This is a genomic window from Pedobacter westerhofensis, assembly GCF_900182595.1.
In the GTDB taxonomy this organism is placed as follows: domain Bacteria; phylum Bacteroidota; class Bacteroidia; order Sphingobacteriales; family Sphingobacteriaceae; genus Pedobacter; species Pedobacter westerhofensis.
The window spans coordinates 173,015-288,357 of record NZ_FXTN01000002.1 but is presented as its reverse complement, the minus strand read 5'-3'; the positions used below and the strand labels follow the sequence as shown (position 1 = coordinate 288,357).

At 44.1% G+C, this 115,343-nt stretch carries 109 protein-coding genes and 1 pseudogene (2 of these 110 running past the window's edge); 49 read left to right on the top strand and 61 right to left on the bottom strand.

All coding sequences use genetic code 11. The features are described from left to right. Positions 1-1,224 carry the 5' end (the start) of a SusC/RagA family TonB-linked outer membrane protein gene (locus FN831_RS04000; RefSeq protein ID WP_142526927.1) on the bottom strand. The gene continues 1,917 nt to the left of window position 1, outside the view, so 1,224 of the gene's 3,141 nt are visible here — the first part of the coding sequence; it begins with the start codon at positions 1,222-1,224; its stop codon lies off the left edge, out of view. A gap of 197 nt (positions 1,225-1,421) precedes the next feature. Beyond that, positions 1,422-2,642 (bottom strand): formylglycine-generating enzyme family protein, encoded by a 1,221-nt coding sequence (locus tag FN831_RS03995; RefSeq protein WP_246101329.1) that lies wholly within the window; start codon positions 2,640-2,642, stop codon positions 1,422-1,424. A 254-nt stretch (positions 2,643-2,896) separates the two neighbouring features. Here FN831_RS03995 and FN831_RS03990 point away from each other — a divergent pair, with 254 nt between their 5' ends. Then, complete coding sequence (locus FN831_RS03990) at positions 2,897-3,223, top strand: DMT family transporter (protein ID WP_142526926.1); 327 nt, start codon at positions 2,897-2,899, stop codon at positions 3,221-3,223. Between the two features lie 6 nt (positions 3,224-3,229). Here FN831_RS03990 and FN831_RS03985 read toward each other — a convergent pair whose 3' ends face one another. The 4 genes from FN831_RS03985 to FN831_RS03970 form a co-directional block, all read right to left on the bottom strand. Beyond that, entirely contained in the window at positions 3,230-4,162 is a 933-nt protein-coding gene (locus FN831_RS03985; RefSeq protein ID WP_142526925.1) for an NAD-dependent epimerase/dehydratase family protein, read from the bottom strand. Positions 4,163-4,218: 56 nt separating this feature from the next. Beyond that, complete coding sequence (locus FN831_RS03980; protein ID WP_221931260.1) at positions 4,219-4,812, bottom strand: Crp/Fnr family transcriptional regulator; 594 nt, start codon at positions 4,810-4,812, stop codon at positions 4,219-4,221. 24 nt (positions 4,813-4,836) lie between these two features. Further along, a complete protein-coding gene (locus tag FN831_RS03975; RefSeq protein WP_142526924.1) occupies positions 4,837-6,003 on the bottom strand; it encodes a hypothetical protein in 1,167 nt (388 codons plus the stop codon). A 455-nt stretch (positions 6,004-6,458) separates the two neighbouring features. After that, positions 6,459-6,821, bottom strand: a complete 363-nt coding sequence (locus FN831_RS03970) for a hypothetical protein (protein WP_142526923.1) — start codon at positions 6,819-6,821, stop codon at positions 6,459-6,461. A gap of 160 nt (positions 6,822-6,981) precedes the next feature. Here FN831_RS03970 and FN831_RS03965 point away from each other — a divergent pair, with 160 nt between their 5' ends. Then, the gene (locus FN831_RS03965; RefSeq protein WP_142526922.1) at positions 6,982-7,344 is read left to right on the top strand and encodes a VOC family protein; all 363 of its coding nucleotides are present in this window, start codon (positions 6,982-6,984) and stop codon (positions 7,342-7,344) included. A gap of 134 nt (positions 7,345-7,478) precedes the next feature. Here the strand turns inward: FN831_RS03965 and FN831_RS03960 are convergent, their stop codons facing one another. Then, positions 7,479-8,327, bottom strand: coding sequence for a DUF2911 domain-containing protein (locus tag FN831_RS03960; RefSeq protein ID WP_246101328.1), 849 nt, complete (start codon positions 8,325-8,327; stop codon positions 7,479-7,481). 181 nt (positions 8,328-8,508) lie between these two features. On the opposite strand from FN831_RS03960, the gene FN831_RS03955 reads away from it, so the two are divergent. The 5 genes from FN831_RS03955 to FN831_RS03935 all read left to right on the top strand — a co-directional run bounded on the left by FN831_RS03955 (position 8,509) and on the right by FN831_RS03935 (position 17,221). Continuing rightward, positions 8,509-9,495 carry an aldo/keto reductase gene (locus FN831_RS03955; RefSeq protein WP_142526921.1) on the top strand — a complete coding sequence of 329 codons (987 nt, stop codon included), beginning with the start codon at positions 8,509-8,511 and terminating at the stop codon, positions 9,493-9,495. A gap of 94 nt (positions 9,496-9,589) precedes the next feature. Next, the gene (locus tag FN831_RS03950) at positions 9,590-10,897 is read left to right on the top strand and encodes an alkaline phosphatase family protein (RefSeq protein ID WP_142526920.1); all 1,308 of its coding nucleotides are present in this window, start codon (positions 9,590-9,592) and stop codon (positions 10,895-10,897) included. A gap of 200 nt (positions 10,898-11,097) precedes the next feature. Continuing rightward, entirely contained in the window at positions 11,098-14,334 is a 3,237-nt protein-coding gene (locus FN831_RS03945; protein WP_142526919.1) for a SusC/RagA family TonB-linked outer membrane protein, read from the top strand. A 20-nt stretch (positions 14,335-14,354) separates the two neighbouring features. Then, entirely contained in the window at positions 14,355-16,130 is a 1,776-nt protein-coding gene (locus FN831_RS03940; RefSeq protein ID WP_142526918.1) for a RagB/SusD family nutrient uptake outer membrane protein, read from the top strand. A 221-nt stretch (positions 16,131-16,351) separates the two neighbouring features. After that, a complete protein-coding gene (locus FN831_RS03935) occupies positions 16,352-17,221 on the top strand; it encodes an alpha/beta fold hydrolase (RefSeq protein WP_142526917.1) in 870 nt (289 codons plus the stop codon). 24 nt (positions 17,222-17,245) lie between these two features. On the opposite strand, the gene FN831_RS03930 is transcribed toward FN831_RS03935, so the two are convergent. Then, positions 17,246-18,163 (bottom strand): helix-turn-helix domain-containing protein, encoded by a 918-nt coding sequence (locus tag FN831_RS03930; protein ID WP_142526916.1) that lies wholly within the window; start codon positions 18,161-18,163, stop codon positions 17,246-17,248. A 3-nt stretch (positions 18,164-18,166) separates the two neighbouring features. Continuing rightward, the gene (locus FN831_RS03925; protein ID WP_142526915.1) at positions 18,167-19,069 is read right to left on the bottom strand and encodes an NmrA family NAD(P)-binding protein; all 903 of its coding nucleotides are present in this window, start codon (positions 19,067-19,069) and stop codon (positions 18,167-18,169) included. 317 nt (positions 19,070-19,386) lie between these two features. Between FN831_RS03925 and FN831_RS03920 the strand changes: the two genes are divergently transcribed. From FN831_RS03920 to nudK, 3 genes are all read left to right on the top strand, one after another. Then, positions 19,387-19,959 (top strand): Crp/Fnr family transcriptional regulator, encoded by a 573-nt coding sequence (locus tag FN831_RS03920; protein ID WP_142526914.1) that lies wholly within the window; start codon positions 19,387-19,389, stop codon positions 19,957-19,959. Positions 19,960-20,027: 68 nt separating this feature from the next. Continuing rightward, complete coding sequence (locus tag FN831_RS03915; RefSeq protein ID WP_142526913.1) at positions 20,028-20,432, top strand: DUF4406 domain-containing protein; 405 nt, start codon at positions 20,028-20,030, stop codon at positions 20,430-20,432. Further along, a complete protein-coding gene (gene nudK / locus FN831_RS03910) occupies positions 20,422-20,997 on the top strand; it encodes a GDP-mannose pyrophosphatase NudK (RefSeq protein ID WP_142526912.1) in 576 nt (191 codons plus the stop codon). The genes FN831_RS03915 and nudK overlap by 11 nt, the downstream gene beginning before the upstream one ends. On the opposite strand, the gene FN831_RS03905 is transcribed toward nudK, so the two are convergent. From FN831_RS03905 to FN831_RS03895, 3 genes are all read right to left on the bottom strand, one after another. Further along, positions 20,987-22,195 (bottom strand): cytochrome c3 family protein, encoded by a 1,209-nt coding sequence (locus FN831_RS03905; protein ID WP_142526911.1) that lies wholly within the window; start codon positions 22,193-22,195, stop codon positions 20,987-20,989. The two genes, nudK and FN831_RS03905, sit on opposite strands and share 11 nt — an antisense overlap. 139 nt (positions 22,196-22,334) lie before the next feature. Further along, the gene (locus FN831_RS03900) at positions 22,335-24,044 is read right to left on the bottom strand and encodes a RagB/SusD family nutrient uptake outer membrane protein (protein WP_142526910.1); all 1,710 of its coding nucleotides are present in this window, start codon (positions 24,042-24,044) and stop codon (positions 22,335-22,337) included. 103 nt (positions 24,045-24,147) lie between these two features. Beyond that, positions 24,148-27,369 (bottom strand): SusC/RagA family TonB-linked outer membrane protein, encoded by a 3,222-nt coding sequence (locus tag FN831_RS03895; RefSeq protein WP_142526909.1) that lies wholly within the window; start codon positions 27,367-27,369, stop codon positions 24,148-24,150. A 482-nt stretch (positions 27,370-27,851) separates the two neighbouring features. Between FN831_RS03895 and FN831_RS03890 the strand changes: the two genes are divergently transcribed. Further along, positions 27,852-28,088, top strand: a complete 237-nt coding sequence (locus tag FN831_RS03890; protein WP_142526908.1) for a hypothetical protein — start codon at positions 27,852-27,854, stop codon at positions 28,086-28,088. Positions 28,089-28,157: 69 nt separating this feature from the next. On the opposite strand, the gene FN831_RS03885 is transcribed toward FN831_RS03890, so the two are convergent. Further along, positions 28,158-29,237, bottom strand: a complete 1,080-nt coding sequence (locus FN831_RS03885; protein ID WP_142526907.1) for an alpha/beta hydrolase — start codon at positions 29,235-29,237, stop codon at positions 28,158-28,160. A gap of 1 nt (position 29,238) precedes the next feature. Beyond that, positions 29,239-29,724 (bottom strand): hypothetical protein, encoded by a 486-nt coding sequence (locus tag FN831_RS03880; RefSeq protein WP_142526906.1) that lies wholly within the window; start codon positions 29,722-29,724, stop codon positions 29,239-29,241. Positions 29,725-30,286: 562 nt separating this feature from the next. Here FN831_RS03880 and FN831_RS28050 point away from each other — a divergent pair. The 4 genes from FN831_RS28050 (at position 30,287) to FN831_RS03860 (ending at position 32,554) form a co-directional block, all read left to right on the top strand. Next, the gene (locus tag FN831_RS28050; RefSeq protein WP_317132075.1) at positions 30,287-30,439 is read left to right on the top strand and encodes a DUF1348 family protein; all 153 of its coding nucleotides are present in this window, start codon (positions 30,287-30,289) and stop codon (positions 30,437-30,439) included. A 176-nt stretch (positions 30,440-30,615) separates the two neighbouring features. Continuing rightward, positions 30,616-31,026 (top strand): nuclear transport factor 2 family protein, encoded by a 411-nt coding sequence (locus FN831_RS03870; protein ID WP_142526905.1) that lies wholly within the window; start codon positions 30,616-30,618, stop codon positions 31,024-31,026. 137 nt (positions 31,027-31,163) lie between these two features. Further along, positions 31,164-32,036, top strand: a complete 873-nt coding sequence (locus FN831_RS03865; protein ID WP_142526904.1) for an AraC family transcriptional regulator — start codon at positions 31,164-31,166, stop codon at positions 32,034-32,036. Between the two features lie 191 nt (positions 32,037-32,227). Then, on the top strand, positions 32,228-32,554 hold the full coding sequence (locus tag FN831_RS03860) for a hypothetical protein (protein ID WP_142526903.1): 327 nt from the start codon (positions 32,228-32,230) through the stop codon (positions 32,552-32,554). 29 nt (positions 32,555-32,583) lie between these two features. On the opposite strand, the gene FN831_RS03855 is transcribed toward FN831_RS03860, so the two are convergent. The 6 genes from FN831_RS03855 to FN831_RS03830 all read right to left on the bottom strand — a co-directional run bounded on the left by FN831_RS03855 (position 32,584) and on the right by FN831_RS03830 (position 36,552). Continuing rightward, the gene (locus FN831_RS03855) at positions 32,584-33,111 is read right to left on the bottom strand and encodes a 2'-5' RNA ligase family protein (RefSeq protein ID WP_142526902.1); all 528 of its coding nucleotides are present in this window, start codon (positions 33,109-33,111) and stop codon (positions 32,584-32,586) included. Between the two features lie 2 nt (positions 33,112-33,113). Then, positions 33,114-33,920: a helix-turn-helix domain-containing protein gene (locus FN831_RS03850; protein ID WP_142526901.1), complete on the bottom strand. Its 807-nt coding sequence runs from the start codon at positions 33,918-33,920 to the stop codon at positions 33,114-33,116. A 63-nt stretch (positions 33,921-33,983) separates the two neighbouring features. Then, positions 33,984-34,865: an oxidoreductase gene (locus FN831_RS03845; protein WP_142526900.1), complete on the bottom strand. Its 882-nt coding sequence runs from the start codon at positions 34,863-34,865 to the stop codon at positions 33,984-33,986. A 296-nt stretch (positions 34,866-35,161) separates the two neighbouring features. After that, a complete protein-coding gene (locus FN831_RS03840; RefSeq protein ID WP_142526899.1) occupies positions 35,162-35,449 on the bottom strand; it encodes a hypothetical protein in 288 nt (95 codons plus the stop codon). A gap of 56 nt (positions 35,450-35,505) precedes the next feature. After that, on the bottom strand, positions 35,506-35,697 hold the full coding sequence (locus FN831_RS03835) for a YtxH domain-containing protein (RefSeq protein ID WP_142526898.1): 192 nt from the start codon (positions 35,695-35,697) through the stop codon (positions 35,506-35,508). 78 nt (positions 35,698-35,775) lie between these two features. Beyond that, entirely contained in the window at positions 35,776-36,552 is a 777-nt protein-coding gene (locus FN831_RS03830) for an Fpg/Nei family DNA glycosylase (protein ID WP_142526897.1), read from the bottom strand. A gap of 265 nt (positions 36,553-36,817) precedes the next feature. Here FN831_RS03830 and FN831_RS03825 point away from each other — a divergent pair, with 265 nt between their 5' ends. From FN831_RS03825 to FN831_RS03820, 3 genes are all read left to right on the top strand, one after another. Next, the gene (locus FN831_RS03825) at positions 36,818-37,477 is read left to right on the top strand and encodes a carbonic anhydrase (RefSeq protein ID WP_142526896.1); all 660 of its coding nucleotides are present in this window, start codon (positions 36,818-36,820) and stop codon (positions 37,475-37,477) included. A gap of 61 nt (positions 37,478-37,538) precedes the next feature. After that, complete coding sequence (locus FN831_RS27605) at positions 37,539-37,703, top strand: hypothetical protein (protein WP_185960375.1); 165 nt, start codon at positions 37,539-37,541, stop codon at positions 37,701-37,703. 322 nt (positions 37,704-38,025) lie between these two features. Continuing rightward, positions 38,026-38,331 (top strand): hypothetical protein, encoded by a 306-nt coding sequence (locus tag FN831_RS03820; protein WP_142526895.1) that lies wholly within the window; start codon positions 38,026-38,028, stop codon positions 38,329-38,331. Between the two features lie 5 nt (positions 38,332-38,336). On the opposite strand, the gene FN831_RS03815 is transcribed toward FN831_RS03820, so the two are convergent. The 3 genes from FN831_RS03815 to FN831_RS03805 all read right to left on the bottom strand — a co-directional run bounded on the left by FN831_RS03815 (position 38,337) and on the right by FN831_RS03805 (position 41,796). Then, positions 38,337-39,314: an ankyrin repeat domain-containing protein gene (locus FN831_RS03815; protein WP_142526894.1), complete on the bottom strand. Its 978-nt coding sequence runs from the start codon at positions 39,312-39,314 to the stop codon at positions 38,337-38,339. 12 nt (positions 39,315-39,326) lie between these two features. Then, the gene (locus FN831_RS03810; protein ID WP_142526893.1) at positions 39,327-40,766 is read right to left on the bottom strand and encodes an ankyrin repeat domain-containing protein; all 1,440 of its coding nucleotides are present in this window, start codon (positions 40,764-40,766) and stop codon (positions 39,327-39,329) included. 148 nt (positions 40,767-40,914) lie between these two features. Beyond that, complete coding sequence (locus FN831_RS03805; protein WP_142526892.1) at positions 40,915-41,796, bottom strand: AraC family transcriptional regulator; 882 nt, start codon at positions 41,794-41,796, stop codon at positions 40,915-40,917. A gap of 154 nt (positions 41,797-41,950) precedes the next feature. Here FN831_RS03805 and FN831_RS03800 point away from each other — a divergent pair, with 154 nt between their 5' ends. Continuing rightward, on the top strand, positions 41,951-43,156 hold the full coding sequence (locus tag FN831_RS03800; RefSeq protein WP_142526891.1) for an FAD-dependent monooxygenase: 1,206 nt from the start codon (positions 41,951-41,953) through the stop codon (positions 43,154-43,156). Positions 43,157-43,274: 118 nt separating this feature from the next. On the opposite strand, the gene FN831_RS03795 is transcribed toward FN831_RS03800, so the two are convergent. From FN831_RS03795 to FN831_RS03775, 5 genes are all read right to left on the bottom strand, one after another. Next, the gene (locus FN831_RS03795) at positions 43,275-45,638 is read right to left on the bottom strand and encodes a GH92 family glycosyl hydrolase (RefSeq protein WP_142526890.1); all 2,364 of its coding nucleotides are present in this window, start codon (positions 45,636-45,638) and stop codon (positions 43,275-43,277) included. A 114-nt stretch (positions 45,639-45,752) separates the two neighbouring features. Beyond that, positions 45,753-47,372 (bottom strand): RagB/SusD family nutrient uptake outer membrane protein, encoded by a 1,620-nt coding sequence (locus FN831_RS03790; protein ID WP_142526889.1) that lies wholly within the window; start codon positions 47,370-47,372, stop codon positions 45,753-45,755. Between the two features lie 23 nt (positions 47,373-47,395). After that, entirely contained in the window at positions 47,396-50,572 is a 3,177-nt protein-coding gene (locus tag FN831_RS03785; RefSeq protein ID WP_142526888.1) for a SusC/RagA family TonB-linked outer membrane protein, read from the bottom strand. Between the two features lie 42 nt (positions 50,573-50,614). After that, entirely contained in the window at positions 50,615-52,018 is a 1,404-nt protein-coding gene (locus tag FN831_RS03780; RefSeq protein WP_142526887.1) for a sugar porter family MFS transporter, read from the bottom strand. Positions 52,019-52,022: 4 nt separating this feature from the next. Next, positions 52,023-53,828 carry a class I mannose-6-phosphate isomerase gene (locus FN831_RS03775; protein WP_142526886.1) on the bottom strand — a complete coding sequence of 602 codons (1,806 nt, stop codon included), beginning with the start codon at positions 53,826-53,828 and terminating at the stop codon, positions 52,023-52,025. A 258-nt stretch (positions 53,829-54,086) separates the two neighbouring features. Between FN831_RS03775 and FN831_RS03770 the strand changes: the two genes are divergently transcribed. Both FN831_RS03770 and FN831_RS03765 read left to right on the top strand, forming a co-directional pair. After that, the gene (locus FN831_RS03770; RefSeq protein WP_142526885.1) at positions 54,087-54,815 is read left to right on the top strand and encodes a GntR family transcriptional regulator; all 729 of its coding nucleotides are present in this window, start codon (positions 54,087-54,089) and stop codon (positions 54,813-54,815) included. A 75-nt stretch (positions 54,816-54,890) separates the two neighbouring features. Beyond that, complete coding sequence (locus FN831_RS03765) at positions 54,891-55,316, top strand: hypothetical protein (protein ID WP_142526884.1); 426 nt, start codon at positions 54,891-54,893, stop codon at positions 55,314-55,316. A 44-nt stretch (positions 55,317-55,360) separates the two neighbouring features. On the opposite strand, the gene FN831_RS03760 is transcribed toward FN831_RS03765, so the two are convergent. Next, entirely contained in the window at positions 55,361-56,215 is an 855-nt protein-coding gene (locus FN831_RS03760) for a LysR family transcriptional regulator (protein WP_142526883.1), read from the bottom strand. A 140-nt stretch (positions 56,216-56,355) separates the two neighbouring features. On the opposite strand from FN831_RS03760, the gene FN831_RS03755 reads away from it, so the two are divergent. Next, positions 56,356-57,600 carry an MFS transporter gene (locus FN831_RS03755; RefSeq protein WP_142526882.1) on the top strand — a complete coding sequence of 415 codons (1,245 nt, stop codon included), beginning with the start codon at positions 56,356-56,358 and terminating at the stop codon, positions 57,598-57,600. A gap of 30 nt (positions 57,601-57,630) precedes the next feature. Next, positions 57,631-58,248, top strand: coding sequence for a pyridoxamine 5'-phosphate oxidase family protein (locus FN831_RS03750; RefSeq protein ID WP_142526881.1), 618 nt, complete (start codon positions 57,631-57,633; stop codon positions 58,246-58,248). Between the two features lie 88 nt (positions 58,249-58,336). Here FN831_RS03750 and FN831_RS03745 read toward each other — a convergent pair whose 3' ends face one another. Both FN831_RS03745 and FN831_RS03740 read right to left on the bottom strand, forming a co-directional pair. Next, complete coding sequence (locus tag FN831_RS03745; protein WP_142526880.1) at positions 58,337-60,961, bottom strand: eCIS core domain-containing protein; 2,625 nt, start codon at positions 60,959-60,961, stop codon at positions 58,337-58,339. 430 nt (positions 60,962-61,391) lie between these two features. After that, complete coding sequence (locus tag FN831_RS03740) at positions 61,392-62,378, bottom strand: alpha/beta hydrolase family protein (RefSeq protein WP_142526879.1); 987 nt, start codon at positions 62,376-62,378, stop codon at positions 61,392-61,394. 92 nt (positions 62,379-62,470) lie between these two features. Between FN831_RS03740 and FN831_RS03735 the strand changes: the two genes are divergently transcribed. Both FN831_RS03735 and FN831_RS03730 read left to right on the top strand, forming a co-directional pair. After that, positions 62,471-62,836 carry a winged helix-turn-helix transcriptional regulator gene (locus FN831_RS03735; protein ID WP_142526878.1) on the top strand — a complete coding sequence of 122 codons (366 nt, stop codon included), beginning with the start codon at positions 62,471-62,473 and terminating at the stop codon, positions 62,834-62,836. Between the two features lie 87 nt (positions 62,837-62,923). Next, positions 62,924-63,250 (top strand): TIGR03643 family protein, encoded by a 327-nt coding sequence (locus FN831_RS03730; RefSeq protein WP_142526877.1) that lies wholly within the window; start codon positions 62,924-62,926, stop codon positions 63,248-63,250. A gap of 128 nt (positions 63,251-63,378) precedes the next feature. Here FN831_RS03730 and FN831_RS03725 read toward each other — a convergent pair whose 3' ends face one another. After that, a complete protein-coding gene (locus tag FN831_RS03725) occupies positions 63,379-63,600 on the bottom strand; it encodes a hypothetical protein (protein ID WP_142526876.1) in 222 nt (73 codons plus the stop codon). Between the two features lie 138 nt (positions 63,601-63,738). Continuing rightward, positions 63,739-64,629 carry a helix-turn-helix domain-containing protein gene (locus FN831_RS03720; protein WP_142526875.1) on the bottom strand — a complete coding sequence of 297 codons (891 nt, stop codon included), beginning with the start codon at positions 64,627-64,629 and terminating at the stop codon, positions 63,739-63,741. 249 nt (positions 64,630-64,878) lie between these two features. Here FN831_RS03720 and FN831_RS03715 point away from each other — a divergent pair, with 249 nt between their 5' ends. After that, complete coding sequence (locus FN831_RS03715) at positions 64,879-65,925, top strand: aldo/keto reductase (protein WP_142526874.1); 1,047 nt, start codon at positions 64,879-64,881, stop codon at positions 65,923-65,925. A gap of 110 nt (positions 65,926-66,035) precedes the next feature. On the opposite strand, the gene FN831_RS03710 is transcribed toward FN831_RS03715, so the two are convergent. Then, positions 66,036-66,830 carry an SDR family oxidoreductase gene (locus FN831_RS03710; protein WP_142526873.1) on the bottom strand — a complete coding sequence of 265 codons (795 nt, stop codon included), beginning with the start codon at positions 66,828-66,830 and terminating at the stop codon, positions 66,036-66,038. 123 nt (positions 66,831-66,953) lie between these two features. On the opposite strand from FN831_RS03710, the gene FN831_RS03705 reads away from it, so the two are divergent. The 3 genes from FN831_RS03705 to FN831_RS27600 all read left to right on the top strand — a co-directional run bounded on the left by FN831_RS03705 (position 66,954) and on the right by FN831_RS27600 (position 68,811). Continuing rightward, the gene (locus FN831_RS03705; RefSeq protein WP_142526872.1) at positions 66,954-67,352 is read left to right on the top strand and encodes a winged helix-turn-helix transcriptional regulator; all 399 of its coding nucleotides are present in this window, start codon (positions 66,954-66,956) and stop codon (positions 67,350-67,352) included. Positions 67,353-67,830: 478 nt separating this feature from the next. Next, positions 67,831-68,475 carry a hypothetical protein gene (locus FN831_RS03700; protein ID WP_142526871.1) on the top strand — a complete coding sequence of 215 codons (645 nt, stop codon included), beginning with the start codon at positions 67,831-67,833 and terminating at the stop codon, positions 68,473-68,475. 117 nt (positions 68,476-68,592) lie between these two features. After that, complete coding sequence (locus FN831_RS27600) at positions 68,593-68,811, top strand: hypothetical protein (protein ID WP_185960374.1); 219 nt, start codon at positions 68,593-68,595, stop codon at positions 68,809-68,811. Here FN831_RS27600 and FN831_RS27595 read toward each other — a convergent pair. Both FN831_RS27595 and FN831_RS03695 read right to left on the bottom strand, forming a co-directional pair. Then, a complete protein-coding gene (locus FN831_RS27595) occupies positions 68,808-68,948 on the bottom strand; it encodes a hypothetical protein (RefSeq protein ID WP_185960373.1) in 141 nt (46 codons plus the stop codon). The two genes, FN831_RS27600 and FN831_RS27595, sit on opposite strands and share 4 nt — an antisense overlap. Before the next feature lie 628 nt (positions 68,949-69,576). Next, positions 69,577-69,810: a helix-turn-helix domain-containing protein gene (locus FN831_RS03695; RefSeq protein WP_142526870.1), complete on the bottom strand. Its 234-nt coding sequence runs from the start codon at positions 69,808-69,810 to the stop codon at positions 69,577-69,579. Positions 69,811-69,967: 157 nt separating this feature from the next. Here FN831_RS03695 and FN831_RS03690 point away from each other — a divergent pair, with 157 nt between their 5' ends. Further along, complete coding sequence (locus FN831_RS03690; protein ID WP_142526869.1) at positions 69,968-70,402, top strand: putative signal transducing protein; 435 nt, start codon at positions 69,968-69,970, stop codon at positions 70,400-70,402. Positions 70,403-70,441: 39 nt separating this feature from the next. On the opposite strand, the gene FN831_RS03685 is transcribed toward FN831_RS03690, so the two are convergent. Then, positions 70,442-70,864, bottom strand: a complete 423-nt coding sequence (locus tag FN831_RS03685) for a hypothetical protein (RefSeq protein ID WP_142526868.1) — start codon at positions 70,862-70,864, stop codon at positions 70,442-70,444. A gap of 272 nt (positions 70,865-71,136) precedes the next feature. Between FN831_RS03685 and FN831_RS03680 the strand changes: the two genes are divergently transcribed. Then, entirely contained in the window at positions 71,137-71,676 is a 540-nt protein-coding gene (locus FN831_RS03680; RefSeq protein WP_142526867.1) for a hypothetical protein, read from the top strand. Between the two features lie 67 nt (positions 71,677-71,743). Here FN831_RS03680 and FN831_RS03675 read toward each other — a convergent pair whose 3' ends face one another. Together FN831_RS03675 and FN831_RS03670 are read right to left on the bottom strand one after the other, a co-directional pair. After that, a complete protein-coding gene (locus FN831_RS03675) occupies positions 71,744-72,250 on the bottom strand; it encodes a hypothetical protein (protein WP_142526866.1) in 507 nt (168 codons plus the stop codon). 855 nt (positions 72,251-73,105) lie between these two features. Next, positions 73,106-73,354, bottom strand: a complete 249-nt coding sequence (locus tag FN831_RS03670; RefSeq protein WP_142526865.1) for a hypothetical protein — start codon at positions 73,352-73,354, stop codon at positions 73,106-73,108. Positions 73,355-73,679: 325 nt separating this feature from the next. Between FN831_RS03670 and FN831_RS03665 the strand changes: the two genes are divergently transcribed. Next, positions 73,680-75,209 (top strand): GAF domain-containing protein, encoded by a 1,530-nt coding sequence (locus tag FN831_RS03665; protein ID WP_142526864.1) that lies wholly within the window; start codon positions 73,680-73,682, stop codon positions 75,207-75,209. Between the two features lie 10 nt (positions 75,210-75,219). Continuing rightward, positions 75,220-80,046: a chemotaxis protein CheB gene (locus FN831_RS03660; RefSeq protein ID WP_142526863.1), complete on the top strand. Its 4,827-nt coding sequence runs from the start codon at positions 75,220-75,222 to the stop codon at positions 80,044-80,046. Positions 80,047-80,091: 45 nt separating this feature from the next. Here the strand turns inward: FN831_RS03660 and ligD are convergent, their stop codons facing one another. The 4 genes and pseudogenes from ligD to FN831_RS03645 all read right to left on the bottom strand — a co-directional run bounded on the left by ligD (position 80,092) and on the right by FN831_RS03645 (position 84,445). Continuing rightward, on the bottom strand, positions 80,092-82,800 hold the full coding sequence (ligD, locus tag FN831_RS03655; RefSeq protein WP_394348278.1) for a DNA ligase D: 2,709 nt from the start codon (positions 82,798-82,800) through the stop codon (positions 80,092-80,094). A 72-nt stretch (positions 82,801-82,872) separates the two neighbouring features. After that, positions 82,873-83,628 (bottom strand): annotated as a pseudogene (gene xth / locus FN831_RS28385) (exodeoxyribonuclease III); the annotation flags it as partial. 10 nt (positions 83,629-83,638) lie between these two features. After that, complete coding sequence (locus FN831_RS03650; RefSeq protein WP_142526861.1) at positions 83,639-84,181, bottom strand: metal-dependent phosphohydrolase; 543 nt, start codon at positions 84,179-84,181, stop codon at positions 83,639-83,641. A 36-nt stretch (positions 84,182-84,217) separates the two neighbouring features. Further along, complete coding sequence (locus tag FN831_RS03645) at positions 84,218-84,445, bottom strand: hypothetical protein (RefSeq protein ID WP_142526860.1); 228 nt, start codon at positions 84,443-84,445, stop codon at positions 84,218-84,220. 130 nt (positions 84,446-84,575) lie between these two features. Between FN831_RS03645 and FN831_RS03640 the strand changes: the two genes are divergently transcribed. Further along, positions 84,576-85,064: a DUF4385 domain-containing protein gene (locus FN831_RS03640; RefSeq protein WP_142526859.1), complete on the top strand. Its 489-nt coding sequence runs from the start codon at positions 84,576-84,578 to the stop codon at positions 85,062-85,064. 27 nt (positions 85,065-85,091) lie between these two features. Here the strand turns inward: FN831_RS03640 and FN831_RS03635 are convergent, their stop codons facing one another. The 3 genes from FN831_RS03635 to FN831_RS03625 all read right to left on the bottom strand — a co-directional run bounded on the left by FN831_RS03635 (position 85,092) and on the right by FN831_RS03625 (position 87,869). Then, on the bottom strand, positions 85,092-85,808 hold the full coding sequence (locus FN831_RS03635; RefSeq protein WP_142526858.1) for a DUF3891 family protein: 717 nt from the start codon (positions 85,806-85,808) through the stop codon (positions 85,092-85,094). Between the two features lie 80 nt (positions 85,809-85,888). Then, entirely contained in the window at positions 85,889-86,683 is a 795-nt protein-coding gene (locus FN831_RS03630; protein WP_142526857.1) for an SDR family NAD(P)-dependent oxidoreductase, read from the bottom strand. Between the two features lie 28 nt (positions 86,684-86,711). After that, positions 86,712-87,869 carry a zinc-dependent alcohol dehydrogenase gene (locus FN831_RS03625; protein ID WP_142526856.1) on the bottom strand — a complete coding sequence of 386 codons (1,158 nt, stop codon included), beginning with the start codon at positions 87,867-87,869 and terminating at the stop codon, positions 86,712-86,714. A gap of 548 nt (positions 87,870-88,417) precedes the next feature. On the opposite strand from FN831_RS03625, the gene FN831_RS03620 reads away from it, so the two are divergent. From FN831_RS03620 to FN831_RS03605, 4 genes are all read left to right on the top strand, one after another. After that, a complete protein-coding gene (locus FN831_RS03620; protein WP_142526855.1) occupies positions 88,418-89,071 on the top strand; it encodes a response regulator transcription factor in 654 nt (217 codons plus the stop codon). 37 nt (positions 89,072-89,108) lie between these two features. Then, the gene (locus FN831_RS03615; RefSeq protein WP_142526854.1) at positions 89,109-90,173 is read left to right on the top strand and encodes a sensor histidine kinase; all 1,065 of its coding nucleotides are present in this window, start codon (positions 89,109-89,111) and stop codon (positions 90,171-90,173) included. A gap of 538 nt (positions 90,174-90,711) precedes the next feature. Continuing rightward, complete coding sequence (locus tag FN831_RS03610; RefSeq protein ID WP_142526853.1) at positions 90,712-91,215, top strand: sigma-70 family RNA polymerase sigma factor; 504 nt, start codon at positions 90,712-90,714, stop codon at positions 91,213-91,215. Between the two features lie 158 nt (positions 91,216-91,373). Further along, positions 91,374-91,748: a response regulator gene (locus FN831_RS03605; RefSeq protein ID WP_142526852.1), complete on the top strand. Its 375-nt coding sequence runs from the start codon at positions 91,374-91,376 to the stop codon at positions 91,746-91,748. An 84-nt stretch (positions 91,749-91,832) separates the two neighbouring features. Here the strand turns inward: FN831_RS03605 and FN831_RS03600 are convergent, their stop codons facing one another. Further along, positions 91,833-92,288, bottom strand: a complete 456-nt coding sequence (locus tag FN831_RS03600; RefSeq protein ID WP_142526851.1) for a ferritin-like domain-containing protein — start codon at positions 92,286-92,288, stop codon at positions 91,833-91,835. 237 nt (positions 92,289-92,525) lie between these two features. On the opposite strand from FN831_RS03600, the gene FN831_RS27590 reads away from it, so the two are divergent. Together FN831_RS27590 and FN831_RS03595 are read left to right on the top strand one after the other, a co-directional pair. Continuing rightward, positions 92,526-92,702 (top strand): hypothetical protein, encoded by a 177-nt coding sequence (locus tag FN831_RS27590; RefSeq protein WP_185960372.1) that lies wholly within the window; start codon positions 92,526-92,528, stop codon positions 92,700-92,702. A 138-nt stretch (positions 92,703-92,840) separates the two neighbouring features. Continuing rightward, a complete protein-coding gene (locus FN831_RS03595; RefSeq protein ID WP_142526850.1) occupies positions 92,841-93,032 on the top strand; it encodes a hypothetical protein in 192 nt (63 codons plus the stop codon). 55 nt (positions 93,033-93,087) lie between these two features. On the opposite strand, the gene FN831_RS03590 is transcribed toward FN831_RS03595, so the two are convergent. Next, positions 93,088-93,732, bottom strand: coding sequence for a response regulator (locus tag FN831_RS03590; protein ID WP_142526849.1), 645 nt, complete (start codon positions 93,730-93,732; stop codon positions 93,088-93,090). Positions 93,733-93,993: 261 nt separating this feature from the next. Between FN831_RS03590 and FN831_RS03585 the strand changes: the two genes are divergently transcribed. Beyond that, positions 93,994-94,218 carry a hypothetical protein gene (locus tag FN831_RS03585; protein ID WP_142526848.1) on the top strand — a complete coding sequence of 75 codons (225 nt, stop codon included), beginning with the start codon at positions 93,994-93,996 and terminating at the stop codon, positions 94,216-94,218. Between the two features lie 98 nt (positions 94,219-94,316). Here the strand turns inward: FN831_RS03585 and FN831_RS03580 are convergent, their stop codons facing one another. Further along, positions 94,317-95,189 (bottom strand): TIGR03885 family FMN-dependent LLM class oxidoreductase, encoded by an 873-nt coding sequence (locus FN831_RS03580; protein WP_221931258.1) that lies wholly within the window; start codon positions 95,187-95,189, stop codon positions 94,317-94,319. Positions 95,190-95,386: 197 nt separating this feature from the next. Here FN831_RS03580 and FN831_RS03575 point away from each other — a divergent pair, with 197 nt between their 5' ends. The 5 genes from FN831_RS03575 (at position 95,387) to FN831_RS03555 (ending at position 99,538) form a co-directional block, all read left to right on the top strand. Further along, a complete protein-coding gene (locus FN831_RS03575) occupies positions 95,387-96,007 on the top strand; it encodes a hypothetical protein (RefSeq protein ID WP_142526847.1) in 621 nt (206 codons plus the stop codon). Positions 96,008-96,015: 8 nt separating this feature from the next. Continuing rightward, the gene (locus FN831_RS03570; RefSeq protein WP_142526846.1) at positions 96,016-96,444 is read left to right on the top strand and encodes a sensor histidine kinase; all 429 of its coding nucleotides are present in this window, start codon (positions 96,016-96,018) and stop codon (positions 96,442-96,444) included. An 85-nt stretch (positions 96,445-96,529) separates the two neighbouring features. Further along, on the top strand, positions 96,530-97,471 hold the full coding sequence (locus FN831_RS03565; protein ID WP_142526845.1) for a manganese catalase family protein: 942 nt from the start codon (positions 96,530-96,532) through the stop codon (positions 97,469-97,471). 422 nt (positions 97,472-97,893) lie between these two features. Further along, positions 97,894-99,033 (top strand): zinc-dependent alcohol dehydrogenase, encoded by a 1,140-nt coding sequence (locus FN831_RS03560; RefSeq protein WP_246101327.1) that lies wholly within the window; start codon positions 97,894-97,896, stop codon positions 99,031-99,033. A 4-nt stretch (positions 99,034-99,037) separates the two neighbouring features. Then, positions 99,038-99,538 carry a hypothetical protein gene (locus FN831_RS03555; RefSeq protein WP_142526843.1) on the top strand — a complete coding sequence of 167 codons (501 nt, stop codon included), beginning with the start codon at positions 99,038-99,040 and terminating at the stop codon, positions 99,536-99,538. Between the two features lie 57 nt (positions 99,539-99,595). On the opposite strand, the gene FN831_RS03550 is transcribed toward FN831_RS03555, so the two are convergent. The 5 genes from FN831_RS03550 to FN831_RS03530 form a co-directional block, all read right to left on the bottom strand. Continuing rightward, positions 99,596-100,321: a DUF72 domain-containing protein gene (locus FN831_RS03550; RefSeq protein WP_142526842.1), complete on the bottom strand. Its 726-nt coding sequence runs from the start codon at positions 100,319-100,321 to the stop codon at positions 99,596-99,598. Continuing rightward, positions 100,321-101,022, bottom strand: coding sequence for a DUF421 domain-containing protein (locus tag FN831_RS03545; RefSeq protein WP_142526841.1), 702 nt, complete (start codon positions 101,020-101,022; stop codon positions 100,321-100,323). Before FN831_RS03545 ends, FN831_RS03550 begins: the two co-directional genes overlap by 1 nt. A gap of 1 nt (position 101,023) precedes the next feature. Beyond that, positions 101,024-101,704: a DUF421 domain-containing protein gene (locus tag FN831_RS03540; protein WP_142526840.1), complete on the bottom strand. Its 681-nt coding sequence runs from the start codon at positions 101,702-101,704 to the stop codon at positions 101,024-101,026. Positions 101,705-101,791: 87 nt separating this feature from the next. Beyond that, positions 101,792-104,491, bottom strand: coding sequence for a PAS domain-containing protein (locus tag FN831_RS03535; RefSeq protein ID WP_142526839.1), 2,700 nt, complete (start codon positions 104,489-104,491; stop codon positions 101,792-101,794). Positions 104,492-104,569: 78 nt separating this feature from the next. After that, on the bottom strand, positions 104,570-104,926 hold the full coding sequence (locus tag FN831_RS03530; RefSeq protein ID WP_142526838.1) for a helix-turn-helix domain-containing protein: 357 nt from the start codon (positions 104,924-104,926) through the stop codon (positions 104,570-104,572). Positions 104,927-105,228: 302 nt separating this feature from the next. Here FN831_RS03530 and FN831_RS03525 point away from each other — a divergent pair, with 302 nt between their 5' ends. Both FN831_RS03525 and FN831_RS03520 read left to right on the top strand, forming a co-directional pair. Beyond that, complete coding sequence (locus FN831_RS03525; RefSeq protein ID WP_142526837.1) at positions 105,229-106,128, top strand: alpha/beta fold hydrolase; 900 nt, start codon at positions 105,229-105,231, stop codon at positions 106,126-106,128. 262 nt (positions 106,129-106,390) lie between these two features. Continuing rightward, positions 106,391-107,149 (top strand): rhamnogalacturonan acetylesterase, encoded by a 759-nt coding sequence (locus FN831_RS03520; RefSeq protein WP_142526836.1) that lies wholly within the window; start codon positions 106,391-106,393, stop codon positions 107,147-107,149. Positions 107,150-107,185: 36 nt separating this feature from the next. On the opposite strand, the gene FN831_RS03515 is transcribed toward FN831_RS03520, so the two are convergent. Then, positions 107,186-108,199, bottom strand: coding sequence for an energy transducer TonB (locus tag FN831_RS03515; RefSeq protein WP_142526835.1), 1,014 nt, complete (start codon positions 108,197-108,199; stop codon positions 107,186-107,188). Then, positions 108,189-108,764, bottom strand: coding sequence for an RNA polymerase sigma factor (locus FN831_RS03510; RefSeq protein WP_142526834.1), 576 nt, complete (start codon positions 108,762-108,764; stop codon positions 108,189-108,191). Before FN831_RS03510 ends, FN831_RS03515 begins: the two co-directional genes overlap by 11 nt. A 78-nt stretch (positions 108,765-108,842) precedes the next feature. On the opposite strand from FN831_RS03510, the gene FN831_RS03505 reads away from it, so the two are divergent. After that, the gene (locus FN831_RS03505; protein WP_142526833.1) at positions 108,843-110,690 is read left to right on the top strand and encodes a vWA domain-containing protein; all 1,848 of its coding nucleotides are present in this window, start codon (positions 108,843-108,845) and stop codon (positions 110,688-110,690) included. Between the two features lie 46 nt (positions 110,691-110,736). Here the strand turns inward: FN831_RS03505 and FN831_RS03500 are convergent, their stop codons facing one another. From FN831_RS03500 to FN831_RS03480, 5 genes are all read right to left on the bottom strand, one after another. Further along, positions 110,737-111,894, bottom strand: a complete 1,158-nt coding sequence (locus FN831_RS03500; RefSeq protein WP_142526832.1) for an acyltransferase family protein — start codon at positions 111,892-111,894, stop codon at positions 110,737-110,739. 127 nt (positions 111,895-112,021) lie between these two features. Next, positions 112,022-112,849 carry an SDR family oxidoreductase gene (locus tag FN831_RS03495; protein ID WP_142526831.1) on the bottom strand — a complete coding sequence of 276 codons (828 nt, stop codon included), beginning with the start codon at positions 112,847-112,849 and terminating at the stop codon, positions 112,022-112,024. 115 nt (positions 112,850-112,964) lie between these two features. Continuing rightward, on the bottom strand, positions 112,965-113,855 hold the full coding sequence (locus FN831_RS03490; RefSeq protein ID WP_142526830.1) for a helix-turn-helix domain-containing protein: 891 nt from the start codon (positions 113,853-113,855) through the stop codon (positions 112,965-112,967). A 51-nt stretch (positions 113,856-113,906) separates the two neighbouring features. Then, complete coding sequence (locus tag FN831_RS03485) at positions 113,907-114,836, bottom strand: RraA family protein (protein WP_142526829.1); 930 nt, start codon at positions 114,834-114,836, stop codon at positions 113,907-113,909. 27 nt (positions 114,837-114,863) lie between these two features. Next, on the bottom strand, positions 114,864-115,343 hold the 3' end of the coding sequence (locus tag FN831_RS03480; protein ID WP_142526828.1) for an amidohydrolase/deacetylase family metallohydrolase. 777 nt of this gene lie beyond the right edge of the window; only the last 480 of its 1,257 coding nucleotides appear in the window; the start codon falls outside the window, past its right edge; the stop codon is at positions 114,864-114,866.

Sequence of the window (115,343 nt, the reverse complement as noted above, 5' to 3'; positions counted from 1 at the left end):
GTTTCCGCCGGTACGGCTGCTGGTTACCGTAGATCCGAAAGTCAGCTGGTCTGTCAGCTTCTTCTCAAAATTGAACCTTGCCGAATAGCGTTTGAAGCCGGAATGAATCACTACGCCCTCCTGGTCAAAGTAGTTGAGGGATACCGCATACTTCGTTTTCTGGTCTCCTCCGGAAACACCCAGCTGGTAATTCTGTACCGGGGCATCGCGGAAAATCTCATTCTGCCAGTTGATACCTTCACCGAATGAAGCGATCTGCTGGTCGGTATAAATTTTGCTTCCGTTTGCCTCATTTACGAGCTTTGCAAAATCTGTCGCATTCAGTACAGGGATTGTTTTTGCTACCTTCTGTATGCCCACGTAACTGTTAAATTCAATCTTGTCTGCACCTGCCTGTCCTTTTTTGCTAGTTACCAGCACTACACCGTTGGCACCTCTTGATCCGTAAATGGCCGTTGCCGAGGCATCCTTCAAAACCTCTATCGATACGATATCATTGGGGTTGATCAGTGCCAGTGCGTTGGTTTTGGGCCCGGAGATCACCCCGGAACTGAAGGAATTGTTATCATTGTATATCGGGAACCCGTCGATGACATATAAAGGCTCACTGCCGGTATTTACAGAATTGCTGCCCCTGATCCGGATAGATGTTCCGCCACCCGGCTGATTGGAAGTAGAGGTAACCTGTACACCAGAAGCCCTGCCCCTGAGCCCGTTGTCCAGCGAGGTTACGGGTGTTTTTTTGAATTCGCTTTCTGATATCGAGGCGATAGCGCCGGTAAGATCGGCCTTTTTCTGTGTTCCGTAACCTACTACGATCACATCATTGAGCTGGTTAAAGCTTTCTTTGAGGCTGATCACCACAGGGCTTTGGTCCACTACCACCGTAGCCTTTTCATAACCGATAAAACTAACGGTCAGCGTGTAGGGAAACTTCTGCCCGGTAACAAAGCTGAAACTTCCACTTTTATCTGTTGATACTTCATGGGTTGTGCCCTGGATATGAACGATTGCCCCGATTAGGGTTTCCTTGGTCTTTGCGTCAATGACTGTTCCTTTCAGTGAAGAGTTGATCAGTGGTTGAGTTTGCTGCGCTCCGGCAGCAAAGGGGATAATAAACAACAGCAGCAATACGTTTAATACATGCTGTCGTAAAGGTTTTTTTTTGTCAATATACTGCACATGCGGACTGGACAACCAGCCGGCATTTTGAATATTTGTCATATCTTTACAATGGTTTTAATTCGTGATTTGAGACAGGCGCCAACGCCAATTGTGACCTGTTTCATGATAAATTGAAATTCGGGGGGGAATACTTTGTATTTCCCCTTTTTTATGTTCTATTGTGTAAGTTTCTTTTGAATCGTCCTCCCTTCTGCTTTTTTTTCGTTTATATCTGAAAGCATTTAGTTGCTCAGCACCTATTTATCCTGTACACATCTGAACCCCAGATGCTCCATGCCACTGTCTTCAGTGCTTTTCATCCTGCGGGCCACGCGGAACCCTGAGCAATAGCTGTCATTGCATAAGAACGAGCCCCCGCGGATCACGCGTTTTTTTGCATATGGTTCTTCAGGGTCATAGGAAACTTTAGAGCCCGCCGGATCTTTTACCCCTGCCGGTTTATTTATCGTTTGATAATATCTGTTATCATAATAATCCGCGCACCATTCCCATACATTCCCCGCCATATCATACAATCCGTAGCCATTGGCCTGAAAAGATTTTACCGGAGCGGCATTATAAAAATGGTCTTTGAGCGTATTCCGGTAAGGAAAATTGCCTTCCCAGGTATTTGCTTTGGGTTTACCTGTACTGATCGGCTCATTTCCCCAGGGATAGATGTTGTTTTTTAATCCGCCGCGTGCCGCCCATTCCCATTCTGCTTCGGTAGGCAATCTCTTACCAGCCCATTTGCAGTAGGCCCTGGCATCAAACCATGAAATATGTACTACAGGATAGTTTTCCCGGCCCTTCAGGTTGCTCTTTGGCCCATGAGGATGTTTCCAGTCGGCACCTTTTTCCCAGCTCCACCACTGACTGTAATCCGTCAGCTCTACCGCGCCGCTTGTGGGTTTAAACACCAGTGAGGCCGGTACCAGCAGGCTTTTATCCGGTTCGGGAGTGCCCGGGGGCACTTGTTTCTTTAATTCTTCCCAGTCGGGTTTTTTCTCCGCAGTGGTTTTGTAGCCTGTAGCTTTTACAAATGCGGCAAACTGGGCATTGGTTACTTCGGTCACATCAATCCAGAAGCCATCAAGAATTACTTTATGTTTTGGAAACTCATCCGGGGCCGACTGCTTATTATCGCCGCCCATCATGAAATCACCACCTTTTACATAAACCATATTTTTGTGCGAACCAGAGGAAGCAGGTCCAGCCAGAGGGTCTTCATCCAGGTTAACACTCGCCAGCTTAAAGCGGCTGGGGATGTTGGATTCGCAGCATACTGCGGTTTTGCCATAAGCAGCACCTTTTTTGATCTGATGCCCCGCTCCTTTTACGTTTGCGGTATCAGCCTGTAGAGTGCTGTCCTGAACAAGGGGCTGCTGCGCCGTGGCAGAAGAACTGCTATGCCTGCAGGAAGCCAGGCTGAATACAGTAAGCATGCCGGCAGTAAAAAAAGTGTATACGTGTTTCATTAGTAATATTTAGTAGCGGATAAATCGAAGAAAACAGGTTAAATAACAGTTACGGAGAATAACTTAGTCAGGACAACAATTCAATCTGATCAATATTACTGACTTCATCTTTTGGTTATTTTGGGATATTGATATCGTTCGGCGGTAAATATATTAAATTTATAAAATAAACTACAATTTTACTAGAATTAATTATTGGCATTACAGCGCAGTATGCGGAAAAAAAATTTGATAGCTTTGCCCCAAAATGGTTTATGAACTGGATACTATTAATTATCGGCGGCCTTTGTGAAGTAGGCTTTGCCTTTTGTCTGGGCAAAGCCAAAGATGCTGCAGGGAATGAAATGTATGGCTGGTACGCCGGTTTTCTGGTGATGCTCTGCCTGAGTATGGGGCTGCTGATCAAAGCCACACAAACGCTTCCCATCGGAACAGCTTATGCTGTCTGGACAGGCATCGGGGCGATAGGTACTGTACTGGTTGGCATTCTTGTATTTAAAGAACCTGTTACCTTTTTAAGGCTGCTGTTTCTCCTTACGCTGATCGGCTCAATTATCGGGCTTAAAGCCGTGTCTCATTAAAAGCGGTCATTTTCCTTTCGCACCCGCTTTCAGGCTGGCCCGCATCCCTTCTTCATAACTTGTGGGCGTAAAGGAGAACGTTTTACAGAATTTATCGCTGTTGAAAAAATAGTCCTGCGTGTTCTGGTACTGCATTTCTACCAGCTCTTTTAACACGCTATTGAAAATACCGATGAAAGACAAAAGAAATTTACCAAGCAGCATATAGGAATTTTTCACACCCGCCATTCCGGTGGCCATTTTGATATACTGCCTTCCGGTTAGCCGTTCTGCAGAGGTCGGCAGGTGCCATACCTGGCCATAAGCACTGTCAGTATTGCCCAGCAATGCGGTTGCTTTGGCTGCGTCCGGGCTGTAGGTAAACGAGTGGACCTTGTCGGCATCGGCGAGCCAGTTTGCCTTCTTACCTGCAGAAATGTTATTTAACACCAGCACATTCAGAATGCCATTTTTTGCAGAAGGGCCATAAAAATCCGCGCTCCTGGCAATCACTGCTTTCAGGTTTTTATGCAGGATAGCATCATTGATCAGCGCTATATTCTCTGCCCTCACGGCTCCTTTTCTGGATGGCGGATTAACCGGGCTTTCTTCGGTCATATGAGGTATCGCGTCCTTGTCATACATGTATACATTGTCAAAAAATACCAGTTTACAATTGTATTTGAGACAGCCCTCAATCACATGCCCAACCAAAGCCGGCCATTGGGATTGCCATACCTTTAAATTGTATTTCATTCCCACAGTAAGATAAACCACCTCTGAGCCTTCTATGGCTTTCAGTACGTTTGCCCTTTCTGATAAATCCAGGGGCATCAGCTCGTCATCGTCATTTACGCGTTGAGGATGGCGCGAAACCAGCCTGATTTTTTTTGTGTATTGCTTCAGCTCTTTTGCGAGAAAATCCGAAATATCGCCTCCTGAACCCAGTATTGTTTGCATATGTCTTGATTTTGATCAGACAAAGTTAGGGGAAGCCCGCAGGCAAAAACGATGACTTAAGTTAAGCTTTTTTCGGTGATGATCATTCTTTTACGAATTCTGCTCAGGCTTTCAGGTGCCAGACCAAGGTACTGGGCAATGTACCGCTGCGGTACCCTTTGCAACAATCCGGGATTGCTTTGTACCAGCTCTCTGAACTGCCTCTCCGGCGACAGTGCCAGCATGGACTGAATCCGTTTGATGTTGTCTGTTGCAACTTTCTCAATAATGGACCTGCACAGTTCGGCCACCACCGCGGAGTGGTTAAGCATCTCCATGAGGTCGGTACAATTAATAACCAGACAGCTTACCGGCTCTATCGTTACAATATTCGTTACCGAACGCGATTTGCGCGAAAAGCTTTCAATGTCAGTAACAAATTCTGCTTCAAAACTAAAACTACAGGTTTTTTCCACACCATCATCCTTTGAAAAGTATTGCCTTACGGCACCCTCCATAATAAAATAGAGTTCATGTGCCACCTCTCCTTCGCGCAGCAGTATGCTGTTCTTTTTGAATTTCCGCGTTTGAAAAGCAGATAAAAACACGGCAGCTTCTTCCCGGGAGATGCCCGCTAATTTTCCAATGGCATTATAAAACAACATGTTCATCCCGTAAAATTACGTTATTTTCCTTTAAGCAAAGGTTTGTCGCATCCTGTCCTCCATCACCAGTTTCCTGATCAGATAGCAGCCACTCATCCATCGCTTGATGCGGTTAACCGTTTGGATCTCCGCTCTTTCTTTGATTTCGTCGTCCCGCCGGTAATAGTCTGGCATGACAGTCGTCATGGCGCTGTGGATCGCGGCAACATTCCCGTTCAGCATCAGGTCAGTATTTTCCTTCAGCAGGTCTGCCAGTGCATCTGCCATCGCTGCAGCATAATATGGGCAATCCCAGTCGTGACGGTAAGGTTCATCGCCTTTAATGTTCACCTTTTGCAGCGGATGCGAGAGGTCCTCAACAATTTCTGCGATGGCCTCCCCAAATACCTGCGTATATTCTGCAACAAAATGGTTCCACCAGCGGGGATGCTGGGGAAGTACTTTGAGCAGGGTATCACATACCAGCACACGGCAGGGGAAGTCTGGCTTTGAGGGATCCATGATAACCAGGGATGTTCCAAAATGGCCCTCCTGTGCAGAGTGCCTGCTGCATATCACAAAATACTGAAGTTCCGTTTGACCCGCTTCGCCCAGTTCTGCAGTCAGCGCTCTGATATCCTGCAGGCGCTCTTCGAGAAAGCCGCGTTTGAAAAGGATGTGCAAATTAGCTGCCGACTTGCCCGTACAACGCGCACTGTTCTGGTCAAACACATTATTGTTCGCCGGACGGCTGCTGAAATGGTTACCGCTGTTGTAACGGATTTCTTCAGATCCCTCAGGATAAGTGCTGATATCTGCCGTATCGCCGGCAGCAGTTTGCTTATCGGGTTGAACAGACCTGAAAGGGATGTGCATCTGTTCACTATCCATCCTGCGGGCAAGGTTATAGATCCGCTGTTCTGTTGGGGCCAGCAAGGGGTCTCCGCTCTGCGGATCAAAATGCACCACCTCAACACGCCTTCCCAAATGGCGCGCAATACAGCGGTTCTTCAGCAATTCCCGGATAGGATGTGTGGTATGTAGAAAGAAATCCCTCAGGGCATCGTTTGCCAGATATTGTTCCATGGTCTGATCAAACCGAAGGAGCGTCAGGTGTTCGTTAAATTTCACCCACGACCGTAAAAATCGTTGAATTTCCCGTTCAAAACGACGGTTAGCTGCTTCTGCAACGTGTCTGGTGCTGACTGGTGATTCCATAAAAGTTTTTTGAGGGAATAGAACAGGCCGCAGGAGGAAATTCAAGTCAGCTGTGAAAAATTCACTACCAATATAAATATGTTTTCACAGAAAAACTATAGCCAGAATATAATTATCTGATTAGAAGTACTTATAATTTTATAGACTTTGGTTTTTCAATTGTAAATAACCAGCAAAACAACGCAGATTTACAACAAAACAAGACATTGTATGATTTCAGATAGGTTATTTGGTCTCAAATGTCACAAAATCCAATCCTGCCGGATAGTATTCCTTTGCCTGCCTCAGCTTTGCCTGGCAAGTACATCACATGACAGGTGAAATGAAATCTCCAGCATCAATCTGCTTTCCTATTAGGATGATAAAAGCCGCTAAGCACCTGTAAACGGATTACAGATCCTTAGCGGCTTTCAATTAACTTATCGGTTCATTTCTAAAAAACAGTCTTCAGGTGATCAATGAGGATCACCTGTTTTTTTGTACCTGATCACATCCACTTTTACAGAAAGATCATCTGTAGTTTTGTGATTAGTCTGCCTGTTGATTTCAGCGAAAATAACAGCATCAGCGCCAACCTGCCTTGCTTTTTGAATCACCAGCTCTCTGGTCTCATCCCTGCTTCCATCTGAATCTCCGGTCGATGCATTCATGTGACCAATGACTTCAAAAGGACGCCTGACATCCTGCGCAGCATAAAAAACATCTACATTTCTTGTGGGCGTAAATTCTGATCCGAAATAGGTTGGTCCATAAAGGGCCATACACGATGACAAGCAGAGCAGTATCCCTGCGGGAAACAATAAATTTAATGGTTTCATACGGTTTCTTATTTGTGTAATACTAATATAAGCATCCCTAAACAAGATCAGAATATGATCTATTGTAATATTATCATGATCCAGATGGATGGATTTTGCCCATAATTAAAAAATACCTTGTATTTTAGGACTATATCATTGAACTTGAATAAGCATCAATATGAAACAGCATGTAAAGTCCATAAGGCCATTTATTGGTGCACTCGATTATGAAAAGTCCCAACTCTTCTACAAAGATCTGGGATTTGGGGTAACGGTATTAAACCCCGGCCTATCCCTGGTAAGATGGGGCGAGGTCAGCTTTTATTTGCAGAAATACTACACAAAGGACTGGGTGGACAATACGATGATTTTTTTCGAAGTTGAAAATGTACAGGATGTCTGGGATGAACTGGTTGCACTGGAACTTACAAAAAAATACCAGAGTGTAAGGCTAACCCCAATCCGTACTGAGGATTGGGGCCAGGAATGCTTCCTCCACGATCCATCCGGCATACTTCTGCATTTCGGAACGTTTCGTTAGTGCAATGTTTAAAAAAATATATTAGAGGCTGGTGTAAAAAGCCCTTTTAACATCTCTTTCAGATGAATGCCTATGGATGATCTAACAAGCATTAAGTTAAATAATTCATCATTTTGAAGATAGACTGAAGCCCGCTATTTCTTCGCCTGCATCAGCAACTCGGTATTCAGGCGGATATACTCCGGGATTTTAGCCTCAGTCGCTAATTTGATCCCTGCCTCCGCACTTTCTGCAGCACCTTTTTTATCGCCATTTTTCAATTGCATGCGCCCCTTCCAAAGTTTGGTCCAGGGCCCTGTAGGGTCTGTAACCTCAGCAGCATTCATCCATTCCAGGGCTTTGTTCAAATCCTTCCCGTTTTCAAAGTAGTATTGCGCTGCGGCGAAATATGGCTTCTTCTCCCCTTTCATCGCTTCATCAATACTTGCCATCACTTTAGCATCAATATCTGTGGTCAGATCAACTTTCACAATTGTGTTTTCCCAGGCAATCTGCATAACTGCCTTTGTTGGAAATACATCCGTGAAATCGATCGTAAAGGTTTCCACCTTATCTTTGCCGTTACCCGCTTTTACCCTGACCCTCAAAAAATCATCGGCCTCCTTATACTCATAAGCGCCCCATTGTTTGGTCGTTTTATTCAGGATCACTGTCCACTCCTCCTTTCCGGGGATGGTAAACAATGCGTACTCACCGGCAGGAACTGGCTTGCCCGCAAAAGTGACGTCTTCGGTAAAAGTAATCACCGTAGCGCTGTTTGCCCCGGTACGCCATACCGCGCCATATGGTTCCATCTTTCCAAACACCGTGCGCCCTTTGGTATTCGGACGTGAATATTTTACGGTAATCCTGCCCAGTCCAAAGTCCTGTATAATTGTTTGTTCCGAACTTGCAGCCGGCATTTTAATACCCTGTGCCTTTAATCCTGTAGCAGTGCCCATACATAGCAGTGCCAGGAAGGTAAATTTCATTGTTGTCTTCATATCTGTTTTATCTGGTTCATACGAAAATACAATTATTTTCAATTTTATGCAGTTATTAGCTACACCCCGCAAAACTTTGAATTTGTTAAATGTAAATTTAATCTCTTCTTTTATCATTGTTTGAATATTATAATCTCCGCATTGCCCCGCGCCGTATCTTAGTTTGATAAATTTCAAAGACATGAAGTATAGAAAATTCGGAAACACAGCTATAGAACTATCTGCAATTGGCCTGGGCTGCATGAGCATGAACCACGCCTATGGTGAGCCTGATGATGCAGAATCAGTCCTTACACTGGAGAAAGCTCTTGATCTGGGCATCAATTTCTGGGACACCGCAGATATTTATGCCAATGGCGCCAACGAGGAACTGGTTGCCAAAGTGTTAAAACCAAACCGTCAGAAAATATTTCTGGCCACCAAATTCGGGTTCCAGCTCAATCAGGGAAGTTCCTTAACACAGTTCGACGGCTCCCCTGCCTACATGAAAAAAGCAGTTGAAGCCAGCCTCAAACGCCTGCAAACGGATGTGATCGATCTGTATTATGCGCACCGTATTGACCCGAATATACCGGTTGAAGAAACGGTAGGCGCCATGGCCGAACTGGTAAAAGAAGGCAAGGTACGTTACATAGGCTTATCAGAAGCCTCAGCAAGTTCAGTGCGCCGTGCGCACAGTGTGCATCCCATCAGTGCCCTGCAAAGTGAATATTCTTTACTGACACGCGGCGTTGAAGAACAGATATTGCCGGTTTGCAAGGAATTGAATATCTCATTTATCCCTTTCAGCCCACTGGCGCGCGGACTGGTCACCAATACGCTTGATATCACAACGCTTAAAGATGGCGACTTCAGGAAATCCCTGCCACGCTTCCAGGAGCAGCATGCCAAAAACAACAAAGGCCTTACCCAGGAATTTGCAGAACTGGCCGCAGCTAAAAATGCAACTGCTGCCCAGCTGGCGCTGGCATGGGTGCTTGCCCAGGGCGATAACATCATCCCTATCCCGGGTACAAAAAGGAGAAAATACCTGACCGAAAATGCAGCTGCCGTAAACATTGACGTCACTGCTGACGATCTGGAAAAAATCGAAAGTTTGCTGAAAAAATATCCCGACACAGGCGAACGTTATGGCGCCGCAAACAACAAGCTGGTAGATAAAGATTAAATGATAGCATAACAATAAGTTAACAAAATTACCGGGACATTTACCCATCATTGATTTTAATCTGCAGATGCATCCCATTCTGTTAACCCACATTATGAAAAAACAATTATCAATCGCGCTCCTTACCATGCTGATGGCTACGGGCCAGCTGCTCGCACAAACGGCTAAACACGTAATCTTTGTAACTATCGATGGCTTCAGGCCTGATTTTTATCTCGACAGCGACTGGCAAACGCCCCGCCTGCGCGCACTGATGAAAGACGGAGCCTACGCCAAAGGTGTAAATAGTGTATTCCCATCCATGACTTACCCCTCACATACAACAATTGTAACAGGTGTACAGCCCGCAAAACATGGCGTATTTTACAACAACATATTCACACCGGACGGAGCGCAGCAGCAGCCCTACTGGCAGGACAGCTCCATCCATGTAAAAACCATCTGGAAAGCCGCTAAGGAACAGGGCATGACGGTAGCATCGCTCTACTGGCCCGTATCTGCAAACGCTCCTGTAGATTATAACATTCCGGATATCGGCAGCCTTGGCGATAAGGTGCGCGAAGAATACTCCCTGCCACTGGGATTTTATGCCGCGGTAAAGAAAGATGTATTTGGCGGAGCCGATAAAATCGATGCAGGGCTCAATCAGAATGTAGCAAAGATTGCGGCCTACGTCATTAATAAAAGTAAGCCGCAGCTGATGACAATTCACTTATTTTCTGTTGATCACGCAGAACATATGGCCGGGCGTTACGGGGCAGATGTACAGGAAGCTGTAGCTGATGCAGATGCTGCCGTAGGAATTATCGAAGATGCGCTGAAAGCAGCAGGTATCTGGGACAGCACGGTATTGCTGATCGGTGGAGACCACGGGTTCTATGATGTAAAGAAAACTGTTTCCCCAAATGTATGGCTTAAAGAAGCCGGCCTGATCACCGATCTTAAAAGTGGCGACTGGAAAGCACAGTTTAATACCTCCGGTGGTTCCGCCTACCTGTACCTGAAAGATCCTGCTGACATGGCAACAGTGAATAAAGTAAAAGCATTACTGGATGCACAGCCCGACAGTGTAAAGCAATATTACCGTATGATCAGCAAAGAGCAGCTCACAAAAGGCGGTTATAACCCAAATGTAGCTTTTGCACTTACCGGCGAACATGACGCTGCCTTTGGCAGTAGCTCCACTGTTGAGGCATTAAAAGCAGGCAAGGGCGGTACGCACGGCCACTTCCCCGACACTAAAAATATACGAACCGGCCTGATCGCACATGGCCCGGGCATCCGCAAGGGAGCCGTGATCGCAGAGATGAACCTGCGGGATATGACGCCGATCATTGTAAAACTGTTAGGTATCCCCTTTCCACAGGTCGATGGAAAAATACCCGCCGGATTATTAAATTAAGAATAAAATTAAAGGATTACATAGAACTTTACAGGTTACACATAGTCTGCGATGTAATTACACCATGATGAAAAGGTTAACTTTTTAACATATTTTAACATAGTTTAACAATTTTCTGCTTTTGAATTCATTTTTATTTCATTATAGCTTGTTATCGTATTAATACACTTATCCTAGGTTTGCCGCCAAACTTAAAGTGTATGATTTTAAAAACTACCACAAAATTGATTAGAAAGATCATTCCGGTAGCCTTGTTTTTTGTCTGCACCAGCGCAATGGCGCAGGCGCAGACAGTGCAGGGTACCGTGAGCGATAATGAAAACCAGCCCATACCCGGCGTTAATGTTGTGGTAAAAGGCGAAAAAGCACATGCTGTGACGGATGGAGCAGGAAAGTATAGCTTACAAAATGTAAATGATAAAGCTACGCTCGTATTTTCATCTATCGGATACATCACTCAGGAATTAGCCCCCGGGACAAAAACAACTTTCAATGTCCGCCTTGCTTCGGATGCTAAAACGTTAAACGAGACTGTAGTGGTCGGTTATGGCGTGCAGAAAAAGGCAAACCTGACCGGTGCTGTAGACCAGGTACGGAGCGATGCTTTACAGGGCCGCCCTATCCCTAACCTTACCCAGGGCCTACAGGGTGTACTGCCCAACCTTAACATTACCATGGCCGATGGTAAACCCACACAGTCGCCCAAGTACAACATCCGGGGTACCACCTCTATCGGACAGGGCGGAAGCGCTTTGATCCTGATTGACGGTTTTGAAGGTGACCCCAGCTTGCTGAACCCTAACGATGTGGAATCTGTATCCATTCTGAAAGATGCAGCTTCTGCAGCAATTTATGGGGCACGGGGCGCCTTTGGCGTAGTGCTCATCACGACTAAAAAAGCAGAAAAAGGGAGAACAACGATTGCTTTCACGTCAAACTTCGCTATTAAAAACCCGCTGCAAAAGCCTGATTTCGTTACTGATGGCTATACATGGGCCAAAATGTTTGCTGAAGCTTTTGTTAACGGAGACGGAGCTTTCCCGCAAAATGCCAACAAAACACAAAAGTTCTCACAAGCCTACCTTGATGAGTTTAAAAGACGTGTAGAATCCGGACAGCCCTACAACCAGGTAGAAGTAAACCCCACAACCGGCGAATATACCTACTATGGCAGTACCGACTGGTACAAGGAATTATACAAGAGCAACACTTTTGCGCAGGAAAATAACCTTGCCGTGAGTGGTAGCAATGAAAAGGCTGATTTTTTCATTTCTGCACACACACTCAACCAGGATGGTCTTTTCAGGTATAATTCTGATGATTATAACATGAAGAACATGCGCGCAAAAGGTAGCGTACAGGTTTTCCCATGGTTAAAAATTGAAAATAATGCAGATTATTCTGTAATGAACTACCATAACCCAATCAACGTAGGGGAAGGTGGCGGTATCTGGAGAAACATTGCGGATGAAGGCCACCCTACTGTGCCTATGCTCGATCCGGATGGATCGCTTACATTTACCGGTGCCTACACCGTGGGTGATTTCTATCTGGGCAAAAACGGAATTGATACCCGTAAACAGGTTTTCAGGAACATCACCGGTTTGAGATCTAATTTCTTCAACAACAAGTTCCGTGTCAACGCAGATTTCACCTTTAGAAATACCCATAATGATGTTGAACAAAAACGTGTGCAGGTTCCATACAGCACTGGCCTTGGACAGCTTGCGTATGTAGGTACGACTACAAACGACTTAAAATTTGACCAGCGCACCACCGATTATCTGGCAACAAACGTGTATGCTGAATTTGAGAATACTTTTAAAGGTGATCATTACCTCAAGTTTATGGTGGGATATAATTACGAGCAAAGTACCTACAACAGGCTACTCGTACAGCGTAACGGCTTAATCTTCGAAGATGCAAACGATCTTAACCTGGCGCTTGGCAACCTGACCACTACGGGTGGCGGCTATGATCAATGGGCCTTCATGGGTGAATTCTCGCGATTAAATTACGCCTTCAAAAACAAATATCTCTTAGAAGTAAACGCCAGGTATGACGGTTCTTCCAAGTTCCCATCCAACCAGCGCTACGGTTTCTTCCCTTCGGTCTCTGCCGGATGGAAAATCAACCAGGAATCTTTCTGGCATGTTTCGCCAAAAGTGATCTCAGAGCTCAAAATTCGTGCTTCATACGGATCTCTTGGTAATGGAAATATTGACTCCTATGCTTACCAGGAGCTGTTCAACATTACTTCGTCTACACAGATCCTGAATGGCGCGAGACCACCGGTGACCAGTATACCAGCGGTATTGCCAAACGGCATTACCTGGGAAACTTCTACAACAACCAACCTTGGTCTTGATCTCGGAATGTTTAACAACCGCTTAAACTTTACTGGTGATATTTATGTGAGAAATACCACAGATATGTTTACCGTGGGATTAACTGCTCCGGCAACCTACGGCGCTACAGTACCAAAAGGAAACTATGCAGATTTACGCACCAAAGGCTGGGAGGCATCGGTTTCATGGAGCGACCTGATCGGTAATTCGAGCAAGCCCCTGAGATACAACGTACGACTGACTGTTGCAGATAATAAATCCAAAATCACGAGGTATAACAACCCTGATAAATTGCTGAGCGATTATTACGAAGGACAAACGATCGGCGAAATCTGGGGTTATACTACCGAAGGTTTCTTTATCGACCAGGCCGATATTGATTCGCATGCCAAGCAGAGCCCGCAAATGCGTGCTTCGCCAACCAATATCTGGGCGCCAGGTGATATAAAACTGAAAGACATGAATGGTGACGGATTTATCAACGTGGGTACCAACTCCGTGAACAATCCTGGTGACAGAAAAATCATCGGTAATAAAGCTCCCCGCTATATGTACAGTATCAATCTCGGAGCAGAATACAACAACTTCTTCTTCAGCACCTTCCTGCAGGGTGTAGGTAAGCAGCAGTGGTATCCAAGTACAGAAACGGAGATGTTCTGGGGACAGTACAACAGGCCCTATAATAACATCCCTAATTTCCAGGTGGGCAACATGTGGACACCAGAGAATACAGATGCTTATTTCCCAAGGACTATGTCCCGTGCCGCATCAAGCGATACCAACAGGGAGCTTGGCGTAGCACAAACGAGATACCTGCAAAATGTAGCTTACCTGAGAATGAAAAACCTGCAGTTCGGTTACAACCTGCCGGCACGGTTGGTATCTAAAATCGGTGCCCGCACCGCGAAAGTATATTTTTCCGGAGAAAACATATTTACCTGGTCTCCTTTATACAAGGTTGTAAAAAACATAGATGTTGAAAACGCAGTTCCTTCAGACCAGGACCTGAATGCGGGCTCTACCAATGGTGATGGTTATAACTATCCTTTGATGAAAAGTTATTCATTGGGGCTAAGTGTAGTATTTTAATAACGATTAAAGATAAAGAGATGAAAAAACAATATATATGGATCCTGCTGGGCATTTTAAGTATCACTGCCTGTAAAAAGCTGGATCAGGAACCAGAGTCTACTGCCAGCAAGGCGGCCGTCTTCGGTACAGAAGCCGGATTAAAACTATATACCAACTCCTTCTACCAGATGGACTTCCTGCCAAGGAACTCTACCAGTCAGGATGCATTTTCAGATTATTTGGCAGTGAAGAGCGTAAACAATTTTATCCGTCCGGGAGCATACTCTTCTAACCTGAGCACAGGCTGGACATGGACGAATTTAAGGAACATCAACTACTTTATAGCAAACTGTAACGACCCTGCAATTCCTGCAGCGGTAAGAAACAACTACCTGGGATTAGCCAGATATTACAGGGCTTACTTCTATCTGGATAAAGTGAAAAGGTTTGGAGACGTACCATGGATTGGTAAACCACTGGATGTAGATGATCCAAAACTGATGTCGGGCAGGGATAAACGCGAACTGGTGATGGATTCGGTACTGGCAGATATAAATTTTGCCTGTGCAAACATTTCGGCTACCAATGATGCAAGCCGTACTACTGTTACCAAATACGTAGCCTATGCTTTTAAGTCGAGATTATGCCTTTTTGAAGGTACCTTCAGGAAGTACCATACAGAACTGAACCTCTCTTCTTCTGCCAGTACCTGGCTGGAAAATGCTGCAAGTGCGGCTAAGGAAATCATGGACAAAGGCGGATACAGCATCAATACCGCCGGTGGCGCAGGAGTTTCCTACCGTCAGGTTTTTACGAGCACAACACCGTTAGCCTCTGAGGTATTACAGTCTGCCGTTGCAGACGTAAACCTTGGTGTGCTCAATGAAGCCAACTGGTGGTGGACCAGTGGTACTTATGGCGAGAAAGCCAGTTTTACCAGGACTTTCATCAACACCTATCTCAATATAGATGGAACTCCTTACACGAATAACCCGGCATACCCAACCATGTTGTTCAAGGATGAAGTAAAAAACAGAGATCTGCGGTTAAAGCAGACAATCCGATCGGGCGACTACAAACGGATCAGCAATGGCGTGCAGGTGCCTGCCCCTCCAGTATTCTCTTATACATTTACCGGATATCAGCCCATCAAATGGACGCTGGATGACATGTATTATGATGCAGGTGCTTTAAATATCAATGCCGTTTCACTTTTCAGATATGCCGAAGTATTGCTCAACTATGCAGAGGCAAAGGCTGAGCTGGGCACGCTTACAGATGCCGACTGGGCAACTACCATTGGTGTACTGAGAGCCAGAGGCGGCATCACCGGGGGATTGAGCACTAAACCTAAAGTGGCCGATCCGTACTTGGTGGCAAACTACTTCCCGGGAATCTCTGATCCAACTATCCTGGAGGTCAGAAGAGAAAGAGGAATCGAGCTGAGTCTTGAAGGTTTCCGCTTCAGCGATATCCTGAGATGGAAAAGAGGGCCCCTGATGAACCAGGAATGGAATGGTTTCTACGTGCCGGCATTGAATACGCCAATGGACCTGAACGAGGACGGGATCCTTGATGTAGCATTTTACCAGGGCACACAGCCAGCGGCTGTTGCGGGCGTAACGTATGTGAACGTTTCCCCTACCATTAGCGGGGCAACAAATTCCCAGCGCTTAAAGAGCAACACCTTTGGCGAGCTTACCTGGATGAATGAGATTGTAAGACAGTGGGACGATAAAATGTACTACTATCCGATTCCGCAAAGAGACTTACAAAAGAATCCTGCTTTAGGACAAAATGCCGGCTGGCAATAACGCCGGGAAGTATTTTACGAAATAGTTTATTCTAAGAGAAGGGCTGCATCATCCCATATGATGTGGCCCTTCTCTTATCCGCCCTGTGGCCACAGCTTCAAAGCCGTTGGTATCCATATACAGCAATCACAAAAAGCGATTACAATTATCACATTTAATCGTTTTTAACAATCAGATATCATGCTTAATTTTGTATGATCAAAGATTAAAATTTTCAGGCTATGCAAAACACATCAGTTCATTACCGTACCATACAGGTCAGCAATTTAAATATATTTTATCGCGAAGCAGGCGAGGCAGATGCACCAACTATCCTGTTGCTCCACGGCTACCCTACTTCTTCACACATGTTCAGGAACCTGATCCCAATCCTGAGCAAAAAATATCACGTTATCGCCCCGGATCTGCCAGGGTTTGGTTACTCTGATGCACCGGGCCATGACCAGTTCAGTTATACTTTTGATAACCTGGCGGAGATCATGCAATCATTTATCGGCCAGCTTGGGATGAAACGATTTGCCGTGTATGTATTTGATTACGGTGCCCCTGTTGGGTTCCGCCTTGCAATGGCCAATCCTGAAAAAGTTACCGGCATCATTTCCCAGAATGGCAATGCCTATGAAGAAGGGCTAAGCCAGGACTGGAACCCGATACAAAAATACTGGGAAGACGACTCTGCAGCCAACAGGAATGCACTGAAAGATTTTGTCAGCAAAGAAGCTACCTGGTACCAATATCATGAAGGTGTATCAGACGCTTCACTGATCGCCCCGGAGAGTTATACGCTCGATCAGCATTTCCTGGACAGGCAGGGGAATGTTGAAATCCAGCTGGACCTGCTCAGGGATTACAGGACCAATGTTGCACTGTATCCGGATTTCCATGCCTATTTCCGTAGCACCCGTCCGGCTTTGCTGGCAGTATGGGGAAACAAAGATCCCTTCTTTATACCTGCCGGGGCAGAAGCCTACAAGCAGGACCTTCCCGATGCGACAGTAAAATTTTACAACACCGGTCATTTTGCGCTGGAAACTCATGCGGCGGAGATCGGTACGGACATCCTGGCCTTCATGAGCACTCTGCCAGCGTAACGAATGGTAATTTAAGGGGGGTGTTTAGTTAAAGTTTTGCCTGAAGCCGACCGGAGAAACGCTGGTTTTGTTTTTGAATAGTTTGCTGAACGTTTGCGGATAATCAAACCCCAGCGCATAGGCAATCTCAGCAACAGACAAATCATTTGCCGATAACATTTCCTTCGCCAGCGCAATGAGCTTATCATGGATATGCTGCTGGGTACTTTTGCCGGTCAGGGTTTTTAACAAACCACTGAGATAATTTGCAGAGACATGCAGCGCATCAGCCACTGCCACTACCGTTGGCACTCCCGTTTTACTTAAGCTTTCAGGGCTGAAACATTCTCCGAGCACGACTTCCAGCCGGCTGAGCAGGTCATGGCTGCTCAGCTTGCGGGTGAGGAACTGCCGGTGATAAAAGCGCTGTGCATATGCCAGCAGCACTTCCAGCTGGCCGATGATGATGTTTTGCGTAAAATCGTCAATAACCAGCTGATATTCAGTTGCAATATGTTGCATCATGCCGTTTAGCGTAGCTTCCTCCTGTTCAGAGAGAAAAAGCGCTTCGTTCACGGAGTAATCGAAATACTCGTATTGCCTGATGCCTTTGGCAAGCGGCGTATTCCACAGAAAATCAGGATGGAAAAGCAGCAGCCATCCGGAATGCTCAACAGGATCAGCGGCTTCTGCCTCAATACCGATTTTCTGACCGGGTGCCATGAAAGTCATGATCCCTTCATCAAAGTCGTACGACTGCTGCCCATATTTAAGTTTGGCATGGAAATTCCTTTTCAGGGCAATTGCGTAAAAGTCCAGCACCCAGCTGGAAGGATGGCCTGCGATGTTTCGCATATCTTCAAACCGTACCACGCTCACCAGCGGGTGCACCGGCCCTGGCAACTGCCTGAACCGGTGAAACTCAGAAATGCTTTTGATATGTTCAGGCCCCTCGGTTGTCATGTCCTAATATACCTGTTTTTGAAAGGCCAGTGCAAATTCTCTGGCATAATCCTGCATCTTTATTTTACCCGGCACCGGCCTGTGCTCCAGATAGTCTTCGGCTATTAAACCATGATGATGCCCCAGCTGTAATTCTACGAGCAATTCCGCTGGTTTTAGGGGCAGGCCCGCAGCCTGCAGGTTTTCCATTGCCTGTTCTTTGCTGATCAGTTCCCACTGCAGATCTGGCCGGGCGATGGACTGACCCAAAATGCGCGCCACCTCATTGCAGGTGAGTTCGTCGCTGGCCACATATCTGATTTTTCTGCCCTCAGTGTAATTTTCCAGCTCTTGCGCTACCGCAACAGCTATATCTTCCGGTGCTACGAGCACGGTAAGGTCTTCCCCGCCATAGCAGGCAGAGATTTTTCCGGTGTATTTTATCGCAGGGATAAAGCCCAGCAGATTGTAGTAAAACGAAGCAGGGCGAACATGGGTGATACTGACCTCTTCAGGAAGCCCGTTCATGATCTGCTCCAGATAATACGTGCCAACTATCCCGCCGGTACCGTTATCACGATGGGCACCCCAGCTGCTCAGATTCACAACGCATTTAACCCCGGCTTTAATCACCGCCTCTGCATATGCTTTGCCTGTAATACTGAATTCCGCAACAGGGTCCAGTTCAGGGTTCATATAGCTTACCGGGGGCACCATCGTGTATACAGCATCCGCGCCGGCAAAAGCTGTGCTTAAAAACGCAGCATCTTTTACGGAGCCAATTGCCGCTTCGGCACCTATGTTCTCAATTTCTGTCCGCCTGTCGGTACTGCTGCTCACGATCGTCAGCGCATGTCCTTTGGCGATAAGCATTTGTGCGAGCGGTTTACCGATATGCCCTAAAGAGCCTGTGATTACAATTTTCATAAGATATATATTTTTTTCAGATTGGTTATTTGTCTTTTTTCAGATTTATTGTTGCTTGACTTGATGAGCGGCCTGCAGCTAAAGGCGGTCAGGCAATCATAAATATTGATCTTAAGCAAAGTTGCGGATCAGGACCTCAACTGCTTTAATGAAATCTCTCCTTGTTGTGCCGAAATCTCTGTTTCTTCATCCCAGTCTGACTGTTGATCATAGTTACGGTTGCCTATCAGCGTTCTGCCACATGATGTGCTGAATTATCAGCCCAAATTATCTTATCTTGCTGTCTCTGCTCACAGTACATCAATTTTTATCGTCATATGACAGACCGCATTCTTAGTAATATCGCAAAACATATTCAGCTGAGCGAAGAGGAAACCATTGTATTCACTTCATTGGTGGTGCGTAAAACGGTGACCAAAAAAACTTTGATTTTGCAGGCTGATGAGGATTGCCGGTATCTGTACTACGTGCATTCGGGAGCTTTACGATCCTACTATATTGATAAAGACGGAAAGGAATCTACCATCATGTTCGCTATTGCCGACTGGTGGATTACTGATATGTATTGTTTTTTAAATAGAAAACCAGCAATGACCTATCTGGAAACGATTGAGGAAAGTACGATCTTTCAAATCAGCAGGCCCAACTTTGACCTGCTGCTGGAAACTGTCCCAAAGTTTGAACGGTTCTTCAGGATACTCATGCAAAATGCGTATACCCGTGAACAGTTGAGGGTAATGGAGAATTTATCCCTGACAGCAGAAGAAAGATACCACAGCTTTGTCCGCAAATACCCCCAGATCGCCAGGCAGGTCACGAAAAAACAGATTGCCTCCTATCTTGGTATTACCCCTGAATTTTTAAGTACGCTAAGAAAGCCTGAGATATAATACACCCTCTTAAGGTACCTTAAGTTATTTGTGCTCATCTTTCAATTGATTTGTAAAAAGAAACCGATATGATGATACTAATTGCAGGCCCTTACAAAAGCGGCACGAATGACGACCCAACTTTAATGCAGCAGAATTTGAGCAAGCTCGAAGCAATGGCCGTTCCACTGTTCAGGAAAGGCCATGTACCGATGATCGGCGAATGGGTAGCCCTGCCCCTGATCCAGTTGGCTGGCTCTGAATCCACAGGCGATGCAATATGGAACGAAATACAGTATCCCTGTGCCCACCGTCTGCTTGAAAAATGTGATGCGATCCTGAGGATTGAAGGCGCATCCAAAGGTGCAGACGAAGATGTAAGAATTGGCAGGGAACGAGGACTGAAAATCTATTTCCATATAGACGAGGTGCCTGACGCAAATAAAGACGAGGTGCCAGACGCAAATAAAGATGAGGTGCCTGATGCAGAATAGCGGTATAAACATCCTGAAAACCGAAATCCTTTCAGATGACTGGTATACCCTGCGAAAGATCACTTATGCATATTATCACAATGATGGATCCATACAAAAAGTAAGCAGGGAAGCATACGACAGGGGGAATGGCGCTACAATTTTATTGTATAATAATGAATCAAAAACAGTAATTCTCACCAGTCAGTTCCGGTTGCCTACTTTCATCAACGGAAACAAATCAGGCATGCTGATCGAGGCTTGTGCAGGCCTGCTCGATGATGAAAATCCCGAAGATTGCATCAGAAGGGAAACGGAAGAGGAAACAGGTTATAAGGTTACAGGTGTAAGAAAGATATTCGAAGCTTATATGTCGCCCGGCTCAGTAACTGAACTTGTTCACTTCTTTGTTGCGGAATATGCCAAAGACATGAAAGTAACCGCCGGCGGGGGTGTACAGGAAGAACAGGAGCATATCGAGGTTCTGGAGCTGGGTATGGAGGAGGCTTATAACATGATCGCCAGCGCTGAAATCAGAGATGCGAAAACCATTATATTGCTGCAGTACATGAAACTCAATTTTTAACGCCGCCTTCACTGGTACCAGTCAGCCTGTCATAAACAGCAATCCTGTGCGTCCTTAACCGGTAAAGAATCTTTTTCTGGCTTCCGCTGATCTGGAAACCTATTGCATGAGATTCCTTCACCGGCATATGGCAGTCGATACAGTTTTTGGCCAGTACCGATGCATTCTTCTCCGGCAATGTTTTATGCACAACTTCTTTATGGCAGCTGATGCATTTGTTGGAATAGATCTGCACGCTTTTTTTTGTGTTGTCATGAATATCATGACAGGTAATACACTCCGCCTTGCCTACCTTATAACAAAGACTGGCTTCGAGCAGTTGCTTCTGTTTGCCATGCACATCCGGATCTTCGCCCTTGTATACATTATACTGGGGCAGCGTTTTCAGCGTGTCGCCCGGTTTAAAAGCAAAGGTAGAGGTTAAGGTTTTTATACCTGTTCCGGAGTGGCACACACCGCACATATCAATTCTCCTGGTGAGGGCCAGAGCTTTATAACTTACCATATACGCCGCATTTTTCACCGTCGGGTTTGCTTCATGGAATTCTACATGCTGTGCGGCAGGCCCGTGACAGCGCTCACAGTCGATACCGGCAATCAGAGAACCTTTAACCAGTTCCTCTTCCACACTAAAATCACCCGATTTCACCAGCTGTTGCTTTACAGATGAACTGTGGCACTCCAGACAGCGCGCAACGATAGGCCGTCCGAAATAAATCTGGTCTGATGGAAACCCCGGGCTGTTTACCCACTGATGTTCTTTCGTTAGATAGTTGAGCGGCATTTGCATGAGCTTATTGCCAAACCAGAAAGCAAAGGTATATGCACTGATCCCCGCGCCGAACACCATATCGGTATGTTCCGTTTTCATTGCCTGGCCATTCACCAGTGCCGACTGGTACAAACCATCTTTCAAGTTTTTTACTCCCACTTTTGTATGTTCATTAAAAATAAACTCCCCGTCAGGCAGCTTCAGGCTGTCTGCAGAATTGGGTTTCGTGACCATTCTGGAGGCATTGAAATGTGCGTTATGGGTAATTGATCCTGATATATCTTTATGGCAGTTTTTACAGCTGGCACTGCCTGCATATGTTGGTCCGCGACTGTCCTTACGCTCCTCCTGCTGAGTACATTGCACGATAGCGAACACAAAAACACCCAGGATCAGGAATACTAAAAATAAACGTCGTTGGCCCATAAAAAATATTTGGTTGTTGGCATCTGGCAATCAAAACCTAAAGTAGCTAAAATAATCCTATGTTAAATATAAAAATACCCCCAGACAGTTAAAATCAACTACCTGAGGGTATATAATGAAAGCTTAATTTACCAAATTTCTAGTATCCCGGGCTTTGTTTAAGCACCCCTTTACTTCTGTCAATCTGATCCTGCGGAAGAGGGAAATAATCATCCCTTGCTTCTATTGCAATTCCTTTCAGGTAACTGAAATATCCGCCTTCAAAGTTGAAATAGCTTTCCAAAGTCTGCTTGGCAATGCCCCAGCGTACCAGGTCAAAGAAACGGTGGCCTTCCATCGCAAGCTCAAGCCTGCGCTCCATCCTCACCGCATTTCTTGCATAATCCGCGCTTGCGAACACCGGATACGGGCTCACCTTATAGGCTGCAGCAACTCCTCCGCCGGCAACAGTTTTAGGCGGCAGCAATGCTGCACGTGCCCTTACCTTGTTTACAAGGAATAAAGCCCGGGGCAGGTCGCCCGTTTCAACCGCACATTCTGCGGCCATCAGGTAAATATCGCTCAAACGGATCAGGTTTACATTTAAGCCTGTCACGTTCGTTAGCCCCGGTGCTGTGCCCGACGTAATTTGTCCCTGGTCCAGTACATTTTTAACTACTACAAACGGACCTGCATTGCCCACATCACGGATCCATGCATCTCCCGGCATTAGGCCGTAACCTTTGCGGTAGTCTACTCCCCTTCTGCCCAAAGTATAATCAATACGCGGGTCAAGCGCCAAAGCAGTTGGTACTACATAATTTGTTTTTGCAGTTCCTGTTAAGTTCATATCAGAAACATAAGGGTTGGTACGGTAAGATCCGTCCAGCAGTGGTAAACCTGCAGCATCCACTTTGAAAGCATTTGCCAGGTCAATCGTAGGCTGGAAGAAACCGCAGCAGGCAACCGCATAAGGGAAGTTGAGCATATCACCAACGTTTCCGTTGTCACCACCGGTACCATCGGCACCTACGGCATGCTGTACTGCAAAAATAGCCTCTGGCCCATTTTCCTTATCAATATCAAAGTTATCTGCAAAAGGCATAGTTACCAGGTCTGCCTTCGCTGTGATCACTGCATTCAGCTGGGCGTATGCTTCAGCATATTTTTTCTGGTACAGCAATACTTTGCCCAGGTAAGCCTGTGCAATATATTTATCTACACGGCCCACCTGTCCTTTTGGTTTGTCTGTAGGCAAGTTTGCCAGGGAATAGGTAAGGTCTGCCACGATAGTGGGATAAATGTCTGCTGTGTTATCTACTGCCGGCTCTGTTGTTGTTTCTGTGATCAGGGGAACAGATTTAAAAACGCGGACCAGGAAGAAATAATAGTGGGCACGCAGCAGCCTTGCTTCGGCCTGAACCTGCAATGCGCGGGCATCGGAGAGTTTCACACTGCCCTTTCCGGCTTGTAAATCGCTCAGCACCCTCAGCGTATTGTTACAACGCTGGATACCTTCAAAACATCTGTCCCAGAGATTAGCAAGGTTATCATTGGTACTGGTTGGCGAATGCTGTTCAATCAGGTTCATGTTTGGCTGGTCACCATTGCTACTGCCTTTATGGGCATTGTCTGATGCTACTTCACCAAACAACCACTGGCTCGGAGCCGCACCATAATTGCCCCATGTTCCGTTTACGTTACCATTTAACAAACCGTAAGCGCCGGTCAGCAAAGCCTCCACGCCATCCTGCGAAATCAGGTTTTCAGTGATCAGTTCACCTTGCGGATTTCTCTGGATAAAATCCTTTTTACACGATAATACAGTGCAAAGGACAGCTATAAGCGATATATATATGTACTTTTTCATTTTGAGTATATTTGATTTTAAGCGGTTATGAAGCTATCCTCAGCATATCATTTCTTATTAAAGCGGTATGCTGATGATGGTTTCATCTTCTTATTTTTTAAAATTAAAAACCAACACTAAGACCTAAGAGGTATTGACGTGGAGAAGGGTAAATACCCCTGTCTAAGCCCGGTACAGAAAACGTATCCGTTTCCTGGCTGATCTCAGGATCCAGACCAGTATACTTTGTTACGGTAAAGATGTTGGTCGCACTTGCATAAATCCTCACTTTGCTTACGCCTGTTTTTGTACCGAAAACTTTTACAGGTATCGTGTAACCGATCTGCAGGTTTTTCATTCTGAAGAAACTTCCGTTTTGTACATAGTAACTTGAAGAAGCATACTCAAGGTCTGATACGCCCACGTAAGGTGAAGGGATCATGCTGCCGGTATTTGTAGGGCTCCAGGCATCCAGTAACCTTGTACTTCTTGCACCATCAAATGTTGGAAAGTCTGTAAAGTAACGCGTAGCCTCATAGATATCATTACCCTGGACCCCGTTAAAGAACATCGCTACATCCCAGTTTTTGTATGCAAGATTTACGCTCAGCGAGTACAGGAAATCCGGATTTGGATTACCGATAATCGTTCTGTCATCGGGTGTGATGGCACCATCACCATTTACATCCTGATATCTGAAACCACCTACCCTTGCACCTGTATAAGAAGGGTTGCCTGAAATGTCTGCTGCATTCTGATAAATGCCGGCTACCTTATAGCCATAAAACGCGCCAAATGGCTGTCCTGCCTGCAAGATCGAAGTAGTTAAACTTCTGAAGTTACCATAAGGCTGTTTGCTGATCCCGTCGGCCAGTTTGATTACTTTATTCACATTTCTGGAGAAATTAACCCCCAGGTCTAATTTAAAAGGATTTTCATTGTTACGGTTCATGTGGTAGCCTAAGTTTACCTCTACCCCTTTGTTGCTCATATCACCGGCATTCACAAAAGGCGAAGTACCCAGACCTACAGCTGTAGAAGGAAGCGGTACCGGGTACAGCATATCCGTTGTTTTCTTGTTATACCAGTCTACCGATCCGTCTAAAACACCACCTTTCACCGTGAAGTCCAAACCAACGTTGATGGAACTTAACGACTCCCATTTCACCTGCGGGTTACTGTAGGCATTTTGATAAACTCCGGAGATCACGTTGTTACCGCCAGCTAAAGGATAACCGGCACTGTTGATCGCACTCTGGAACCTGTTCACATATTGGAAAGAAGGGATTCTCTGATTACCCGTTTGTCCATAACCCACGCGGATTTTCAAATCGCTGAAAAGTTTATTGTCTTTCATGAAGTCCTCTTCCGAAATCCTCCATGCACCACTTACTGCCGGGAAGTAACCATATTTGTTATCCTCACCAAAGTTTGATGATCCGTCACGGCGTATCGTTGCACTGAACAGGTAACGGTCGTTGAAAGAGTAGTCGGCCTTCGCAAACAGCGAGAACAATGATCCTACTGTACCTGTACTGCTGTTGCTGATGTTAGATGCACCTGCATTCAGATAGTAATAATCCTGGTTACCGAGCAGGAAGAAATCATTTCTTCCGCCATTCAGCTGTCTGTTACGGTTACGGATTGCCTCTGTACCTGCCAGCAGGTTAAATACGTGTTTGCCAAAAGTCTTTTTATAGTTTAAGGTATTGGTCCATGTCCACTCTGTGGTATAGCCCTCGTATTCATTTAAGTTATTTGAGTTGTTACCTTCCAGGAATTCAAGGTTGGGATAACGCAGGGTCTGTCCGTTATAGTTCTCATAACGGATACCAAAGCTGGTACGTGCGGTTAAGCCGGGAATGATATCATATTCACCAAAAACATTTCCAAAGAAGAAGTTGCTCCTGTTGATATTGTCTTTAGCGCGGTATAGCACAGCAACCGGGTTTTCTGCATTTCCCAGTCCGCTTCCGCGGCTGCCTGCAAAGTTGCCCATGATATCGTAAACCGGGATGATGGTAGGAATACGGTATGCCCATGACACCGGACTGCCCTCATCCTGATACTCTCCCGGTACATTTGGGTTTACACCAAAGCCGAAACCTTCTGAGTAACTGTATTGTGCATTTTCACCGAAGCGCAGTTTATTGTTCAGCGCAGTAAACTGTGTGTTCGACCTGAAATTGTAACGGGTAAACCCTGTGTTTTTGATCGTTCCGTTTTGCTTCAGGTAACCGCCTCCAAAACTGTAGATAGCATTTTCGCCGCCGCCTGTTGCGCTCAGCTGATAACTTTGTGTAGGTGCCGATTCAGTAATTTCATCAAACCAGTCTGTTCCCTGCTGATTGGCACGGGTGATCTGGTAGAAAGTATTCGGGTCCCTGCTGTAGTTGTATTTGGAAGGGTCTGCATCTGCTGCAGTGATGTTTTGGCCTGTTGCAGATCCTGCCAGCAGGTATGTTGGCAATGTAGGACTGCTGCCATTACCGTAGTTGGTACCTGTTGATGGCGGCAAACCTGCGTTCCTGTATCCTGTAAACAGGTAATCAGCATATTGCTGTGGCGACATCATTTTAGGGAAAGAACCTTTTCTTGGTGTCTGTATCCCATAATAGCTGTCGAGAGATATTTTGGGTGCGCCGAGTGAACCTTTTTTAGTGGTGATGATTACCACACCATTATTGGCCCTTGCGCCGTAGATAGAAGATGAGGATGCATCTTTCAGCACCTGCATGCTTTCGATATCGTTCTGGCTTAACCAGGAAAGTTTTCCCTCATAAGGAACACCGTCGATCACATATAATGGATCATTGTTGTTGATCGTAGTTGTACCGCGGACCCTGATCTGCGGGGTAGATCCCGGGGCTCCATCGGTAATGATGGCCACACCGGCAGCCTTGCCCTGCAGTGACTCGATCGCACTGGCCGCGGGCTGCGACTTCAGCTGGGCGATGTTCACTACCGCTACGGCACCCGTTAAATCCTTTTTACGCTGTGAGCTGTAACCGGTAACAACCACTTCGGTAAGATCGTTTTTAACAGGATCAAGTGTGATATTCAGTGTGGAGCCGGTAACAGGTACTTCTTTATTGTTGTATCCAACAAAAGAAATAACGAGGATAGCATTTTCGGGGACGTTGAGGGCAAAAACACCGTTAACGTCGGAAGTAGTTCCTCCTGGAGCATTTTTGATTTTGATGGAAGCGCCTGGGATAGGAGACTTGTCGTCGCCTGCGATGACTTTTCCTGTGACTTTGGTTTGGGCCATTGCATTAAAAGCAAGGCACAGACTCATGAGCAAAAGGATTCCCATCCCCTTGATAAAAGGTAGTTTTCGTTGCATAAGAATATATTTGGTTAATAGTGAGGGTGTAAAGATCTTATTTACATATAGTTATAGATAAATTTAATAGTCAAATTATTTAGTTAACAGTTCTTTTTTCACATGGCTGTTCCGGCAAATAATTAAATCAGCAGGAAAGGCAGCGTACGTATACACAAGCATCGGCTAAAAAATTTTGTAATTTACCGTCAAGGTGTCTGTGACGACACATCCGGGATTACAAGTTATATCTGGTTATTACTAAAACGGTAAATCTAAAGTAATAAATCGTTTGTGTAAAAACAACACTTAGTGACACATTTTTTTCATCATCACCAGCTTATTTTCAAAAGCATATTGAATACGAGGTATTTACGATTACCAGGTCTAAGAATATTTTTTCCATAAAATCACATTTCTTAACTCATTTCGCCTTGCGCAGGATAAAAGGTATCCGTTTACGATCCCAACAAACATAAATTGACGTTGCCTGTTTCTATTTCATGGAACAGTATCATTATACAGTAAACAATCAGGGAAAAATTGAAGATCTGATCATTTATGCGCCAGAGGGCGATAATGAGCGGTACCGAGTAGAACTGGAAGGTTCAACGGTTGGGTATCTTTTCTTTTCGCAGATGACTGATCAACTGGGATCCCCAATATGGGAGGGCTCTACCCCTTCCTTAAGTTTGATCGCTCAGGAACTGGGACAATTTATTGAAAGCTCTGGCCGGTAAGGGAATAATGAAGCGCAACGCATCCGGATTTGAGGAGATGGGGGTGTTTAAGCGGCGAACTTAAGGAAGCTATTTAGTTTTCGGCAAACGGATATCCTTTTCAGCGGGGAAATCAACTACAAAATACTGCCGTCCATTTTCCGTTGTAAATCTAAAACTCAAGCCCTCATTCTCCACCATAAAGAATCCATCTTTTTCAAAGGGTATCAGATGCAGGGCGTTCCCCCCTCCTTCCCTGAAGTACAGTTCGCCATTTTCTATGAAAACATGGATCGCTTTTGATTTGGCATCATCTGTACCATAAGTACCTTCATATTTCTTTAATGCGCCTGAAGGTGGTGTTGCAATGGACTGGTGAGTAAGACAGTAAACATATTTTATCCCGCTTTGCATCACCTGAGCCAGCGCAGCGCCATGCCCGGCATTTGGTGCAACAGCTGTGAAAATCTGCAGGCCCGCCTTCTTATTACTGTCAAGATAGTTCTTAAATAATCCGATATTTTTAACGTTCTCTGTTTCAAAAGAACCTACGCCGGCAAATATCTTGGTTTTGAGCGTAGTGTTTTTTGAAAAGTATGTGCGTGCTGATGGTACAAGCAGGCTGCCATTGTTTCCCGGCGCACCGATATAAATCTGATCAAACAGATTTGCCTCCTGAAACAAAACATAAGTAGTAAAAATCCCTCCATATGAATAGCCGTACAATCCTTTTTCTTTAGTGACCCGGTACCTGGAATTTACAAATGGAATTACTTCATCTTTAATAAATGACAGAAATTTGGGGCCGCCATCGGCAGGATTGAGATCACGGTTTCTCTTATTGCTCCGGCTTCCATATCCTATTCCCACTAACAATGCCTCCGTTGTTGGATAGTCCTGCCTTAACATATTAAAACAATTCATGGCCACGGTCATGTTCCAGTCGCCATCAGTTAAATAAAGAACCGGATAAGCGGTCTTTGTTGTATCATAACCTGGCGGGAAATGGATGTAAATCGTATAATCTTCATCAATGGTTTTTGAATGATAATCAAAATAAACAAGATCCTTGTCCCTGAAGGGAAGCGGCGACTCTTGCTTTACCTGGCAAATGCCTGAAAAGCAAATGATGCAGAAAAGCGCAAGCTGGATAGTTACTGACCGGGTCATATTATTTTATATTATCGACCACAGATTCAGGCCAGTCCGAAGAAAAATGTTTGAATTCCGTTTCCTTAGCATTGAAACGCTTCAGGTTACCTGCTGTACGGTAATTAAAAACTGCAGTACTCTTGGGATAAAAACCAAATTTATCATTCATAATTGCGAGCTTGCTTATCCCTGAGGGAGAAAATCTGGCAATTCTAACTACCCTTGTATTTTTGGCCAGGACGATCAGGAAAAATGAATCGCTCTTGCTGATGCCGGTACCCAGGATTTCATCCTCAGACTTTAATAATGTATCATCAAAACCAGCTGCCGCAGCATGAGGTGCGAGGATATACATTTTATTCCATCCCTTATATTTAAAGTTACGAAAATCCAGGACGCCTTTTTTGGAATTTCGCAACTGGGCGTCAACAAAGCTGTTCAGGTCATCGTCAGTCAAATACGTGCAACTGGTAAGGAAAAGCATGATTATGAGCAAATATTTCATAAAGCTGTATCGTTTTTTTTCTACTGATGTTTCTGCCAGAGATGTTCAATATAAAGTTTAATTTATCAAAAGAACAATATTGTTTATATTTTTCAAAACCAGTTGTTTACAGGGTAAATAATCAAAAGAAATATACGATAAAAGATCGGAAAAATGAGCTGGAATAGATTTCTCAGTAAGAGGCCAAAGACGAGCTAAATAAAGAATCTGGCCCTGTTCAAATACCTGTTGCCCCTGACGGCAACTGTATCTTGACTTAAAAAATACCACTAATGCGATGAAAAGTACAATTCTATGTAACTGCAGTTAAGTACTTTTGATATCAGAGATCAAACACTACGTAATCAAGTTCACAGGTTCTTAAATACTGCTAAACAACAGATAGAGTATTAACGATAATATACGCTGCCGGGAAAGATCCAGATAACAACACCGCCTTTGCCACCCTTCAATTTGAAACGGCAAAACAAAAAGTACAATCAGATGAAGATGCCTGGAACGCTTAAAATCCTGAGCATGTTGCATTGGCTGATACAATTGATGGCGAAATCGCAATACATTTATCAAAGGACGGGAACAAATTATTCCGTTTCCTACGGATAAATGGAAAGAACAGCTGGGCTACAAGTTAAAGAGGGAAATATGGTCTTTTTTTGATAACCGCATAGCCGTTCTTTTTCAATATGAATACTATAATACTGACGGACATTTGTAGGGTATATGGTAATGAAATTGGGAATTGAATGAGAATGGCCTGATAGAAAAATATTACTGCATCAATGATCTGGTGATTCAGGAAATGTAGTAGGCCCTCCCGATTATGCGATCCTGGCTGGTTTGGATCTAGGTATCTAATGATAAAAATGTGTATCAATATTAAATCAAATAACAATGGAAAAGAAATATCCTTTGCCCCCTTTCAACCTTGAAACGGCAAAACAAAAAGTACAATTGGCTGAAGATGGCTGGAACTCGCAAAATCCTGAGAAAGTGGCCCTGGCCTATACAGTTGACAGCGAATGGAGAAACCGAACTACTTTCATCAACGGACGGGAACAGATCATTTCATTTCTTACGGATAAATGGAAAAAAGAGCTGAGTTACAAGTTAAAGAAAGAGCTGTGGGCTTTCTCTGAGAACCGTATAGCCGTTCGTTTTGAATATGAGTACCATAACGCTGAAGGCCGATGGTTCAGGGCATATGGTAATGAAAATTGGGAATTTGATGAGAATGGCTTAATGCAGAAACGTTATGCCTGCATCAATGATTTGGAGATCCAGGAAACTGAGCGTTACCTTTGAGGGCAGGGCGCTGCGACAGCCTCATTTTTGTTGCCCAGCCTTTCACTGATCGCTTCCGATAAATATTTAATATATACGTTATCGTAAAAACATTATCTTTATTGAAAGATGATTTTGTGCCGGCCGGGCTAACTTACATGAAGAAAGAATTTCCCATTTATGATATTTGCAGGTTTTCACTTACCCTTGAAGAGGATGTCACCATCAGTAATTTAGCTGTATATCTCAAAAATTTAAAAAGCCTGCACTTTCCCCATCGTCATGATTTTTATCACCTGATGTTGTTTACCCGGGGTGCAGGAAGCCATTCGATCGATTTCCAGCAATTCTCCGTAAAACCCTATCATTTTTATTTTATGGCACCCGGCCAAGTCCACAACTGGCACTTTGAGGGCGACATAGACGGGTATGTGATCAACTTTTCAGCCGTTTTCTTTAAGTCTTTTCTCCTTGATGATGAATACCTTGAACAATTTGCTTTTTTAAGCGGCAATGTAAACTACTCTGTAATCGACTTAACGGAGGAGCTGCAGCCGGATGTGATCCGAACGATAGACAGGGCCGTTTTAGAGGCAAACACAGTTCATCCCTTCCGGCTGGATTCAATCCGCATTATGCTCCTGGATCTTTTCATCTTACTGGCTAAAGTCAGCAAGGAAAATGAAGGACTGAAATTACCGGAAAACCAGCCAAGGGCCACACTCAAAAAATTTGAGAAACTGATTGAAAAGGAATATCAAACCATGCGTTTGCCCAAACAATACGCAGAAAAGTTATTTATCAGTCCGGGATATCTGAATACCATTTGCCAGGACGTCCTGGGGATTTCTGCAGGTGATATGATTCGAAATCGAATTATTTTAGAGGCCAAGCGGATGCTGGTCAATTTAAGTCTTACAGTGAGTGAAATTGCCTGGAATCTCAATTTCGCCGACAACTCCCATTTTTGCAAATTTTTTAAAAACCATGTAGGGATGTCACCCAAGTCTTTCCGTAAACATACAGCCTGACCGGCGCCGTTATCGGGATCTTTCAGCTCATCCCAGAAACTGCCGGCAGGATCCGCCACTGATCTGTAGGGGTGATCCGGGTTCTATTCTTCGCAATCAGTTTCAACCGGACTGAAAATTAAATTGTTACAAACCATTTCCCGGCCGGAAGGTTATGCTCAGGAATCCAGTAAATCACCAACAAGAGAACTATGAAATTTAAACTATTTACAGTCTTAGCTTTAACCGGAATGGTTTATGCAGGATGCAGCAATTCTAACAAAAAAAGCGGAAGCCAGGCTGATACCTCCTCTGCAATGTCAGACACTACCGGAAAAGGAACGGGTACTTCAAACCCTGCAAACAATGGCTCTGGAACCGCCCCTGCTGGTGCTGTTACCAGCGGAACAACAGCTGGCAATTACAATGGAGATACAGGTACCAACGGCGGTAATGGTACCGGAACAAGTGCTGCAGGTGGTACATCAAAGGTTGATACAAATCAAAACAAAAAAGGCGGAGAAGGCAGCCGGCCGTAGGTGGGGAGCTTAATTTGCTCAGTTAGACTTTAGGAATTTAAATTAAAGGTCTTCCTGTGCTCCCACGGCCCCCCAAGATATGACCACACATCCAGCCCTGTTGCTCTTATTATAAAGGGCAGAAAAGTGCCGGAAAGTTCAGCCAGTAAGACCCTGGCCTGTTCCGGAGTTGATTTATTCATGACGGTGATATGCGGCCTGAACCCCTGCTGGTCCTGCGGGATCAGGTGTGACGAAAACCGCTCTGCAATGGTCTTCCTTAGAGCAAGTAATTCCGGGCTGGAAACACGGTAGGCAACACCCGCGCCAAGGTTCATGAGACCAGTAACATGCAGATCGAATTGCAATACATTTAAATCCCTTAGAAAATCATAAACTTCAGCTTCATCCGGTAATTGGTGAAACAGGCTCAGATGTGCTTTCAGATAGTTGCGCTCAACCGGAAAGTAAAGTTTCCGCTGCTCATCAAAAATCGCCTGGCTATCCTTATCCAGGCGGAGGGTAATAATCAAAGGCGGCTGACCAGCTCGCTGCTGGGGTGCTATATGATCCTCCATATCTAATGCGTCATCACTTTTGAAGGTGTCAGCCCATATTTATTCTTAAATGCAAAGGAAAAATGGGAAAGATCCTCAAAGCCCAGATCCAGGTAGATGTCAGAGGCAGACCTGCCTTTTTCCCTGATCAGGTAATATGCTTCCTTCAACCGTCGCTCCTGTAGCCAATGGCCCGGCGTCGTATTAAAAACTTTTTCAAAATCACGTTTGAACGTTGCCAGGCTACGACCGGATAGATATGCAAACCGCTTCATCTGAACGTTAAAATGAAAGTTCTTTTCCATAAACCCTTCCAGGTCTATTTTGCCCGGCTCGCTGAAATCAAACAGCACATCAGCCAGGGAAGGATCGGCCTGCAGCAACAACAGAATGGCTTCGTTCACTTTTAATTGCTGAAGCGCGTCACTGATCACCACATCATCCTGACGGTATGGCTGCAGCGAATCCATATAACTCTTAAAAAGTGTGTTTGGCTTTAATTTGATCACACTAGCCGTAGACCTGACTGAAGACCCCTCAATGCCCTCCCGGATACTGAAATCGCGCAGGCTCTGCTGGTCCAGATAGACGGATACTGATTTAAATTCGCCACCGGCAGGAGGTTCCTTAATGTACTTGACAAGGTTATTGCGCCTGATAAACCTGAAGTCCCCTTCGTTGAATATATTCGTATGATGGTTGTCGTCCGTCATGGTCAGCCTGCCGGAGATCTGGTAGCTAAACACATGCTCGGGCACAAACTGTTCGCCCTCCCTGCTCCTCGTAAAATAACAGGAATATCCGATTTTCGGTCGTTCACTTTCAGCCATATCATTTAAGTTAGTGACAATTTCAAATAATGGCAAGGTAAATTTCACCTTGCCATCAGCTAATTATTTTTTTAAGCTCAGAAAGCGCTTTCCCGCTTCTGTTTCAAGAAAGTTCTCTGCGTCATCGCTGTCAGTGGAAAGACTGATCTTCTCCCATTTTTCCAGCTCACGCAGCTTCGCCGCCTCTGAGTGCTTTACGATCGCAACGGCCTCGCTGCCCAGGAGCAAATGCAAAGGTGGCTCCGGGTGATTCACTGTATCGATGATCACTCTGGCCGCCTTATCAGGATCACCGATCGGTTTAAAGTTACCGCTTTTAAATAACTCAATTCGTTTGTTCACCATGTTATAGCCCTCGATTTCCCTTGCATAAGTCATTGAATCTCCCGCCCAGTCGGTACGGAAACCTCCGGGCTCTACGCAGGTAACCTTAATATCAAAATCGGCCACTTCTATGGCAAGCCCCTCACTAAATCCGCTCAAACCGAATTTCGCGGCCTGATAAACAGAGACACCACCACTGCCTACTCTGCCCCCCATGGAGCTGATCTGCAAAATGTGCCCCGAGCGCTGCGCACGCATAAACGGCAAGACCGCACGGGTGATGGCGATAGGTGCGTACAAATTTGTTTCCAGCTGGCTGCGTACCTGTTCATCGCTAAATCCTTCCACAGCACCCGTGATGCCAAAACCGGCATTATTGACCAGTACATCAATACGGCCGAAATGATTTACGGCATCTGCAATCACCCGGCGTACCTGGTCCGCATTGTTCACATCCAGTTCCATAGGATAAATAGCATCCTTAAAACGGGTTACCAGATCATCTAAACTACTGATGTTGCGAGCAGTAGCTGCAACCTTATCCCCATTTAATAAAACCGCTTCTGTCAGGCTTCGGCCTAATCCGCGCGAGCTGCCTGTTATAAACCAAATCTTTGCCATTTTTCTAATTTTTATGTATGACAAAACTAGGCAGCAGGATGAGCCGTTTTTTTGTTGAAAAGCTCAAATTACTGTGCCATGAAGCTCAGGTTGAGGTAATCATACACATAACATTAATTAACATACTTAGCTTACATTGCCAATGTGTAATTCTTTGTTCACCTTGCTCAACAGTATTTTATGGGCAGATCTGCAGATCAGAAACGGATAAATAAAATAAAAAAAGGTCTTAGCAGTTGATGCTATGACCTTTTTCAAGCTACAAGTTCAGGTTGATTGTAAAGCAGTTAAATTGCCTATACTTCCTCGTCGAGTGGTTCATTCTCCAAAGACTCATCCTCATTGGCTGCTTCGTCGGGACTCACATCCTCATCTTCATCGAAGCCCTCATCATCGCTGAGGCTATCATCATCGCTGAGGCTATCATCAGAGAAGTCCTCATCTTCGGTTAAGTCTGCATCCTCATCACCATCAAATGCCGACTGGCCGTTCTCAGCGCTTACAGCATCAATTGCGCCCGCATTTGAAAAAACAGAACCAGCATAAAGTTCCTCCTGGTTGTCAATTAACTGATTATTGCTCATGACAGTTATATTTACAGTGTTAAAAATTATATTTACAGTGCTAAAAATTCAGCTGCTTATAAAGATGGTGGTTCAGGAAGGTGTCCCGACTGCAAGCCATCTTTGATAGATTTTGCTTCATCAAGCAGTTGCGGCACTTTATCTTTTATTTCATCCAGTCTTGTTCTGCCAATGGCGTCCTGCTCTGTCAGGAATTTATAGGCTCCATATATCGCGGCGCTATAAAGTAATGTCTTAAATAAACCCATGTTATGTTTTTTTAGGTGAGGTGATATAACAGGTCAGGCATGACATTGTTTAAATATTTTAAAATCAGCTCATTCGCCTCAGTTGTAAAGCTCCTGCTCATCTGTATAATAGCTGGTCCTGCCGCCAATCTTTTCCGATTTGATCACCGCTCCTCCCGGGCTCTTTTCAATTTTCGCTCCATGCACCTTCATCACATCGCGCAGCTCTCCATGCAGTTCATCTCCATTTTCCTCAGCAATTTCTTCGATCGCCTTGTTCAATACCGTCCCCATGGAGCTGAGAAGTTTTTTTACCGCCTTCTCGGGAATGGCATTAGCGATCGAAAATGGTGAAATCCGCGCATGCCATAAAATTTCATCTGCATATGAATTCCCTATTCCCCTCATCTTCTTCTGATCCATCAGTACCTCTTTCACCATCTTCTTCGATTTAGAAAGTACCGCCCCTAATTCTGCCAGCTTTATTTCAAGTGCATCCGGCGCATTTGCGGATTCAGGATGAAGTGTGGGCGTCGCCTGCCTCAGCAAATCTGTCACGGCAAATCCTTCTCCACCGGTAAAAGTAAAGCCCAGGATCCCATATTTCGGATCTGGATTTTCCTTGCTCAGCAAGGCCAGCTCTCCGCGGAGCATCAGATGGATCTGCAACACAGTATCACCGGAAAAATGAAAATGAAGGGTCTTCCCATACCTGGATACATCAGTAAGCTTCTTTCCAACGATAGCATCCTGCAATTCATCAACAGTGACATTCAGTTTTTTTGCCACCTTCACATCCAGTTTCTTTAAAGTTTTGCCCACAAAACGCCTGGATAGTATTCGCGCATATACTGTGAGATCTGGTAGTTCGGCCATAATTTGTAAATTTAGAATTGCCTGTTTATCAGGTAAGCGTTAAACACATGACCAGATGATATGTTTTATCAGGCAGAAGACATTCAGCCCCTGAACTGTTAAGCGGCGTATGATTAGGATAATATAACATGTATGACCAGCACCTGCAATCATTAACAAGACCTTCCCAGAGATATTTCGAATAACTTTCGGATTTACAAATCAAACAAACTTATATTTGGAGCTGTTTACACCTATACGTTGAATCATAAATATTACAATAAAGATGGATATCAAACAAATCTTTGAAAATAATGAAACTTGGGTTCAAAAGAAGCTGAGCTTGCAGTCTGACTATTTCAGCAACATGTCCAAAGGACAAAAGCCCGACATTTTATATATCGGTTGCTCAGATAGCCGTGTATCAGCAGAGGAGCTGATGGGTATTGCTCCCGGTGAAGCGTTTATACACAGGAATATTGCAAACATGGTGCCTAATACTGATCTGAGCGTGATGTCAGTCATCAATTACGCTGTAGAGCACCTCAAGGTAAATCATATCGTTGTGTGCGGCCATTATTATTGTGGTGGTGTTCAGGCTGCAATGAAATCAGGAGATCTGGGCATTTTGAATCCCTGGTTAAGGAATATCCGTGATGTATACAGAACGCATAAGGATGAGCTGAACAGCATTGAGGATGAAGATCAGCGTTACAAAAGGCTGGTTGAATTAAACGTTGAAGAGCAGTGCATCAATGTCATTAAAACTGCAGAAGTTCAAAAAGCACAACGCGAGCGGAATCTGACCATACATGGTTGGGTATTTGATATCCATACCGGAAAACTGATAGATCTCAATATTGATTTCATCAAAGTACTGGAAAATATCATGGAGATCTATCGCCTTGATGCTGATGGTGAAGAAAATGCGGCCGCGAAACCTTAAGGTTTCGCGGGTATTGCAGTCAGATCCCCTGAATAGAATACTCAGCATAAACTGTTTATCAATGAGATATATTTTGATCATTGCAACCGTCTTTGCTTTTTCCTTTAAGGCGCAGGCTCAGGTAAAACCATTACGCCAGGGCGCGCACTTATTTTCCATACAGTGGATTAGTTTTAATAAGTCCGCTCCCGGAAAAGTGCTGATCAGGCAGATCGGTGATGACTAATACAGTATCGAAGGGGCGCAAACTGATCCCAGAACCAAAGAATATGTAACGATAAAAGGGACAGTCCTTTACAGGGGAACAATCCTGAAGTTTAACGGAAAGATCGAGTCCAAAGTTAATTTCCTTAATGGCGGACAACCATGTGAACGAACTGGGCTTTCCATCTTTAAACGCAGCGGGAAAAGAAAATACTGGCGTTTACAACGGATGCTGAATTGCGACGGTGAAACTACTGATTATATAGATATCTTCCTTTAACTAAAACCAATGCAGCAAATGTTTGTTGTTAATCTGAACAAGATTATTAATTAACGACAATCAAATGTTTTCATCTCTTAGCAGCAAAGACAATGGCGCTGGCGGCAGCGATCTTTCAAACAAAGTAATGGGTGCCCTCGGACCTGTAATTGCCGAGCACTGGCCCACAATTGAACCATACGCAGACAAAGCCCTGGCTTCGGCACATGATGATGCAATGATGGAAGTGCTGGCCCGCAAGATTTACCCATGGCTGCCAATGCTTGTACGTATGGCCTTAAAAGAAGATAAATTTGTCTCCTTCACCATAGAACACAAAGCACCCCTCCTTGCTAAACTAACAGAATACAAAAACAAACAGGGGTCCTGATTTCATCATTTTCCATCCGCACCTGCCATTAACAACTGCTCAAGTATCTCATTGTAACCGCGCTCAGTGGCAAAAGCCATAGCGCTGCGGCTCTCGTTATCCACAGCATTTACATCTGCTCCCTTTTCAATTAACAAGGCTGTGAAATCGTTAAACCCGCATTGTGCGGCCACAACCAACGGAGTTTCGCTGAAACTGTTCCTTGAGTTAATATCTGCCCCGGCATCAATAAGCAGTTTACCAATGTGATGGTTGCCTATACCGGCTGCATAATGAAGGGCTGAATTTCCGCTTAAGAGGTGAATGTTTACATCAGCACCGCTTTTCAAAAGTACTTCGGCCATATGGATATTGGAGTTATTTACAGCCAAAACCAAAGCAGTCACTCCGTCATTATTTACCTCGTTCACATTTGATGCATCCGCTTTGAGCAGCACCTGCACCGTTTCGGTCTGATTACGGTAAGCCGCCTGATGTAGTGGGGTATTGCCCTGATCATCTTTCTGTGCTACAATTCCGTCCGAAAGCGCAGTCACCAGATCACGCAGGCCATTTGCTGTAGCATGATCAAGCACATTAAAGCCCGCATGGTCTTTGACTGAAGCATCTGCGCCCAGGCCAATCAGGTATAAGGCCGTCTCTGTTTTATAAGCCAGTACTGCGTAAAACAATGGTGTTTGCCCATTATTATTGCCGGCATTTATATCTGCGCCAGCTTCAGTGAGCAGCCTGATGATGTCTTTATTGGCACTGCGCGCAGCAAGGTGCAGAGGCGTTTCGCTGGTGTTATTGGCCAGATTTACGTCGGCGCCCGCATTGATCAATAAGGAAACAATATCCCTGGCGCCTTTAACGCAGGCATAATACAGAGGTGTATTGCCTGAACCGTCCCTCTTATCTACGTTAATGCCTCCTTTTTTTAAAAAGGTCTGTACTATTCCTTTCTGCGCATTTTTACATGCGTTCAAAAACATATTATCCATTTGCCGCTAAATTTATATCATCAATTGTTTAACCACAGCCTCATTGTTTTGCTGAATAGCGACATCCATAGCCGACTGGCCAAGGTTGTTCACCCGTTCCAGGCTTGACTTGTCTTTCTCCAGGATCAATGAAGTGATTCTTTTGCCCGACATGTGATCGGTATTACCGGCAGCATAGATCAGGGCAGTATTGCCCGTATGGTCCACATAGTTCACATCGGCACTATTGTCGAGCAACAACTCTGCTATACCATATTTCATTTCGTTGCCCTGCCCTGCGAACGACATTAAAGGTGTTATGCCCGACTGGTTCGGTAGGTTCACATCTGCACCGGCATCAATTAACACTTCGGCCAGGGAAGTATTCAGATCGGCGAGGTAGAACCTTGCCTGACACAGCAGGTTGAGGGCGGTATTGCCTTCATTATCCACGCTGGCATCTGTATCCAATCCGTTATCTACCAGCATCTGCAACATTTCTACAACCTCTTTGATATTTTTGCTCATCCCACGGCCCAGATTGCTGATTGCCTTGGTTAGCAGATAATATACCGCTGTTTCACCGCTTCCTGCCCTGAAATTCAGGTCGGCACCACCTTCAATCAATAGCTTCACCAAAGGTTCTGAAGCATATTCGCAGGCCAGCATCAGTGGCGTACGCCGGTACTGATCATCTATATCATTTAAATCATTGCCAGCTTTGATCAGCGCTGCTACGGCTTCAGGATCCCGGTTGAGCACAGCTTCATGGAGCGTCATGCCGCCAGTGGCAATATCACTTTCATCCCCCGAAATCAAAGCCGCCACTTCCTTTACCCCGCTCCTCTGGGCATACGTAAGTGGTGTGGTACCAAAAACATCTTTATCCTCCAGATCTATACCACCTTTGTCAACGAGTATACGTACGGTTTTCACTACTGCGGGTATAGCACCTTTGATATCCTTGCGGTTGCCCAGTTTATCACAAATCGTATGCAGGAGGTTCATGCCGCCTGACTCTGCGAAATCCATTCTGACGCCCGCTTCAGCCATAGCCTGCAGGAATGGATACATATACAGCAAACCGGCTTCGAAGTAAGCCAGCTTTCCAGAATCATTCTTCTTTTTGGGGTTAATACCAGCCTCCAGCAATGCCTCAGCAGTATCGTAAATTTTAGCAGAAATTTCATCCAGATTCGGATCGTCGAAATAAAACCGGGTCTGCGTCAGCGCATGGAGAGGCGTGTTCCCATATTTATCTGCAGCAGGTTTTTGTCCGGCCTCTTTCAAAAACCGGATCGCTCCGGCATCTGCAAAACGTGCAGCCAGGTGGTAAAGGCTCTCTGCAGCGTCACTGGTGATGCTCATATCAGGCAGCTCCCTGTACAAGCTTAACATATCAACTTTCTCAGCCGGTGCCGCAAACATATTACGCTGGTAAATACCCAGGATATCATTGAATTCTTTTGTCATTTGCAGTATCTGCTATTCATTTCGTTTTTGTAATCATCTTCAAGCCTTGCGACTAATTTTCGTGCCTATAGCTTAATAGTTAAGCAATGCAATTTAAGATAAGTAATTGACAAAAGAAATCGGTATTGCAGGGAGGTGCCTTAGATTTTTATACCTTCGGGATAACATGCTTTCTGAAACCCAGGGGCGTTTTGTGGGTCGTGTTTCCGAATTGCCTGATAAAATATTTATAGTCCTGATAGCCCAGCGCAAAGGCGATTTCCTTAACACTCATATTCGTATAAAACAGAAGCCTCTGTGCTTCCCCTATGACCTCCCGTACGATGAGCTCTGTACAGGAAAAACCTGTAACCGCTTTCAGGGTATCATTGAGATAGCTGACGGTAATATTCAATTGGTCTGCATAACCTGAAGGTCTTTTCATATCCTTATAATTCTTCTTAACCAGCTCGTGAAAGGAGCGGGTGATTTCTATCGCTCTGGGCGGATAATTTATTACCATCGCGTCCTCCTGTGAATGCAGGAGGATGACAGATTTGTAAAAGAAAACATTTAACAGGGATTGCAAAAGCTGCTGATGGAACTTACCGGGCGTCTGATCTGCTATGAGCATCATGATCTCTTTACAGAGATAGGTCAATTTTGAAACATCTTCCTGATCCAGGTTGACTACAATTGTGTTTTGTAAGGATTGTGCGATTGCAAAGCAGGCATTCTGATCTACTTTTTTTTCATCAAAAAACATCATCCAGCCAGAAACCTCTTCCCATCTGTTGGTGTAGTGTACCTGACCGGGTCTGAGTAAAAGCATGGATAAGGAAGTTAAATTGACGGATTGAAAATCAACAGTCATGTTTACCCTGCCGCTGGTAATAAGGATCAGCGAATAATAATCATGGCGGTGAGGAGCTGTCATTTCTGCAATTACCTCCTCAGTGACATATTCTGGACGCATTTCTGCCATGAAAACTCCATAGGAGCTATCAGACAATTCAAATAATCTTATCGCATTTCCTGTATCCGTATTCAATTCATCCTGTTATCATCTCAAATTTAGTGTATTTGCCTGAGCAATACGTGTACGGAAGGCATCATTAGGTGGACAAATGGCATGAATAGTATGTTGATACTTTTTATGTGCACAAAAAGCTGTTAACATTGTAGAAAAGCCAATACAATTAACCATGACCAAAAAAGACGTGAAGAAGATTTTAGTGTCAGGCGCCAGTGTCGCCGGTCCAACATTAGCCTATTGGTTACATTACTACGGCTTTGAGGTTACCGTTGTTGAACGTTCAGCAGGCCTTCGCCTCGGCGGCCAGAATGTGGATGTCAAGGGCCCTGCTCTGCAGGTAATCAAGCGAATGGGCATCGAGAAAGAAGTCATTGCTGCAAATACCACAGAGATCGGCCTTCGCTTTGTGAATGTAAAAAACGAAACCATAGGCGAGTTCCCCAAGGAAAGTGCATTGAGCATGACCCAGGAATTGGAAATCCTGCGGGGTGATCTGGTGAGCATATTGCATCAGCATACAAAGGATGATGTCCAGTATATCTTTGGAGATTATATTACTCGCTTAGCTGAAGACCAAAATGCTGTAGCAGTAACTTTCGCCAGCGGAAAGCAGGTCGAATTTGATTTGGTTATATCGGCTGAAGGTATTGGATCAGGCACCAGAAAATTAGTATTTGCTGAAGAGGCTAAATATAAATACCTGGGACTTTACACCGCCTATTTGACGATACAAAAAACCGGTAATGACAGTCGCTGGGCACGCTGGTGCAATACAGCAGGTGGCATCGTTTTTCTTTTACGCCCTGACAGCTACGGGACAACCAGGGCAGCAATCACCTTTGCGTCAGCAGAAATGGGGTACGAAAAACTCCCGGTTGAAGAACAAAAAGCCGTTTTGATACAAAGAATAAAAAACGCCGGTTGGGAAAGCGAACGACTGGCCGGAGAAATAAAGAAATCAGAGGATCTATATTTTGATAGGGTAAGTCAGGTAAAGATGACCAAATGGAGTATCGGCAGATGCTGCCTGACCGGGGATGCCGCCTGGTGTGTTACTCCCATTGCCGGAAAAGGAATTGACCTCGCCATGTCGGGGGCATATATACTGGCAGGAGAACTTTCCAGAACGGAGAATTATCGCGAAGCATTTACCAACTATGAGAACAGGATGCGCAACTATGTTGAGGACGCACAGAAATTACCCCCTTTTGTGCCCGGCATCGTATACCCCCGCAGCAAATTCGGAGTAAGTATTTTGAACGCCGTGGTTTCATTCTTCGCCAGTCGGCCAGTACAATCTTTGATTAACCTTTTCAACACCAAGAAAAAAAAGAAGGTTGAAAAACATGAAATCGAATTACCCGATTACGGGTAGTGACCTCCGCACAATCGGCATTGCCTTCATCAGGTAAACCTGCAGGTTTACCTGTAAAAGCCCGGGGCAAATTGCCCCGGGATATGCGAATGGATGGATCGCGGTATTTGGGTAAATATTATTGTGCAGAAGGTGGTGGCAGCTTTGTGCCCCATCGTTCATTAGGCTTGCTGCCCATTGTAAAGGTCAGCTCTCCGCCCTGCATCAGCTCATCGCGGTACAGCCAGCAGTTATCCAGCGGCTTGCCGTTAAAACTCGCCGACTGCACATAGATGTTGTCCTTTGAATTGTTCTTTGTCACAATGGACAATTTTTTCTGGTTACCGAGGGTGATGCGGGCTTTATCAAACAGCGGGCTTCCCAGCTGGATTACCGGCCTCGCATCGGTCAGGCCCTTCACGTCAAACAGTCCCAGTGCATTCATTACATACCATGAACCCAGTTGTCCCTGGTCTTCGTCCTGTCCGTATCCATAACCATGTATAGGTTCTGAGCCATAAAAATCTCGGCCGATCAGTCGCGTCCATTTCTGTGTCAGCCAGGGCTTGCCCGAGAAGTTAAACAGCCAGCTGATGTGCAGGTTGGGCTGGTTCCCATGGTTGTAAATCGCGTTGATCCCGGCAAAGGCATCGATAGACTTGCCTCCGCCAAAACCCAGTTTCTCAGATACGCTGAAGATGCTGTCCAGCCTTTTGTTAAAATTATCGCGTCCGATGGCCTCCACCAGACCGGCAGGATTTTGTGGTACGTAAAACGTGTACTGCACCGCATTACCTTCCTGGAATCCGCGCCATGGCTGATAAGGATCAAATTTATCAACAAAAGTTCCGTCAGCACGCTTGGGCTGCATCAGCTTATTGGCGGGATTAAGCAATGCCCTCCAGCCATTTGAATATTTCATCATTTGCTGGTAATCGGCAGTTTTGCCCATCGCCTTCGCCATCTGTGCGGTAGCGTATGCGCTGAAACTGTATTCCAGGGTATGTGAGCCCGAAAAGTTCGAGCCTGTGGAGTCCGTCACAAAATCACGACCTTTTTGTTCCAGATGCGGCACATAACCGTACTGCAGAAAAGCTTTGGTGTCCAGCTTTCCGGCGCCAAGAATACGGCCACGGTAATCCAGGTCGTTTGCTTTAACCGCTTTGTATGCCAGCTCCGTATCGTAATTGCGGATGCCGGAATTGTAGGCAGCAGCCACCGCCAGTCCTACAAAGTTTGTTCCTACGCCAGAGATATACTCGCTGTTGGCAATTCCGTCACCAAACCAGCCGCGGTCTTTATACAGCTGCAGCTGGGTATTCACAAAACTACCGTACCATTCCGGGTAGCTCAGTGCCCATAGTTGCGTGATGTTCCAGTATCCGCCCCAGATGGCATCAGTATTGATGAATTCGGCCTTAATTCCTTTATCTTTCTGCGCAGGGAGCTGACCGGCCATTCCGCCGTGTTTTGGGTAAGCCCCATTGACATCACTGGCAATCCCGCGACCCAGGAGCGCATGGAAAAGTCCAGTGTAAAATTTGGTTTTGTCTTCATCGCTCTTGCCTTCCACACTGATCTTGCCCAGCTCCTGCTCCCAGGTCTGCTGTGCATTCTTACGCGCTTCTTCAAAAGTAAGGTCTTTCGCCTCTGCTGTAAAGTTTAGCTTTGCATTTGCTACTGAAGTGTAGGACAATCCGGTTTTCACCTCAATTGTTTCATCTGCTGTGGTCTGGTAGTTGAGCACCAGTCCCGCGCCCGGTCCTTTGGCTTTAGTGGTATTGCGCTGCAGGGTATTCGCCGTGAAAGCCGTCACATCAGCAGGCTTTTTACTTAGTTCTCCATAGAAATACATCGCCACCTTACCGGCAGGGTCATATATTTTCACGTATTTGGGATAGGTAAATATATAGCCTTCAAAATGCGTATCATCAGTCATATGGATGGCAGCATCGGTTACTTCGCCACTTTCGCCCTGCTTGTTGCCAACGTCCAGGATAATGTGCGAAGCCTTATTCTCCGGGAAACGGTAGCGCTGGAAGCCCACCCTTTTGGTAGCCGTCAGTTCCGCTGTGATCCCATAATCAGCCAGCAGCACTTTGTAATAGCCCGGCTGGGCCTGCTCATTTTTGCGGTCGAACTTTGAACGGTATCCCTTTTCCGGGCCATCCAGGTCGCCCGGTTTCACCCGCAGCTCACCATTGGAAGGCATATAACTCAGGCCGCCCACCTGCCATTCATGGAAATGCACAAAACCTTCAATGGAGTTCTGGCGGGTATCGTACCCTACAGCTTCCCAGCCCGAGGCATTTCCATAATGCCCGTTGGTGGAGGGCGCCAGTTTAGCCATCCCGTAAGGAACGGCCGCAGGAGTATAAAAAAACCACCTGCTGTGCGCTGTACCAATATTCGGGTCTACATAGTGCAGCACACTTTCCTGCTTCACTTTACATGAAGAGACAGCCGCTGCTGTCAATAGTATCAATCCTAATTTTACTTTCATCTGGTTGTTTTTTATCTGTCAGATGAAGCCTCAGATGACTGAGATAACAATTACGCACTGAGCATAACAGTTATTTTAATCATCCGGGGCTCCACATTCTCAATAGCCCGAGTCTTAGTAACCTGTATTCTGGGTCAGGTTACTGTTCAGGCCTCTTTCAGAGGACGGTACAGGCCAAAGATAATCCTTCGCCGTAAATGTTCTTTTCTGTGCCCTGATATAACCGTTGTCTACCGCAGGATCGCCAAACTTTGCACCATGGGCATACCCATTCAGTGTTGTTTCAGCAATTTTCCAGCGGCGGATGTCGTCCGTTCTCAAACCTTCCATCGCCAGTTCCGACCGGCGTTCACGGCGGATCACATTGGTAAGGTCAGTCCCGGCAGGGAAAGTCAATGCCGCAGCATCGGTAAATCCCGCACGCTGGCGCAGTAACCTGATCGTATTGTTCCATACTGTTTCGTCCATCTGTCCCAGCGCCTGTTTTGCTTCTGCATAAGTAAGCAGCAGCTCGGCATATCTGAGCAAGTGCAGGTTGGAACCTGAGGTAAATGACGACAGCGCGATAGGATCGAAATACTTGCGCCAGTAGTATCCTGTTGGCGACGAGGCCTGTGATGAAGGACTGTACTCATCCAGTCGTGATGCATCAGGATCCGTACCCGGTTTGATATAGATCACCTTGATCGTGCCATCGGGCTTTACCCAATTGTACTTGTCATAAACCACCGTTGCCGTTAAACGCGGATCACGGTTTACGTATGGATTGGCTTCGTCATAGCCGGAGCCGGCTTCGCGCACTCCCCTTCCGTTAAGCGTGATATAATCGTCTACCAGTTCCTGCGTTGGTGCCATACCACTCACGCGTCCGCCAACAGAGCGTGGTGCAAAATCAAAGAACTCGCTCCAGGTACGCACGGCAGGCACATACTGCAGCGAAAGGATTACCTCGTTGTTGGTCTTGTTTACTGCAGGATTGCTGAACAGGTCTGCATAGTTGTTTACCAGGCTGTACTGCCCGTTGGCAGCACCATCTCTGATCAGTTTTTCGCATACCGTTACCACATCCGCCATCCGGTTGCCCTCATAAAGCAATACCCGTGCTTCGAGCGCCAGTGCAGCCCCTTTGGTAATCCGGCCATTTTCTGCCGCAGGAACCGCTTCTTTTGCCGGCAGTGCCGCCGCAGCCGCTTCCAGTTCATCAGTGATGAATTTGATGACCGTGGCCTTCGGACTGCGGGCAATTACCTTGGCTTCGTCCGCCGTGATATCATGGTCGATCAAAGGCACATCGCCATACCATTTGGTCAGGTTAAAATGCGCAAAGGCGCGGATAAAGCGGTTCTCTGCCTTCAGGCGGCTGATCGTGGCAGCAGGCAGCGTTTTGTTCTGGTCTACATTCGCCAGAAAGACATTGCATGATTTAATCGTACTGTAATAGTACCGCCAGTCGTTAAGGAACTGCCCCTGCGAGGCATTTGCGTTGCCGCTGGCAATCAGGGCATAATCACCGCTAGTACTGTAGGCATTATCAGATGTGGCTTCGTTATAGAAGAACATGCTGCTGGTGTACATCAGGCTGTAATTGTTATTGAGGGCGTTGTACACGTTGCCGTCTACCGTCCAGAAGTTGTTCTCAGAGAACTGGTCGGTTGGTTCCAGGTCCAGTTTCTTGCAACCGCTTACCGTAATGGCCAGAACCCCGGTTATCAATATATAATTCAAAAATTTCATCTTCTTATAATTTAAATAGGTCCTTAAAAAGTGATGTCTAAACCTGCGCCGTAAAATACAGGCAGCGGGTAGCTGCGCGCACTGTTGGAGCCAGTACCTACGGATACGTTATTGCCAAATTCCGTTGTCTCCGGATCGATAAACTTCAGCTTGCTCACCGTGAACAAATTTTGTCCGATCAGGGATACGCGGAGGCGCTCCATTCCGGCTTTCCTGCTGATGCTCTGCGGAAAGGTATAGCCGATATTCAGGTTTTTCAGTCGCGCATACGCCGCGTTAAAGCGGTATACGTCGGAGCCCTGGCGCCAGTTGTTGGTATTGGAACCAGAACCTATCGCTGCCAGACGCGGATATCGTGCATCGGGATTTTCGGGCGACCAGAAATCCGTCATATGGTCATACACCGTGGCACCATAGTTATAGTGGAAAGGTTCAATTAGCTCACCGCGCAGGAAGGCATCTCTCTTGCCCACGCCCTGGATGAACACCTGGAAATCAAAGTTTTTGTAGTTCAGCCTGTAGGTAAAACCAAAGGTGTAGCGCGGGAAAGGATTACCCAGAACCGTTTTGTCCTTATCATCGATGATGCCGTCATTGTTACGGTCTTTGAACTTGATATCGCCCGGGCCCACATCTGCGCCTGCAGGTTTTGGCGATGAGGCTACATCAGCGGCGTTCTGGAAATATCCATTGGTCTGATAGCCATAATACTGCGTGATCGGCTCACCTACCCTTCTGATCAGCTGGAACACATCCTGGTTGATGATCTGCTCATTGGTACCGCCTGTCAGTTTCATCAGTTTATTTTTGCTGTCGGCGATGTTAAAGCTGAAACTGTGCTCAGCAGCGCCGGTAGTCAGCCTATAGCCGATCGTAGCTTCCCATCCCTGGTTACGCACCTTGGCCACATTGTAATCCGGCAGTCCCGCGCCAAACAAGGCAGGCACATCGTACCTCGGCTGAAGAATATCACTGGTCACCTTATTGAAATAGTCGAATGAAGCAGTCAGCTTGTTATTAAAGAAACCGAGGTCTACACCCAGGTTCAGCGTCGCTGCTTTTTCCCAGGTCAGGTCAGGATTGCCGAGGGTAAAGCCTGCGCCACCAACCGGCTGGTTGTTAAACCCATAGGCACTCGGGTAATTGAAATAGGTGGTCAGGTACTGGAAGTTCCCCAAGTCGGGGTTGTTCAGCGAAGCCCCTACATTCTGGTTTCCTAAAATACCATAGGTTGTACGCAATTTAAGATTGCTGATACTGTTTTTAAGCGGCTGCATGAACTCCTCCTCAGAGATCAGCCAGCCCAGGTTTACCGAAGGGAAGATACTGCTCCTGTTGCCTTTGGCAAACCTGGAGGACACATCATTCCTGACTGTGGCTTCAAAGAGGTAGCGGCCTTTATACGCGTAGTTTACGCGCGAGAAAAGCGAGTTCAGGCTCCGCTGCTGGATGCCCACACTATTATAGGAATTGATCGCATCGATCAAAGTCCCTGTGGTTGAAGTGCCCAGAATAGGATCCGTCAGCGTTTTTTGTAACTGGAAGCCCCTGGTGCTGAAGTTTTCATTGGATGCACCAAACAGGATCTTGTAGCTGTGGTCCTGTATAGTCTTGCCGTATTCCAGCAGCAGCTGCGTATTCAGCAGCAGCGACTTATTATTTCTGTCGCTTACGGTCAGATCATCTCCATATACGCCGGAAGGCAGGTAATTTACTTTGCTGCGCTGAAAAAAGAGGCCCCTGTTGGCTATTGTTCCACCAAAAATTCCGGTCAGTTTTAAGTCTTTCGTGATGTTTACCTGTGCATTGAAGTTACCGAAGATCTCATCATTGTCTGTCTGCTCGTAGCCCCCTTTTTCAAGGATCCCGTATTCGTTATACTGCGAAGCTACGGGGTTGGTCAGGTAATTTCCGTCAGCATCCTGCCAGTTGTAATTGATCGGCACACGGTTGGCATCCGCAAAAATATTGTTGTCCCCAACGCTGTTGCTTTTCCGGCGTGATTTGGTATAATTCAGGATCATGTTTACTTTAAGTATCCCGATCTGTGAGGTCTGGTTTAAACGCAGGTTGTATTTCGTATAGCCGAAATCAGCGCCCGAGCCTCCATTCCCGATCAGGTTGCTTTTCTGGTCCTGGATCCCGGCCGACAGGTAATAGGAACTGGTAGGCCCGCCACCATTGATACTGATGTTGTGCGACTGCTGTGGTGCATTCTTCAGCAGGTGTTCAATATCCCAGGTGCCGCGGCCCTCATTCTGTAATTCCTGGATCTGGGCTGGTGTATAGGCTACCGGCAGTCCCGCATTGATCAGCGACTGGTTTTTATATTCTGCATTTTCTTCGGCATCCACCTTGTGCACCAGTACCCGCGGGTCCTGGAAGCCGAAACTCGTATTATAGCTCAATGAAGGTTTCTGGTTCAGGGTACCGCTTTTAGTAGTCACCAGCAGTACCCCGTTGGCTGCGCGTGAACCATAAATCGCCGCCGAACCTGCATCTTTCAATACCGATACACTGGCAATGTCATTGGGGTTAAGGGTATTGATATTACCGCCGATGATCCCGTCAATCACCACCAGGGGATCGTTGTTTCCCAGCGTCCCTACCCCACGGATGTTGATGCTCACATCACTGCCCGGGTTGAGATTGCTTTGCTGGATGGTCAGATTGGGTGCTTCGCCCTGCAGTGCCTGTAAGGTATTGAGCACAGGTTTGTTTTCTATGTTTTTGGAACTTACCTGGCTGACAGCACCGGTAAGGCTCACCCGCGTCTGCGTACCGTAACCCACCACCACTACTTCAGTCAGGTCTTTGCTGTCCGGGACCAGGCTCACATTGATCTCTGTTTTGTCGTTTACCGGTACTACCTGCGCGGTATACCCGATATAGGAGAAAGTGAGGCTTTTGCCGGCCGAAGCGTCCGGAACATTCAGCTTATAGTTACCATTACTATCGGTAACAGTACCGGTTTTTGTGCCGGTGATACTTACGCTTACACCCGGTACTGGTTGTTTATTTTCATCGAGTACACGTCCTGATACCACAATATCAGCTTGTTGTGAGCGTATGCCATGCGGCATTTTTGCTGCAAGTGCAACTGGTGCGCCGCCCAGTGTAGCGCAAACCATGATTACCGCAAGCGGTTTTCTGTAGGGCCAGCGCATCTGCGGCAGCCCGTTGGGTAGTTTATGTTTCATACAGTAAAATTTGGTTATGTGTTGTAGTTTATCTATAGGTTTTTATTGGTGATTTTCGAAGTCCTGTTTCCAGTGGTTTTCAATATCCTCGAGCGTACGCCCCTTGGTTTCGGGGATCAGCTTCCAGGTGAGCAGGAGTGCCGGCGAGCAGCACAGCGCAAAAATCCAGAAGGTCCATGATGAACCCAGGCCTTCGAGCATAACCGGTGTAAGCTGGCCCACCAGGAAGTTGCCTATCCAGAGGGACAACGTGGCCAGGGCCATTGCCTTGCCGCGTATCGCATTGGGGAAGATCTCGCCGATCACTACCCAGCATACCGGCCCGAACGAAAAAGCAAAACAGGAGATAAAAGCTAGGATAAAGATCAGTATCCAGGGACCTGTGGTGATACCCAAAGCAAAGAGCGCCCCGATGATGACCAGCGCCACTACTGCACCACCAACCCCTGCAAACAGTAGCGGCCGCCTGCCCCATTTGTCTACCGTAAAAATGGCGACAAACGTAAAAACTACGTTGACCAGTCCGATGGTCACCTGCCCGCCCAGTGCATTGTTCAGCGTAAAACCTGCCTGTTCCAGAATCCGCGGGCCGTAATAGATCACGGCATTGATGCCACAGACCTGCGAGAGGAAGGGCAACAATAAGCCGATCCATAATGCTTTGCGGTATACAGGCTTGAAAAGCTCCTTAATAGAACCTTCACTGTCATCGCCCTGCGCTTTAAAGGCGCGGATCTCCCGTGCTGCCGCTTCCTCGCCATCAATCCTGGTCAGGATTTCGGCCGCCTGTCGTTCCTTTCCCTGCAGCAGGAGCCAGCGTGGTGATTCCGGCACCAGAAAGAGTGACAGTAAAAATATCCCCGCAGGCAGGGCACCCAGGCCAAGCATCGCCCGCCAGACTTCGGTGGAAAAGATCTTTGTCAGGCCTTCAGTAGCATAGGCAGCTGAAGCATGACCTGCGAGATAAGCGTTGGAGAAATAGGCCAGTACGATCCCGATGGTGAGCGCCAGCTGGTATAGTGATACCATCATGCCGCGCAGGCGCGACGGGGCAAACTCAGAGATATACAGCGGTGATACCATAGACGCTACACCGATACCCAGACCGCCAATTAAACGTGAGGCAATCAGGATGTTAAATGATTCAGAAAACATACATCCAATGGCTGAACCAAGGAAGAGCACAGCCGAGATGATCAGGACTATCCTGCGGCCATATTTGTCACTCAGCTTACCGGAGAAACTCACCCCGATGATACAGCCCAGCAGCGCACAGCTCACAAACCAGCCTTCGCTGACCGGGCTGAGCGCAAAATCAGCTTTTACCAGGCTGATTGTCCCGGAGATAACGGCGGTATCAAAGCCAAACAAAAATCCGCCCAGGGCAGCCACCAGGCATACAAGATAGAGGTATAGATTACTTTGTGATCTTACTGTCGCGTTCATACAATTATTTTAAAAAGGCAAGGATGACTTTTGCCCGGCCTTTTCCCAGGTTAGTTAATGTATAGGCGTCCGCAGCGGCCGGCACCACAAATGTTTCTGCATAGGCATAATGATGTACTGTGCCATCCTGTGTGGCTATACTGATGGATTCGCCCTCAACCAGCATCATGATGTGGCAGCAGTCCGCTGTATTCCTGGAGATCTCTGTATCAAATTCCAGCCGGTGCACATCGTAGAAATGGTCCTGATGTGTAGGCAGGTGCATTATCTGCCAGTTTTCGCCCTCTGCAATTACAGAAGGATGTGAGATCAGCTCCTTTTTAACCTGCGCGCCCTTGCGGCTAAAGTCGAGGTTATGGAATGCATGGCCGATGTTTATTGGCCGCGGTTTACCATCCAGGTCCAGCCGCAGCCAGTCGTACATTTTAAAGGTGAATATATAGGGTGTGGCGCTGATCTCCAGTACCAGGTTCCCTTTGCCTGCGCTATGCACCGTACCATTGGGAATCAGGAACAAATCGTGTTTTTTTGCCTGATGTACCTGTACATATTCAGTGATATCAATCTCTTTGGCTTCTGCTTCGCTGTTTTCAAGTGCGGTTTTAAATGCTGCCGGATCGATATCCTCCTGGAAACCCAGGTACACCGTTGCATCCTTTTCGCAATCCAGGATATAGTAGGTTTCATCCTGCGTGATGTTTTCGCCAAAATTCTCCTGAATGTACTTTAAGCGCGGATGGCACTGGATGGAGAGATTGCCACCCTCAACAGTATCCAGGAAATCGAAGCGTACAGGAAATTCATCGCCAAAGATGGGGGCATGTTTGCCCAGTACCTGCTGCTGGTTGGCAAACATGAGGGTATCAAAAGATACTTCGAGCAGGTTGCCATCGCTTTCAAACACCAGTCCGTTCTCCGGTACGATTAGTTCAAAAGACCAGGCATAGTTTATCACCTCCTGGTTCAGTTTGCTGATCCTGTCCTTGATCCACTGTCCGCCCCAGGCGCCGGGCTCAAACCATGGGCGCACGCGGATCACCGAACGGCTCATGCGGTTGAGGCCATCGGTCAGGTCCTTCCGGTACATCCAGTTGATCTGATCAGGCCATTGCCCGTCGGCCATTACCGTAATGTCATTCAATATGGCTTTTTTGTGGTTGTTGAGCAGTACCCAGTCTACAAAATAAAAGCGTTTATACATTTTAAAATGTTCAGTCAGTTCTACTGCTCCTAAATTATTAACTGATCCGGCCCTCATCCTGAACTGCAGTTCATTCTTTGGCAAATCAATGTACAGCAGCGGGGCCTCCCAGCCTGCAAGTGCTGCAGCGGTACCGATGATGATATTCAGCTCAGTATTTTTATCCGGTGCTGCCCCGGAAAGTTGTTCTACATTATATAAATCTGCGAGCGTAAGCGTACACTTTGTGCCCCAGACAGATTCTTCTGCACCCAGAAAAGGCGCCACCAGCTGGTCGATCACTGCGGCGGGTTTTATATAATCACTGGTTTTGATCCAGTTTACTGTTAAACCTTTTTCTGACAGCCTGCCGCTGATCTCCTCCTGTACCTGGTCCCAGAACACACCGGCATATCCATCAATCAGTACTGTCTTTTGTTCAATGATCCAATCGGTAAGGCTGCTGTAGCCATTAAAGATTTTATTGCTTCCCAAACTAAAGGATGGGTAAATATTATAGCCCTCGTTTACATCGGCATGCTCAGTGATACGGTCAGGCATAAGGTATTGCGCAGTTTTGCGCAGGGTTGTACCAGTTTCTGGTGAGTCTTCTTTTAAGTTTGATCCCATGATGTTTTAATGCGGTTGATTGTGATGAGCGGCAGCGTATCCAGGAGTGGCAAGGCAGATCATTGTATAAATATTTGGTTAGAGGTAGATGTTATGTACAAACATAATAATTATATCGACTAAACAAAAAGAATACAAAATAAAAGTATTACGTGATATCATTGATTAATGTTCTTTAAGAAACGATTCAGAGCTGTATATATGTATATACATATATACTTCAGGAAAATTACTTATTTTCGTAGCACAATCTTCAACATGCGATATAGTATAGACCACAAAAGTGCCGTTCCTTTACATGTGCAGGCAGAGAACCTGCTCAGGCAGCTGATTGCTGAAGAACAGTATCAAAATGGGAAGAACATTCCTAATGAAGTTGACCTGGCGGAGATGCTGGGCATATCAAGGACTACGCTGAGAATAGCGATTAACAAACTGGTATTTGAGGGTTTGCTGATCCGCAAAAAACGTGCAGGTACCAAGGTTGCCCCCGGCGCTGTAAGCTCCAAATCCAACAACTGGCTGAGCTTCTCCCAGGAAATGAAACTGCGGGGTATCCCGATCAGGAATTTTGAACTGCATGTTTCATGGGAAGTGCCGGATAAAAACCTGGCCAGCTTTTTTAACATCTCGATGGACACACCTGTACTGAAGATGCAGAGGCTGAGAGGACGGACAGAAGAACCTTTTGTGCTTTTCATTTCTTACTTCCATCCCCGTGTGGGGGTTAGTCCTGATGATGATTTTAAACGCCCCTTATATGAACTTCTGGAACAGGAGCACGGTACGATCGCCTCGCTATCCAAGGAAGAGATCTCGGCCATGGGCGCCACAGAACTGATCGCCGCCAAGCTTTTAGTCCCGGAGGGCAGCCCTATCCTATTCCGCAAGCGTTTTGTTTATGACCAGGCGGAGAAGCCGATCGAATATAATGTAGGATACTATAAGGCGGATAGTTTTATATATACCGTGGAAAGTACGAGGTAACCGGCTTGTAAATTTCCAAAAACCGTACTGTAGCATATCCTGATCTTCAAACGTTTACCCATAAAACAATCTCTCATGAAACATCTGTTACTACTCTTCACTGTCTGTGTACTTTGCTCTTGCAAGAAAAATTCTGACCAGAAACTAACAAGCCAAAACTGGAGGATATCGTCGTCTACGATTAGTCCGGCAATTACCATTGGCAGCAAAACCAGCAGTAATTATCTGGAACTGATGGGCCCTTCAAGCTGCGAAGCTACGTGGGAGCTTTCATTTGCTGCAGACGGTACATTTACACAAGGCTCAAATGGTGCTTTATGTGATCTGTATTATGACCCTAGTAGTAAACCGGTAGGCTGGTCGAGAAATAACGACCGGATTGTTCTTTCTTCTTCGCCTGATTTTGCGTACATCCTTTCGGGCAACACGTTAACCAGCACATCCTACATCACAACAGCCGGAACAACTTATACACTAGTTCGGGTGTATAAAGCAAAATAACCTCAAACACCTCCGGCTTCAATGTTGCGTTGAGTCTTAACGGGTTAATACATCTCTATGAATGTCTTGAGGGCTCTGCTATGCGGTACATTTTTACGAAAGACCAGCACAGTTGACATTGTGCCCAGTTCTTTATTCAGTGGAAATGACCTCAATTTACGTCCTTTGTAGTATTGGGCTATCAGTTCGGCAGGTAAGATCGTGATGCCAAGACCGGCTTCCACAAAGTTGACGATGCCCTCGATCGAATTTAAAACGATGCTTTTGTACTGAATAATACCTTTGGAATTGAGCCAGGACTCAATCCTGGCACGGAAGGCGCATCCCTGATCAAATACGATAATTTTAACTGGCTGAGCAGCCAGTAATATTTTCAGTTCCGGCGCTGTTGCTGATGCGAAGATCGCTAATTGCTCATCCTTGATATGTACCTGCTCCAAGCCGGGAACATTAATGGGTGCAGATACAAAGGCTGCGTCAAGTTTGTAGTTAAGCACATCACTGATCAATTCGGATCTCCTTTCAGATTTGAACTCCAGATCTACCTGTGGGTACGCTTCGGTGAAACGACGAAGGATATCGGGTACCTTTAGGGCCATCGTAGTTTCGATACAACCTATTGTAAGCTGGCCACTCATTTCGTTGGATTTTTCAATATCCTTTTTCGCCTCCTGCACCAAATGGTCGATTTGTTTACTGTAGTGCATCAGTGTTTCTCCGGCACTGGTAAGGGTTACCTTGCGCGATGTGCGGTTAAAAAGCGCCGTGCCAAATTCCTCTTCAAGACTCTTGATCCGCGCCGTCACGTTTGACTGAACTGTAAACATGACTTCGGCAGCCCTGGTGAAACTGCCATTGGCAGCTACGGCTTCAAATATTTTTAAATCGTGTGTGTTCATGTATCATGATTAATGATTAATATCATCACTATTAATCGTTTGCAACAATCAAATATCAGTATTAATTTTGGATAAGCAAATCACAAATATGAAACCGCGAAAAACCTTATTACAAAACTGATCAAGAAACAACAACCAACATGATAAAAAACGAACAGTCTGGAGCGCTTACAAATCCTATACGCACAAATATCACAACTAAAACAATCACAGATAGTAACCGTAAAAAGGCTACGATCCTCGCGTTTGCGCTTATTCCACTGTCGGGCCTGGCAACGGATATCTACTTGCCGTCATTCCCTGATATGGCACTATCATTTAAAACAGGCGCCTCAAGCATTCAATATACTATCATTTGCTTTTTGCTGAGTTATGGCATTGCCCAGCTTTTTGTAGGTTCTGTTATCGACAGTTTTGGCCGTTACAGGATCAACCTCGTATCATTGCTGGTATTTGCTTCAAGCAGCTTTGCTATTGTATATACTTCTGACATACATATTTTATACCTGATGCGGGTTGTGCAGGGCATAACTACAGCTTTCATTGTTGTAGGTAAACGCGCCTTTTTTGTTGATGTTTACACCGGTGAAAAGCGAAGGCATTACACCAGTTTGTTATCGATTGTCTGGGCAACGGCGCCAATATTAGCCCCATTTTTTGGCGGCTATCTCCAAAAGAGCTTCGGCTGGCAGTCAAACTTTATAGTACTGGGCATGTATGCACTGGTCATGTTTGTCTTGGAGCTGATTTACAGCGGGGAATCTATTAATGTAAAACATCACTTCCACCCCAAATCTATCTTTAATGTTTACAAAACGCTCCTCTCCTCAGCTGATTTTACGTTTGGCATTGTTGTTTTGGGGATCAGTTTCGGTACCCTGATGATTTTCTCCATGTCGGCACCATTTATTGTAGAACACCAGTTTCATTTATCACCTGTTGCAACAGGATATTGCGCGCTGCTCTCAGGCCTTTCTATTTTTATTGGCGGTATTGTTGGGAAAATGATCAAGGCAGGCTCATTATCAACAAGGCTGATCCTGTCTAATGCGATTCAATTGGTGTTGATTGGCCTGATGTATTTTCTTACATCCATTTACACAAGCCTTCCATTCCTGATGACGTTTGTGGTTTTGATCCACATGGTAGGCGGGATCATTTATAACCTGTTTTTTACGTATTGCTTAACCCGTTTCCCGCTCAATGCAGGTGTTGCCAGCGGCATAACCAGCGGTGGCTCCTATCTTGTTACATCTTTTGTAACTTCCTTATTATTTGGGATATTCGTAATCAAAGATCAATCCTCACTTGCGATAGGATATCTGATTCTGGCGCTGCTTACTACCGCGGTACTATTATTCCTGCGGAAGAGACTGGCATATTAATATACTTACAAACCAAAATAAAACATTGATATGAATTACTCGCAATTGGCATTTACTGATGCCGTTAAAAAACTTCAGGAGAGACTTGGCAGCCGGCATAACTATGAGCGGGCCGAGAAAATGAGTTATGTTGATGGGCTGACTGATTACGAGATCAATTTTATTGCAAATATTGACAGCTTCTATATGGCCTCGTATGGTGAAAACGGATATCCCTATATCCAGCACCGTGGAGGACCGAAAGGATTCATCAAAGTTATAGACAACGAGACCATTGGAATTGTAGATTTTGTTGGAAACCGGCAGTATATCTCTACGGGTAATATTTCCAAAAACCCTAATGTTTCATTGATTCTTCTCTCCTACCCGCTTCGCGCGAGGATGAAAATTTATGCTGAGGCAGAACTCATTGAAGTGGATGAAGATCATGGTCTTTATGAGTTTCTCAGTCCCGATGACTACAAATTTAAACCAGAGCGTATGATGGTATTCCACATCAAGGCATATGACTGGAACTGCCCCCAGCATATCACTCCCAAATATAGTATTGAGGAGGTGGAGGAGCTTATTGAGCCTCAAAAAAAATATATCGCTTCCCTGGAGCAGCAAGTTGCTCTGCTTAAAGAAAAGCTTAGGGATCAAAAATAAAGTCCGTTTCTATAAGATTTCTGAGACCAATAACCTTCAGATCAAATATTAATATACTGGCCAAAGTTCAACTATACTGAGCTGAATTTTACATGGTAAGCTCTCCATTTGTCCATCTTTCATACATTTCTTCCGATCCGTTTTCGGTACTATGCTTGTTGTACTTCTTATTGCGCACTGTAGCCTTAAATTGCGCTGAAGTAATAAACTCCAAATAAATAAGGATAGACAAGTATTGGTATTTGTATAATTTAAGAGTGCTGCCGCCGTCGTATCCGTGTGTTCTAAATGTCTTCTTAATAATATCATAATTCTCAGCTTCCGTAAATTTATATTCAGGCTGCGTGGGAAAAATATCTTCTTTACCTGCCGGCTCTATATGTTCCTCCTCATCCGAAGATTGGAGGTCAAAAGAGGGCTGCTTTATTTTCTCCTTTGCTCGCGTAGCTTTGGGGGGTATTACTTCCATTACCGGGGAATTCAGGTTTCTTTCTTTTACCGGCGTAGCTCTCGGGGTTATGTTTTTTAGCGTCTCCCGTTCATTAGCTTCGTCATCATCATCCGAAAAATATTCAACACTGTCCGCCGCAGGGGAATTCGATATGATTCCCTTCACTGGTGTAACTTGGGGGGGTTCCTCCTCAGATAAATCTCTTTGATCAGCATCCGATGAATAATCACTGTCTGTCTCAGCGGGAGAATTCACAATGAGCTTTTTCACAGGTGTAAATTGAGGGGTTTCCTCCTCAGATAAATCTCTTTGATCAGCATCCGATGAATAATCACTGTCTGTCTCAGCGGGAGAATTCACAATGAGCTTTTTCACAGGTGTAAATTGAGGGGTTTCCTCCTCAGATAAATCTCTTTGATCAGCATCCGATGAATAATCACTGTCTGTCTCAGCGGCAGAATTCACAATGAGCTTTTTCACAGGTGTAACTTGTGGGGTTAAATAATTGGAAGCAAAAGTTGATTGCGGACCTGGGCTAGTATGTGCTACAGTTTTAACTTTTTTCGCAATACTTGGGAAACCAGACTTTTCCCGTTCAGTTTCAAGTGCTTTCTGAAGGAAGCTGACTTCCGTTTTTGTTATTACAGCTTTGCCTTCCAATGGTTTAAACTTTGCGCTTCCAGAGGTGAGAGCTTTATCTTTCCTTAAATATGACCATTCGATTCCAATCGTTTCAAATTTGTATCGATTTGGCGCTTTTTTCTGTTCGATAGACCATTTTACCCTTAATAAGTCTCCTTTATTATCCTTTAATTTTGTGGAGAGAATACGGAGATTTTCCTCAAACGGCATCATGTGCGTATTACTATCCTTATTGCCCAGTACCAGATTTTCCGGCCCTGTTGTTCCGCCCAATCCTGCACCTCTGATATGGAGCCATTCCCAGTCAACCTTGTTCCAGTAAGGATCATCGGTTAACCATGCATATCCCCGCGCATTAGTATTCTTCATGGCTACTCTTTGTCCCAGACCACGTGCTTGCGCAGTGAATGGACGGGTAAAATCTTGCGGACCAGGAGATCCGGTGGGATCAGTATTATCATCCACTTGCGCAAGTAAACCTTGTTTTAATTTATCCTCTATTTCCGGTGAAATTTCTTTACCAAGGATATATAATGAAGTCGATGTAGGCTTTAGACTGAGACTATCTTTTTGTACGATTTTTTTATTCGTCAGCATACTTCCTGCAATGGTTATACCTTCAATGAATTCATTGTTTACCGGATGTTTAGCTAAGTTCACATCTACAATATTAATATCTTCCACATCGTGCGCTCTGCCTATCGCATCAATTCTACTCTCACTTTGATAATGAACTTCCTGTATTTCAGCTAAAAAATTAATTGATTTGCTTCTTAAGGCAGATAAGATGTTGCCGCTACTTACGCTACCGCCGTCATTATTAAAGGTTTCAACTGCATGATTTCCCTTAACTATTAGTCTATCAATTTTTTTATCCCATCTCTCGAGTTGAGCTATCTGTGAGTCTAAAATCTTTTCTTGTTCACCTTGTACGGTATTTCTGTTTTCATTCAGATTTTCCCTTACATCCTTAAGAAGCTCAGTAATAATTTCTGCTTGCAATACCCAGTTAATTGATGGGGATCTTCTGCCCAGTTTTTTATCTGGATTGTATAAATCTTTGTGAAATAAGCTTTCCTGATCCCCAGTCTCAATTTTTTGATAAAACTGATAACTAATGTTTGGGCTATTCGGAGATTGCTGCGGCATATCTGGACTTCCTGATGCAGGCGCAGTAAACTGAAATGCTTTCATTCCCATTTGATCAGCCTCGTGCTCCAGGTGTTGATCGGTATTTACAGGAGTATTTCCTTTCATTTGATGGGTTGCGCCTGCCCTACCCTGTTTCTGCTGTACTACATGCCAGGCTTCATGAGGCAGATGCCTTTCCTGGCCGGGTCCCAGATGTATGTTGTTTCCATGCGCATATGCCAAGGCTTGAAATTGTGCGGGCTTGTCAGAATTATAATGAACTTTTATATCGTCCATCGACAAGCCAGATAATTGCTCTATCCCATCTTTTAAGTTATTTGGTAATCCGGTAGTATTTATGTGCTTCTTCTCTATTGCCTGATTTTGTAACAGTGAAACGGCTGGCATCGAAATACCGCCGTTGTTTTTATTATTGTGTACGCCAGAAGGGGAAGCTGAACCGGATTTTGAAAAATTAGTTTCAAACATAACAGTGTTTTAATCCATGCTAAATTATATGGGTTTTCTTTATTAAACTTTGACAGCCCGTGTCTTTATTAAATTAACTGAGGTATATTCTGATAAACTGGAAGTTGACTTAAAATTAGCCGATTAAGCCTGTTTAATTATGCGGGTATTTACCCGATTATATATTTAGGTAAATCTACCTGAAACCATAGTATTCAGGTCGGATTTTTAAGTACTCAAAAATCACCCACCAAAAGATCCATCAGCTCATTATAGCACATCACAGAACTTCTGTCAATTTATAAACTTTATGACCAAACCAGCATCTACATCAAATCTCATCTCAAATGGTGCACATCCATAATATCGCCCTGATGACTGAAACAATATGAAAAGTTTCAACAACATCAGATCCCCCTACAACTTTGAATCATATAACTGTTAAAGTATTTTAGGTATGTTTCCCATCGATACGCCCTACTGCATCAGTGTCCTCCTCTAATTCCCGAATTGCCTGCTCCCAGTCTCCTTCCTCAGGAAAAAGGGCACTACGCAAATAAGCATACGTCATTTTCTGTACAGCGGCAACAACAGCAGGGTTCTCATCTGTAGTTTCCCTTACAAGATAACCAGAAATACCACCCAACATATGTTCAGCGCCAAATAATGTAAGCAGCCATTCCGCTCCCGGACTCAGTGTAAATACATCAGTAAACCATTCCGGCCCAAGCACGGTTAGCGGAGAATAGTCCTGATCTCCGGCAACAACCAGCGTTGGCACCCTCAGTTCTGCATAACTTTGTTCCAGATACGGAAAATGCTCTTTGGCAAATGCGCTCAATGCATCGCCTCCCCTGCCACCTGCGCTCAGCAAAACCGCAGCTTTGATTCGCTTATCCAACATCACGTCGTCTAAACTGCCGTTTGGTTTAATTACCCTTGCTCCTGATAACAAACCTACTGTGTGCGCACCAAAAGAATGTCCGGCTGCGGCGATACGGCCCCTATCCAGGCGACCTTTAAGTCCTGGGACTAAATCCTCAATATATTCAAGCTGGTCCAGTATGTGTTTCATATCATCCACCCGTTGCCGCCAGATCAATGCTGTTCGGGGATCACTTAAAAATTTTTTAACCGCCTCGCTATGGTCTGCTTCATGATGATCAGCCAGCGTTCTCGAATCCAGGAATGTCGGCTGAATAACAACAAAGCCACGGGCAGCCCAAAAGTTCACCAAAGGAGCATAACCATCCATGGAAGAACCAAAACCATGGGCAAACAGGATAATGGGCAAATCCACACCTGTTAGCGGTGCAGATATGCGCAGCTCAAGATCGTGGCGGCGGCCCGAGACTGGTAAAACGATAGGGCTTAAGGAAATAACTGGCTGCAATGTGGCTTCAGTCCTCTTTATAATACTTTGATTTAGCTTATTCATATAGATTTATTTAATTCAATGCAAATCTATACCTCCGTTGGTTTACTTTTGTAACGGGTTTACCAAAGGAAACCGGTTACCTACAGGAAACCATGAAAATAGAAAAAGAAGATCTTGATCAAACTGCATGCACAGTACATCACCTTGCGATACGTGATACCATGGAGCTTCTGAGCGGCAAATGGAAATTAAGAATAGTTGGCTCCCTTAGCTTTGGGAAGAAACGGTTCATGGGACTTAAAGCAAACATAGACGGTATTGCAGCTAAAATGCTTTCCAAAGAATTGCAGGAACTTGAACTGAACGGGTTGATTACGCGAACAGTACTTAACACCAAACCTACAACTGTAGAATATGAACTCACAGCTTACGGACATTCACTCAAACCTGTCATTGATGTGATAGCTGACTGGGGAACACAACACAGAAAAAAGATTATCGATGAAATGAAGTTATAGTAAAAGCTGTAACGTGACTGAGATGAAATCAATAAAAATACTTAAGACAATACAACATAAATTTTGTTGTATTCTTTTAATCACTTTATGAATTTTGTAGAAAGTAACATCCTGGTAGTTGGCAAGGGCTTAGTGAAGCCAATATTAAGCGTAAGAGATACAGATCGGATCATTGAAATGGCATGGGAAGACCGTACATCATTTGATGCGATTAAGGAACAATTTGGAATTACTGAGCAACAGGTAATTGGGTTGATGCGGAATGAAATGAAGCTGTCGAGCTTTAAGTTATGGCGCCAGCGCGTCCAGGGCCGTGCAACCAAACACAAAAAACTGACAGATAACACGATCACCAGATTTAAATGCAGCAGGCAAAGGCAAATCAGTTTAAATAAGATCAGCAAGCGAAGCTAACCTCTGCGACATCGAAACCTAAATTACTGTACAACTGAATGAATTTCCGCTGTAATCTTGTTACTTTTTTTCCTATAATAAGTTTATCCTGGCCAGAGACTCTAAGTACTGGAGCTTATATTCAGCTGTCAAATGTCCGGTATCGTTCCAACGTCAATAACAAATTCAGTCCCAATGAGATAATCTGCCCTCGGAAAAGCCAGAAAATCCACCAGTTCGGCAACTTCTTCCGATTGTGCAGGCCTGCCCATAGGTATGCCAGCTAAGGCATCCATTACGATTATGGTGGCCTCTTCTACGGTAATATTTGTGCTTTTGGAAATCCGGTCTGTCAATCTTACAGAGTACAATCATCGGCAGTATTAAGGACGCTATCACGTAGGAGCTTAAGATTTAAATAGGGAGGAATTTATCCCTTCCCATAGTGTTTGCTGGCCGCAGTTGAGCGAGGGCATAAAAGCTCACCAGACATAATCAGTAATCTGAATTTAATGGTTGTTACGAAAACGCTTAGGCGTTGATATTTCATTCTTTTTGAAAAAATTAATGAAGTGCGGCAGTTCCTCAAAGCCCAGGCACCAGCTGATCTCAGAAATATTCCAGTCCGTATGCTGTAACAATATACGTGCTTCCTGCATGATCCTCGCCGCAATCAATTGGGAAGTCGTTTTACCTGTCACCTTTTTTAAAGACCTGTTCAAATGGTTAATATGTATAGACAGATGCTCTGCGTATTCTGCCGGAAAGCGCAGGCGAATGCGCTGGCTTTGCGATTCAATCGGAAACTGACGCTCCAGTAGTTCCGTAAACAATGTTGCTACCCGTAAGGCCCCGTTAGATTCAGCGTATGGCCGGCTTTCTACCGGCTGCATCTTCAGTGCTTTATAAATCAGTTCGAGTGTCAGGTTACGAAGGACATCAAATTTGTAAACAAAATCCGTTTCGATCTCCTCCTGCATCCGCTGGAATATGCTGCTGATCTCCCTTACCTGATCAACCGATAATTCAAATAAAGTGTTGTTCCCAGGTTTAAAAATCGGGTAATCTTTGATCTTCTGGTTCTCCTCAAAAAATGCTTCGGTAAATATACAATAGTATCCGCCCTGTTTCTCTCCCAGGTTTTCCCATGAATAAGGCACATAAGGATTGGAGAATAGCAATGCACTTTCTTTGAACTCCAGGCATTTGTCGGCGTAAAACAGGCGGGTATGCCCGCTTAACAAGCTGATCTTATAAAATCCCTTGCGGTTATAAGGCTGGCAATTAACAAAATCGCCGGATTTATTGTAAAGGGGAAAGATATTAAACTGTCCCAATTCCCTTTGCAGATAGTCTGGCATCCATATATGCTGGTTATCAAGTTCTGTTAATGTTCCCATAAAATTTGTTCTTGTTTCCTTATCTTACTATGATATGTTAACCATAATGATGCATTGGTAAAGATTACTAAAACAGCTGATAAATAACTGCATAAATCAAACCAAAAGTTATAAAATTGAAATGCCTCCATCCTCGCTGTATGTATCAACAGGTTTGATCTTTACACTTTCTGGTTTGATTTCCGCATCTAAAGGAATCATGCCTCCACTTAATTTTGGTTGATCAATTATTCACGTAAAACAGAAATAATGGAGTACAAAACTTTAGGAAACACAGGGCTGCTGGTATCGCGGCTGTGTTTAGGCACGATGACCATGGGGCCTGGTACAGGGATCTATGAGCACATTGGCAATGTTGGCCAGGCCAACGCCGATCAATTGGTTAAAGATTCATTTGATGCGGGCATCAATTTTTTTGACACGGCGGATGTTTACTCCGCAGGTGAAAGTGAACGCATATTGGGGCAAGCGTTCAAAAACCTGAATATTGCAAGAAAAGATGTGGTTCTTGCAACAAAAGTTTATTCCCGTACGGGCCCGGGCCGCAATGATGTAGGTGCATCGCGTAAGCATATTATGGACGGTATAGAAGCCAGTCTTAAAAACCTGCAGACAGACCATATCGACCTTTACCAGATCCATGCGAATGATATCCTCACGCCAACTGAGGAGATGTTGAGATCACTCGACGATCTGGTACGGTCGGGTAAAGTCCGTTATATTGGCTGTTCTAACTGGCAAGCCTGGAAACTTGCAAAAGCACTAGGTATTTCTTCATCAAAGAACCTGGCTCGTTTTGACTCTTTACAAGCCTACTATTCTATCGCCGGAAGAGATCTGGAACGTGATATCGTACCATTACTTGAAGAAGAAAAGATTGGGCTAATGGTTTGGAGCCCGCTCGCCGGCGGATTACTTTCCGGCAAGTTCAGCCGTGAAAACCAAAACCCGGAAAATTCAAGAAGATCTGGCTTCGACTTTCCGGTAGTGGACAAGGAAAGAGCCTGGGATATTCTGGATATTATCGCCCCTATTGCTAAAGCACATGGCTGCAGTGCAGCACGCGTAGCATTGGCATGGCTACTATCAAAACAAGTTGTCACCGCAATCGTTATAGGCGCAAAAAAACAACAGCAGCTTCAGGACAACCTCTCAGCTATGGATCTAAAACTATCACAGGAAGAGATCAAACTTCTTGATCAGGTAAGTACACTGCCGCCGGAGTATCCGGGATGGATGATCGACACGCAAGGGGCCGACCGCTTGGGTGAGGTAAACCTTTGGGAAGGGCGCTAGGTTTTCTACAATCAGCGCGTATTTGAGATGGCTACTCACCTAAAAAACGCCTACGTCTGGAAGGTTCAAACAATTACATATAGCATAGTTTTGGTCTTTAAATTTATTTATCAAATGGTAGGGATCGTTCCACCGTCGATGACAAATTCTGTCCCGGTAAGATAACTTGCCCTGGGGGAAGCCAGGAAGCCTACAAGCTCGGCAACCTCTTCCGGTCGAGCGGGCCTGCCAATAGGTATGCCGCCAAGGGCATCCATTACGCTTTTGGTGGCCTCTTCTACGGTAATGTTTGCGCTTTTAGAAATCCTGTCTGTCAATCTTACGGAGGCTTCAGTATTGATCCATCCCGGTGAGACAGTTAATACACGTACTCCCTTTGCTGCCACTTCTTTTGACAAACCTTTGCTATAATTAATGATCCCTGCTTTCGCTGCTGCATAGGGCAAAGTGGCATCATACAGCGGCAGTTTGCCCTGAATGGATGCGATGTGAATGATCACGCCGCTCCCGCGCTCCAACATATGTGGGAGCAGCCCTCTGTCCAGATTAACAGGTGCCAGTAAGTTGGTACGTATTGTCGATTCCCAATCCTCTGCTGTAAGCACAGCAAAGCCGCCGCCTGGTGTTTCAGAAGCACCCAGATTATTGATCAGAATATCTACCCTGCTAAACTTTTTCATTACTGCGGTAACCAGGCTTTCGATCCCTGACTGGAGGCTAAGGTCGGCGGCAATAAAATGCAGGTCTTCATCGAGGTGTTCCGGTTTGTTCCTTGCGGTAATGACCACTGTTGCTCCGGTTGCCCGTAATCGTTCGGCTATTGCTTTCCCGGCACCCTTGGTACCACCTGTAACAAGCGCTATTTTACCGTAAAGCTCATTATTGAAATCGACTTCCTTTTCCATATTGTCTTTGTTTTGTACAAACCTCGGCAGTAGTTAAGACGCAATCAAGTACGGACTTACGATTCAAATAGGGAGAAATTTATCCCTATTGCCTGCATTGGAACAAAGTCTTATCTTTGATAGATGTATGAAAGAAAGATCTTACCGTACCTGAATTGCGGGCTTGACCTGGTTGGCGAAGTACTTTACGGCAAGTGGAAGTTGCGCATACTCTGGTTTATTAATGAAGGTAATAAACGCCCAAGCGAGTTGCAGCGCCAGATCCCGGATGTGTCCAGAAGGGTATTGAACATCCAGCTCAAAGAGCTGGAAGAACATGAACTGGTAACCAGGAAGATTTATCCGATCATGCCCCCAAAGGTGGAGTACAACCTGACTGATTTTGGAAGGACACTGATCCCTGTGATCAATACCATCGGGCTTTGGGGCGATCAGCATCAGGAACGCCTAAAGCAAGTGATCCTGAAAGAATTCCGGGACAATCCTGCAATAATTGACCATCCAGAAGTTCAGACCTCATAGAGTAAAATAGATCAAGGGTTATATCATGGCTATAGCCAGGAATCTGTTGTGCTTAACCCCAGCCTTTCTCATTATGATGTATTATGTCTGTAAGAGACATAAGAATGACGCCCCTCAACTTAATAATTCCGCTAAATTACAAGAAGATATCTGTTCTAATTTTTACTGTATTCGCTTTTAACTTCTCACGCACAAAATGGCACCTATAAAACAAAGAGGCCAATGGTGCTACTGCATTATATCATTTCAAAGATCAGGAAATCAGGTGAAAGCCGAGATATTCTCCTGGTTGAACACCCCAAGTGCACAAACTGGCAGCTATAGTGGAGATCTCAAAAGGGTTAAAGAATGAAGGTGGTGAATAGCAAGATCCATAAGCTCTGATCAACCTTCAAAATAGTTAAAATATTTTCAAGATTTTGAGTCACCTACCCTACTTGGTAAGTTTGTAGCCAAATTTCACCAAATATAATACCTTATGACATTTAACAGCAATGAGCAGAATGCTGCTGCCAGGAATAATGATGTAAATGAGACCTCTAACCACCGTACTGCTATGATTGCACTCTGGCAGGCAGTTCTGGTTACAATCATCACCACAATAGGAGGTATAGTTACCGGCTACATAGCGCTACCTCATAAGATTGACCCAATTGAACAACAAGGTCTGGGAAATGTTAACATTGAAGGAAAGTGGAAATACGTATGTACTAAATTTGGCGGTAAATATCAGCATGGAGGACGGCTTAATATCCAAAAAGGTGATGATGGCTCTTTAATTCTTTGCGGTCAACGCACCTGGTGCGATACAAAAGATTCACTCAAAAAAGAGTGGACACAAAAAATATATCCCCCAAGTGAATATCTTAACTGGCATTCAAATTGGATTTTTGCCAGAAATAGCACCCAAATACATTTAGAATATGAGATACCAATGGAGTCTGGAAGCATTATCGGCTATTGCACCGGAAATATAATTTCAGAATATAAAATAGCCAGGATAATTCAGGGAAACTACTATGTGGTTAACGCTATGCCGATATCAACTGGAAAAATGATATTCAAAAGAGTATCAGATCAGGAGTATCTTTCTTCCGCTCCTCTATCAGAAGATCATCATTAGGAAATTTGTTCTGATCGCAATATGTATCCGTCAAGCCCTTAAAGATTCAAAAACAGCTTCATCTTATATTGGGACTTTTGTCCCATTCCAGATAAGGTAAACCAGGTAAATTTGCTAATGAAAAAACACTTGACCGAATGGCTTATGAAAATAGAAATCAAAAGCATGTCGGATGATGAAAGAGACTGTGAATTAGTAAAGATGCATATCGAAGCATGCATCGAGCAGATTAAATCAACAGCGATTATTATCCAGCAGATAGAAGATAAACAATACAGGGACAGAAACGAGTCAACAGGAGAAAACATATACCAAAGGATTAGCCTTAAATACTAGTTCTTCCTCAATTTGTAGTTATTGATCATGTCTTTGTGATCAGGAGATTTAAAATAAGCTCCTAATTTCGTACTGAGCCCTGTTTTTGTTTCAAGTATCAGCAGGTTTTCTACTACCGTGATGCCCTGCACTGTCATTTACCGTAAATGCAAAAGCAAACCCCTTAGGGTTTCCAGGCCGCAAAATGAGCGCGGGATATTATGACCAAATAAACTAACATGGATTGTTGAAAAGTTCTTAAAAACCACCAATCAATACTAATTTATTTAGCAATACATTTACCGTCAAAATTTATGAGATGGAAATTAACCGCGCAATCAAGAAGGAATTAGTTTTGATGTTAATGGAATGGGTTGATAACAGCAGGTTGCAAAGGCATTTACCTTCAGACTGTTATTTTATTATGTTTCCGGGGGATGCATTATCATTTCATTTTTCGCATCTCAGCGAGGAATATCAAAACAAACACATCGTACAGGATTTAAAAGCATATTCGTTAAGCTTATGTACTCATTTGATGCCCATTATGAAACAGTGGTGCATGCAGAATAACTTACTAAACCTTGAATTTACCCTATGGTTCAACTGCAGTGAACAAAATTATCAAACATCAAGAACAGTTTTTATTAAGAAGGATGACAAGGAATACAGGGAATACCCGGAAAGTAAATCTACGTAGGGGACTTGTTGAGGATACTTACAATTCCTCATACAATGTTTTATCAACACATCTTAAAATAACAACAAAACAAACTTAAAAAGACACTATTTAGAGCCGCCCTGATTAAGGAGCGTCCTCACTTCAACCTCAAGAATAATTGCAATCTCGATGAGCCTGTTGATGGTGATTTTGCTGTAACCCAATTCTATTTTGCTGTATGCATTTTGTGATATAGCGAGTTTAGCCGCCAGATAATCCTGGGTAAAGTTTTTTTTCTCTCTAACTTTACGAATGTTGGCAGACACAGTTTTTCCTATCTGATTATTCTTCTTTTGCATGCAATCTTTTTTAAAGAATTTTAGATCCTAATGAACGAAAATAACATGAATTTGGATTTTGATACAATATCTCATCTTAAGTAAATTGTAAAATAACATCGAAAATATAGGAGCGCCTAACCAACATTTATACTGCTTTAAGACTTATAGAAGTACTATGAATAATAAAATAATATGGTACAGAACCTTTTACAACCCAATTGAGGCCAACATCGTCCGGGCCAGACTAGAAGACAGCGGCTTTAAATGTTTCCTGCAGGATGAAAATATCTCCACTATTCAGCCCCTGTATAACCAGGCAGTGGGAGGAGTAAAACTGATGGTATTCGAAAAGGATGCACCGCAAATTGATCTATTGTTATCTGAAGAGAATCTCGGCGATACAGATGAATTCAAACCGCAGGAAAATAGCCCGGTTAATGACAACGAGATCACCTGTAAAAAATGTGGTTCAACAAATGTTGGATTTGGGCAAGCCACTAAAAGCAGATACAGCTGGATAGTTTTACTTGTTTCTTTTTGCCTTGCTGTTTTCCCATTCATGGTAAAGAAGTGCTACCATTGTTATAATTGCGGCCATGAATTTCATTGATACCGTCATCCACAAAGCAGCAAAAAGTTGGAATGCGGTTTATTCTATCAACATGTTACTTTTAACAATTTTCCATTTACCATCTTCTTTTTTTAGTTCTAGGTGATGTTCGGCAACTGAGCTGAAAAAATATAAGACAACCGAGACGGAGTCTTTTCTTAAATCAAACTTTTCAACGCTCAAACGAATTCGCCTGTCAGATGTTTCTTTCAATGACCGAATAATATGTCTTGAAGCGTCTGTACCTTCAATGTAGTGCACTTTAATGCTACCTACAACCTTTGGCCATACTGCATTGATAAATCGCGATTTTAAGATAAATATATCTTTCGTATCAGAGTCTAAATTACGGCACACTAATTCGTTCTCGAGACAAGAAACAACTATTTGCAGTGTATCGCTTTTATCTCGAAAATTCGAATCTGAGTCGCTGTGACAGCCTATTCCAAGTCCAGAAATCATTAGTAATATAATATAATTGAATAATTTCACATCAAATATTAATTTGTATTTTACAATTATGTTAATTTAAAATGTAAACCGCTTTATAAACCTGTTAAAAAAAGACATTGAGCAGTTTAATGATCATCTGGTATTAGACTTCTGTGCTTAACAAGGCTACAAAAGAATTCATTTCCGTAACGTTATACCATGGAGCTATACATGAAATTTTTGCTCAAAAATTATGAGGTGCAATTGAAGCAAGGTGTTTTAAGATTTAATACTTCGAAATAATGAAAGGATTTTTTATCGTATTAATTGCCGCTTTGATTTATTTCCCCAAAACTGTTAGTGCTCAGATCAAAGGTGATTCCGTTTTGTATGACATAAATAAAAAAGTATCTAAAATTTTATCACAAAATGATGTTCCGCGCTTAATCAAGGATAGCATCGCAATTTACACCTATACAATCACTATTAAGATACGAAATAGCAAAAATGGCTCTACTAACGCAGAGTTATCAGTGAGCGACGCCATGTTATATACTTATTTTCCCAACCTTAAACAATTAAGTAAAATTGACTTTAAACCATTAGTCTTAAACACATTGGGCACCACTTTGGTAATCCCGATAGTGATTGCAAATAAATCCACGACTGCTACAAATAGATATACAAGACAAGAAGGTAAACTGTTGATTGATATGGGTCTCGTATGGGAAGACCTTAATAGAATGCTCACTAGCCTTGTTAGTAAAGAGTCAGACCGAAGGGAAATTAGGTTAATCCTTAAGCCTATTATGATTGACATCTTTAATATCAGTAAGAACTGAAAGGATTGATCTTAATTTCCAAGGGCACTATCGACCTCATTTTTTCTGGTTATATTTATTATTGAAATCAATGAAAGATATGGGTCTCTACAACTATTTCTTTGAAAACTAAATCTATAGTGGGCAATAAAGTCAGCTCTTTGGGATTGCCCTCATATTGGATGTAAGACCTCAAGAGTGGTTTAATATTCTCAGCGTATTGTTCCGATTTTTTTCGGGAAGCCAATTTATCCCCAATTATGAAAAAAGTAATTTGGAAAGTTTGTTCTTGCACACCAGGTTTTATAATCCATTTTCCACTTGATTTTTCAATCGCAATCTTTGCAATTGAGAAAAATATATCTTCAGATTTAATCAGATCAATGATAGAAATAATTTTACCTTCCCTGGAAACTGAAAAATTTATTGTGGTGAACCCAAACCTTGGGTTTTCAGCTAATATGCGCGGAACCTCTGACTGACTAAAAAACTTTACTACGGAACTGTCTCTGTTATCATAGTAAATCTTGCTATTTTCTTGAGCTTTAACAGTGAACGCAAGGATCAATATTAAAATAGTTAAGGTCATTCTCATATCTCAGTTAATTTAAGCATTTTATATGATCAAGCGCTGGGACGTGTTTCTCCTTATCAACCGCCTTCGATGCGTTATCAATAGTAATAGTAGATGATTAGTATTATTAATCGAATTAAGTAATGTTTGAATCGTTGGTTCAAAATCTGTATATGGCACTTTTCCATCGTAATAAAGCCTTCCAATTGCAAGCTTATAATAATCCTGTAAAGATTTCTTATGCGGATTTGATCATTGTCTTTAACAACAGAGGCGATTTTATCAATGTAGGATTGTAATATAGTTAAGCGATCCCTGCCATTAATATGTGCAGATTTTTTAGCATAATTGCTGAGTCTTTCCAGTAATGATTTTGTATTATCATTTAAAACGGGTAGCCAGATCTTTCATATGTTCAGGTTAGGTATTTAAATGTCAACGTTCCACGGCGATGAAAGTTTTAGGGCATTTAGTTTATAGAAGAAAAAAGGGGGCTAAAGGTTCTGAGATCCAAGCAAGGCGCTTCAGAACAAATTGAAAACGTACAATGATCACATTGGCTGATCAGCACACAATCACTATACAATCTTTATGAGAAAATTTTAAAATATCAATTAAAGAAAGACGATCCCGTATAGAGTGGTCATTTAAACAGAAATTGGGCTCTATTGGTGTGTAGTACTTACTTGCGGTCGTGCATAATATCTCGCCTTTATACATTTGCAACTGGTGTTGCTACACTTTTCGGGCACAATCGATTTACCAAATGTAGCAACTTGCATTTTTAAATATTGATTAATTCTAGGCTGCGCCAACACAAATTATACTTGATTTCATACCTGTGGATATGGAAAATTATTACGTTGCAGATACACCTTATGCAGTGTCTGCATCACTGCCTTTAACCTGCTGAGCAGCTTCATCAATATCTGCACTGTCATCATAACCAATAGTACGATCCTCGTCGGCGTCGCTACCAGCATTCTGTTGGACAGCATCATCTGCGCCCTGGTCGCTCTCATCTGAGGAAGGCTGAGCACCATGATCTTCATCAAACTTTTGATATACCTCTTTCAGATTTTTTGCCGCCTGTTCCTGGCTCATTGGATTCTCTTCCTGATTCATAGCTTTAGATTTACCAGGACTACAGCCAGGTCTGGAATAAGTTTTAAATTATAAGGCCATTGTGTAACATAATTATCACACCTCTGTGAGTTGTAGCCTCTTAAGTTAATGAAAACAGCAACAACAGCTTACATTTTATGGCAAATTTATTCATAAAACCTATAGTTGTATTAGTCCTGACACACCCGTGGATTTGGCTGTTTTGGCATAATTGTTATATTTTTACCTTTGGAAAATAATTTCAATATTAATCAATTACAGCTTTGTTGTTATATTCCAGTCGCGAACAATTCAATACTGTTTGTTAGCATAGTACAAAAAATCAATGGCTGAAGACAAAAATTATGATGCTGAATTTTGCGGGCATCTTGCGATTCATCAAACAAATTCAATACAGGATTACGGTTGTTTACTTGTCCTGGAACGTTCATCACTTCAAATTATACAAGGGAGCGAGAATACAAATATTATCATCTTAAAAGATATAAAAGATCTGATTGGTCAGCACATCTCAACCCTGTTGTCAGCAGCAGATCTGGACAGATTGCAAACAGAAGTGAATAAGGGTTTCCGTAACCGTGTACCCTTTACCTGCTCTGCCAATAGCAACGGAACTCAGCTGCAGCTGAATATATTGCTGCATGTAAATGAAACGGTGGTATTACTAGAGATAGAAAAAGGTAATCAGGATAGCGACCGCAGCTTTTCTGCCGTATTTCAGGAAGTCCGCTCTTTTATCTCCGTTTTGGAAACTAATGGCGACCTATACGAGGTGTGCCATGCCAGTATCGCGGAAATCAGGCGTTTGGCTGGTTTTGACGGAATAAGAATGTACAGATTTGATGAAGAATGGAATGGTACTGTTATCGCTGAAGAGATCACCAGCGATCTTGAAAGCTATATGGGGCAAACATTTCCGGCATCAGATGTACCAAAACAGGCAAGGGCTATGTACCTGAAAAACCCTTACCGGCTGATACCCAACAGGAATTACCATGCATACAAGCTTTTCCCGGTGATTAATCCGGTTACAAATGGTTTCCTGGATCTTTCAGATTGTAACCTGCGAAGCATCTCTGCGGTTCATCTGGAATATATGGCAAATATGAATGTAACGGCATCCATGTCAATCAGGGTATTGGTTGATGGCAGGTTATGGGGATTAATATCGTGTCATCACACCAGCTCAATGTACATTAACAAAGAGCTAAGATCAATCTTTGAATGGCTGAGCATGGAAATATCCTACCGGATATCATCCGTGATCAAAGCTGAGGAAATGAATGAGACCGCCACCATGCTGAAGCTGCATGCCGGGATTACAGAAAGCATATTTACAAATGCAGGAATAGCAACCGGATTGCTGGAAGATAAAGACGAAAATCTGCTTGCATTATTTAACTCGACAGGTTTTGCAATCAATCTGAATGGCAGACTTTTTGCTTCTGGTGATGTTCCTGCACGCGAAGATCTTGAAAACTTGTTTTTATGGGCTGCTGGAAAGGCTTTTGTGCAAATTTACGCCACCCATGGATTGAAGCAGGTATATGATGAAGCAGAAGCTTATCCTGAGATTGCAAGCGGTCTGTTAGTTATACCAATAGATCCACTTGCAGGAGAATTCCTCATGTGTTTTAGACCGGAAGTATTGAAAAGCATTAAATGGGGAGGTAATCCAAACGAGGCGATCAAATTTGAAAAAGATGGAGTAACGTACCACCCCAGAAATTCGTTTAACCTATGGCTTGAAACAGTACACGGACATTCAGAACCCTGGACAAAAAACCAATTGGAAGCGGCCGAAGCGCTGCGAAATTTTTTAACAAGCTATAAAGCTGCGCAGGTAAATAATTAAGGTAAGATTGATGGCAAGTAGAAATATTGCAGTGGGTAATAAAAGATTTGATAATTACGTAGTTGCTATTGGAGCATCTGCAGGCGGGCTTGAAGCTATACATCAGTTTTTTGATCATATGCCCGCCAACGCAAGTTTTTCATTTGTGATCATTCAGCACCTGTCCTCTGATTACAAGAGCTTGCTGGTAGAGCTGGTTGCCAAACATACCCACATGAAGGTTTTTGAAGCTGGCCACAACATGGCCATCCAGCAGGACTGCGTTTATATTATCCCAAACAATAAGCTGATGACGGTTGAAAAAGGCAGGCTTAAACTTGCCGATAAATCACTGATAAAAGCGCCAAACACAGCAGTAGATCACTTCCTGTACACCCTTGCAAAAGATAAACAGGAAAAAGCTATTGCGATAATACTCTCAGGTACCGGAACTGATGGCACCAAAGGTGTTCAGGAAATCAAGAACCATGGCGGACTGGTGATTGTACAGGATCCTGCCACTGCTAAATTTGATGGAATGCCCAACAGTGCAATAGCTTCTGGAAATGCAGATTTCATACTCTCTCCGGATGCGATCAGCGACGAGTTATTTAATTATGCGAATGAAGAACCTGTAAAGGTGCTGGAAAACGGGCAGCTGGATGAACAGCTCCTGGATGAGATTTTTAGTCTTGTGCAGCAGCATAGCGGCAACGACTTCAACTTATATAAAACGCCTACAATCATCAGACGGATTGGCCGCAGGATGAACGAAAAAGGAATCCGTACCCTTGAAGCCTATGTAGACTTACTAAAAAACATGCCGCAGGAGGTACTTTTACTGGGCGAAGATTTTTTAATAGGTGTGACCCAGTTCTTTAGAGACCCGCTGGCATTTGATGCGTTTGCACAGCATGTTAAAGAGGTAATAGCAAAAAAAGAGAACAGCGATACCTTAAAGATATGGGTTTGTGCATGCAGTACAGGCCAGGAAGCCTATTCTATAGCGATAGTAGCCAATGAAGCAATTGAAAAATCGGGTAAAGTCATAGACCTTAAAGTATTTGCCACAGACATAGATGAACGGAGTATTGAGATTGCTGCGAAAAATCAATATCCTGCCAGCGTAGAAAAGGAAATTCCGGCAAAGCTTTTTAAAAAATATTTTATTCAGGACGGGAAACATTACTGTGCATTACCATCGATCAGAAAACAAATTGTATTTGCAAAGCATGACGTATCAAAATCGCCTCCTTTTATAAAAACTGATATGATCACATGCCGCAATATGCTGATTTACGTAAACAGCACTTTGCAGGAGAAAATACTTTCTATATTTCATTTTTCATTGGTACAGAATGGCTACCTTTTTCTTGGCTCAAGTGAAACCGCTAATTCTTTGAAGCATGGACTAACAGAAATTTCACGCAAATGGAAGATTTATCAGAAGACCGGCACACTGAATTACGCTAATTACAACACATACCATACCGGAGCATATGCAGCATCAGATAAGAAGAAAAGCAATGCAGCAAGGGATGTGGTAATGGGTGCCAAAGAAAAGGAGTTCAACAGGTTTATCACTGATGAGCTGGGATATACGGCAGTATATATTGATAAAACATATATCATTAAAGACACGATCGGTGAATATCGGAAATACCTGTCTCTTCCGGGATCAAAGCTGGAGCTAAACATCCTGAAGATGGTGCCGAAAGCCTTAACAGTTACGCTTGGCACAGCAATCAGAAAGGCCTGGAAGTCTGAAGGACCTGTACATTTGAAACGCCTGAAGTACAGTACAGAGGAAGGCAATATGTTGCTTAATATTTCAATCACTCCTTCTTCTTCAGATGTAAGCACTGGCTACACAATGATCGTGTTTGGTGAAAGCATGCCCGAGAATATCATCACCAAGGATGAAAGTCCGGTAATGGAATTACATGAGGGTAATCAGAACGAATACATCTTTGAGCTGGAACAGGAACTGAATGATACGCGGAACAGCCTGCAGCTGGCTGTGGAAAGTATGGAGACCACTAATGAAGAATTGCAGTCGACCAATGAAGAATTGCTTTCCGCAAATGAAGAACTGCAGTCCAGTAACGAGGAGCTGCAGTCTCTTAATGAGGAACTGCACACACTCAATACTGAGCACCAGCTGAAAATCAAAGAACTGATGGATCTGAATGACGACCTGGACAACTATTTCAGGACAATTGAGATAGGTCAGATTTTTATTGACGCGGATATGTATATCAGAAAGTTTAATCCGGCAGCAATAAATATGGTTAATTTGATCGAGGCGGATATTGGCCGATCAATCGCCCAGATTTCCAACAACATTAAAACAGAGAACCTGAATACCGATTTGCAGGCAGTGCTCAACAACAGTCAAACCATAGAGAAGGAAGTTCAGCTGCAAAATGGCCATACCTGCCTGATGCGCATCACGCCATATGTGAGAAAAGATAAGAAAACAGATGGTGTGGTAGTCACATTTGTGGATATCTCCAAATTAACAGAGCTGAACAATATCATCGCAGGAGTATTTCATGCCAGTCTTAATGGGGTAATGGCTTTCAAAGCCATCAGAAATAAACAGCATCTGATCGTTGATTTTGAATGTATAGCTCTTAATGATGTGGCTTCAGCTCTGCTCAACAAAGACCGGAGCCAGCTTTTACACGGGAAACTCTTAGACCAGATGAGAGAGCTCACTGCCGGCAATCTGCTTAAAAAGTACATCACCGTTGTAGAGAAGGGTACAGTCCTGAAGTATGAATACCAGTTAACAGATAAAATCTGGATACAGGTGGTTGCGGTTAAGATGTCGGACGGCTTTGCAGCAACCATCACTGACATTTCCCAGCAGAAGATAGCGGAAGAAAGGATTAAAAAGAACTATAACGAACTGTTAGGCACAAGGGAAAGCCTAAAACACCTGAATGCGGACCTGGAGGTTAAAGTAAAAGAACGTACCAGACTGCTTTCTGAAAGTGAAAGCCGGTTTAACCTGGTTTCGCATGCCACCAACGATACCATCTGGGACTGGAACCTTGCAGACAATACGATTTGGAGAAGCAGTAATTTTGAAAGCATCTATGGTTATGCGAGAGATCATACTACCAATACACTTCCGTTTTATCTGAACCTGATCCATCCCGAGGAAAGAGATCTGGTAAGAAACAGCGTTTACGACGCCATTAACAATGGTGAACAGCAATGGACGGCACAATACCGGTTGATTAAGTCTGATGGCAGCTATTGTTCTGTTTTAGACCGCGGCAGTATTCTCTTTGATACAAACGGAGTTCCCTACCGTATGGTAGGCTCCATTCTGGATATTACCATTTTAAAAGCTACCGAAAACAAATTAAACTCAACAGAGCGGAAATTCAGAAAGATATTTGATTCCAATGTGATTGGAATGATATTCTCCGATCTGGAAACAGGACGTATCGAAAATGCCAACCATGTCTTTCTAAGTATGCTGGGATATACGGCCGAGGATTTTGAGCTGGGCAATATCAACTGGAAAGAGATCACTCCGCCTGAATATATCCAAAATAGTGAGCTTAATGCCAAACTACTACGGACCCAGGGTTTTTGTCCCCCTTTTGAAAAGCAATATATCGCCAGGGATGGCAGGCTTGTGGATGTGCTGGTAGGTTCTGCCGTGTTGGACGAAGAAAATAAATTAGATGCTGTTACTTATGTGATAGATATTAGTAAACAGAAACAGGATGATAAACGCCGCGATGAGCTTCAGGAACTGGTAAAGAAGCAGCAGGATGAATTCCATAGCATCTTTAAGAAAGCACCTGCATTGATCAGCATTAGGCGCGGTAAGGATTTGGTATATGAGTTTGTAAACGAAGCTTATGCACGGTTTGATACTGTTGACAATCATGTAGGATCGCGGATGCACGAGAATTCACAGTTCAAAACTCCTGAACTGGCCAAAATCGAACAGCGGGTGATGCAATCCGGGGAGACTTATGTAGCAAGCTCTTATCATTTTACAACAGTAGACAAGGTATCAGGAGAAACTGTCGAAAGCTGGTTTGATCTGATATTGAACCCTGTTTATTCTGAAGATGGCCTGATTGATGGGATCTCATTCTTTGGTTTTGATGTTACCGAGCTTATGATTGCCCAGCGTGCCACGAAAGCATTGATGAATAAAAAGGATGAATTCATGAGCATCGCCAGTCATGAACTTAAGACACCAGTAACCAGTATCAAAGGCTTTATGCAATTTGCTTTAAAAATGGCAAAGGAAGAGAAATTTGGGAATATTTTTGGATTAATTGATAAAGCGGACAAACAGGTGGGCAAGCTTACCAGGCTCATCGATGATCTGCTGGATGTGACTAAGATACAGGCTGGAAAGTTAACTTTTACCAAATCTGATTTTGATATCAGTGAGATTGTCAGCGAAGCGATAGATGGCATACAGGGTAATTTGGATCACCAGACGATCATAAAAGATGTTGACAATATCATCGTGTGCGGAGACAGGAACCGGATAGAGCAGGTAATCTCCAATTTCCTTTCAAACGCGATTAAATATGCACCAAACGGAAAGCAAATCACTATCCGTGCAAAAGAAACTGCGGGCAAGCTAAAATTATCAATCAGAGACCAGGGGATTGGAATTCCAAAGGATAAGGCAGACTTTATATTCGACCGCTTTTTCCGCGTTGAAGAATCATCCATGAACTTTTCGGGACTTGGCCTTGGACTGTATATTTCTGCTGAGATTATACAGCGTCATGGAGGCAGGATTGGTGTGGAGAGCGAAATAAATTCAGGTTCTGAATTTTGGTTTGAAATCCCACTGAATGCTCTTTAGTGGTTTTTTAGAGCTTAAACGGGTATCAGTGATCGCTTCCGGCAATTAACCAAAGACCTCCTTTGCTTTCCTGACCGCCACGCCAAGATCGATGCCTGTTCCCAGCACTCCCCTGAAAAGGTCTCCGGTTTCCTTTAACCTGTCAACAGCGTTGAATATTGTAAAATCACGCATCGTTAAACCGGGCTTCAGTTCGTCCCAGCTTAAGGGCATAGAAACTGTTGCCCCCGGTTTTGGGCGCAGGGAATATGGGCCGGCAATGGTAGCCCCTGCCCTGTTCTGCATAAAATCGAGATACATTTTACCTTTACGGGCAGAGATCATTCTTTCAAGACTGGTAAAATCTGGTACCTGCTCATGAATAAGGTTAACAATAATGCGGGCAAACATCTGCGACTGCTCATAGGTGTACTGTGCCTGCAAGGGTATATAAATGTGTATGCCGGTTGACCCGGACGTTTTGGGATAACAAGGCACCCCGATCTGATCAAGGATTTCTTTTACCATTTGTGCTACCTGTATCACCTGATCAAAGGTGTTTTTATCAGGATCAAGATCGATTACGCAGTAATCAGGGTTATCTGGCGATTGGCTGCGGGAAAACCAGGGGTTCATTTCAATACATCCCAGCGAGGCCATCCACAGCAACGCAGCTTCATCATTCCCCAGCAGGTATTCCTTACGGTCGCCCTCACTGTTGGTATAGGGAAAAGTATCAGCCCACGAGGGGGCTTTATCCTTAACATCTTTCTGGTAAAAGCTTTGCGAATGGATTCCGCCGGGAAAACGGTTTAACGACATTGGCCGGTCTTTTAGATACGGCAGGATGAAATCTGCGATCTGATCATAAAAGTTGAACATATCTCTTTTGCTCACCTTATCCTCCGGCCAGTACAGTTTGCTCAAATGGGTGAATTTTAATTCATGGCCGTTTACGCTGCACAACTGGGTATCTGCTTTGGAACTGAGCAATATCTTCTTGTTTTTTAATTTATGAATTTTTGAACCGGCTTTTTTTGATGCTTTGGAGGGTTTATCATTTACGGCCTCATCTTCATCTTCCAGTGCCTCTGCTTTTAAAATATCGCCGACAGGTAATACAGCCTCTCTGGTTACCTCATCTGCGCTTTTATCTGTGCGCATGCCTTTGAATGATGGATGCCTGAATACCCCATCGCTGGTTACTTCTGCAAAGGCTACCTCACAAACCAGCTCAGGCCGCAGCCATGTAGCTTTGGCTTTGGGAGGATTCGGCCTGAAGCGTGAGGGTTTGTTTACATCAGGTATCTCTGAAAAAGGACTGTGATCTATAATGAGTGTTTTAAACTGTTTCATCATTTCGCGCTGGTCCTTATCATTAAAACCTGTGCCTACTTTCCCTACATAATAAAGTACGCCCTCTTCAAAAACGCCCAACAATAGGGAGCTAAAAAGTTTAGAAGTATCCTCATTTCTGGTAAAGCCTGCAATGACCACTTCCTGGCGCCTGCTTGCCTTTACCTTAAGCCATTCTGCAGAGCGGTTGTTTTTGCTATACAGGCTATCTGCCTTTTTGGCGATGATACCTTCCAGCCCCATCTGAGCGGCGGCATTAAAAAACTCAATACCGTCTGATCTGTAAACCTGGCTCAATCTGATGCGCTCATCTTCCTGTGGCAATACAGCCTGCAGAATTGCCTGTCTGTCTATCAGCGGAAGATCAGTAAGATCTTTTCCATCATACCAGATGATATCAAATACATAGTAGACCAGCTCGCCATCCTTTTCACTGTTCCAGTTTTGCAGGTCGCCAAAGTTTGCAGCGCCTTTATCATTGATCACCATAATCTCGCCATCCACTACAATGTCCAGCTTCCAGGATTGCAAAAGCTCATAGACAGGATAGAATTTTTCATTGAACTGCTTGTTATTCCTTGAGAGCAATTGCACATCACCATTGCTGAGGCTAAAGCCCAGTGCGCGGTAACCGTCCCACTTGATTTCATAGACCCAATCCGGATCATTAAAGGGCTCATCTACCAGCGTTGCCAGCATGGGTTTCATGCCGATAGGTATCTTAGCATCTGACGCATGGTTTAACAATGATTGCACTTCAGCCATTGATAACTTTGGCGTATTGTCCCCGGCGTGATGGATACTTTTGGATTGTTCGGCGGGCTGATTGCCTGTCCCCATTTCTTCGATGGTCTTGTTTGTGAGTACTGAATTGCCTTTTACAGTGATATCATCCGCAGATGCATATTCATCATTATGCTTGATCAGCAGCCAGCCATTTTCTCCCATGCCATGCGTTTTTACCAGGGCAAATTCGCCCTGCAGTTTTTGACCATGCATGATAATTTTAACCGATCCGGCATTGAGCTGTTCCAGCAAATGTTTTTCCTGTGCTTTTTTGCCTTTAATATTGGCGATTGGTTCATAGGTACCTTCATCCCAGACAATAACCGTCCCGCCGCCATACTGCCCTTTTGGGATAATGCCTTCAAAAGTTCTGTAATCAAAGGGATGGTCTTCTACCATCATCGCCAGCCTTTTGGTTTTAGGATCGGTTGAGGGGCCCTTGGGCACAGCCCAGCTTTTTAAAACGCCATCCATTTCCAGGCGAAAATCATAGTGCAGCCGCGTAGCATCGTGCTTTTGAATCACAAACCTGAGCATGCCGCTATCAGTGGCATTGCCAGACTTAGGTTCAGCGGTGCGGCTAAAATCACGTTTTTTATTATATTCTTTGAGGTTCCTGTTATCCTCATCCAGGGTCGGAGGAATTACAGTTTCTTTTTTACTGCCTTTGGATTTTTTTATAACATCATGATCATTCAGGTTGATCCATACAGGCGCATGGTCACTGGAATGCGCCCAGCCACGCACATCTTTATCTACCCCGCCATCCATTAATTTTTCTGCCGCACTTTGGTTAAGCAGAAAATGATCTAAACGCAACCCGGCATCCCGGTCATATGCTTTGCGCAGATAATCCCAAAAAGTATAGACAGGTGCATCCGGAAACAATTTTCGGATCGCATCGGTATAGCCCTCATCCAGCAGATCCAGAAACAGTTTGCGTGCCTCCGGCCTGAAAAGTGCATTGTCTTTATATTTTTCTGGCTTATAGGTATCCAGATCTGTTGGCATGATATTATAATCACCGATGAGGGCTACAGGCAGGCCAAAACTTTGCAGCTGCTGTGCATGTTTGATCAGCCTTTTCATCCAGTTTAGTTTATAACTGAACTTTTCTCCCGGCCAGGGGTTGCCATTGGGCAGGTAAAGACATCCGATCACAATATCATTGATATAAGCCTCGATATATCTGCTCTGCACATCCTCATCATCACCTTTAAGCCCCTTTGTGGTTAGTTGTATTGGCCCGTAACGGGATAATATGGCAACGCCATTCCAGCTTTTTTGTCCCTGCCAGATGGCATGGTAGCCAGCTTGCAGCAGCTCATCTTCAGGAAAGAGCGAATCAGGCGACTTCAGTTCCTGCAGGCAAACCACATCAGGCTTAGCCTGGGCCAGCCAGCGCAGTAGATTGTCCAGACGGCCGTTAATGCCGTTGATATTATAGCTGGCTATTTTCATTCAGAGATTATTATAGTTTCTGCAACTCACCTTCGATAAGATCTAATGCCTGTTGATGGAGCAAGAGATCACCCTGATTTAATTTTTCAAGTAAGTGCTTTTTTTTCCTGAGGTACTTCTCAGCATGTTTCTGGTCATACCTGATCATCCATTGTATATTATAGATCAGATCCGCGTACTTAACGGATTGTGCAGCAGGACTGATCGTAATCAACCGCGCAGCCTCCCGTTTTTTCCTTGCAGATTTCTTCAATTCCGGATACGCGGCGCGGGTATAAACGTCAGTGAGCTCTACCACACAATTAGAGATCCAGCTGGCAGCAGAGGGGCTGTAGCCAAAGCTGCGAAGCACGATTGAGAGTTCATCAATATTGGTATTTGTATCTTCGAGCAGATCGTGGCACAGGCCTATTTCATATCCGCCGTGTACTACATGTCTGACCATATCTGCAACCGCAGTTAAATGGTTAAAGTAAGGTTCAGTGGTTTTCTTAATCAGCTGGCCATGATGCTTTAAGGCTACCCACTCTGTTAGTAGTTCTGCTTGTTTCATACGTCAACTGGTTAAAAAATTTTTGGTTGAATTTTACTACAGGTCTGAACGCTCAATAAATTCGCCCAGCTCCGCAGCAATTATGTTGACCTCTTCAGTGGTACCTTTCCATACCGGTGTATGATGGTGCTCATCAAAGTCATCAATATATAAATGCCCCAGTTCGGTATCATCTTCAGTTTCTATACAGTAGTGCCCCGATTCGTCAATGGGGTAATTGATAGTCAGGATCATATCTCCGGTATTATAATGTAGTGTATCCATGATTGTTATAACCTTTAAAATCGAATTTGGTTTGAAGAAATCAAGACACAAGGGTTTCTAAATTGCTGAGGTAAAAAACTGGCATACTCTAACAAAAACTTTAGCGCACAAATAACTGTTGATCTCTGGCATGACCAAACAGAGAAAACCATCTTATCTCGATTTTGATATCAATCAATACCCCTGGAAAGCGGGGATTGACTATAATAAAACCCCCGAAGCCTACCGCGTAGGAAAAGGCGAACAGGGCGTTCTCATTTGTGAGCCATATAAAACCGACATCGGCAGCCACTGGCGTTTTAAAACCCCGGAGATTGCTTTGAAAAGCAGTAAAGAAATTTTTGAACTGTTTGAACTGTACATAAAAGCCGGCGATTTTGTAGGCGCTGATATGGCCAGGAAGTTTTTGCAAATGGGATATACACGCGCCAGGCGATATGCCAATTACAAAGGAGGCAAGAAATATGACAAAGATAATGGATACGCAGAACTGGAAAGGGGCACAGGTGAAGAGCAAAAAGCAGAATCAGCAGCTATCTTTTATCAAAAATGGAAAGACGCAGAAGCCGATCCTGCGTATGCTGAAATGAAAGCAGCATGGAAAAGCCGCCTGGGATAACAATGCTTGAAGCAATGAACTTAATCATTAAGGACATTTTAAAAGCCTGAGCTGATGTGTCACCGGATTTGCGTCAATAACGGCTTTTTTAAAGAGCTCCACGCTTTTAAAACTCAGCTGGGATAGCGTTCTTGATTCCCAGCTCAGGACAACTGAATCGACGTCATAAGGCCAGGGCTCAACAATCAGGTCGTCACCAGAAGCACGCATTTCATACGCCCGGCCGTCCGGCCCTTTGCTGATTTCTATTTTTCGGCCCTCAGGTTGCACTAGTCCCTGGCAGATCAGCAGGGAAAACGCATCACAAAACTCCACCAGTTCGTACGCACGGTCAACCTCCTGCGTTTTCACTCCCGCCACCAGCAGCCAGTTTTTCTCCTTTTTTTTCAGGCTACTAATAAACGTCTTTGCCGTTAAATCCTCACCATGTATAAACTGGATATGCCGGGAAATCAGCAATGCGATATAGGCACTTTTTGTCTCAGCCATATCAATCAGCCGCTCGCCATACTCCAGCTTAAAACCAGTTTGCTTGAAATTCACTGGCCCTCCGGCCTCATTCAATAAATCTGTATTCTGCCACTCATTATACACATCGTCGTGCTCGGCAGTTGCAATCAGCGTTTCTACCCACCGTTCCGGCTGCCTGTCTTTTCTCCAGTGCGCGCAAATCTGCGCAGCAAGCAAACCATGTGAGCGCTGCGTAATGATTTGCCATCCCGATTCTGTATAATTAACAATCATCTTGTTTTCCTATTGAACAATATGCTATAGATTTTGATATGATTAAGGCCTTTGAAAATTCAAAGGCCTTATTATTATTATTATTGATCGTTTGGTTTTTGCTGCTCATACACCTGATGGGCAACAAGACTGTCTGGTGTAAGGTTTCCCATGCTGACCTGTACTTTATTCTTAAAGCCAGAGATGACCTTATCTTTGCCAGCCATCAGGGCGTCGTAACCATCTCTGGCCACATCCGCCGGATCAGAAAGAGCATCTTTGTCCTGCACTGCTTTACTGTCTAACATATCAGCTTTGCTGAAGAAATCGGTATCTGTAGCTCCCGGCATTAAGGCGGTAACCGTTATTTTTGTATCGCGCAGCTCCTCTCTGATCGCCTCTGTAAATGAAAGCACAAAAGCTTTTGTTCCGTGGTAAACTGCCTGCCACGGACCTGGAGTTTTGCTGGCAATAGAAGCCGTGTTTAGGATCTTGCCCGAATCATTTTCAATCATGTCTTTTAGGAAGAGCTTGGTTAGCACAACCAAAGAAGATATGTTCAGGTGAATGATGTCAAGTTCACGGTCGATGTCTGTATCTTCAAACTCCCCGTACACACCTTGCCCGGCGTTGTTAACCAAAACATCAATACGGATACCCTGCGACTGAAGGTCAGCATATAAGCCAAATGCCTGTTCCGGATCAAAAAGATCTTTGGCAAAAGTGATGACATGTGCCCCGGCCTGTTCCAGCTCCGCTGATTTGGCATCAAGTTCAGCCTGATCGCGGGCTACAATCACCAGATTGTAGCCGTCATTGGCAAAAAGTTTAGCAAGTTCGTAACCTATCCCACTGGTTGCACCAGTGATTAAGGCGTATTTATTTGTGTTTTCCATAGCAGATCAATTAAGGTTGTTTAATCGGTTAAGGTTTTAGGACAACTTTTACGCAGTCTTCTTTCTTTTCGTCAAAGATCTTATAGCCGTGGGCCACTTCACTAAGCGGTAAGGTATGTGTAATGATATCATCAAGCACCACTTTTTCCTCCTTTACCAGTTGGATGAGTGTATCAATATGGTTTAACACCGGTGCTTGTCCTTGTTTGATGGTTAGTCCCTTATCAAAGATCCTGTACAATGGAAAATTATCATAAGGGCTTCCGTAGACACCCAGTATGGATACCGTACCGCTGCGGCGAACGGCTTCAAAGCAAAGTTCAAGCACTTTCATACTCCCCTTTTCAAAGTTAATGGTTGCCTTTAATTTGTCCATCAGGTTGCGCTCCGGTTCAAAACCAACTGCATCAATACAGACATCAGCTCCCCTGCCGGCAGTCATCTCGCGAATTGCTTCTACAACATCCACTTTATGCGGGTTTAGTGTATCTACCTTGTTCACTGCCTTGGCTTTTTCCAAACGGTAATCCAGCGGGTCAATGGCTATAACCCTGCTTGCACCATGCAGCCACGCTGCTTTTTGGGCCATCAGCCCTACCGGCCCCGAACCAAATATGGCTACTACTTCACCACCTTTCAGTTGCGCCCAGTCCACGCCCGACCAGCCTGTAGGAAAAATATCGGTCAGGAATAAGGCTTGCTCATCGGTAATATTATCCGGAATGATCCTTGGGCTCACGTCAGCGTAGGGAACACGCACGTATTCTGCCTGTCCGCCTGAATAGCCGCCATAAAGGTCAGTGTAGCCAAACAATGCCGCACCCTTCTGGTCCATCATGTCGCCATTAGGCCCATAATGCTTATAGTTGGAGTTTTCACAGCTGGGCGAAGCGCCATGGTTGCAGAAAAAACAGGATCCGCAGGCGATAGGAAACGGAACGATTACGCGATCGCCTTTTTTGAGGTTTTTAACCTCTGCACCTACCTCTTCCACGATCCCCATAAATTCATGTCCCATGACCATATCAGTGGTTTGAGGGACAGCACCGCTTAAGATGTGCAGATCGGAACCGCAGATTGCGGTAGAAGTAACTTTTAAAATAATGTCTGTTGCCAGTTCGATCCTGGGATCAGCTACGGTGGTATAGCTGATATCTCCAGGTTTGTGGAATACTGCTGCTTTCATAAATAATGTTTTTTATAGATAGGTATGTGTTTGAACACCCCACCTACAAAAATGTTTATCATTTTTTTTCGGGTGATATTTGCACCTGCTCTGTGAGAGATTTAGTTAAGCAGAAATAGCGCGGCCTTAAAAGGGGTACCCAAGATGATTTTTATTATTTGCTGATACTTCTTCTTTGGCTGCGCGATAGATCAAACATGCTAGGATCAGCAGCAATACTGCTGCAAGTATCCAGATAATTTTTGAGAGCGAGATTTTCATAGCAGAGGCATAATTGTACTAACTATTTGCTGGATCTTTTTTTAGGGCAAGATTTCTTCCTGATCAGGATCAGTAAGAATACCACTAAATTTTTTATAAACAGACGTCACCAGGAATGGTTTTAAGAAATTATTGTTCCTTAACACATATAACCTGGTAGGGAATTGATTAAAACAGCAGGCATAAATAGCAATAATTTAAAACATAATACGTGTAAATACGTTAAATTAGTACATTGTAACATAGTATTATTGCCTGTACAAACCACAGCTAATTATTCAAAAAAAATGGATAGAATAAAAGTTATTATTGCGGATGACCACAAATTAGTGCGTTGCGGAATAAAGCTCTTACTGGCAACTGACCCCAATATATCTGTTATTGCTGAGGCGGGTTCCGGTGCACAGGTGCTGGAGATCTTAAAGAACAATGAGTTGCCAGACCTTATTCTTACCGACCTGAATATGCCGGATATATCCGGGATGGAACTCCTGAAAGAAATCAGCGTTAATGTTCCTGCTGTCGGGGTAGTTTTTCTTACCATGATAGAAGATGACAGATTTATCACTGAAGCGTTTAACAATGGTGCCGAAGGCTATTTAACTAAGGATATCGGTGCCGAAGAATTAATATTTGCAATAAACCATATTCACAATGGAGGCAAATACATTAGTGCTAACCTCTCACATCAACTGTTTATCAGGCAAATACAGAATGTAAATACTCAGGTTAACGAACCGAGTAATCTGGAATTTAATTCAAGGGAATTGGAGGTGCTGGACTTGATTGCACAGGGCCTCACCAATAGTGAGATGGGAGAAAAGCTGTTCCTGAGCAAAAGAACGATTGAAGGGCACCGCCGTTCACTGATTGGCAAAGTACAATGCCGTAACTCAGCCGAACTGATAAAATATGCTGTAACGCATGGGCTGATCAGCTAATGTCTGATCTATCAATAGAATTAAATAAATCTTGTATATGACCACTAGCAATCCTTTTGTAAGTTTTGCAGAACGTTCAGATGATCTTTTTTTCATCTATAATCTGCAGGAGTCGAAGTTTACCTATATGAATGCTGCCTGTCTTGCGTTATTGGGGCTCAGTTCAATAGATATCAGCAAAGAGCAGATACTGGAAACCATACATGCCGACGATCGCAGTTATCTGCTCTCCAGCCTCAGCGATTGTATACATGGCGAAGGAACCATTAACCTGGAATGCAGAATGAAACCCTTAAAAGAGCAGCTATGGCTCAGGATTAAGGCATACCGGATTACTGAAGAGGGAGAAAACCTGATTGTAGGGCAAGCAGAGGATATCAGTGTATATAAGGAGAATATGGAAAACCTTAACAATCACAATATCAAAAAAAACACCATTCTAACTGTGGTAACGCATGATCTTGCAGGCCCCATTGCTACGATACAAAATCTGTCGGATTTGCTCAGCAAAGAAACTGCAGCGTATACTAATCCAAATGTAAATCAATACGTTGACCTGATCAGCAAAATCAGTAAGAGCAGCATCAGGCTGATCCGGGATTTTGTAGACCGCGAGTTTCGCGAAAGTGCCGATCTGCGTTTAATGAAAACCAGGGTAGAACTGGTTGAAAAAACCCGTTTGGCAGCAGAAGACATTCTGGCGATGCAACTTGAGCTCAGAACAAATTTTTCCTGGGCATCCAACAAAAACAGTATATACATCGATCTGGACGAGGATAAGTTTATGCAGGTGATCAACAACCTGCTCTCAAATGCACTCAAATTTACCCGGGATGGCGGTAATATCCACCTGGAAATAACAGATACAGATACACATGTGATCATCAGCATTGCAGACGATGGTATAGGAATCCCTACAAAATATCAGGCAACGCTGTTTGATAAATTTACAGACGCAGGAAGAACCGGATTAAACGGGGAACACTCAACCGGACTGGGCATGTATATCATTAAAAGCATTGTTGAATGGCACGCCGGAAAAATCTGGTTCGAAACTGAAGAAAACAAAGGCACTACATTTTACATTCAACTTCCAAAATAGATATTGTAGCAGATCATCAAAGTTTCGGTTTGATGCTATCAGAGCCAAACCTTATGCCACAATCTGATATCTGGTTTGAAGTACTTCATAACAGATATCTCACAAATAAAAAAACACCCTTAGAATCTAATCAGACCTATATTCCGGATAATAATGTGTCTTAGGTTAAAATCGCGTGAATATTAATCAGTATTTAAACAGCAAAAATAGCGTAACACTACGTTAGTAAAAACGTATTTCGTGTTGTCAGATAAGCATACATTAATAATTGAAAAATGTATAGATATGGTAGCTTTTTACAGCAGAAATCCGGAGGCAATTTATTAAGGTGCGCTATTCTTGTGTTCGCAAAAAAAAGATGTAATAGGCCATAAAATGGCTCAGTAACCAGATTTTGTGCTTTATTCTTATTGTTTAAATCACTGCTCCAGTATGAAAAAACAAATTTTATAAACTGGCATGAATAAAATGTTTGGCATTGGTACGTACGTTGATAACTCACTAGTATAAGTAAAAATTAAACCTATAAGTGATTATTATGGAAAACATGCCCTTCGACGATCGAATCATTACATACAGCAAGAACCTTCATCACTTTGCAATCGGCTTTACTAACAACCCCGATGATGCAAATGACCTGGTGCAGGACACCTATGTTAAAGCGATCAGATATGCGAACTTATATACTGAGGGAACAAACCTTAAAGCCTGGCTATATACCATCCTTAAAAATACCTATTTTAACAACTACCGGAGCAACCAATACCATAGCAAAGTAGTAACGGTTACCGAGGATTACCAGCCGCATCAACTGCTGAAGAGCAGCACTACCAATGCTGGCGTTGAAACGCTCATTAGTGAGGATATTAATAAAGCTTTGATGATGTTGCCAGAAGAATATTCATTACCGTTTTTAAGATATTTTGAAGGGTACAAATATCTTGAGATAGCGGAGGAATTCTGCATTCCTATTGGAACGGTTAAGACCCGCATTCATATGGCACGAAAAATATTAAAATCCAAACTCAGGATGTATTGCTAAAGGACAACTCATGATCAGCTTTAATGGCGACACAGATGATCCTGAACGTTGATTATGCGCAGAAACACACTTTTAAGTAACACTAATATGTGTATTGTTTGAGGACCACAAAATATGCAGTATATTAGCATACTTACTATTTACTAATACAGCAAAGCATGTCAAGAAACATCCTTTTAATTGATAAGGATCCTGCAATTATTGACGTCATCTCACTGATACTTGAAGAAGAGGGTTATAGTGTATTGATTTCGAAAAAACCATTTAATTTACAGGAGGTTATACATCACCAGCCTGCTTTGATTTTACTACATAACGGGCTAAATAATGAAGGCTCATTTATATGTCAGTCCATAAAATATTTCCAGGGCACAAATCACATACCCGTTATTATGAGCTCTACCCGACCAGATTTAGCAGATATATCTAAAAAAAGCTCTGCTGATGCATATATTCAAAAACCTTTTGATATTGAAGATTTCCTGGCCCTGATAAAAAAGACTCTTATAGGTTCAGAAAGTAAAAATTTGTAAAACTGATGACATTCACGCATTTCAGATAAAAAAACAGCCATCCCTTTTTGGGGATGGCTGAGTATATAAATCAAATTTGCTTGCTTATTTTGCTAAATCACGCAAAGCTTTAATCTTATCATGAGCAGATTTAATTCCTTCTGCCTGCTCAGTAACTGTTGGCACTGCATCTGCAGATAAGTTACCTTCTGTAAGTGCTTCTTTGTAAGCTGCTTTGATTGCATCCTCTCCACGTTCTGCCTCATTAAGAATACCTTCGCGATCGCTGGCACCAAAAATTGATTTCACATCAATCCATGCACGGTGTAAACCACCGCTAATACTTGTACCTGTTTCAATGTCTGAACCATAACCTGCTACCAATGCAGTTAATTCCTGACTGTTTTTACGGCTCTGAGAAGCATATTCCTGAAATAAAGCTTTCAGATCAATGTTTTGATCGTCGATATCAGCCAGTGCTTTTTCAAATCCTGCGATACGGTCGTTGTTAATTTCAATAAGGTCGTTTAATACTGATACTGATTTTTCTGTAGTTGACATAGTTTAATGTTTTATTATAGGTTGATGTTTCTAATTTGATTGCAATGACCATGCCATATCACATATATAAATATAATTTAATCGATTTTTAACATTACTACTGTATCCGGATACCCAATCAGGGAATCAATACTTTTACAAATACCGTATTAATTGTTTTTTAATCACGTACACAGGAACAAACAGACATTGTTATTAACTGTTAATCATGTGTCAATAGATTTTATAAATACAATCATGGGAACATTCAGAACACAATTTGAGAGAAATAACATATTAACGCTGGTTACTGCCGAAGAGCTGGAAGAAAATACCTTTGGATGCACCCTGCATGCAGACCCCTTTGATAAAGGACAACCTGCCGTACAGCAAGCCTATGATATTGTAATCCAGCGTGTAGAACATGGCCTGTGAAAGCTGTTGGCACGCCAAATATTGAATTAGATGAGGATGATCTGCTGAGTCTTGGTAACGCTATTGAAGGAGACAAGACTGTAGATCTTTTTGGATCTGAATTGTATTAAATATTGATTAACCTTAAATATATATGCTATGACAACAGATGATCAGATGAAGCTGAAGGAACAACAGACACTGCGCAGTAAAATGCGTATCCATTGGACTGGAACAGAAGTCAATGATGCTGAAGTTCGTAACAAAGAGAAACCCGCAGAGGTAAAACGGAAAAAGCTGGTACAGGATACCGGATTTCGGTACTTTTATTCCGGGAAAAAGCTCTTATAATAACGATGCCCTGACCTTAAGACCAGGGCATTTTATTATAAGAAAAGCTCAGTTATCAGCTGAGTAAGCCGCTCCGCATCGCCGATTTTACCAGTGCAGCTGTGTTTTTACTCCCTACCTTAGTCATTAGAGACATCCGGTGACCTTCGACCGTTCGTTTGCTGAGAAACAGTTTATCCGAAATCTCCTTATTGGACAAGCCTTCAGAAATGAGCTCAAGTATTTCTGTTTCCCTTGAGTTTAAGTGATATTCCTGTTCCGGGGCCTTGAATGCCCCCATCGTGATTGTTCTTTTTAGTAGTAATTCAGTCAGGGCCGAACTCATGTACCTTTCACCGTTGTATACATGTTCAACTGCAAAAAACAATTCAAGCGGCTTGATAGCCTTAAAGAGAAAACCGGATGCCCCATTATTTAAAACATCAGTGATGAGTGCCTGATCTTCCAGCATGGATAGTATGATTACCTTCATCCCTGGGTACTTATCAACGATGGCTTTAGTTAATTCGTTGCCATTCATACCGGGCATCATGTAATCAGTAAGGATAATATCAGCCTGAACGCCTTCTGCAAGAAGATCCAAAAGATCTTCTCCCGATCCAACTTCGCCAATAACATTAAAGGAAGATTTGGATTCTAAAATTAGTTTCACTCCATGCCTTACAACGGCATGGTCATCTGCGATTAATAAGTTTATCATATTTTCTCCTTTTTAATATTTAGCTTATTCAACATTGTCGTAGCTACATTTTTAATGCACAATTGTTTGCTAAAAACCCACATTCCCCTAAGTTTTAAGCATAACCTTTGTATCAGTACAAATAATACGGGAACGACACCGTCTTTAAGAGGAATGGTTCGGGTAAAACAGCACCATTTTCAGGTATTTTCTCACAGAACATTACACTGGCAGAAATAGTTCTGTAACCGAACATTTATTTTTAACATACCCACAAAAAAGATGACCTCCAAGATCCAGCGAATCACCTCTGAATATGCAAATTTATGGGCAGATGTGCTCTATAACAGACGGCTTCCTGTCCATTTGCATCGAATAGAACATGACATTTCCCTTGTTGGCCTGCTCATTACGCTTTCTTATTTCAGAAACCGTGATGTCCGTCCCCTGGAAAGGATCAAAGAAGACCTGATCATGCTGCGTAATATCATCAGGCAAAGGTTATGATCAGGGTTACTTTAGGAAAAACAACACATATCGTCCAAACTGCCTGATAAAAAACTGTTGACCCAGGTTTACATTGTGAAGGAAGATTTTGTCAAATCCTAAAGACTGATATTCTTTAAGCCAATTGATATGCTGTTCCGGATGGCCGAGATATGAACCATCTTCCTCAGATCATCAGGTTTGATATAAGCTGCGGCCAGTGAAAAGTGATTTACCTTCTGTAAATCAGAAAGGAGCGTACTCGGCAATACATTAGTTTTCCATTGCTCGTAAGCTCCCTTGATTGCCTCACCCTCTGTTTCTGCAAAAGACAACTGAACTTTAAGGTAGATTGGCTTTCCGGCGCCCCCTCCTTCTCTGAAAGCTGTAATCACTTCCTGCAACTCTGCCACAGGCCTGCTTACCGTGATCATGCCGTCAACCCATCCTGCCATCCATCTTGCAGTCTGAGCTGTAACTGCAGCACCCAGCAAAAGAGGTTTGCTTGCCGGTAAGGTGTACAACCTGGCATTTTCCACATGTATGGAGCTGTGCTGAGTTACCGTCTCTCCGCAAAGCAGCCGGCGAATTACCTCTACCGAATCTTTCAGGCGGTTATTACGTTCAGCTTTTTCAGGCCATTTATTGCCGGTAATACATTCATTTACAGCCTCGCCACTTCCAAGGGAGATTGCATAGCGGCCCGGAAACATTTCATTGAGCGTGGCAACCGCTTGTGCTACTATGGCGGGGTGATAACGCTCGCCAGGAGCACATACAGAACTAAATGGCAGGTTTGTAGCCTGCATTGCAGCGCCTAGCCATGCAAATGTAAAACCACTGTGACCTTGTTGTTCACTCCAGGGATGAAAATGATCCGAACAGTTTATAGCGGCGAAGCCAGCAATTTCTGCCTCCTTTGCAAACCCGATTAAAGACGAGGGACTAAACTGTTCATGTGATGCATGGTATCCTATTTCACTTGTTGCCATAGTTTAATATTTGAATGAGCATCAATAACTTCTGATAACAGTTATTGTTTATGCGCTAACTACCTGATATATGCTCCTTATCTGGATGTTTATTCACCGTGAATATCAAGAAAAGAAAATTCACTATAAAACAACAGGTATTAATACTTGCGATAATAGCGATTGGCTTAGTCTAACTTGCCTGCTTAAATCAAGATATGATGATTACCGAAGCCCTGCGGCTCCAAAGCCAAGGATCAAAGCATTTACATTTCCTGATTGATGTGAATGATGAGCAGATTATTTACAGCAATCAGTCTTTCATCAACCAGTTTAGCGATATCAAAAATCCGGCGGCTTTGCTGCCTTACATAGAAAATGAAGATCTAAAATATGTAATGGAGAAATATCTTGCATGCAAATCCGGTGAAAAAGTGGAAGATTTTGAATCCCGTGTATATATAGATGGAAAACGTCATGTTTATAAAATAGCTGCAGCATTATTAATTATTTCAACCGGTCAGCATATTGTTGGCTGCGATGCAGAAGACATTACTGATCTGAAGGATTATATCAATGTGCTAAATGAGCACAATAAGAAAAAAAACTCCATTTTAAATATTGTATCACATGACCTGATGGGGCCAATTGGAATTATTCAATCGTTGTCCGGTCTGCTGAATGATCCGGAAAAAAAAACGGATGAACAGCGCTTGTACCAGTATATTGATCTGATCAATAGGACCAGTAAAAAATGTATTGCGCTGATCCGGAATTTCATTAACCAGGAATTTCTGGAGAGCTCCGGCGTAAGCGTTGTAAAAAAAAAATCGAACTAGTTGGCAAGATGAATGTCCTCATTGGGGAATATATCAACAACGAGCTGGAGATGAAAAAACGCTTCAGCCTGCGGAGCAATATGGAAAAAGTCTATATTGAGATTGATGAGGATAAGTTTTTTCAGATTATCAATAATCTGATATCTAATTCTCTGAAATTCACTAATGATGGAGGAACAATTGCGATAACGATCGACGATCAGGATACATCTGTATTGATAACTGTTGCGGATGATGGTGTAGGCATTCCTGAACAATACCACGAACATTTGTTTGAAAAATTTAATCCGGCCAGTCGCAGTGGGCTCAAAGGTGAGGAGTCTATCGGACTGGGTATGTCTATCATCAAAACCATTGTTGAGTGGCACAATGGAAAAATATGGTTCCAAAGCAGGGTAAACATAGGTACCACCTTCTATATTGAAATCCCGAGGTAATTTATAATCATTATCATTAATTTAAATATGAAACTTAATACAAGGCGGTTAGTTAAGGCATTCACATCACCTAAAAAAACAGATTATGTTTCATCATTCAAAAGATTTACAATTCAATGCAAGGGTTTCTAAACCCGATCCTATCTTCGCAAATATCCTATTAGAGCAATTTGGCGGAGAAAACGGAGAGCTGGCTGCTGCCATGCAGTATTTTACACAGGCTTTTGGTGCTAAACAACCACATCCTGATAAGTATGATATGCTGATGGATATTGCAACTGAAGAATTCTCCCACCTTGAGATCGTAGGGGCTACGATCCAGATGTTGTTAAAAGGAGTGAACGGCGAACTTAAGGACGCTGCTGACCAAAGTGAGATCATGCAGGTGCTTGACGGTAAAGCTGCAAAGGAGAACATTATCCATGCTGCATTGCGCGCTAATCCACAGTTTCCGATCATCACTGGCGGCGGACCAACATTAAGGAACAGCCAGGGTATTCCATGGTGTGCATCTTACATCCATTCAAATGGTGATCTTACCGTAGATTTAAGAAGCAACCTGGCTTCTGAGTCACGCGCTAAAATTGTGTATGAGCACTTAATGAAGTTTACCGACGATCCTTACGTAAAAAATACGCTTTCATTCCTGATGACACGTGAGATCGCGCATTATAACATGTTTGAAGCAGCACTGGAAAGCATCCAGCCTAACTTCCCTCCTGCTGTATTGCAGGCAGATCCGCGTTATACACAACAGTATTTTAACTTTTCACCAGAGAACAGCTTTACTGGCCCCTGGAATGAAGGTACAATGCCAAGTACAGGTAAGGAATTTGAATTTGTTGCAGATCCTGTAGCTTATTCAAAAGAAACAAAAGGTTTAACTGAACTTCCTGACGATAAAAAAGCAGAGCTGAAAGAAACCGATGCGTTAAATGCTGAAATGAGCGAAGTTAAAAGCGCTGAGGTTAAGAAATCTGAACCAAAAGGTGTAGCGCAGTGGAGCGATTACGACAGTGCTGAATAAGAGTTTTCAACCGGTAAGTTAGTATGCAAAGAAAATCCCCCTTATTTTTAGGGGGATTTCTTTTTTCTTACCAGCTTACTTCTTTTTACCGTTGATATAAGCTTTAATGTCTTTGCCCCCGTTGATTTTGTAGCGCGCTTGGCACCTGTTATTGCCTGCACCGAAACACCAAGCTTATCAGCCAGGTATTTGCCTTCGTATTCCTGCGAAGAATTCAATCATTTCTTTCTTTTTTTGCTCCTTGTTTTGCGATGGTTGTATGTGTTTGCAACCTGAACAAGTGACTGCAGGCAATTTTTAATAAATATTCAGCACTATGGTCATCGGTGTAATTCAAAATATAAATGAAACCCAAAGCTGTGGGTTGTGTTAGCGCAACAAATAGTCTTACATCAAATTAAATCAGAGGAATTATGTTAGCAATGAACTATCGAGGACCATTCAGGGTCAGGGCGTCAGAAAAGCCAGACCCCGTTATCCTTCATCCCGAGGATGCAATCATTAAAGTTACCCGTTCATGTATTTGTGGTTCCGACCTGCATTTGTACCACGGACTTGTTCCGGACACACGTGTTGGGATGACCTTTGGACATGAGTTTATGGGCACAGTAGTAGATATCGGTTCTGATGTTCATAAGTTGAAAGTAGGTGATACAGTGTTGGTTCCATTTAACATTGCCTGCGGCAAATGCGCTTTCTGCAAACAGGAGCTGTATGGCAACTGCCATGAATCCAATTCACAGGCTACTGCTGTAGGCGGCATATTTGGTTATTCACATACGGCCGGAGGTTACGACGGCGGTCAGGCAGAGTATGTAAGGGTTCCCTACGCGGATGTTGGTCCAACTGTGATACCAGAAGGCATGGATCCTGATGATGCACTGTTACTGACAGACGTAGTACCTACAGGTTATCAGGCTGCAGAAATGGGCGGAATAAAACCAGGAGATACCGTTGTGGTATTTGGTGCCGGTCCTGTTGGGATCATGGCTGCAAAATGCGCATGGCTCTTTGGGGCGGCACGCGTGATCGTGATTGACCACCTGGAATACAGGCTGGAGTTTGTGCGTAACTATGCCAATTGCGAAGCATACAATTTTGGGTCGCTCGAAGACCCTGTATTGTTCCTAAAGAAAACTACCGATTGGTTTGGGGCGGATGTATGTATTGATGCCGTTGGCGGCGATGCAGCCGGTAACGCCATGCAAACCCTTACTGGCAGAAAGCTGCTGTTACAGGCAGGCTCGGCCACTGCACTTCACTGGGCTATCAATTCTGTAAAAAAAGGCGGTATCGTTTCTATTGTTGGCGTTTACGGACCTACGGATAACCTGATCCCTATCGGAAACGTGGTAAACAAAGGTATTACGATCAGGGCAAACCAGGCATCTGTAAAAAGGTTGCTGCCAAGACTGATAGATCATATCATGGCCGGGCGTCTGGATCCAAAGGCGATCATCACACACCGCTTTCCTTTAGAAGAGATTGCAGAAGCCTACCATATGTTCTCTGCAAAATTAGACAATTGTATCAAACCAGTTTTAGTAATGTCAGCGAAGTAATATTATGGAAGACAATAAAGATTATCAACAGATTTCGGGATGGGGCATAGATGCCGATCCTGAAGATGAGCCCAACTATCCTATCAAGAAATATACAGGCGATGACCATAACAGAAGTAACTGGGAACGGCCGCAGCTGCAGGTGCAGGATGTAGAGATTTTGAAATCAAACGAGCGCCCTTCCTTATCTGCTGTATTTGGTACTGCAAGCCCTCCAACAGGTTTAAGCGGAGTGATCAGGCGACATGCCTTTAAATATAGTGAAAATAGCTATGGTCACTGGCTGCCCCTGCTGCTGGCAGACCGTATTAATGTTGTAGAGGGAATTATTGAAGACCTGAGCGAAGGTGTAATCCCAAATATATTTGCAGAGCGCGGCTGGAAGGCCGACTTCAAATACAATAAGGGTGCCCTGGCGAAAAAGGTTTTGATCAGGGCCGCAGTGCTCGGAGTAATCGTGATTTGCCTGAGCAAAAAGAAAAAGCGTAAGAGTTTTTTCGGTTAATCAAGCTAGTAGTATTAGCAAAGAGCCACGTCACAAATCTGACGGGGCTCTTTTTTATTATTGTATTAACCTGTTTAATTCCTGTGCATTGAATACGGCATAGGTTTGTATGTCGTTATTAAAAAACACAAAAGCTTCTTTGATTTTCTTTTCGCTCTTAAGCTGATCAGCAAAAGCTTTGAGACGGTCTTTAGTATAATTGGATGAGTACAAACTGTCTTCTCCGTGGAAACGGTAGTAAAGGAACTCTGTGTTGTGAACGATCTCGTTTGGCAAAGATGGATGGCTCATTCCGCAGAAGCTGATTTTTTTCTCTGCCAGGCTTTTATAAACTTGCGCATTCCACCAGGATTCATGTCTGAACTCCACTACATTCTGTACGTCATCATGCAGGGCATTGATGATCTTTTCCAGTTTATCCGCCGTGTAAACATAGTTTGGTGGCAGTTGGAACAGGCAGCAGCCGCATTTGTGCTTAAGCCCTTCTTTTACGGTGCCGTAAAAATCATCAAGCATCTGCTCCGTATTGTTAAATTTCTTAAAGTGCGTAATCACCCGCGGTGCTTTAACAGCAAAGCGGAAATGATCGTGACTATCATTATACCACTTCTCAAGCATGTTGAGCTGCGGGAAACGGTAAAAAGTAACATTCAGTTCCAATGTATCAAAATGCTGACTGTAAAAATCAAACCACTTTTTCACAGGAAGTTTTGCCGGGTAGAATGTATCCCGCCAATGCTTGTAGTGAAAGCCCGAACATCCGATATGGTAGTTTGTCTTCATCAGGCTTTTTTATCTGTAATTGCCGGCACCCATATCTGATGGTCACAAACGGTACATTTCACATCCGCTGCATTTCCAGGATTCCCGGTATGCCCACAGAAAGCGCAAACGTAAATCTCAGCCTGCCGGTTTTCATCCTTCCAGTAATCCAGGTCGTCCTCTGGCATAACGGACAAACCTGGTTTTACATCCTCATCGAGCACCAGAGAAAATGCACCGCTCGATTCCATATACAGCCTTTTCACATGCCCCAGATGTGGGACGCCGTGGGCTCGCACCTGCTCAAAGATCAGGGCCTGTGACATGCCGGCGGGAATGAGGCAATCCACGTTGATCGTAGAATCAACTACTAGGAAATAAATGTCCCCGTGGATCAGCTGCTCAAATTTTTCATGCCCAAAAGCCCGTTTGGAGAGTAAGCGTTCGCAGATCACCACCACCAGTGCAATCACCACTGCCGGAAGAATGCCCTTGTCGGGCGCCTGTATAGGCACACCAATTGCTGCTGCCAGGGTAACCATTGCGGCCATTTCGGTTACGTTTAACTGCAGGGCCATGCGTTTGCCCATCAGCCGGATCGCAAGGATCAGTATAAAATAGATGATCACCGTCCTGATGATTACTTCGATATAAAAAGATCCGGGGACTGCGCCGATAAATATGCGGTGCCAGTCTAACAGCTTATATATGTCCTTTTCCATCTTACTTTATTGCTATGATAAATGAATCCTGTTTACAGTTGATGCAGAGCCCGTCTATATTATTATGCACCGTGCCGCAATTTGCGCAGACCAGCTCATCCTTTCCATCCTTTTGAACGGATAGTATATCATGGTCAGTTGGTGGAAAGAGCGGTAGCCCGGATAGCTCTTCGTCTGCAGCGAAGATGGTAAATGAGCCTGAGGGTTCAAGATATACCCTTTTCACTTTGCCCAGATTGGTAATGTTTTTACTGCGCAGTTCTGAGAATAACTGCTGGCGTGAGATCCTCACCTCACGCATCTGATCGAGTTGTAACACACCGTTTTTAACGATCACTGTGGGCGTACCATATAAAAAGTTTTCGCCCCGCTTGTACTTCAACCCAAAGTAGTTTACCCCCCGGTGCAGTCCCAGTGCTGTGATCAGGATTAGCGCGCCCTGCAGGATCCCCCGGTCTGATATCTGCATAGGTACGGATACGATGGCACCAAGCGTGACCATCACCGTCATCTCAATAATCGTAAGCTGCCCGCTCATTCTCTTTCCCAGCCATCTTACCACTGCCAGCAACAGCAGATAGATAATCAGCGTTCTGAAAAAAACTTCTATCAGAAAAAGCGGACTCACATCACCGAATAATATCCGGTGCCAGTCCCAGGCTTTAATATCTTCAGGTTTCATAAATACAATAAAAAACAACAGTTAAATCACAGTCAGGGGCTCTAACATATGTCTGCACATTTAGTTTAGTATTGTTTTGTAATATTTTTAAACCGGGAGCTCAAAGAAAAACGTGGAGCCCTTACCTGGTTCACTCTCTGCCCAGATTTTACCTCCATGGTGTTCGATAACCTCTGCGCTCAGATACAAACCGATGCCGAATCCGGATACAAGACCATTGTTTTCTACCCTATAATAGCGCTCAAATAACCTTTCAATATCCTCCTGTTTGATACCTATCCCCTGATCACGCACGCTGATGCGCACCTTTTCCTCAGCAGATTCACAGAAAACATCGATCCTGGTATCACCAGGAGAATATTTTGAAGCGTTGCTTACCAGGTTATTGATCACCTGCGCTATCTTTTCGCGGTCGGCATTGATCCATACTTCATCTGCCGGATGAAAAACCAAGTCGTGCGAGGAATATAGCATTTTATGCTCTACCTCAAGCTCACGCAGCAGTGCAGTAAGTTCAAAACTGGTTCTTTCAATATGGATTTTGCCAGATTCCAGCCGGGAAATATTTAAGAAACCATTGATCATTGTGGTCATCTGCCTTACCTGTTTGACAGAATTCTCCAGCGCATTTGTCGCAAAATTATCCCCTCCCTTTTCAGCCTTGCGGTGCAGCAACTGGAGGTAGCCTTTTAACGAAGTCAGCGGAGTTTTCAGTTCATGCGAAACCATACCAATAAAATCGCCCTTACGCTGTTCGTCGCGCTTACCCTCGGTAATATCGAGTATCACACCCGAAAAAGAGAATTGCGTAGCAGATTCGACCGTATTTCGGCTGCCCAGCACCCTCAGCCAGCGCAGTTTACCGTCATCCCGCCGGTTGATAGTAAAGGAAATATCATAGGTGTCTCCTGTTCCTGCTGAATCTTTAAATATAGCAGCCAGTTGCGGCTGATATTCAGGGCTTACCTGCCCGATGATGTCTTCTAAACTTACCTCCACATCAGGATTAAAACCAAACATTTCTCTCAGCCTTAAAGATGTAGTTTGTTTGAACGTATCAGTGTCAACGCTCCATGTGCCCACATTTCCTGCTTCAATAGCAAGACGCATCGTTAGCTCTGCCTGCTCTACCTTTTTCCGGGAATTTACCTGCTGTGTAACATCTACTGCAACCACAAGGATGTCTGCTACTGCTCCATCATTGCCGGCTACAGGCTGGTAAACTACATTGAAAAATATTTCCTTAAGCTCTCCGCCATGCTCCAGCATTGCCCTGATCTCATTGGCATAAAATGCCTGTCCGGAAGTGTATACATCGTCCAGTAATCCCAAAAATGGCTGTCCCTTCAGTTCCGGCAGTGCTGCCGAAAGTGGCATACCAATAATCTTTGAGGTTTTGCCCCATACATCCAGGACTTTCTGATTGGCGGTTTCTACGATGAACTCCCTGCCGTGCAGCACCCCGATTGCCACCGGGGCTTCCTGGATCAGGAATTTGAACCTGGCTTCGCTTTTGGCAAGTTTATTATTTGATACGGATAGCTGGTCATTTGCACCAGAGAGTTCGTTGGCATATCTTTCAAGCAGCCTGCGGGCCTGTACCCTGTCTGTAATTTCAAAAGACATCACCAAAACACCGTCCCATGTACCAGTAAGGTTCTCCAGTGGCTGATAGGTATAGTCAACAAAGGTTTCACGGATAGTTCCATCGGCCTCGGTAAAAAGCACAGGGCTCTCTTTTACATCTATCACCTCACCGGTTTGCATTACCCTGCGCAACTGTCCGGCAAATGGCTGGTCGGCAAGGTCAGGCAATATCTCAAGAAAGGGTTTCCCGATCACTTCGTCCCGGTTCTTTTTCCAGTAGCATAGATTTGATTCATTGATCATTTCTACGATCAGGTCATCGCCCTTGATAACTACGACTGATGCCGGCAGCATATTAAGGATCTGCTCCAGGTTGCTGGTAGCCTGCTGGGCCATAAGTTTACTCTGAAAAAAAGAAGTGACCTCGTACGCAAAATTGACTATGCCGTCAACCTTGCCTTCTCCGTCAAATCTTGGCAAATAACTGAAATTGAAATAGCGGTCAGTGGTAGCACCGTGTTCATGCTGCGAAATGGGCACCAGCTGGTCACGGAACTCTACAGGTATACCGGTATGATATACCTGCATGAGCGCCTCTGCAATATGGGTGCCCTTAATTTCAGGTAGTGCTTCAAAAAACGGGCGGCCCAGGAGCTGCCTTCCGGGTAGTATTTCCTGATAGTTTGAGTTTACCAGTTCAACGGTTAGCTGCTCTCCCACCATTACGCTGATACCGATGGATGCCTGCCTGAAAAATTCGTACAGCCGGTCGCGTTCCTGCTTAATGGCTGCACTGGCCGCGGCCATTTTTTCGCGTTCACGCACCTGATCAGTGTTTTCCAGTACCCATACAGCTACTTTTGATACAGCACCATCATCGCTGAATACTGGTGCATAAACGAAGGTAACATAGATCAGTTCTTCTATACCATGTCGGATGAGCCTGAGGCTAACCTCATCTGCATAGTATGGTTTTTTTGTGATCACTACGTCAGCAAGTGCCTTTTCATAATCTGCTCTTGCTTCGGCAAAAGGCTCCCAGTACCACTTTCCCAGTACTGAGGCTTTTGGCTTTCCGGCGATTTCCAAAAATTGAGGATTTACCATTTCTGCTACGAACCCCTCAGCGCTCAGGATACAAATCCCGATTGGGGCACTATCAACTATAGTTTGCAGTAATGGGCTGTCTTGTAAATTCATTCTTATTGTTAAAGCACTAATGTAGGTTTAACAATTGGAAAGGCAATAATTCTCACCGATATACAACTTTTCCGACAGCTAATTTCCTTTTCCTTTGTCCCGCTCTTCATAGAGATCGATGATTTTGGCCTGCAGGATCAGGATTTCGCGTGCCCTTTCGTCGATCAATTGTGATAACCGGCTGATCTCCGGTTTTTGGTCGATGGCACTTACCTGGGCATCATCCATGATAAGGTCTTTTACATGCACTGAAAATAGTTCAGCGAGCTGTATAAGCCTGGAAATATTTATATCTGTGATCCCTGTTTCGATCTTTGAGTAGGCAGGTATCGAAATATCTAATTTCTGTGCAACATCCTGCTGTACCCAATTTAGTTTTTGCCTTAGTTTTTTTATCCTCTGACCAACTAACTTACTTGTTGCAATTTTTTCCATAAATATTAAATTATTCACCAAAATAGTGTGGGAGTAAACTCTTTATTCGAGTTTCTCCCTGATGTTTCTTTAAATACTATAATATTGAAATATCAGAAGAAATAATTAATAAATCAATATATTTAGATAATTATGAATCTAAAGCGACACATTACTATTCTTATACAAGAATATTGATCTGTTGCACATATCACTACTAATGGTGATAGGTTAATCAGGGTCATTTTTCCATTTTTACCCGTCTGATTATTTTTCTCAGATCTGAAAATGATCATCCGGTATCACCAAATTACTCTTTGTATATGGAACTTTTAACCTCGCATTACGCCCTATTTAAAGGAGAACATTACGCACCGCTGAATGGTGTAATTATCCGCTATATTGTAAGTGGACAAGGCCCCGTCTGTCTTTGTCCCACACCTGGCTGGGGCCCCTCACTGGTCATGTATAAAAATAGCCTGCATCCACTGGAAGAATATTTTACCATGGTTTACTACGATACCCGGATGAGCGGCAGATCCAGCGGCCCCGAAGATCCTATGAAATATACCAGCGAAGATTTCATGAAAGACATGGACGCACTACGGAACTACCTGCAACAGGAAAAGATATGGCTTATGGGACATTCTTCTGGCGCATACCAGGCATTAAACTATGGCATCCATCACAATGATAATTTAAATGGCATCATAGCGATCAGCGCTATAGCGGGCCGCGATAGCCTGTCAGGAGAAGAGCTTAAGAACAATATATTAAAGCGTGCGGCAAAACCGCGGCAACAAAGAGGGGCAGCCATTTTTTTGGGAAATGACACTACAAATTATACCCTTAATGAACAAGTGAGGTTAAGTTTGCCGCTCTATTTTCATGATCAGGACAACCTGGCCGTATTTGCTGAAAAAACCGGTGTACTTGAACTGAGCGAAAAAGCTTTCAGATATACCAATGCATCAAAAAACGGCTCTGAACTACTTTTTCCCCTGCTCCATAAAATTACAGTATCTGCATTGATTGTTGTTGGAGATGACGACTTTATCTGTGATAAAATTTCACAATCTGATAGGATACATGAGCAGATAGCTTCTTCCACATTGCTGGTGATTAAGAATGCAGGGCATTACTGCTGGATAGAGCAGCCGGAGCAGTTTTTTGAGGGCTGCAGGGCCTGGATTAAAGAACAGGAGAAGCTATCATACAATTAAATCTATTGTAAATGATATACATTTTTCTGATCATGATGATTTAGATAAAAGTAGATATTTTAAACAATTACGTATCTTAGCACAGCTACGCTTGAGTATTGAATAACAAATTTTAAAAGCTATGGAAGGAATAGGTTCATTTTTCAGGGAAGAAAACGATATTTTTTACCGCAAGGTGCCCGCGTGGCTTTAAAAAAGAAAAATCAATAGCCTCTGCAACTGTCATACAGGAAATTACCATAAATAAGTACAATACATTCCTATGAGAAGAAATCCACCAAAACACCTTATCCTTATCACTCTCGCAGCGCTGGCAATATCTGCGATGTCTTTTCTCCTGGCTCCCAAACACATTACAGTTTACCTTGCCGGGGATTCAACGATGGCAGATAAAGAAACGAAAGCTTATCCTGAAACAGGATGGGGAATGCCTTTTCACGATTTCTTTGACAGCAGCGTCACCGTAAAAAACATTGCCAAAAATGGGCGCAGTACCAAAACTTTTATCACAGAGGGCTTGTGGAAATCGATTACTGACAGCCTGAAAAGCGGTGATTATGTACTGATTCAGTTTGGGCATAATGACGAAGTGCCCACAAAAAAAAGTTTTACCACTGAAGATGAGTTTGCATCAAACCTCAGCCGTTTTGTAAAGGATGTAAAATATAAAAATGCCAAACCTGTACTGATTACTCCCGCAGCCCGCCGTAAATTTAACGCAGCAGGACAGCTGGAAGGAACACATGAAGTTTACGCTGCGATTGTGCGCAAAGTGGCACTAACACTACATGTACCGATGATTGATCTTGACAGGGAAAGCCAGGCAGTGCTTACAAAGGAAGGGCCCGAAGGCTCAAAAAAGTTTTACAACCACTTAAAGGCAGGTGAAAATTCTAACTACCCGGATGGAAAGGCAGACGACACACATTTCAGCGTTCTTGGGGCCAAAACAATGGCCGGGATTGTGATCGCAGATATACGTGCTCTTCAACTGGATTTAGCAAAAAGAATAAAACCATAATCTACGGCTGCTTCCCTCCCGCGATGAGCATTAAAACTAATGAAACTTAATTTTTATGGTGATCATTTTGTCTATTTCTTCCTGATCACCAGTCCATTTGGAGCCCTGAAGGATCAGGTCCGCCGCCTTGCGGTCAGCTTCTTTGTTCATACCCTTAATTACGATTACATGCGCAGGAGAACCATCACTTTCAATTAAAAACACAAGGGTTACACTTCCCCTTTCGCCAGAGGGAAGCGTGGCATTATCTTTCAGGTATTTTTGATATGCATCCCAGCCAACGACCGGATGGGCTTTGCCAAGTTTTAGCGGCAGCGGTGCTGCTTTGCTTGCGAGCGCAGTTAAAGGGGTATCTGATTTTTCCATAATCGCAGCAGAACGGGCAGCTCTTTTTCTCTGTGCGCCGTAAGCGGTGACCACAACCTCACTTAAGCCCTCATGATTGTTCATCATATCTACAGCCGCCCCAGCTCCGGCCAGGCCAGCTATGACTGCAGAATCAGGAATATCCTGAACCGCAGGATTTTTACGCACAACGGTATTTTGGAAAGCAATTTCTGGCTTATTAGAGCCGGATTTGTGAATTACCGGATTTTTGAGTTGCGGGCTTCTCGCCACGAAAGACTGATCTTTATTTTTAAAGCTGCTGCCCTCCTTAACGATATCCGCCGTATCAGGGCCTGCCTGCTTGCCCAACCTGCCGGCCTGCTCAGTTTGCTTCTTCCTCAACTTATCCTGCTGAGGCGTTCTGAATATCCACAAACATGCGATGGTACCAATCAATACAAGTGATGCCGCTGCAATCCAGCCCTTCCAGGAAGTCATTTTACGGCTTTTACCGGCAGCTGCAACACGGTTAATAATCAGCTGATCAATATCCCTGAGCGTACGCTCGTCCGCCTCCCTGTTGCCAGTTTCCATACCCTGTATCATATCCATTAGCATAGGATCATCCTGCGCCTCCCTCTCCAGCCGGTACATAGCCTGGCTATCCAGCTCCCCATTAAGGTACTTCCTGATCAGCGATATATCGGCTTTGCTATTTTTCACGATTTTTGTCCATACAAATTTTCAAATTCCTTTTCCCGTTCTGGATATAGCTCTTGATATCATTTAAGCTGTACCCGGTAAAATCCACAATTTCCTTGTAACACTTTTCTTTGAGGAAAAACAGGCTCAGGCTCTCTTTCTGCCGCTCCGGCAGCTTTTTCAGACACTCTTCCAGGGCTGTAAGGTTTCTTTCTTTTCCTTCCTGGTCTTCCTGATGCAAACTCAGCGGAAATTTCACAAAATCATCAAAAGGTACATACTGCATTTTTTTGCCGGACCGTAGCTGCATTAAACAATAGTTGCGGCTAAGCACATATAACCAGCTGCCAAACTGCCGGATCTCCTGCTTGTGCACTTTCACAATGAGTTCTTCAAAGATCTGCATCACAGCATCTTTACTGAGTTCAGTATCCTGTAAATAACGGTTGCAGACATAATATACCATTGATGAGTGGCCCTGGAATAATTCTCCCAGCAATTTAAGATCGCCTGTTTTAAGATAACGGTTCAGCAGCAACTCATCATTTATAGGATCGGATTTTTTGGAGTTGCTGAACCAGGTCATTTAAAGCAAGATAAAAATTTTTACAGATAGTTTGTGGAATTATTTAGCATGATGCATCCCCCGGCAAAAATCAACAACATGAAAAGAAATATTTATTTGATTATGCTCTTTCTTAGCCTGGCAGGATTTAGGATCAGCAGCACCCGCAGCATCAGCGGAACAGTTTACAGCAAAGCAGACAACCAACCATTGCCCGGAGTAGCTGTTTTAGCGGAGGGAACAAGGTTGATGGCCACCACAGACCTGAAAGGGCATTACTCGGTTGCTGTACCTGAGGGCAGCAGCATGCTTGTATTTTCTGCTATCGGATATCAACAGCAAAACAGGAAGATTGGAAAAGCTGACAGGCTGGATGTGTGGATGGATGAAGCCGGTAATGCACTGACTGAAGTGGTAGTTACTGCCTATGGGAACGCAAAAAGTCACCGCTCCCCTGCAAAGCGCATGACAGAGGTTCCGATTTTCCGCAATTATCCCCCAAACGTTGAATCGTATAAAGGCATCACTGAAAATACCTTTTTAAATCCTGCAACAACTCCCCTTTCCACTTTCGCTATCGATGTAGACGCTGCATCTTACAGTAACGTGCGCAGGATGATCAGCACCGGGAATATGCCCCCCAAAGATGCGGTAAGAATCGAAGAAATGATCAACTATTTCCATTATGATATGACCGGCCCCGCAAATGAAGATCCTGTTGCCATTCATACTGAGCTGGCATCGGCTCCCTGGAACCCGCAGCACCGCCTGTTGAGGATAGGATTGAAAGCAAGATCTATAAAAACCGATAAGCTGCCGGCGTCCAATTTTGTATTTCTGATTGATGTATCGGGCTCAATGGAAAACAGCAACAAGTTACCACTGGTAAAAACTTCAATGAAGCTGCTGGTTGACCAGCTGCGCGACAAAGATCATGTAGCGATAGTAACTTATGCCGGAGCCGCGGGTTTGCAGTTGCCGAGTACCCCCGCCAGTCAGAAGATGAAGATCAAGGATATCATTGAGAACCTTGGTGCCGGGGGATCAACCGCCGGTGGCGAGGGCATTAAACTGGCTTACCAGATTGCCCGCCAGAATTTTATCAGGGGAGGAAATAACAGGATTATACTGGCTACCGATGGCGATTTTAATGTAGGGGCATCCAGCGACCAGGACATGGAACAGCTGATCGTGAACGAAAGAAAAAGCGGTGTATCCCTGTCTGTTCTGGGCTTTGGAATGGGCAACCTGAAAGATAGCAAAATGGAAACACTGGCCGACAAAGGCCATGGGAACTATGCCTATATCGATAATATCTCTGAAGCAAGAAAAGCTATGGTGACCGAATTTGGTGCCACCCTGTTTACAGTGGCCAAAGACGTAAAGATCCAGGTTGAATTTAATCCCGGTAAGGTGCAGGCCTACCGCTTACTTGGCTATGAAAACCGCCTGATGGAAAAAGAAGATTTTAATAACGACCAGAAAATTGGCGGTGATATGGGAGTTGGCCACACCATTACCGCTTTATATGAGATTATCCCTGCGGGAATTAAAGATAACTTTAGCACAAGTGTCGACCCGCTAAAATATCAGCGTACTAAAGAAAACAAAATCAGGAACGCCTCCGCCGAAATGCTTACCGTAAAGTTTAGGTATAAAGCTCCGGACGGCGACAAAAGCAAAATGAAACAGGTAGCAGTGACAGAGGTCAACCTGCAGCTTTCAAAAGCAAGTGCCGACTTTAGGTTTGCCAGCGCGGTAGCTGAGCTGGGCATGCTGCTGCGTGATTCGGAATTTAAGCAAAAATCAGATTTCGACAGCCTGATTGCCAGGGCAAAAACGGCTAAAGGATTAGACGAAGAGGGCTTCCGCGCGGAGTTCATCAACCTGGCGCAAAGTGCAAAACTGCTTGCAAAAAGCAATAGTGCCAGCAGCGGCACAAAGTGATTTTGTAATGGGCAGGCGCAGGTTGCTCTCCTTGCGCCCTGCCCTTTCAGACCTTTACTATCACGTTCTTTTTATACATCCACCATATCAGGATAAAGATCAGCAGCACTACCGTAACAGCAGAGATCAGTGAAGCATTATTGGCTGACAGGTTTGGCACAAAGATCTCGTGGTTCACATACGCCCAGATATTGGTCTTCTCCCCTTTGGAAGTAAAAGGAATAAAAGACAACAACCTCGGCAACATGCCTGAAAGCACAAATGCAGTAATTGCATTGCGGCCAAAAGCTACAAAAGGCCAGATCAACAGCTGATGTTTTTTCACATCAATAATCCAGTAGGATAGCGAAAGGATAATGATCCCCAGGCCGCCGGTAAGCAGTACAAAGGAACTTGTCCACAATGATTTATTGATAGGGAAAAACAAATTCCAGATCAGTGCCAGTACCACCAGCACTGTACCCGTTCCGGCGATCGTTCCCAGGTCTTTCACAGTTTTCAGGTTCCCCTTTTTCAGCCAGGTAGCCGTAAGAATACCAATGAGGCTTGTACCAATAGCAGGCAATGTTCCCAGCAAGCCTTCTGGGTCCCAGGTTTTGGAGAATTTCCAGAGATGGTTTTCAGTAAATATGAGCCGGTCCAGCCAGGCGCCAAGATTTGTTGCAGGCTCCAGATTGGCAGGGCCAAAACCCGGCACCGGCACAAAACACATCAGGATATAATAGCCCAGCAGTAAAACCACAGCGATATACAGCTGTGCCCTGGCACTGGTTTTAAGATAGATCAGGGCACTGATCCCAAACACCACACCGATCCTGAAGAGCACGCCCGGAATACGGAGATGGGAAAGGTCAAACTTCCAGATCAGTGAGAGGCACATCCCAAGCAAAATGATGGTTAGGGACCTGCGCAAAACAGAGAGCAACAGTGCAGCGTGCAACTGGGGTATAGCTTTACGGCTCTCCATCGCATATATTATGGATACTCCTACCATGAATAGGAAAAATGGGAACACCAGGTCTGTAGGGGTACAGCCATTCCACACAGAATGCTCAAGCGGGGCATAAATATGTGCCCAGCTGCCGGGGTTATTCACCAGGATCATGGAGGCAACAGTAAATCCCCTGAAGAAATCCAGCGATAATAATCGCGGTGCTTTTACAATGGCAGGTACGCCCTCAGTGTATTGATGTGTTTTTCCCATATGATATCAGGTATTTTCCAGCTATCAATGTAAGCAAACACAGGCTCATCAGAAAGTATTCTTTTGATTACAATTGTAAAGTATCAATGCCGGCTTTAAGTATAAGAGCCGGCACTGATAACACATATTAATCTTTCAATTCACTGGCAAGCGCAAGTTCCTTCTGGTTGTCAAGGCTTTCCAGCCGCGATACCAGGGACGCCCTTACATCCCGGTAGGCATCCCCTCCCAAAGCTAAGCGAAGCGGTGCAGGATAAACCTCTACAGAGTTGATCACCGCCTGTACCGTATGGTTTACATCCCCTTTGATAGGGAAACCGCCAGACGCTACCGCTCTGCGTACGTCACCTGCTGGTGTAGCATCATAAGCCTCCATTACAGGTGCAGTGTGCAAGGCTGCCGCGAACGATGTATGGTGCGCGCCCGGCTCAATAATGGTAAGCCCAATATTTAAGGGAGTGATTTCCTTGACCAGCGTATCACAGAAACCTTCTACTGCCCATTTTGTTAAATGGTAATAGCTAAAGTTTGGATAGGTAGTTTGTCCCCCGGCAGAGGAGAACTGGAGGATGCGGCCACTGCCCTGGGCTCGAAGATATGGAAGGGCAGCCCTGATCACCTGAACAGAGCCCAGGATATTGGTATCTATTTGTTGCCTGATCTGCTCATCGCTAGCTTCTTCAGCAGCACAGAACAAAGCGTAGCCCGCGTTATTTACTACCACATCAATTTGTTTGAGCTCTTCAAAAGCCTGTTTCACTACCGCTTTGATCTGCTGCGTATCAGTTACATCCAGCCTGGCGATCCAGAGCCTATCCCCATATTTATCTTTAAGATCACTGATGGCCTCAGGTTTACGCAGGGTAGCAGCTACGCGGTGCCCTTGTTCCAATAATTTTTCTGTTAATATTCTTCCCAGTCCGGTGGAAGTTCCGGTAATAAACCATGTTTTCATTTTTGTCTGATTAATTAATAACAAGACAAATTTAGCCCATGGCTGATGGCAGGGGTTAGCCCCATTCAAACCAATGCAGACCACAATCAAACCAGAACGATAAAGAACAGGATGATTAACGCAGGGAAGATGGCGTTTGCCCGGTATGTGCGCGAAAGGCTCTTGTAAAATGGGTAGCCTCTTCAAAGCCCAGGCTGTTGCTGATCTGGCTCACTGTCCAGTTGGAATGCAGCAGCAGGGCACGGGCTTCCTGCATCATGCGTTCATTAATCAGCTGGCTTGTGGTGCGCCCTGTTACTTCCTTCAGCGCACGGTTTAAAGAGTTTGGATGTACGGCCAGGCGGCCGGCAAAATCCTGTGCGCTGCGCAGGGCTATTTCCTGATGTGGATAAACCAGCGGGAACTGGCCCGCCAGCAGGCTTTTAAATGAATCTGTCAACCGCGTAGCGGCAGTTTGCTTGCGTGGCTCTGCTTCGGGCTCAAGCTTTAGTGCCCCATGGATACACTCCAGTACATATAGAAACAGCAGGTCGTACTTATGGGTATAAACTGCAGCCTGGTCAGTGATCATTTTCTTGAAAAGGCTTTCAAAAAGAACCCGTTCTTCCTTTTTTAAAATAAATACCGATTGTGAGCTGCCGTTAAAGACCGCCCAGTCGGCCGGTCTCAGATAAGTGTGCAAGGGCAAAAAATCTTCTGTAAACATACAGCTGTACCCGCTGCAGGTACCTTCATGTACTTCCCAGCGATAGGGATCGTCACGATTGGTAAAGATCAGTCCCCAGTCTTCAGGACTAAAGCGGTACTCCTGCCCGCGGTGAAAATAGGAAGCATTACCGCTGATCAGAGAGATCTTGTAGAAATCTTTACGGCTGTATATTGCCGTTGCAGCAACACTTGCGGCAGAAAAATCCTCCAGGCGTACGGCTACGAAATAACCGCCCGCACTATCATTCCTGGCGGATATCTCCGGTGCGTAAGTCTCTATTGAATGCTGATCGATCATATACAAAGATAAAACAATGTGATACACAGAAGTATCACATTGCTGATTACTTTACCAGGTCCTGCCCTTCATATACTCATCAAGCTTGGCGCGGCTCATTGGTATTTTGCCAGGGTTTTTATCCAGCCATTTCAGGAAATCTTCCTTGATTTTGTCTGTCCACTGGTTATCAATTTCTCCGGTAGAATATTTGCCTTCCTTTAACATTTGTATACCAAAAGTATCACGGAGGCTGATAAATTCTGCCGTAAGGATAACTTTTTCTGCAAGGTGCGCCGGGATAAAGATCACCCCTTCGCTTTTAGCAATCACCAGGTCGCCCGGCAGCACAATCGCCCGGCCAATCCTGATTGGGGTGTTTAGCCCCGTCAGCACCACATCTTTCAGGTAAGAGGGGTCCCAGTCGCGCACAAAAGCATTGAAACCTTTAATCTGTCTCAGCCCGTCAAGGTCACGGCTCGAAGCATTGAAAACTACTCCCGTACCCGTTTTTGCGAAAATGGAGTTGCCCAGGTTATCACCGATCAACGTTCCTTCGGCGATTTTGCCAAAGCCATCCGCTACGTATACATCGCCTTTGGTTAACATATCTATTGCCCAGGCATTGGTATTTCCTTTTCTTCCCTGTTTGGTGCCGCGGTCTTTGATGTTTTTTTCAAGGTCGGGCCGCGATGGCATATAGGCAGCGGTAAGCGCCCTGCCCACAAAGGGCTGATCATCGTGCACCATTTTAAACCCGCCATCAAACTGGCACTTGTAGCCTTCATTGTTAAGGATAGTCCAGGCTTCTTCGATACCTACGTTTTTTGCACGTTCCAGCAGTTCGTCCGGGATGCGTGGCCTTCCATCAGGAAAACGTTCGCCTTTCCAGTCAGACGTCAGGTAAATCAGTTCTTCTTTCGGGATCGTCTGTGCATTTACAGCAGAGGCTAAAAATGTGATGCCCAATGCCAGCAGGCTGCTTTTAATGTTCAATTTCATCTATAGTGTTTTTATAATTATTCAAATTTAATGATCGCCCTTGCCTAAAGCAATCGGCGTAGTATTTCCATTGAGGTCATAAACCACTTTACCATCCCTGATGGTAACCTCGCACTCAAACTTCTGCGTTCCTGATTCTTTATGCCCGGTATAGTCAAAGAAACCAAATTTACCTTTGCGGACGTCAAAAACAGTTACATCGGCAGGTGAGCCTTCAGAAAGGTTGCCAAGTTCTTCCATCTGGATGGCCTGTGCAGGTGCCCATGTAGAAGCTTTGATGACATCCTTTAAAGGCATGCCCATATTCAGGAATTTAGACATTACGCTCATCATGTCTTTCATCGCATTGTTCATACTTCCGGTATGGATGTCTGTACTCAGCGTATTCGGATAAAAACCCTCTTTCATGGCGGGCAGCGCCTGAGAATAGGCAAAGCTGATCCCTCCGTAACCCACATCAAAGATAATCCCTTTCTTGCGGGCTGTATAAAAATAAGGTTTTACCTT

Bases quoted from the DNA above. Each gene is read 5' to 3' on its own strand.
- FN831_RS03590 (WP_142526849.1), bottom strand. From the start codon at position 93,732: ATGATAAACTTATTAATCGCAGATGACCATGCCGTTGTAAGGCATGGA.
- FN831_RS03965 (WP_142526922.1), top strand. From the start codon at position 6,982: ATGAAACAGCATGTAAAGTCCATAAGGCCATTTATTGGTGCACTCGAT.
- FN831_RS03660 (WP_142526863.1), top strand. From the start codon at position 75,220: ATGGCAAGTAGAAATATTGCAGTGGGTAATAAAAGATTTGATAATTAC.
- FN831_RS03580 (WP_221931258.1), bottom strand. From the start codon at position 95,189: ATGGCAACAAGTGAAATAGGATACCATGCATCACATGAACAGTTTAGT.
- FN831_RS03795 (WP_142526890.1), bottom strand. From the start codon at position 45,638: ATGAAAGTAAAATTAGGATTGATACTATTGACAGCAGCGGCTGTCTCT.
- FN831_RS03980 (WP_221931260.1), bottom strand. From the start codon at position 4,812: ATGAACATGTTGTTTTATAATGCCATTGGAAAATTAGCGGGCATCTCC.
- FN831_RS03510 (WP_142526834.1), bottom strand. From the start codon at position 108,764: ATGACCTGGTTCAGCAACTCCAAAAAATCCGATCCTATAAATGATGAG.
- FN831_RS03550 (WP_142526842.1), bottom strand. From the start codon at position 100,321: ATGAAGACAAACTACCATATCGGATGTTCGGGCTTTCACTACAAGCAT.
- FN831_RS03830 (WP_142526897.1), bottom strand. From the start codon at position 36,552: ATGGCCGAACTACCAGATCTCACAGTATATGCGCGAATACTATCCAGG.
- FN831_RS03895 (WP_142526909.1), bottom strand. From the start codon at position 27,369: ATGCAACGAAAACTACCTTTTATCAAGGGGATGGGAATCCTTTTGCTC.
- FN831_RS03525 (WP_142526837.1), top strand. From the start codon at position 105,229: ATGGAACTTTTAACCTCGCATTACGCCCTATTTAAAGGAGAACATTAC.
- FN831_RS03930 (WP_142526916.1), bottom strand. From the start codon at position 18,163: ATGACAACCGAGGGGCCTGAACATATCAAAAGCATTTCTGAGTTTCAC.
- FN831_RS03715 (WP_142526874.1), top strand. From the start codon at position 64,879: ATGGAGTACAAAACTTTAGGAAACACAGGGCTGCTGGTATCGCGGCTG.
- FN831_RS03870 (WP_142526905.1), top strand. From the start codon at position 30,616: ATGGAAAAGAAATATCCTTTGCCCCCTTTCAACCTTGAAACGGCAAAA.
- FN831_RS03855 (WP_142526902.1), bottom strand. From the start codon at position 33,111: ATGGAGGATCATATAGCACCCCAGCAGCGAGCTGGTCAGCCGCCTTTG.
- FN831_RS03840 (WP_142526899.1), bottom strand. From the start codon at position 35,449: ATGAGCAATAATCAGTTAATTGACAACCAGGAGGAACTTTATGCTGGT.
- FN831_RS03585 (WP_142526848.1), top strand. From the start codon at position 93,994: ATGACCTCCAAGATCCAGCGAATCACCTCTGAATATGCAAATTTATGG.
- FN831_RS03545 (WP_142526841.1), bottom strand. From the start codon at position 101,022: ATGGAAAAGGACATATATAAGCTGTTAGACTGGCACCGCATATTTATC.
- FN831_RS03635 (WP_142526858.1), bottom strand. From the start codon at position 85,808: ATGATTGTTAATTATACAGAATCGGGATGGCAAATCATTACGCAGCGC.
- FN831_RS03680 (WP_142526867.1), top strand. From the start codon at position 71,137: ATGAAAGGATTTTTTATCGTATTAATTGCCGCTTTGATTTATTTCCCC.
- FN831_RS03540 (WP_142526840.1), bottom strand. From the start codon at position 101,704: ATGAAACCTGAAGATATTAAAGCCTGGGACTGGCACCGGATATTATTC.
- FN831_RS27600 (WP_185960374.1), top strand. From the start codon at position 68,593: ATGAAAAAACACTTGACCGAATGGCTTATGAAAATAGAAATCAAAAGC.
- FN831_RS03530 (WP_142526838.1), bottom strand. From the start codon at position 104,926: ATGGAAAAAATTGCAACAAGTAAGTTAGTTGGTCAGAGGATAAAAAAA.
- FN831_RS03615 (WP_142526854.1), top strand. From the start codon at position 89,109: ATGACCACTAGCAATCCTTTTGTAAGTTTTGCAGAACGTTCAGATGAT.
- FN831_RS03820 (WP_142526895.1), top strand. From the start codon at position 38,026: ATGTTTTCATCTCTTAGCAGCAAAGACAATGGCGCTGGCGGCAGCGAT.
- FN831_RS03815 (WP_142526894.1), bottom strand. From the start codon at position 39,314: ATGGATAATATGTTTTTGAACGCATGTAAAAATGCGCAGAAAGGAATA.
- FN831_RS03780 (WP_142526887.1), bottom strand. From the start codon at position 52,018: ATGAACGCGACAGTAAGATCACAAAGTAATCTATACCTCTATCTTGTA.
- FN831_RS03950 (WP_142526920.1), top strand. From the start codon at position 9,590: ATGAAAAAACAATTATCAATCGCGCTCCTTACCATGCTGATGGCTACG.
- FN831_RS03750 (WP_142526881.1), top strand. From the start codon at position 57,631: ATGAATTACTCGCAATTGGCATTTACTGATGCCGTTAAAAAACTTCAG.
- FN831_RS03700 (WP_142526871.1), top strand. From the start codon at position 67,831: ATGACATTTAACAGCAATGAGCAGAATGCTGCTGCCAGGAATAATGAT.
- FN831_RS03650 (WP_142526861.1), bottom strand. From the start codon at position 84,181: ATGAAACAAGCAGAACTACTAACAGAGTGGGTAGCCTTAAAGCATCAT.
- FN831_RS03735 (WP_142526878.1), top strand. From the start codon at position 62,471: ATGAAAATAGAAAAAGAAGATCTTGATCAAACTGCATGCACAGTACAT.
- FN831_RS03885 (WP_142526907.1), bottom strand. From the start codon at position 29,237: ATGACCCGGTCAGTAACTATCCAGCTTGCGCTTTTCTGCATCATTTGC.
- FN831_RS03620 (WP_142526855.1), top strand. From the start codon at position 88,418: ATGGATAGAATAAAAGTTATTATTGCGGATGACCACAAATTAGTGCGT.
- FN831_RS03960 (WP_246101328.1), bottom strand. From the start codon at position 8,327: ATGAAGACAACAATGAAATTTACCTTCCTGGCACTGCTATGTATGGGC.
- FN831_RS03485 (WP_142526829.1), bottom strand. From the start codon at position 114,836: ATGAAATTGAACATTAAAAGCAGCCTGCTGGCATTGGGCATCACATTT.
- FN831_RS03710 (WP_142526873.1), bottom strand. From the start codon at position 66,830: ATGGAAAAGGAAGTCGATTTCAATAATGAGCTTTACGGTAAAATAGCG.
- FN831_RS03970 (WP_142526923.1), bottom strand. From the start codon at position 6,821: ATGAAACCATTAAATTTATTGTTTCCCGCAGGGATACTGCTCTGCTTG.
- FN831_RS03845 (WP_142526900.1), bottom strand. From the start codon at position 34,865: ATGGCAAAGATTTGGTTTATAACAGGCAGCTCGCGCGGATTAGGCCGA.
- FN831_RS03810 (WP_142526893.1), bottom strand. From the start codon at position 40,766: ATGACAAAAGAATTCAATGATATCCTGGGTATTTACCAGCGTAATATG.
- FN831_RS03490 (WP_142526830.1), bottom strand. From the start codon at position 113,855: ATGATCGATCAGCATTCAATAGAGACTTACGCACCGGAGATATCCGCC.
- FN831_RS03920 (WP_142526914.1), top strand. From the start codon at position 19,387: ATGACAGACCGCATTCTTAGTAATATCGCAAAACATATTCAGCTGAGC.
- FN831_RS03645 (WP_142526860.1), bottom strand. From the start codon at position 84,445: ATGGATACACTACATTATAATACCGGAGATATGATCCTGACTATCAAT.
- FN831_RS03770 (WP_142526885.1), top strand. From the start codon at position 54,087: ATGCGATATAGTATAGACCACAAAAGTGCCGTTCCTTTACATGTGCAG.
- FN831_RS03665 (WP_142526864.1), top strand. From the start codon at position 73,680: ATGGCTGAAGACAAAAATTATGATGCTGAATTTTGCGGGCATCTTGCG.
- FN831_RS03625 (WP_142526856.1), bottom strand. From the start codon at position 87,869: ATGAAAGCAGCAGTATTCCACAAACCTGGAGATATCAGCTATACCACC.
- FN831_RS03775 (WP_142526886.1), bottom strand. From the start codon at position 53,828: ATGGGATCAAACTTAAAAGAAGACTCACCAGAAACTGGTACAACCCTG.
- FN831_RS03720 (WP_142526875.1), bottom strand. From the start codon at position 64,629: ATGGGAACATTAACAGAACTTGATAACCAGCATATATGGATGCCAGAC.
- FN831_RS03705 (WP_142526872.1), top strand. From the start codon at position 66,954: ATGTATGAAAGAAAGATCTTACCGTACCTGAATTGCGGGCTTGACCTG.
- FN831_RS03825 (WP_142526896.1), top strand. From the start codon at position 36,818: ATGGATATCAAACAAATCTTTGAAAATAATGAAACTTGGGTTCAAAAG.
- FN831_RS03570 (WP_142526846.1), top strand. From the start codon at position 96,016: ATGAATGTCCTCATTGGGGAATATATCAACAACGAGCTGGAGATGAAA.
- FN831_RS03940 (WP_142526918.1), top strand. From the start codon at position 14,355: ATGAAAAAACAATATATATGGATCCTGCTGGGCATTTTAAGTATCACT.
- nudK (WP_142526912.1), top strand. From the start codon at position 20,422: ATGCAGAATAGCGGTATAAACATCCTGAAAACCGAAATCCTTTCAGAT.
- FN831_RS03520 (WP_142526836.1), top strand. From the start codon at position 106,391: ATGAGAAGAAATCCACCAAAACACCTTATCCTTATCACTCTCGCAGCG.
- FN831_RS03990 (WP_142526926.1), top strand. From the start codon at position 2,897: ATGAACTGGATACTATTAATTATCGGCGGCCTTTGTGAAGTAGGCTTT.
- FN831_RS03555 (WP_142526843.1), top strand. From the start codon at position 99,038: ATGGAAGACAATAAAGATTATCAACAGATTTCGGGATGGGGCATAGAT.
- FN831_RS03765 (WP_142526884.1), top strand. From the start codon at position 54,891: ATGAAACATCTGTTACTACTCTTCACTGTCTGTGTACTTTGCTCTTGC.
- FN831_RS03755 (WP_142526882.1), top strand. From the start codon at position 56,356: ATGATAAAAAACGAACAGTCTGGAGCGCTTACAAATCCTATACGCACA.
- FN831_RS03565 (WP_142526845.1), top strand. From the start codon at position 96,530: ATGTTTCATCATTCAAAAGATTTACAATTCAATGCAAGGGTTTCTAAA.
- FN831_RS03925 (WP_142526915.1), bottom strand. From the start codon at position 19,069: ATGAAAATTGTAATCACAGGCTCTTTAGGGCATATCGGTAAACCGCTC.
- FN831_RS03915 (WP_142526913.1), top strand. From the start codon at position 20,028: ATGATGATACTAATTGCAGGCCCTTACAAAAGCGGCACGAATGACGAC.
- FN831_RS03850 (WP_142526901.1), bottom strand. From the start codon at position 33,920: ATGGCTGAAAGTGAACGACCGAAAATCGGATATTCCTGTTATTTTACG.
- FN831_RS03760 (WP_142526883.1), bottom strand. From the start codon at position 56,215: ATGAACACACACGATTTAAAAATATTTGAAGCCGTAGCTGCCAATGGC.
- FN831_RS03880 (WP_142526906.1), bottom strand. From the start codon at position 29,724: ATGAAATATTTGCTCATAATCATGCTTTTCCTTACCAGTTGCACGTAT.
- FN831_RS03610 (WP_142526853.1), top strand. From the start codon at position 90,712: ATGGAAAACATGCCCTTCGACGATCGAATCATTACATACAGCAAGAAC.
- FN831_RS03785 (WP_142526888.1), bottom strand. From the start codon at position 50,572: ATGAAACATAAACTACCCAACGGGCTGCCGCAGATGCGCTGGCCCTAC.
- FN831_RS03675 (WP_142526866.1), bottom strand. From the start codon at position 72,250: ATGAGAATGACCTTAACTATTTTAATATTGATCCTTGCGTTCACTGTT.
- FN831_RS03890 (WP_142526908.1), top strand. From the start codon at position 27,852: ATGGAACAGTATCATTATACAGTAAACAATCAGGGAAAAATTGAAGAT.
- FN831_RS03605 (WP_142526852.1), top strand. From the start codon at position 91,374: ATGTCAAGAAACATCCTTTTAATTGATAAGGATCCTGCAATTATTGAC.
- FN831_RS03495 (WP_142526831.1), bottom strand. From the start codon at position 112,849: ATGAAAACATGGTTTATTACCGGAACTTCCACCGGACTGGGAAGAATA.
- FN831_RS03865 (WP_142526904.1), top strand. From the start codon at position 31,164: ATGAAGAAAGAATTTCCCATTTATGATATTTGCAGGTTTTCACTTACC.
- FN831_RS03955 (WP_142526921.1), top strand. From the start codon at position 8,509: ATGAAGTATAGAAAATTCGGAAACACAGCTATAGAACTATCTGCAATT.
- FN831_RS03835 (WP_142526898.1), bottom strand. From the start codon at position 35,697: ATGGGTTTATTTAAGACATTACTTTATAGCGCCGCGATATATGGAGCC.
- FN831_RS03595 (WP_142526850.1), top strand. From the start codon at position 92,841: ATGACAACAGATGATCAGATGAAGCTGAAGGAACAACAGACACTGCGC.
- FN831_RS03995 (WP_246101329.1), bottom strand. From the start codon at position 2,642: ATGAAACACGTATACACTTTTTTTACTGCCGGCATGCTTACTGTATTC.
- FN831_RS03730 (WP_142526877.1), top strand. From the start codon at position 62,924: ATGAATTTTGTAGAAAGTAACATCCTGGTAGTTGGCAAGGGCTTAGTG.
- FN831_RS03630 (WP_142526857.1), bottom strand. From the start codon at position 86,683: ATGGAAAACACAAATAAATACGCCTTAATCACTGGTGCAACCAGTGGG.
- FN831_RS03685 (WP_142526868.1), bottom strand. From the start codon at position 70,864: ATGATTTCTGGACTTGGAATAGGCTGTCACAGCGACTCAGATTCGAAT.
- FN831_RS03535 (WP_142526839.1), bottom strand. From the start codon at position 104,491: ATGAATTTACAAGACAGCCCATTACTGCAAACTATAGTTGATAGTGCC.
- FN831_RS03905 (WP_142526911.1), bottom strand. From the start codon at position 22,195: ATGGGCCAACGACGTTTATTTTTAGTATTCCTGATCCTGGGTGTTTTT.
- FN831_RS03860 (WP_142526903.1), top strand. From the start codon at position 32,228: ATGAAATTTAAACTATTTACAGTCTTAGCTTTAACCGGAATGGTTTAT.
- FN831_RS03690 (WP_142526869.1), top strand. From the start codon at position 69,968: ATGAATAATAAAATAATATGGTACAGAACCTTTTACAACCCAATTGAG.
- FN831_RS03985 (WP_142526925.1), bottom strand. From the start codon at position 4,162: ATGCAAACAATACTGGGTTCAGGAGGCGATATTTCGGATTTTCTCGCA.
- FN831_RS03640 (WP_142526859.1), top strand. From the start codon at position 84,576: ATGACCAAACAGAGAAAACCATCTTATCTCGATTTTGATATCAATCAA.
- FN831_RS03745 (WP_142526880.1), bottom strand. From the start codon at position 60,961: ATGTTTGAAACTAATTTTTCAAAATCCGGTTCAGCTTCCCCTTCTGGC.
- FN831_RS03600 (WP_142526851.1), bottom strand. From the start codon at position 92,288: ATGTCAACTACAGAAAAATCAGTATCAGTATTAAACGACCTTATTGAA.
- FN831_RS03695 (WP_142526870.1), bottom strand. From the start codon at position 69,810: ATGCAAAAGAAGAATAATCAGATAGGAAAAACTGTGTCTGCCAACATT.
- FN831_RS03500 (WP_142526832.1), bottom strand. From the start codon at position 111,894: ATGGGAAAAACACATCAATACACTGAGGGCGTACCTGCCATTGTAAAA.
- FN831_RS03575 (WP_142526847.1), top strand. From the start codon at position 95,387: ATGATGATTACCGAAGCCCTGCGGCTCCAAAGCCAAGGATCAAAGCAT.
- FN831_RS27595 (WP_185960373.1), bottom strand. From the start codon at position 68,948: ATGACAGTGCAGGGCATCACGGTAGTAGAAAACCTGCTGATACTTGAA.
- FN831_RS03935 (WP_142526917.1), top strand. From the start codon at position 16,352: ATGCAAAACACATCAGTTCATTACCGTACCATACAGGTCAGCAATTTA.
- FN831_RS03945 (WP_142526919.1), top strand. From the start codon at position 11,098: ATGATTTTAAAAACTACCACAAAATTGATTAGAAAGATCATTCCGGTA.
- FN831_RS03740 (WP_142526879.1), bottom strand. From the start codon at position 62,378: ATGAATAAGCTAAATCAAAGTATTATAAAGAGGACTGAAGCCACATTG.
- FN831_RS27590 (WP_185960372.1), top strand. From the start codon at position 92,526: ATGGGAACATTCAGAACACAATTTGAGAGAAATAACATATTAACGCTG.
- FN831_RS03560 (WP_246101327.1), top strand. From the start codon at position 97,894: ATGAACTATCGAGGACCATTCAGGGTCAGGGCGTCAGAAAAGCCAGAC.
- FN831_RS03975 (WP_142526924.1), bottom strand. From the start codon at position 6,003: ATGGAATCACCAGTCAGCACCAGACACGTTGCAGAAGCAGCTAACCGT.
- FN831_RS03790 (WP_142526889.1), bottom strand. From the start codon at position 47,372: ATGAAATTTTTGAATTATATATTGATAACCGGGGTTCTGGCCATTACG.
- FN831_RS03670 (WP_142526865.1), bottom strand. From the start codon at position 73,354: ATGAATCAGGAAGAGAATCCAATGAGCCAGGAACAGGCGGCAAAAAAT.
- FN831_RS03900 (WP_142526910.1), bottom strand. From the start codon at position 24,044: ATGAAAAAGTACATATATATATCGCTTATAGCTGTCCTTTGCACTGTA.
- FN831_RS27605 (WP_185960375.1), top strand. From the start codon at position 37,539: ATGAGATATATTTTGATCATTGCAACCGTCTTTGCTTTTTCCTTTAAG.
- FN831_RS03505 (WP_142526833.1), top strand. From the start codon at position 108,843: ATGAAAAGAAATATTTATTTGATTATGCTCTTTCTTAGCCTGGCAGGA.
- FN831_RS03800 (WP_142526891.1), top strand. From the start codon at position 41,951: ATGACCAAAAAAGACGTGAAGAAGATTTTAGTGTCAGGCGCCAGTGTC.